The sequence below is a fragment of the Paludibacterium paludis genome, assembly GCF_018802605.1.
Classification (GTDB): Bacteria; Pseudomonadota; Gammaproteobacteria; order Burkholderiales; family Chromobacteriaceae; genus Paludibacterium; species Paludibacterium paludis.
Window position 1 is genome coordinate 3023313 of sequence record NZ_CP069161.1, and the last position, 113147, is coordinate 3136459.

Annotated in this window: 106 protein-coding genes, 2 tRNA genes and 1 other annotated feature (1 of these 109 only partly in view); of the genes, 36 read left to right on the forward strand and 72 right to left on the reverse strand. The window is 65.7% G+C overall.

The window, feature by feature from the left end:
* Positions 1 to 121, reverse strand: the beginning of a protein-coding gene (gene pdxR, locus JNO50_RS13785) for a MocR-like pyridoxine biosynthesis transcription factor PdxR (RefSeq protein WP_189530684.1). Its footprint begins 1352 nt before the window's first position; only the first 121 of its 1473 coding nucleotides appear in the window; the start codon lies at positions 119 to 121; its stop codon lies off the left edge, out of view.
* Positions 122 to 243: 122 nt separating this feature from the next.
* On the opposite strand from pdxR, the gene JNO50_RS13790 reads away from it, so the two are divergent.
* From JNO50_RS13790 to JNO50_RS13815, 6 genes are all read left to right on the forward strand, one after another.
* A complete protein-coding gene (locus JNO50_RS13790) occupies positions 244 to 1296 on the forward strand; it encodes an NAD(P)H-flavin reductase (RefSeq protein WP_189530682.1) in 1053 nt (350 codons plus the stop codon).
* A 22-nt stretch (positions 1297 to 1318) separates the two neighbouring features.
* Positions 1319 to 2014 carry a M24 family metallopeptidase gene (locus tag JNO50_RS13795; RefSeq protein ID WP_189530680.1) on the forward strand — a complete coding sequence of 232 codons (696 nt, stop codon included), beginning with the start codon at positions 1319 to 1321 and terminating at the stop codon, positions 2012 to 2014.
* A gap of 506 nt (positions 2015 to 2520) precedes the next feature.
* A complete protein-coding gene (locus JNO50_RS13800; RefSeq protein ID WP_189530678.1) occupies positions 2521 to 4608 on the forward strand; it encodes a hypothetical protein in 2088 nt (695 codons plus the stop codon).
* A 145-nt stretch (positions 4609 to 4753) separates the two neighbouring features.
* Positions 4754 to 5479 (forward strand): hypothetical protein, encoded by a 726-nt coding sequence (locus JNO50_RS13805; protein ID WP_189530676.1) that lies wholly within the window; start codon positions 4754 to 4756, stop codon positions 5477 to 5479.
* 16 nt (positions 5480 to 5495) lie between these two features.
* Complete coding sequence (locus tag JNO50_RS13810; protein WP_189530674.1) at positions 5496 to 11225, forward strand: RHS repeat-associated core domain-containing protein; 5730 nt, start codon at positions 5496 to 5498, stop codon at positions 11223 to 11225.
* 12 nt (positions 11226 to 11237) lie between these two features.
* Positions 11238 to 11780 carry a hypothetical protein gene (locus tag JNO50_RS13815; RefSeq protein WP_189530672.1) on the forward strand — a complete coding sequence of 181 codons (543 nt, stop codon included), beginning with the start codon at positions 11238 to 11240 and terminating at the stop codon, positions 11778 to 11780.
* A 5-nt stretch (positions 11781 to 11785) separates the two neighbouring features.
* Here the strand turns inward: JNO50_RS13815 and JNO50_RS13820 are convergent, their stop codons facing one another.
* The 4 genes from JNO50_RS13820 to JNO50_RS13835 all read right to left on the reverse strand — a co-directional run bounded on the left by JNO50_RS13820 (position 11786) and on the right by JNO50_RS13835 (position 14120).
* Positions 11786 to 12430, reverse strand: a complete 645-nt coding sequence (locus JNO50_RS13820) for a cysteine hydrolase family protein (RefSeq protein ID WP_189530671.1) — start codon at positions 12428 to 12430, stop codon at positions 11786 to 11788.
* Between the two features lie 105 nt (positions 12431 to 12535).
* Entirely contained in the window at positions 12536 to 12937 is a 402-nt protein-coding gene (locus JNO50_RS13825; protein ID WP_189530669.1) for a MerR family transcriptional regulator, read from the reverse strand.
* A gap of 80 nt (positions 12938 to 13017) precedes the next feature.
* Complete coding sequence (locus JNO50_RS13830; protein ID WP_189530667.1) at positions 13018 to 13656, reverse strand: LysE family translocator; 639 nt, start codon at positions 13654 to 13656, stop codon at positions 13018 to 13020.
* A gap of 128 nt (positions 13657 to 13784) precedes the next feature.
* Entirely contained in the window at positions 13785 to 14120 is a 336-nt protein-coding gene (locus JNO50_RS13835; protein ID WP_215796382.1) for a type II toxin-antitoxin system HicB family antitoxin, read from the reverse strand.
* A gap of 200 nt (positions 14121 to 14320) precedes the next feature.
* Between JNO50_RS13835 and JNO50_RS19285 the strand changes: the two genes are divergently transcribed.
* The 7 genes from JNO50_RS19285 (at position 14321) to JNO50_RS13870 (ending at position 19558) form a co-directional block, all read left to right on the forward strand.
* On the forward strand, positions 14321 to 14647 hold the full coding sequence (locus JNO50_RS19285; RefSeq protein WP_425325369.1) for a hypothetical protein: 327 nt from the start codon (positions 14321 to 14323) through the stop codon (positions 14645 to 14647).
* Complete coding sequence (locus JNO50_RS19290) at positions 14539 to 14829, forward strand: RtcB family protein (protein WP_215796601.1); 291 nt, start codon at positions 14539 to 14541, stop codon at positions 14827 to 14829. Before JNO50_RS19285 ends, JNO50_RS19290 begins: the two co-directional genes overlap by 109 nt.
* Positions 14829 to 15446 (forward strand): peptide chain release factor H, encoded by a 618-nt coding sequence (prfH, locus tag JNO50_RS13850; RefSeq protein WP_189530663.1) that lies wholly within the window; start codon positions 14829 to 14831, stop codon positions 15444 to 15446. The genes JNO50_RS19290 and prfH overlap by 1 nt, the downstream gene beginning before the upstream one ends.
* A 438-nt stretch (positions 15447 to 15884) precedes the next feature.
* A complete protein-coding gene (gene dcm / locus JNO50_RS13855; protein ID WP_215796586.1) occupies positions 15885 to 16988 on the forward strand; it encodes a DNA (cytosine-5-)-methyltransferase in 1104 nt (367 codons plus the stop codon).
* A 7-nt stretch (positions 16989 to 16995) separates the two neighbouring features.
* On the forward strand, positions 16996 to 17508 hold the full coding sequence (locus JNO50_RS13860) for a very short patch repair endonuclease (RefSeq protein WP_189530659.1): 513 nt from the start codon (positions 16996 to 16998) through the stop codon (positions 17506 to 17508).
* A gap of 323 nt (positions 17509 to 17831) precedes the next feature.
* Positions 17832 to 19139: an MvaI/BcnI family restriction endonuclease gene (locus JNO50_RS13865; protein WP_189530657.1), complete on the forward strand. Its 1308-nt coding sequence runs from the start codon at positions 17832 to 17834 to the stop codon at positions 19137 to 19139.
* 227 nt (positions 19140 to 19366) lie between these two features.
* Positions 19367 to 19558 (forward strand): hypothetical protein, encoded by a 192-nt coding sequence (locus tag JNO50_RS13870; RefSeq protein WP_189530655.1) that lies wholly within the window; start codon positions 19367 to 19369, stop codon positions 19556 to 19558.
* A gap of 541 nt (positions 19559 to 20099) precedes the next feature.
* Here JNO50_RS13870 and JNO50_RS13875 read toward each other — a convergent pair.
* A tRNA-Leu gene (locus JNO50_RS13875) sits at positions 20100 to 20186 on the reverse strand.
* Between the two features lie 130 nt (positions 20187 to 20316).
* On the opposite strand from JNO50_RS13875, the gene JNO50_RS13880 reads away from it, so the two are divergent.
* Both JNO50_RS13880 and JNO50_RS13885 read left to right on the forward strand, forming a co-directional pair.
* A complete protein-coding gene (locus JNO50_RS13880; protein ID WP_189530653.1) occupies positions 20317 to 21717 on the forward strand; it encodes an L-serine ammonia-lyase in 1401 nt (466 codons plus the stop codon).
* Positions 21711 to 22277, forward strand: a complete 567-nt coding sequence (locus JNO50_RS13885; RefSeq protein ID WP_189530651.1) for a phosphatase PAP2 family protein — start codon at positions 21711 to 21713, stop codon at positions 22275 to 22277. Before JNO50_RS13880 ends, JNO50_RS13885 begins: the two co-directional genes overlap by 7 nt.
* A gap of 1 nt (position 22278) precedes the next feature.
* Here JNO50_RS13885 and JNO50_RS13890 read toward each other — a convergent pair whose 3' ends face one another.
* The 5 genes from JNO50_RS13890 to JNO50_RS13910 form a co-directional block, all read right to left on the reverse strand.
* Complete coding sequence (locus JNO50_RS13890; RefSeq protein WP_189530649.1) at positions 22279 to 23199, reverse strand: LysR family transcriptional regulator; 921 nt, start codon at positions 23197 to 23199, stop codon at positions 22279 to 22281.
* A 1-nt stretch (position 23200) separates the two neighbouring features.
* A complete protein-coding gene (locus JNO50_RS13895; protein WP_189530647.1) occupies positions 23201 to 23947 on the reverse strand; it encodes a sulfite exporter TauE/SafE family protein in 747 nt (248 codons plus the stop codon).
* Between the two features lie 26 nt (positions 23948 to 23973).
* Positions 23974 to 24786 (reverse strand): siderophore-interacting protein, encoded by an 813-nt coding sequence (locus tag JNO50_RS13900; RefSeq protein WP_189530645.1) that lies wholly within the window; start codon positions 24784 to 24786, stop codon positions 23974 to 23976.
* Positions 24786 to 25295 carry a PadR family transcriptional regulator gene (locus tag JNO50_RS13905; protein ID WP_189530643.1) on the reverse strand — a complete coding sequence of 170 codons (510 nt, stop codon included), beginning with the start codon at positions 25293 to 25295 and terminating at the stop codon, positions 24786 to 24788. Before JNO50_RS13905 ends, JNO50_RS13900 begins: the two co-directional genes overlap by 1 nt.
* Positions 25296 to 25413: 118 nt before the next feature.
* A complete protein-coding gene (locus JNO50_RS13910; protein WP_189530641.1) occupies positions 25414 to 26466 on the reverse strand; it encodes a sensor domain-containing diguanylate cyclase in 1053 nt (350 codons plus the stop codon).
* A gap of 81 nt (positions 26467 to 26547) precedes the next feature.
* Between JNO50_RS13910 and JNO50_RS13915 the strand changes: the two genes are divergently transcribed.
* Positions 26548 to 27654 carry an S-methyl thiohydantoin desulfurase family protein gene (locus JNO50_RS13915; protein WP_189530639.1) on the forward strand — a complete coding sequence of 369 codons (1107 nt, stop codon included), beginning with the start codon at positions 26548 to 26550 and terminating at the stop codon, positions 27652 to 27654.
* Between the two features lie 20 nt (positions 27655 to 27674).
* Here JNO50_RS13915 and JNO50_RS13920 read toward each other — a convergent pair whose 3' ends face one another.
* The 7 genes from JNO50_RS13920 to JNO50_RS13950 all read right to left on the reverse strand — a co-directional run bounded on the left by JNO50_RS13920 (position 27675) and on the right by JNO50_RS13950 (position 35702).
* Positions 27675 to 29024, reverse strand: coding sequence for an esterase-like activity of phytase family protein (locus JNO50_RS13920; RefSeq protein WP_189530637.1), 1350 nt, complete (start codon positions 29022 to 29024; stop codon positions 27675 to 27677).
* An 81-nt stretch (positions 29025 to 29105) separates the two neighbouring features.
* Positions 29106 to 29492 carry a DUF2306 domain-containing protein gene (locus tag JNO50_RS13925; RefSeq protein ID WP_189530635.1) on the reverse strand — a complete coding sequence of 129 codons (387 nt, stop codon included), beginning with the start codon at positions 29490 to 29492 and terminating at the stop codon, positions 29106 to 29108.
* 78 nt (positions 29493 to 29570) lie between these two features.
* Positions 29571 to 31223 carry a glucose-6-phosphate isomerase gene (gene pgi / locus JNO50_RS13930; RefSeq protein ID WP_189530633.1) on the reverse strand — a complete coding sequence of 551 codons (1653 nt, stop codon included), beginning with the start codon at positions 31221 to 31223 and terminating at the stop codon, positions 29571 to 29573.
* Complete coding sequence (hexR, locus tag JNO50_RS13935) at positions 31220 to 32077, reverse strand: transcriptional regulator HexR (RefSeq protein ID WP_189530632.1); 858 nt, start codon at positions 32075 to 32077, stop codon at positions 31220 to 31222. The genes pgi and hexR overlap by 4 nt, the downstream gene beginning before the upstream one ends.
* Positions 32070 to 33059 carry a glucokinase gene (locus tag JNO50_RS13940; protein ID WP_189530630.1) on the reverse strand — a complete coding sequence of 330 codons (990 nt, stop codon included), beginning with the start codon at positions 33057 to 33059 and terminating at the stop codon, positions 32070 to 32072. Before JNO50_RS13940 ends, hexR begins: the two co-directional genes overlap by 8 nt.
* Entirely contained in the window at positions 33046 to 34518 is a 1473-nt protein-coding gene (gene zwf / locus JNO50_RS13945; RefSeq protein WP_189530629.1) for a glucose-6-phosphate dehydrogenase, read from the reverse strand. Before zwf ends, JNO50_RS13940 begins: the two co-directional genes overlap by 14 nt.
* Before the next feature lie 212 nt (positions 34519 to 34730).
* Complete coding sequence (locus JNO50_RS13950; RefSeq protein ID WP_189530627.1) at positions 34731 to 35702, reverse strand: GNAT family N-acetyltransferase; 972 nt, start codon at positions 35700 to 35702, stop codon at positions 34731 to 34733.
* Positions 35703 to 35870: 168 nt separating this feature from the next.
* Between JNO50_RS13950 and JNO50_RS13955 the strand changes: the two genes are divergently transcribed.
* Positions 35871 to 36314 carry an FKBP-type peptidyl-prolyl cis-trans isomerase gene (locus tag JNO50_RS13955; RefSeq protein ID WP_189530626.1) on the forward strand — a complete coding sequence of 148 codons (444 nt, stop codon included), beginning with the start codon at positions 35871 to 35873 and terminating at the stop codon, positions 36312 to 36314.
* A 33-nt stretch (positions 36315 to 36347) separates the two neighbouring features.
* Here the strand turns inward: JNO50_RS13955 and JNO50_RS13960 are convergent, their stop codons facing one another.
* The 14 genes from JNO50_RS13960 to flgB are packed head-to-tail and all read right to left on the reverse strand — an operon-like array spanning position 36348 to position 48290.
* The gene (locus JNO50_RS13960; protein WP_189530624.1) at positions 36348 to 37001 is read right to left on the reverse strand and encodes a LysE family translocator; all 654 of its coding nucleotides are present in this window, start codon (positions 36999 to 37001) and stop codon (positions 36348 to 36350) included.
* Between the two features lie 33 nt (positions 37002 to 37034).
* Positions 37035 to 38519, reverse strand: a complete 1485-nt coding sequence (locus tag JNO50_RS13965; RefSeq protein ID WP_189530623.1) for a hypothetical protein — start codon at positions 38517 to 38519, stop codon at positions 37035 to 37037.
* Positions 38520 to 38539: 20 nt separating this feature from the next.
* On the reverse strand, positions 38540 to 39568 hold the full coding sequence (locus JNO50_RS13970; RefSeq protein WP_189530621.1) for a hypothetical protein: 1029 nt from the start codon (positions 39566 to 39568) through the stop codon (positions 38540 to 38542).
* Positions 39569 to 39581: 13 nt separating this feature from the next.
* On the reverse strand, positions 39582 to 40493 hold the full coding sequence (gene flgL / locus JNO50_RS13975; protein WP_189530619.1) for a flagellar hook-associated protein FlgL: 912 nt from the start codon (positions 40491 to 40493) through the stop codon (positions 39582 to 39584).
* Between the two features lie 14 nt (positions 40494 to 40507).
* Positions 40508 to 41881 carry a flagellar hook-associated protein FlgK gene (flgK, locus tag JNO50_RS13980; RefSeq protein WP_189530618.1) on the reverse strand — a complete coding sequence of 458 codons (1374 nt, stop codon included), beginning with the start codon at positions 41879 to 41881 and terminating at the stop codon, positions 40508 to 40510.
* Positions 41882 to 41883: 2 nt separating this feature from the next.
* Entirely contained in the window at positions 41884 to 42276 is a 393-nt protein-coding gene (locus JNO50_RS13985; RefSeq protein ID WP_189530616.1) for a rod-binding protein, read from the reverse strand.
* 14 nt (positions 42277 to 42290) lie between these two features.
* Positions 42291 to 43391, reverse strand: coding sequence for a flagellar basal body P-ring protein FlgI (locus JNO50_RS13990; protein WP_189530614.1), 1101 nt, complete (start codon positions 43389 to 43391; stop codon positions 42291 to 42293).
* A gap of 11 nt (positions 43392 to 43402) precedes the next feature.
* The gene (gene flgH / locus JNO50_RS13995; protein WP_189530612.1) at positions 43403 to 44053 is read right to left on the reverse strand and encodes a flagellar basal body L-ring protein FlgH; all 651 of its coding nucleotides are present in this window, start codon (positions 44051 to 44053) and stop codon (positions 43403 to 43405) included.
* Positions 44053 to 44841, reverse strand: a complete 789-nt coding sequence (gene flgG, locus JNO50_RS14000) for a flagellar basal-body rod protein FlgG (protein WP_189530611.1) — start codon at positions 44839 to 44841, stop codon at positions 44053 to 44055. Before flgG ends, flgH begins: the two co-directional genes overlap by 1 nt.
* A gap of 29 nt (positions 44842 to 44870) precedes the next feature.
* Positions 44871 to 45596: a flagellar basal body rod protein FlgF gene (locus tag JNO50_RS14005; protein WP_189530609.1), complete on the reverse strand. Its 726-nt coding sequence runs from the start codon at positions 45594 to 45596 to the stop codon at positions 44871 to 44873.
* Between the two features lie 12 nt (positions 45597 to 45608).
* Complete coding sequence (locus JNO50_RS14010; RefSeq protein ID WP_189530607.1) at positions 45609 to 46805, reverse strand: flagellar hook-basal body complex protein; 1197 nt, start codon at positions 46803 to 46805, stop codon at positions 45609 to 45611.
* A 29-nt stretch (positions 46806 to 46834) separates the two neighbouring features.
* Positions 46835 to 47518: a flagellar hook capping FlgD N-terminal domain-containing protein gene (locus JNO50_RS14015; RefSeq protein ID WP_189530605.1), complete on the reverse strand. Its 684-nt coding sequence runs from the start codon at positions 47516 to 47518 to the stop codon at positions 46835 to 46837.
* The gene (gene flgC, locus JNO50_RS14020; protein WP_189530604.1) at positions 47515 to 47922 is read right to left on the reverse strand and encodes a flagellar basal body rod protein FlgC; all 408 of its coding nucleotides are present in this window, start codon (positions 47920 to 47922) and stop codon (positions 47515 to 47517) included. The genes JNO50_RS14015 and flgC overlap by 4 nt, the downstream gene beginning before the upstream one ends.
* A 5-nt stretch (positions 47923 to 47927) precedes the next feature.
* A complete protein-coding gene (gene flgB, locus JNO50_RS14025; protein WP_189530602.1) occupies positions 47928 to 48290 on the reverse strand; it encodes a flagellar basal body rod protein FlgB in 363 nt (120 codons plus the stop codon).
* A 190-nt stretch (positions 48291 to 48480) separates the two neighbouring features.
* On the opposite strand from flgB, the gene flgA reads away from it, so the two are divergent.
* The 6 genes from flgA (at position 48481) to JNO50_RS14055 (ending at position 52256) form a co-directional block, all read left to right on the forward strand.
* On the forward strand, positions 48481 to 49197 hold the full coding sequence (gene flgA, locus JNO50_RS14030; protein WP_189530600.1) for a flagellar basal body P-ring formation chaperone FlgA: 717 nt from the start codon (positions 48481 to 48483) through the stop codon (positions 49195 to 49197).
* Positions 49198 to 49290: 93 nt separating this feature from the next.
* A complete protein-coding gene (locus tag JNO50_RS14035; RefSeq protein WP_189530598.1) occupies positions 49291 to 49644 on the forward strand; it encodes a recombinase family protein in 354 nt (117 codons plus the stop codon).
* 294 nt (positions 49645 to 49938) lie between these two features.
* A protein-coding gene (locus JNO50_RS14040) for an IS3 family transposase (RefSeq protein WP_373298277.1) occupies positions 49939 to 51161 on the forward strand; the annotation gives its coding sequence in 2 pieces (ribosomal slippage) (positions 49939 to 50230 and positions 50230 to 51161; 1224 coding nt in all).
* Positions 50217 to 50333: a sequence feature (AL1L pseudoknot), on the forward strand. Its footprint overlaps the gene before it by 117 nt.
* Before the next feature lie 53 nt (positions 51162 to 51214).
* On the forward strand, positions 51215 to 51667 hold the full coding sequence (locus JNO50_RS14045) for an IS5 family transposase (RefSeq protein WP_189530595.1): 453 nt from the start codon (positions 51215 to 51217) through the stop codon (positions 51665 to 51667).
* 2 nt (positions 51668 to 51669) lie between these two features.
* Positions 51670 to 51933 carry a transposase gene (locus tag JNO50_RS19295; RefSeq protein ID WP_373298288.1) on the forward strand — a complete coding sequence of 88 codons (264 nt, stop codon included), beginning with the start codon at positions 51670 to 51672 and terminating at the stop codon, positions 51931 to 51933.
* Positions 51930 to 52256, forward strand: coding sequence for a transposase (locus tag JNO50_RS14055; protein ID WP_229804438.1), 327 nt, complete (start codon positions 51930 to 51932; stop codon positions 52254 to 52256). The genes JNO50_RS19295 and JNO50_RS14055 overlap by 4 nt, the downstream gene beginning before the upstream one ends.
* A gap of 11 nt (positions 52257 to 52267) precedes the next feature.
* Here JNO50_RS14055 and JNO50_RS14060 read toward each other — a convergent pair whose 3' ends face one another.
* The 18 genes from JNO50_RS14060 to fliE all read right to left on the reverse strand — a co-directional run bounded on the left by JNO50_RS14060 (position 52268) and on the right by fliE (position 66690).
* Positions 52268 to 52981, reverse strand: a complete 714-nt coding sequence (locus tag JNO50_RS14060; protein ID WP_229804437.1) for a glycoside hydrolase family 73 protein — start codon at positions 52979 to 52981, stop codon at positions 52268 to 52270.
* A 4-nt stretch (positions 52982 to 52985) separates the two neighbouring features.
* The gene (gene flgN, locus JNO50_RS14065; protein WP_189530585.1) at positions 52986 to 53417 is read right to left on the reverse strand and encodes a flagellar protein FlgN; all 432 of its coding nucleotides are present in this window, start codon (positions 53415 to 53417) and stop codon (positions 52986 to 52988) included.
* Entirely contained in the window at positions 53414 to 53722 is a 309-nt protein-coding gene (flgM, locus tag JNO50_RS14070; RefSeq protein ID WP_229804431.1) for a flagellar biosynthesis anti-sigma factor FlgM, read from the reverse strand. Before flgM ends, flgN begins: the two co-directional genes overlap by 4 nt.
* Before the next feature lie 61 nt (positions 53723 to 53783).
* The gene (locus JNO50_RS14075; protein WP_189530583.1) at positions 53784 to 54467 is read right to left on the reverse strand and encodes a Crp/Fnr family transcriptional regulator; all 684 of its coding nucleotides are present in this window, start codon (positions 54465 to 54467) and stop codon (positions 53784 to 53786) included.
* Positions 54468 to 54805: 338 nt separating this feature from the next.
* Complete coding sequence (locus JNO50_RS14080; protein WP_189530581.1) at positions 54806 to 55810, reverse strand: flagellar motor protein MotB; 1005 nt, start codon at positions 55808 to 55810, stop codon at positions 54806 to 54808.
* Positions 55810 to 56676 (reverse strand): flagellar motor stator protein MotA, encoded by an 867-nt coding sequence (motA, locus tag JNO50_RS14085; protein WP_189530579.1) that lies wholly within the window; start codon positions 56674 to 56676, stop codon positions 55810 to 55812. The genes JNO50_RS14080 and motA overlap by 1 nt, the downstream gene beginning before the upstream one ends.
* Positions 56664 to 57401: a FliA/WhiG family RNA polymerase sigma factor gene (locus JNO50_RS14090; protein WP_229804427.1), complete on the reverse strand. Its 738-nt coding sequence runs from the start codon at positions 57399 to 57401 to the stop codon at positions 56664 to 56666. The genes motA and JNO50_RS14090 overlap by 13 nt, the downstream gene beginning before the upstream one ends.
* 3 nt (positions 57402 to 57404) lie before the next feature.
* Complete coding sequence (locus tag JNO50_RS14095; protein ID WP_189530577.1) at positions 57405 to 57872, reverse strand: flagellar basal body-associated protein FliL; 468 nt, start codon at positions 57870 to 57872, stop codon at positions 57405 to 57407.
* Between the two features lie 36 nt (positions 57873 to 57908).
* Positions 57909 to 58961 (reverse strand): flagellar hook-length control protein FliK, encoded by a 1053-nt coding sequence (locus JNO50_RS14100; protein ID WP_189530575.1) that lies wholly within the window; start codon positions 58959 to 58961, stop codon positions 57909 to 57911.
* Between the two features lie 7 nt (positions 58962 to 58968).
* Entirely contained in the window at positions 58969 to 59265 is a 297-nt protein-coding gene (locus JNO50_RS14105; RefSeq protein WP_189530573.1) for a hypothetical protein, read from the reverse strand.
* Positions 59258 to 59644, reverse strand: a complete 387-nt coding sequence (fliS, locus tag JNO50_RS14110; protein ID WP_189530571.1) for a flagellar export chaperone FliS — start codon at positions 59642 to 59644, stop codon at positions 59258 to 59260. Before fliS ends, JNO50_RS14105 begins: the two co-directional genes overlap by 8 nt.
* Positions 59645 to 59678: 34 nt before the next feature.
* Entirely contained in the window at positions 59679 to 61028 is a 1350-nt protein-coding gene (gene fliD / locus JNO50_RS14115; RefSeq protein WP_189530569.1) for a flagellar filament capping protein FliD, read from the reverse strand.
* A gap of 78 nt (positions 61029 to 61106) precedes the next feature.
* A complete protein-coding gene (locus JNO50_RS14120; protein ID WP_189530567.1) occupies positions 61107 to 61538 on the reverse strand; it encodes a flagellar export protein FliJ in 432 nt (143 codons plus the stop codon).
* On the reverse strand, positions 61535 to 62854 hold the full coding sequence (gene fliI / locus JNO50_RS14125; RefSeq protein WP_189530565.1) for a flagellar protein export ATPase FliI: 1320 nt from the start codon (positions 62852 to 62854) through the stop codon (positions 61535 to 61537). The genes JNO50_RS14120 and fliI overlap by 4 nt, the downstream gene beginning before the upstream one ends.
* Positions 62851 to 63555 carry a flagellar assembly protein FliH gene (gene fliH / locus JNO50_RS14130; protein ID WP_189530563.1) on the reverse strand — a complete coding sequence of 235 codons (705 nt, stop codon included), beginning with the start codon at positions 63553 to 63555 and terminating at the stop codon, positions 62851 to 62853. The genes fliI and fliH overlap by 4 nt, the downstream gene beginning before the upstream one ends.
* Positions 63555 to 64616, reverse strand: coding sequence for a flagellar motor switch protein FliG (locus JNO50_RS14135; RefSeq protein ID WP_189530561.1), 1062 nt, complete (start codon positions 64614 to 64616; stop codon positions 63555 to 63557). Before JNO50_RS14135 ends, fliH begins: the two co-directional genes overlap by 1 nt.
* Positions 64600 to 66315, reverse strand: a complete 1716-nt coding sequence (fliF, locus tag JNO50_RS14140; protein WP_229804424.1) for a flagellar basal-body MS-ring/collar protein FliF — start codon at positions 66313 to 66315, stop codon at positions 64600 to 64602. Before fliF ends, JNO50_RS14135 begins: the two co-directional genes overlap by 17 nt.
* Before the next feature lie 30 nt (positions 66316 to 66345).
* Complete coding sequence (fliE, locus tag JNO50_RS14145; protein WP_189530559.1) at positions 66346 to 66690, reverse strand: flagellar hook-basal body complex protein FliE; 345 nt, start codon at positions 66688 to 66690, stop codon at positions 66346 to 66348.
* A 224-nt stretch (positions 66691 to 66914) separates the two neighbouring features.
* Here fliE and JNO50_RS14150 point away from each other — a divergent pair, with 224 nt between their 5' ends.
* Genes JNO50_RS14150 through JNO50_RS14180 form a run of 7 tightly spaced genes read left to right on the forward strand, consistent with a single transcriptional unit; the run spans position 66915 to position 73184 of the window.
* The gene (locus JNO50_RS14150; protein WP_189530557.1) at positions 66915 to 67790 is read left to right on the forward strand and encodes a FliM/FliN family flagellar motor C-terminal domain-containing protein; all 876 of its coding nucleotides are present in this window, start codon (positions 66915 to 66917) and stop codon (positions 67788 to 67790) included.
* A gap of 3 nt (positions 67791 to 67793) precedes the next feature.
* Positions 67794 to 68153, forward strand: coding sequence for a flagellar motor switch protein FliN (fliN, locus tag JNO50_RS14155; protein ID WP_189530555.1), 360 nt, complete (start codon positions 67794 to 67796; stop codon positions 68151 to 68153).
* Positions 68150 to 68908: a flagellar type III secretion system pore protein FliP gene (gene fliP / locus JNO50_RS14160; protein ID WP_189530553.1), complete on the forward strand. Its 759-nt coding sequence runs from the start codon at positions 68150 to 68152 to the stop codon at positions 68906 to 68908. Before fliN ends, fliP begins: the two co-directional genes overlap by 4 nt.
* Positions 68908 to 69180 carry a flagellar biosynthesis protein FliQ gene (gene fliQ, locus JNO50_RS14165; protein ID WP_373298276.1) on the forward strand — a complete coding sequence of 91 codons (273 nt, stop codon included), beginning with the start codon at positions 68908 to 68910 and terminating at the stop codon, positions 69178 to 69180. Before fliP ends, fliQ begins: the two co-directional genes overlap by 1 nt.
* A gap of 5 nt (positions 69181 to 69185) precedes the next feature.
* Entirely contained in the window at positions 69186 to 69968 is a 783-nt protein-coding gene (locus JNO50_RS14170) for a flagellar biosynthetic protein FliR (protein WP_189530551.1), read from the forward strand.
* Positions 69961 to 71097 carry a flagellar biosynthesis protein FlhB gene (gene flhB, locus JNO50_RS14175; RefSeq protein WP_189530549.1) on the forward strand — a complete coding sequence of 379 codons (1137 nt, stop codon included), beginning with the start codon at positions 69961 to 69963 and terminating at the stop codon, positions 71095 to 71097. Before JNO50_RS14170 ends, flhB begins: the two co-directional genes overlap by 8 nt.
* Positions 71094 to 73184, forward strand: a complete 2091-nt coding sequence (locus JNO50_RS14180) for a flagellar biosynthesis protein FlhA (protein WP_189530547.1) — start codon at positions 71094 to 71096, stop codon at positions 73182 to 73184. The genes flhB and JNO50_RS14180 overlap by 4 nt, the downstream gene beginning before the upstream one ends.
* 10 nt (positions 73185 to 73194) lie before the next feature.
* On the opposite strand, the gene fliK is transcribed toward JNO50_RS14180, so the two are convergent.
* The 5 genes from fliK to JNO50_RS14205 all read right to left on the reverse strand — a co-directional run bounded on the left by fliK (position 73195) and on the right by JNO50_RS14205 (position 78586).
* Positions 73195 to 74454 (reverse strand): flagellar hook-length control protein FliK, encoded by a 1260-nt coding sequence (fliK, locus tag JNO50_RS14185; RefSeq protein WP_189530545.1) that lies wholly within the window; start codon positions 74452 to 74454, stop codon positions 73195 to 73197.
* 78 nt (positions 74455 to 74532) lie between these two features.
* Positions 74533 to 75396, reverse strand: a complete 864-nt coding sequence (locus JNO50_RS14190; RefSeq protein WP_189530543.1) for a flagellin N-terminal helical domain-containing protein — start codon at positions 75394 to 75396, stop codon at positions 74533 to 74535.
* Between the two features lie 195 nt (positions 75397 to 75591).
* Positions 75592 to 76458: a flagellin N-terminal helical domain-containing protein gene (locus JNO50_RS14195; RefSeq protein ID WP_189530541.1), complete on the reverse strand. Its 867-nt coding sequence runs from the start codon at positions 76456 to 76458 to the stop codon at positions 75592 to 75594.
* A gap of 195 nt (positions 76459 to 76653) precedes the next feature.
* Positions 76654 to 77514, reverse strand: coding sequence for a flagellin N-terminal helical domain-containing protein (locus tag JNO50_RS14200; RefSeq protein ID WP_189530539.1), 861 nt, complete (start codon positions 77512 to 77514; stop codon positions 76654 to 76656).
* A gap of 208 nt (positions 77515 to 77722) precedes the next feature.
* Positions 77723 to 78586, reverse strand: a complete 864-nt coding sequence (locus JNO50_RS14205; protein WP_189530537.1) for a flagellin N-terminal helical domain-containing protein — start codon at positions 78584 to 78586, stop codon at positions 77723 to 77725.
* A 356-nt stretch (positions 78587 to 78942) separates the two neighbouring features.
* Here JNO50_RS14205 and JNO50_RS14210 point away from each other — a divergent pair, with 356 nt between their 5' ends.
* Complete coding sequence (locus tag JNO50_RS14210; RefSeq protein ID WP_189530536.1) at positions 78943 to 80574, forward strand: ABC-F family ATP-binding cassette domain-containing protein; 1632 nt, start codon at positions 78943 to 78945, stop codon at positions 80572 to 80574.
* 52 nt (positions 80575 to 80626) lie between these two features.
* On the opposite strand, the gene JNO50_RS14215 is transcribed toward JNO50_RS14210, so the two are convergent.
* Together JNO50_RS14215 and JNO50_RS14220 are read right to left on the reverse strand one after the other, a co-directional pair.
* Positions 80627 to 81493: a flagellin N-terminal helical domain-containing protein gene (locus tag JNO50_RS14215; RefSeq protein WP_189530534.1), complete on the reverse strand. Its 867-nt coding sequence runs from the start codon at positions 81491 to 81493 to the stop codon at positions 80627 to 80629.
* 208 nt (positions 81494 to 81701) lie between these two features.
* The gene (locus tag JNO50_RS14220) at positions 81702 to 82610 is read right to left on the reverse strand and encodes a flagellin N-terminal helical domain-containing protein (RefSeq protein WP_189530532.1); all 909 of its coding nucleotides are present in this window, start codon (positions 82608 to 82610) and stop codon (positions 81702 to 81704) included.
* A 292-nt stretch (positions 82611 to 82902) separates the two neighbouring features.
* Between JNO50_RS14220 and JNO50_RS14225 the strand changes: the two genes are divergently transcribed.
* Entirely contained in the window at positions 82903 to 83928 is a 1026-nt protein-coding gene (locus JNO50_RS14225) for a transporter (protein WP_189530530.1), read from the forward strand.
* Positions 83929 to 83974: 46 nt separating this feature from the next.
* On the opposite strand, the gene JNO50_RS14230 is transcribed toward JNO50_RS14225, so the two are convergent.
* From JNO50_RS14230 to JNO50_RS14285, 12 genes are all read right to left on the reverse strand, one after another.
* Entirely contained in the window at positions 83975 to 84466 is a 492-nt protein-coding gene (locus JNO50_RS14230) for a tetratricopeptide repeat protein (protein WP_189530528.1), read from the reverse strand.
* Positions 84467 to 85287: 821 nt separating this feature from the next.
* Positions 85288 to 85361, reverse strand: a tRNA-Cys gene (locus JNO50_RS14235).
* Between the two features lie 208 nt (positions 85362 to 85569).
* Positions 85570 to 85995 carry a hypothetical protein gene (locus JNO50_RS14240; protein WP_189530526.1) on the reverse strand — a complete coding sequence of 142 codons (426 nt, stop codon included), beginning with the start codon at positions 85993 to 85995 and terminating at the stop codon, positions 85570 to 85572.
* A gap of 13 nt (positions 85996 to 86008) precedes the next feature.
* A complete protein-coding gene (locus JNO50_RS14245) occupies positions 86009 to 86932 on the reverse strand; it encodes a peptidylprolyl isomerase (protein ID WP_189530524.1) in 924 nt (307 codons plus the stop codon).
* A complete protein-coding gene (locus JNO50_RS14250; protein ID WP_189530522.1) occupies positions 86929 to 87414 on the reverse strand; it encodes a YbjN domain-containing protein in 486 nt (161 codons plus the stop codon). The genes JNO50_RS14245 and JNO50_RS14250 overlap by 4 nt, the downstream gene beginning before the upstream one ends.
* 52 nt (positions 87415 to 87466) lie before the next feature.
* A complete protein-coding gene (locus tag JNO50_RS14255) occupies positions 87467 to 88120 on the reverse strand; it encodes a hypothetical protein (protein WP_215796383.1) in 654 nt (217 codons plus the stop codon).
* Between the two features lie 13 nt (positions 88121 to 88133).
* Positions 88134 to 89864 carry a putative porin gene (locus tag JNO50_RS14260; RefSeq protein ID WP_189530520.1) on the reverse strand — a complete coding sequence of 577 codons (1731 nt, stop codon included), beginning with the start codon at positions 89862 to 89864 and terminating at the stop codon, positions 88134 to 88136.
* A gap of 45 nt (positions 89865 to 89909) precedes the next feature.
* Positions 89910 to 90650: an energy transducer TonB family protein gene (locus tag JNO50_RS14265; protein ID WP_215796384.1), complete on the reverse strand. Its 741-nt coding sequence runs from the start codon at positions 90648 to 90650 to the stop codon at positions 89910 to 89912.
* Between the two features lie 14 nt (positions 90651 to 90664).
* Positions 90665 to 91084, reverse strand: coding sequence for an ExbD/TolR family protein (locus JNO50_RS14270; protein WP_189530518.1), 420 nt, complete (start codon positions 91082 to 91084; stop codon positions 90665 to 90667).
* Between the two features lie 11 nt (positions 91085 to 91095).
* Positions 91096 to 92937 (reverse strand): DUF2341 domain-containing protein, encoded by a 1842-nt coding sequence (locus JNO50_RS14275; protein WP_189530517.1) that lies wholly within the window; start codon positions 92935 to 92937, stop codon positions 91096 to 91098.
* A 31-nt stretch (positions 92938 to 92968) separates the two neighbouring features.
* On the reverse strand, positions 92969 to 94573 hold the full coding sequence (locus tag JNO50_RS14280; protein ID WP_189530515.1) for a ShlB/FhaC/HecB family hemolysin secretion/activation protein: 1605 nt from the start codon (positions 94571 to 94573) through the stop codon (positions 92969 to 92971).
* Positions 94574 to 94810: 237 nt separating this feature from the next.
* Positions 94811 to 95503 carry a transposase gene (locus JNO50_RS14285; protein ID WP_189530513.1) on the reverse strand — a complete coding sequence of 231 codons (693 nt, stop codon included), beginning with the start codon at positions 95501 to 95503 and terminating at the stop codon, positions 94811 to 94813.
* A gap of 293 nt (positions 95504 to 95796) precedes the next feature.
* On the opposite strand from JNO50_RS14285, the gene JNO50_RS14290 reads away from it, so the two are divergent.
* Positions 95797 to 96150, forward strand: a complete 354-nt coding sequence (locus tag JNO50_RS14290) for a hypothetical protein (protein WP_189530511.1) — start codon at positions 95797 to 95799, stop codon at positions 96148 to 96150.
* Between the two features lie 80 nt (positions 96151 to 96230).
* Here the strand turns inward: JNO50_RS14290 and JNO50_RS14295 are convergent, their stop codons facing one another.
* Positions 96231 to 96686 carry a type II secretion system protein N gene (locus tag JNO50_RS14295; protein ID WP_189530510.1) on the reverse strand — a complete coding sequence of 152 codons (456 nt, stop codon included), beginning with the start codon at positions 96684 to 96686 and terminating at the stop codon, positions 96231 to 96233.
* A gap of 157 nt (positions 96687 to 96843) precedes the next feature.
* Between JNO50_RS14295 and JNO50_RS14300 the strand changes: the two genes are divergently transcribed.
* From JNO50_RS14300 to JNO50_RS14310, 3 genes are read left to right on the forward strand one after another with little or no spacing between them, the layout of a single operon-like run.
* A complete protein-coding gene (locus JNO50_RS14300; RefSeq protein WP_189530508.1) occupies positions 96844 to 97329 on the forward strand; it encodes a GspH/FimT family pseudopilin in 486 nt (161 codons plus the stop codon).
* 3 nt (positions 97330 to 97332) lie between these two features.
* A complete protein-coding gene (gspI, locus tag JNO50_RS14305; protein ID WP_189530505.1) occupies positions 97333 to 97722 on the forward strand; it encodes a type II secretion system minor pseudopilin GspI in 390 nt (129 codons plus the stop codon).
* Positions 97719 to 98336, forward strand: coding sequence for a prepilin-type N-terminal cleavage/methylation domain-containing protein (locus tag JNO50_RS14310; protein ID WP_189530503.1), 618 nt, complete (start codon positions 97719 to 97721; stop codon positions 98334 to 98336). Before gspI ends, JNO50_RS14310 begins: the two co-directional genes overlap by 4 nt.
* Before the next feature lie 226 nt (positions 98337 to 98562).
* Here JNO50_RS14310 and JNO50_RS14315 read toward each other — a convergent pair whose 3' ends face one another.
* Both JNO50_RS14315 and JNO50_RS14320 read right to left on the reverse strand, forming a co-directional pair.
* Complete coding sequence (locus JNO50_RS14315; RefSeq protein WP_189530501.1) at positions 98563 to 111744, reverse strand: filamentous haemagglutinin family protein; 13182 nt, start codon at positions 111742 to 111744, stop codon at positions 98563 to 98565.
* A gap of 173 nt (positions 111745 to 111917) precedes the next feature.
* Positions 111918 to 113069 carry a substrate-binding domain-containing protein gene (locus tag JNO50_RS14320; RefSeq protein WP_215796385.1) on the reverse strand — a complete coding sequence of 384 codons (1152 nt, stop codon included), beginning with the start codon at positions 113067 to 113069 and terminating at the stop codon, positions 111918 to 111920.
* Between the last annotated feature and the right edge of the window lie 78 nt (positions 113070 to 113147).

The following is a 113147-nucleotide window of genomic DNA, read 5'->3' on the forward strand; positions in this document are numbered from 1 at the left end:
CCGTGCCGGGGGCCAGGCGTCCGCGCCCGATCTCCACGATCACACGCTGCGCGATCCGCAATGACAGCGATGCCCCGTCGGTGTCGCACAGGGACATTTCCAGTGTCCAGGGTCTGAGCATGCGATGTCCTCCCATCGAGATGGGCCATCATACTGGACCACCAAACTTTATCAAACTGGCGGTTATGCCGGGTCCAGTGGCGCTTTAGACTTCACCCGGTCGACTAATGACCGGAGACGATGATGCCCACCTCCCCCACGCCCTCCCCGCTGTCTTTCACGCTCGCGAACATCGACGCCGTCGGACCCGATGTGGTGCGCCTGACGCTCGCCGGCGAGGCCGGCCGGTTCCGTTACCGCGAAGGCCAGTTTCTGAGCCTGCATCTTGCCGAAGGCATCGAGCGCAGTTATTCCATGGCAAGCCCGGATGCCGGCAACGGCGAGGTCGAACTGCACGTCCATCTCGTGCCGGGCGGACGGTTTTCCCGATGGCTGCGCGCCGCCGACCGCACCGGAGAGACGCTGGCGGTCAGCGGTCCGTTCGGACACTGCACCTGGCAAACCCCGCCCGACGACGACACCCCGGTGGTGATGCTGGCCACCGGAACCGGCATCGCGCCGCTCAAGGCGCTGCTCGAGGCCACGCTGCAGGAAGGAGCCCCTCAGCCCGTCACGCTGTACTGGGGCGGCCGGCGGGCCGGGGACCTGTACCTCGCCGACGACTTCACCGCGCTCGCCGCGCGGCATCCGCGCTTTCGCTTTGTCCCGGTGCTGGCCGATCCCGGACCGGGCTGGAATGGACGGCGCGGTTTCGTGCAGGACGCCGCGGCAGAGGACCTGCGGGATTTTTCCGATGCGATCGTCTACGCCTGCGGCGCGCCGCGCATGGTCGAGGCCGCGCGCGAACGGCTGACCGGACAGCGCGGGCTTCCCGATGCGCGGTTTCACGCCGACACCTTCCTTCCCGCCGCCGGCGCGGCGACCGATCCGGCGACGGGGCGTATCGCGCTGCACGTGCGACAGGGCGACCACACACGCACCTTGCGCGTCCCCGCGTCGGGCAGCCTGATGACGGCGCTCGCCGCGGCGGGACTCATCCGCCCGGTGTGCGGCGGCCAGGGCGCCTGTGGCGAGTGCCGGGTCGACCTCGCCGCCGCACAGGTGCCACCGGCGAGCCCGCGCGAGCGGCGGCTGCTCGACGCGCTCGACGACCCGTTGCCGACACATCGCCTTGCCTGCCGGATCGCCCTGACGCCCCGGATCGACGGTCTGGCCATTTCCCTTCCCACCGCTTGACCCTTATACGAAAGGACACACGATGAACACACTGCCAACCCCGGACAGAACCGCCCTCGAAGCGGTCGGCGACGCGTACGATCCGGACAAGCTTCTGGAGGTGCGGCGCATGACGCGCGACGCCATCCGCGACATCGCGGCCCGGGTCCGCCCCGGCATGATCGAGGAGGACGCCGTCGAGATGGCCCGCGACCGGCTCGCCGACGCCGGCATGGTGCGCGGCTGGCACGATGTGTATGTCCGCTTCGGCCGCAATACCCTGAAAACCTTCGGCGCGCCGTCCGAACCGGGCGTGGCGCTCGGGGAGGACGATATTTTCTTTATCGATATCGGGCCGGTCTGGAAGCGCTGGGAGGGCGACGGCGGCGATACCTTCGTCACCGGGACCTGTCCCGATCGGCGCCGCTGCGCTGGCGATGCGCGGGCGATTTTCCACCGGGTTCGCAAAAAATGGCTGAGCGACGGGGCGACCGGGCGCGAGCTTTACGACTACGCCGCCGACTGCGCCCGCGCGCTCGGCTGGGAACTCAACCTGGATCTGTCCGGCCATCGCATCGCGGATTTCCCGCACGCGGCCATCCACGAAGGCCCGCTGGCGGACATCGATTTCGCGCCCTCGCGCCTGTTGTGGGTGCTGGAAATCCACATTCGCCACCCGGAAGACGGCTACGGCGCCTTCTTCGAGGATCTGCTGCTCGAGGACGCGCTGTTCGAGTAAGCGGAATGCCCGGCCATGTGGCCGGGCATTCGTTTGACGCCGTGTCTCCCGGCCCGCCGCTCGGCCGTTCATCATTAAGGTTTTGCTTAACTCTTATTCAACCATAACTTATTTCTTGACGCGAATCCGGCATGTGCTACTAAAAACTCATGTAAGAAAAATCAAACAATCGCAGTGATGCCGGCCAGACACCATCGCACCCGCCCGCCATCCTTGGGTGGCAGGAAAGGGCCCGGTTAAACCGCGGATTGAGCGGCATATTCTGTTTCCCCGTGTCAGGGGCAATGGTATCGGCGCGTGGCGCCAGGCTGTCCCTCCCGGAACGGGAGGGCTCTCAGATGAAATTCTGACGGTGTGTCGGAGCGGGAGATGGCAGCGACAAAGGGGGGAGCGCCGGAGGTTGAACCAGCCTGTCATCCGCACGACGGGCCGCCGTTTAGACCGGCCGGCGTTATCGAAAAAGTGCGTTTCGGTTTTTCTTCACCCCCGCGCCGAAAGGATTCGCCATGTCGAATTTCAAACTCAGCCTGCCCACCGACATTCCCTGGGAACGCATCTGCGTGACCGAAGACATGATGGACCGGAACATCTGCGACGAACGCTTGCCGGCCAAATGGCAGACCTCGATGGCCGTCTTCAAGTACCGTCCGGATGACGCCAACCAGCTCTACCCCAACTACACCATCACCTACCTGAAAGTCACCGCGACCATCACCGGCTACCAGCCGCTGGACAAGGAAGTGCAGGGTCAGATCAACTGGAACGGCCTGAACGTGGCCACCATTCCCGGCCTGACCGATCTGCTCAACGCCTACAACCCCTGCCACGGCGCGATCCTGCAGGTGCTCGTCGGACCGTCCGGCCACAACGAAAAAATCCCGCTGTCCGACTACCCGTTCTTTCTCGATTTCGAACCCAAGAAACGCGAGCTGTATGAGCTCGCCACCGACACCAAGGAAAAGCAGTCGCGCTCCATCGAATCGGTGAACGTGACCAAGTCCGCCGGCAACACCCAGTCGACCGAGATCTTCGATATCGACATGGGCGGCGGGGGCGGCGGCGGCCAGGTCTCGGTGTTCGGCACGGGCGGCGGGTTCAATTACAACGCCCCCCACGGGCAATGGGGCACCAAGCGCATGAACGCCGAGGAAGGCATGGCGACGCGTTCGACCGATACCGGCGAGGAAAAGCGCGAAACCTATTCCTTCACCTCGCAGATTTCGCAGATGTACCACCAGCTGGACAGCTACCACCTCGGCACGAATCGCGCGGTCTTTTTCATCCAGCCCCGGCCCCACACCCTGGAGGAACCCTCGGGCTTCGTGCGCGGCCCGCGGCCGGTGGAAGGCATCCAGGAGTTCTTTCTGGTCGTGGCGCAGCCCAAACAGCAGAAGGACTTTTGCGTGGCGGTGCGCCTGGACACCAGTCACCTGACCCGCACACCGGTGATGGACTTCGACCGCAAGTCGGTGTCGACCTCCATCGCCACCGCCAACGCGCCGGTCGCCACCGACCATGACATTCCCGCCGAAAACATCGTCGGCGCGCGGGCCTGTTTCATCGACTGCTGGGATGTCCACTACCAGTGCTACCGCACCGAGGCGCACGACACCGTCACCTTCGACGCGCCGGCCGGGTACCGCATCGAAGGCTTCAACGACCTGATCAACGAGGCGACGCACGGGTCGACCAGCGTGGTGGTGACGCCCAACGGCGCGACGCTCAACATCAATGTGCAGGCCAACGGACATATCTGCTACGAAGGCTCGGAAGTCTGCGTCAACTGTCCGGACACCATCCAGGCCTGGGCCGGGCACGCGCGGCGCCAGGTGCAGGTCAACCTGGTGTCCACCACCCCAACGAAAAAAGTCGGCGAGCAGGAAGTGCTGATGATCACCACCCGCGGGCTGTGCTGCTGCGCCAACGAACGGGTGCGCCACCCCACATTCACCAACGAATACGTCACGGCGATCAAGGCGGTGCCGCCATCGCTGGCGCCGATCCGCCCCGTCACGGCCAGCGACACGGCGACCCATTTGCCAAGCCTCGTCACCGGGGCCCCGGCCGGCGCCCTCCAGGAGACCCCGCGCACCGCGAGCCACACGAGCGGCCTGTGCCCGGAATGCGCGGGCGCGGCGCATACGCTCAACACCGCCACGGCCGCGGCGACACCACCAGCCCCGGCCGGCTACACCCTGCGCCAGGCCAACGAACTGGGCGGCTATATCCGCACCGAAACCCTCAAAAGCCTCAACGACCCGTTCGCCATCCCGAAAAAATTCGTCGACACGGACTTTTTCGCCAAGCAGCTGGAATACGCGGTCGTCCAGACCAAAAAGGGACGCCAGCTCGTCGACCGTCCTGCGTCGGAGCAATTGCCCAAGCGCGCGGTGGACTATCTGGCCAAGCGCCTGCGCAAGCCGCCCAAGGAAGTGACGCTCTCGGACGCCCTCGCGCTGCAGGGGCGCGAACTGGCGGAAGTCAGTGGCCTGAGCGAAGCGGCGATCCAGCGCCTGAAGTTGACCGCCCTCGGGGTCGCCTTCCACGAAGACAAACCCGGCAAGGGCGCCAAGCCCAAGCCTTCCGCTTACTGACGGGCAGCGCGTCATGTCGCTCGCGATCCAGTTCCGGTACGGACCGGACGGCACGCCCTTTTACCTGCGCGGCAAGGGCGATGTCGCCGACGGCACGGGCCGCATCCCGTTTCACGGCATCCTCAGCCGCGGCCTCGTCGAGCGGATGCGGCAGGCCGCGGAGCCGTTCGCGCCCTGGGAAGCCTACGGCCACCTGCTGCATGACCGGCGCGCGGCCCGCTCGCGGGAACTCGCGCGCTGGCGCCGCGCGGCCGACGAGTGCGGGGTGCTCAGCTTCGCCCGGTCGGCCGCCTGCGCCCAGCGGTATGTGGCGCGGTACGCCGGGGGCCGCGCTACCCGGTGCGAGCTGTGGAACGTGAAGGAAGGCCACACCTCGAGTGTCTGGCGCGTTCGGCTCGCCACGGACGGCGCGATGGAGGAATTCGCGCTGAATGTGGCGCGGGATCGCCTCGCCGGCGAAGAGCTGGCCCGCACCTCGGAGACGATGCACCGCATCGCCGAAGCGTGGCCCGACGCGAATCTTGCCAGGGTGCGGGACATCGCGCGGGTGAGCCTCGCGAAAGACGCCGCCCCGGTCGTGGTGACCCGCAACGAGTGGATCGCGGACAGTTTCGAGCTTCACCGCCTGCCCGCGCCCGGCGAGGATCCCGGTCCGCTCGTCGCGGTGGAACGGTTTCTCGCCGACGATGGCGCGCCGTCCCGCCCGCGCCGGATCCTCGGGCGCCGGCTCACCGGGGACGAGTGCGGGCAGGTGGAGCGCGATGTGGGCGGATTTCTCGCGCATACGGCGCGCCTGGGCGCGCGGCTGGACATCAATGACGGCGATCTGGTCTGGAACGGACAGCGCGCCATCGTAATCGCAATCCGCTAGACGGCGAGGTGGGTCGATGGCCGACTACAATCTGACGGTCCCGTCCGGAGCCAATGCGTTCCAGCACAACGGAACGCAATACGCCCCCGGCGACAGCTACAGGACCAGCGATCCGTGCGACGCGCTGGCGTTTTACAACTCCTATGTCACCACCAATCCGGACGGGGGCCGCAGCAACGGCACACCGGATTTCTGGCAAAACATGGAAAAGGCCTGTCCGGCGGGCGCCGGCGGTACTCCGGCCCCGGCGCCCGCCGCGCCGCCCAACGAAACCGCCGCGGCCGCCACGGGCGGCGACTCGGCGCAACAGCAAGGGGCGCCCGCGACGGCCAATCCGCCGGTTCAGGGCCAAAGCCCGCCCCAGCCGGGAGGCGAAGCGCCGCCGGAGCAGCCCCAACCCGGCCAGCCGCACCAGACCCATGGCGGCGAACAGGCGCGGCAGACCGCGCACGGGGGCGATCCGGTGGACCTGTTCCGCGGCGCGCTGGTGCTGGACGAGACCGATCTGATGGTGCCGACCGCGGCCATGACGCTGGCCATGATCCGCCACTACCGCAGCGGCGCGCCCAACCGCGGCCCGTTCGGCTGGAACTGGGATCACAACCACAACGTGTTTCTCAGGGAACTGGCCTCGGGACACGTCGCGCGCTGGGACGGCGCGCTGCACGAGGACCTGTTCCGGCTGCGGGGAACGGATTTCGAGTCGGCGCCCGGCGTATTCCAGATTCTCGAGGCGGTCGCCGGCCAGCCGCAAACCTACCGGATCCGCGGCGACAACGGCCTTGTCTGGCAGTTCGAGCGGCCCGCGGGCTGGACGGACGCCGAACGCATCCCGCTCGCCGAAATCCGCGACCAGCACGGCAACCGCCTGCGCTACACCTACGACACCGCCAACCGGGTGGCCGAGGTGCGCGACGACGATGACCGTTTCCTGCAGTTCGCCTATGGCGAGTGCGGCCTGCTCGAGGCGGTGCGCGATCACGCCGGCCGCCTCGTCCGGTACCTGCACGAAGCCGAAGTCGAGCATCTGTCCTGCGTGCGCTTTCCCGCGACGGCCGACCATCCGGAAGGGACCGCGCGCTATTACGACTACGCGCCGCAGGATGCCCTGCCCGAACTGCGCCACAACCTGATCCGCATCGAGGACCAGGAAGGCCGCACCTACCTGGAAAACGACTACGAGCCTGACCCGGCCGACTTCGCCTTCGCTCGGGTAACCACGCAGCGCTACGGCGATTATGTGTTCCAGTACCGCTACACGCCCATCCAGTACGTGCCGATGGACACCCTGTTCATCAACGTGCCTTCGCTGCGGGTGGAGGTGATGGCGCCGGACTATGGTGTCACCACACACACCTTCAATTATCGCGGCGACCTGCTCGATCACCGTCTGCGCCTGGTGAAGGACGGCACCTACCGCGTCTGCGTGTCCACCAGCGAGTACGACGATCAGGGCAACCGGATCGCCGTCACCGATCCGGACGGCCGCCAGGAGCTGTGCCTGTATGACCACACCAATCCCGACGCGAGAATGCGCGGCAAGCTGCTGCGCCGGGAAGTGAGCGCGGCCGCGGGATTCCCGGCCGCGAGCCGCATCGTCTGGCGCGGCGAGTACGAGCCCGATTACGGCATGCTGCGGCGCCAGACCGACGAAGCGGGCGCCGAAACGCGCTACGAGTACGACTTCGATATCGCGCCGGGGCCGGGCAACACCGGCGCGTTGCGCCGCGTGACGCACCCGGTGGCCATCCTGCCCGACGGCACCGCGCAGCCCGCCGTCACGCGCTACGAAACCGGCGCGCGCGGCCAGGTCACGGCGGTGATCGCGGCCAACGGCACACGCGAGGAAATGGAATACGGCGCGGCCGGCAACGCGCGCGGCCTGCTGGTGCTGCGCCGCACCGACGCCGGCGGCGCCGCCATCGAGGAGCGTTTCGACTACGACGCCTACGGATTTCCCGCGCGGATGACGGATGGCACCGGCGCCGAGCGCCGCCAGGTCCGCAACGCGCTCGGGCAAATCGAACGGTATGTCGCGCCACCCATCGGCGGAGCCACGGTCGAGCTCGTCACCCACTACGATTCGGACGGCAAGATTTCGGCCGTGGACCGGCCGCGCGGCGACTACAGCGATGGCGTGATCGGCGCGGCCACGCACATCACCGACCTCATCGAGCGCGATGTGCTCGGCCATCCGGTGCGCCTGGTGCTGGCGGCGAATACCGCGAGCGCGCGCGTCATCGAACAGGTCAGCGACTACCGCGGCCTGTCCGAAACGGCCACCGGACCGGACGGCGCCCTGCAGCGCACGCAGTACGACGAGCGCGGCCTGCCGCTTCTGGAGGCCGCCGAAGGCGCGGACGGCAGCCGCGCGGCGACCCGGCGCGTCTACGACCGCAGCGGCCGGGTGGTGCGCCTGCTGCAAGGCCCGGCCGGGGAGCGGGAAACCCGCTTCAGCTACGACGGCTTCGGCCGGCTGCGCGCGATCGACCACCCCAACGGCAGCACCAGCCGCTTCACCTGGGGCGCGCGCGACCTGCTGGCCGGCGAAGAGCTCGAAGGCGATCCGGGCGACGGCTCGCGCCGGCTGCTGTCGCGCAAGTCCTACGACTACGACGCCCGCCAGCGGCTGATCCGCACCCGCGAAGCCGCCTTCCGGGACGACCCGGCCGCGGCGGTCGAGCTCACGGAAACCTATTTCTACGACGAGGTGAACCAGCTGCGCCGCATTGTGAATCCGCGCGGCGGCGTGACGATCCAGGACTACGACGGCGCCGGGCGCATCACGCGGCTGGCCGACCCCGAAGGCAACGAGCAGGTCTACGAGCACGACGGCGCGGGACGCATCGTGGCGGTGACCTTCCGCGACAGGGAAGGCGGCGGCGTGCGCGCGCGGCGCTGGCAAACCCTCTACGACGCGCGCGGCCGGCGTATCCGCGCCATCGAACCGGACGGCACCGAAACGCGCGAAGACTACGACGACCGCGACCTGCCGGTGCGCCGCGCCGAACCCGCGGGCGTGGTGCGCGAACGGGTGTTCGGCGCGTTCGGCGAGCTGTTGCGCGACACCCTCGACCCGGCCGGGCTGAACCTCGTCAACCGCTGGGACTACGATGCGCGCGGCCGGCCGGTGCGCTACACCGACCCCGCGGGGCAAACCAGCACCTACGGCTACGACGGCATCGGCCGCCTGGTGTCCACCGCGTACCCGGGAGGACTCGTCAGCACCCGCGATTTTGACAGCGCCGGCCAGCTCGCCTCGGAAAGCGTCGCCGGCGGCCCGGTGTTGCAATTCGGCTACGATGCCGCCGGACGCCTCCGTTCACTGCATAGCGCGGGGGCGGGACCGGTGGCCGCGCTCGCCGATCACACTTTCGCCTACGACGGTTGCAACCGGCTGGTGAGCGCCAGCGCGGGCGGCATCGCCATCGAGCGGCGTTTCGACAGCCGCGGCCGACTGGTCCGCGAGGCGCAAAACGGCGTGGCGCTCGAGCTGTTCCACGACGACCTGGCCGGCACGCGCGAGCGCCGCTGGCCCGACGGGCGGATCGAACGGCTCGGCACGGACCTGAACGAGCGCGTCACCTCGATCCACCGGCTCGCCGCCGGAGCGCTCGGCTCGGGCCCCGAGGAGCTCGCCGAGGTGACGTATTCGGGCCCGCGCCATTTCGGTTCGGCCACCCTGGCGCTCGCCACCACCCAGTCGGCCATCTACGACGCCAGAAAACGCGTGGTGGAGCTCGCCTGCGAGGCGGGCGGCGCGACGCCGGCGCGGGTGCGCTACGCCTATGACGCGCGCAGCCTGCGCCGCGCCGAGCTGATCGACACCCATGCGCCGCGGCTGCGCGGCTACCGCTATGACCGGCGCGACCGGCTGATCGCGTCGGCGGACGGCATCCCGGCCGCGCTCGGCATCGCCGACACCCAGGCGCAGCACGATGCGGCGATCGCGCTGATCGATGCCAAGGCCGCCGCCGCTCCCCGGCGCGACGGCTACGACCATGACGCGGCCGACAACCGGACCCGGCACAGCGAAAGCGGATCGCCGGACGTGCTGTACAGCTACGCGCCCGGCCACCGCCTGACCGGCGCCGGCGCCACGGCGATGAGCTATGACAGCGAAGGCACGCGCCGCGCCGAGGGCGCCCGAAGCTACGACACCGATGCGCTGGGCCGCATTCTGCGGGCCGCGGACGGCGCGACAACGCGCATGGCGATCGTCTACGACGCGCTCGGCCGTCCGGCGCGCATTACCGAGAACGGCGTTACACGCTCCCTGCACTACTTCGGCGAAGAAATCTGGCAGGAGAGCGGCGCGGGCGGCCCGCTGCGGCAGTTCACGCCCCACCCGGCGCTCGCCGGGACGCTGGCGATCCACGAAGCGGGCGCGACCTGGCTTGGCGTGTACGACGGCCGCCTGAACCTCACCGCGCTATTGGACACGAACGGCCAGCGGGTGGAGCAATACCGTTACCGGGATTTCGGCGCGCCCGAAATCCTTGACGGCGCGGGCAACCCGCTGGCCGCGAGCGTGGCGGGCGCGGGGCCGGTGTTCGGCGGCATGATCCATCTGCCGTCCACCGGCCTGTACCTGTCGCGCCGGCGCCTGATGGATCCCGTCAACGGCGTGTTCCTGAGCCTCGATCCGCTGGGCTATGTGGATTCGCCGTCGCTGTACGCGTATGCTTCGCAGGATCCGGTCAACCTGATCGATCCGAACGGCGAGTTCCCCTTCCTCGCGGTGCTGGCGGTGATGGCGGTGGGCGCCGCCATCGCGGGAGGCATGAACGCCACGCGCCAGGGCATCCAGATCGCCGAGGGCAGCCGCCGGGAGTTTTCCTGGGGAGAGCTTGGGCTGAGCACGGGCATCGGCGCGGTCGCCGCGCCGGTGCTGGTGGCCGCGCCGGAACTGGCCGTGCCGCTCGCCGCCTACGGCGTGGCCGGCGGCGTCGACCAGCTGGCGCAGGGCAACTACGCGACGGGCACCTTCGACATCGTCACCTCGGTGGCGCCTTTCGGCTTCAAGGGGCCACGCACCGCGTCCTTCGGCCAGGGCACCCGCTTCGGCCAGATGCGCGGACTTGGCGAGAGCGCCTCGTGGTCGACGCGCTTCGGCCGTTTCAACCAGCTGGACGCTTCGCTGCGCACTACCGCGAGCGACGCCTGGAACCGCCGCTTCTATCGGGGCACCACCTATTACGAAGCCCTGGAAGCGCAGGACAACAACCTGTTGAACCTGGATCAGGTGCTCGGCCGGCAGCATGCCGCGACCGCGCCGCCACGGCTCGGCCCCGGCCTGTATTTCACCGAGGCGCTGGAGCCGCCCGCGCAAGGCAGCGCGCCCTACTGGGCCGATGTGCATGGCGGCGGCGGGCGCGGCGGCGGTCCGGCGGTGCTCGAAGCGCGCCTCCCCAGGCTTTCCTGGTGGTGGCTGAGCCGCCGGGAAGGCGTGGTGTCCGGCGTGCCGCAGCCGGATTTCCCGCTCACGCCGTCCACGCTGGAAACCTTCGTGCCGGAGGGGCTCGCGCCGTGGTTCAACCAGCGGGCGACCTGGCGGGTGCTGCCGGATACCCCGCTGCCGGGACCGGACTACTCGCCGCTGTGGCCGACGCTGTTTTCGCCGCCACTGCGCATGCAGGACCGGGCGGCGCCCGACGCGTCGGGCACGGGCCGGACAGGCGGCGGCGCGGCGGCGCGGCCGGACACGCCCGCCGCGTCCGGACCGGGAAGCTCAGGAAAAAAATAACCGGGGATACCCATGCACGTGGTTTGCCGCACCTTCGAACAGCTGGACGCCCTGGCGCCGGACGAGCGCCCCGCGCCGCGCCCGGACCGCTCGGTCATCGTGCCGGCCATGGCCGAGTACATCCGTTTCACAGGCAAACAGATCGGCATGCCCACACTGCGCTTTGACGGGCGGCGCGAATGGCTCAGCGACGGCGCGCAGTTGATACTGGCATTGCGCCTCGCCGGACGCGCGGCTCCGGTGTACTGCCTGCGGCATGGCGCGCCGCCCGACGAAGGGGAGCCGTTCGGCCCGGACTGGGCACAGCGGACCGGCTCGGATGCCCGTTTGATCACCTTCGCCGCGCCCCCTGATGACGCGCAGCGGGAAGTGCTCCACGGCGCGTGGCCGGTGCCGCCGCAACCGGTGAGCGAGCTCTCCTGGGGCTGGAACGAAACGGACGCCTCCACCCTGCCCGACTGGCTCGCCTGGCTGCGATCCGTGGCCGCGCAACGGCCGGGACTGCCGCCCGTCGCGGCGGTGAACGGTCGGCGGGCGGTGTTTCCGCCGCCCTGAGACCCCTATCCCGGCAGGCGTTCGAGCAAAGCGTCGGTGGTGATGACAGCGCCGAAATGGTGAATGATGTTTTCCAGGACATGGGCCCGCTGCCCCGCCGTGAAGGCCGGGGCCGCGTCGCCGACCACCGTCACCTCGTAGCCCAGATCGTGGGCGTGGCGCAGCGTCGACTCCACGCACACATGCAGCGCGAAACCGGTCAGATAAAGGTGATCGATGCGGTTGTTGCGCAAGAAGGGGTCCAGGTTGGAATTGGCCAGCACGCTGGCTCCCGAGCGTCCGGCCACCACGAACTCGCCACGGCGCGGCACGAAAGGTTCGGCGAAGCGGACCCGCTCCGGATCACGCCAGGTCCCGGCCCGGGGAATCGCGCCCTTCAGTCCCGACTTGTTCTCCCCTTTCGCGAACACCAGGCACTCCGGATCGTCGACCAGCGACAGGCCGGCATGCACCACCCGCACACCACCGGCGCGGGCCCGCTCAAGAAGACGCGCGGCATTGTTCACCGCCGCCTCGAACTGCGGCCTGTCCCGCATCAGCCGGTTCAATGCGCCGTCGGGATCCAGCCATTCGTTCTGGAATTCAATAAAGATCAGCGCGCTACGATCGGTTTCGAACGCGGCGGCGTCACGGGGTTCTTCAGGATTCATCGCTCTTGCTCCTCACAAAGTGACGTGGACCTCACCAAGCAATATAAACCTTACGTCAACTGTAGATTAATAACCAAAAAACGGGCGGACCGGCGCCGCCCCGCCTCAGCGGGCCTTGCCCGCCTCTTCGATCAGGGTTTTCATGCGGGCGATGTTCGCCACCAGATCGAGCTCGAAGCCGCGCAGCTCGTCGAGCTTGCCGCGCGTGACCGCCAATTGCGCCTCGAGCATCCGCAGCACCTTTTCCTTGCCGCGGATCCCCGTCGCCTCCTCGAAATACAGATCGATCACTTCGCCGATCTCGTCAAGGCTCAGGCCCAGGCGCTTGAGCGCCGCGATCTTCTCCAGGCGCCGCACCGCCTCTTCGTCGTAATAACGGTAGCCCACCCCCTCGCGCTCGGCCGGGCGCAGCAGCCCGATGCGTTCGTAGTAATGGATGGTGCGGTGGCTCACGCCGGCGCGCCGGGCCAGTTCGCCGATCTGCAGCAGGGAATCGGGAGACGACATTGAAACAAACCTGACGTTATATGTAGATTCAAAGATAGCAGCCATGCGACAAGCATGTCAACCCAACGCCGCAGATCATCTCATGTCCTGGCATCCGGCCACGCCAGACGGCACGCCAATCCGAAAAACACCCCACCCAGCAGCAAGCGCGGCAACCGGCCGGAGCCCGTGCCCTGACGCAGACGATCCGCCAGCCGGGACGCCAGCACAATCACCACACCGTTCACCAGCAGGCCGATCAGGTTCAGCACCGTCGCCAGCGTCATGATCTGCAGCACGACGGAATCGCCGCCGCCGGTCTGGATGAATTGGGGAAACAGCGCAAGGACGAACAGGGCCATCTTGGGATTGAGGAGGTTGGTAAACAGCCCTTGGGCAAAGATGCGCCCGCCCGTCGCGCCCGAGCCCGTGCGCGGCGCGTCAGAGATCGATGCCCTGGCGGAGAGGGTTTTCCAGGCGAGGTACAGCAGATAGGCCGCGCCCGCGAAGCGCACCGCATCGTAAGCGAATGGCACCGCCAGAAACAGCCGGGACAAGCCCAGCGCCGCCACCAGCGCATGGCAGTAGGTGCCGGCCTGGATGCCGGCCAGCGTGGCGAAGCCTGCGCCCCGCCCCTGGCTTGCGGAACGCGAAGCGATGAGCAGCATGTCGGGACCGGGCGTGGCGGCCAGCGCGAGGCATGCCACCGAAAACAGTGCGAGGGTATCGAGGGAGAGCATGAAGAATCTTTCGTGACAGGCGAAAGGAAAGTCATTTTACGGTCGCCCCCTCTCGTTCACAAGCGGCCGGAGAAGCTCCTCGCGAGCCAGCCAAAACGCCATCGCCCCCCGACCGCTTGACCCGGCAATCAGGCCGCGTGGCTGTGTTTCTCCCGTTCGATGATTTCCAGGGCGGCACGGGCCAGAAAACCGGGCCTCGTATCGAGGACCGCGCTGACGTGCCGGGCGAGAACAAAACGCGGCATACTCACATTGAAACGGGATGGCACGGCATCGAGCTCCGACATGGCGACCTCCACGTCGTCCCGGACAGCACCACGATAGTCCGGATTCTGCATATTGAACCGCCCCGGGCTTGCGGAACGCGAAGCGATGAGCACCAGTGCGGCGGCTAACGGCCACAAAAAACGGCGCGAGGGTATCACTGGAAAGCATCCATGGCCTACCGGAAAAACCTCGCTCATGCGGAGGAACACTCCTGCGGCAACTCGATACTCACCAGCAGCCATCGAGACGCTAGGGCTTAACCGCAAACGGCGCCTGCTGCTGGTTCGCAGCGGCACTCGCGGGCTGGGTCAGTATATCTGTCGAAGTTTGCAATCATCGGGGTCTGGACGAAGGAAGCGAGGCGTGCGAGGCCTATCTCTCGCGCCACAAGACCGCCCTGCGGTTCGCCAGGACCAACCGCCAATTGATCGCGCAGCGCATACTGGCGAGACTGCGCGGCGAAGGCACGCGGGTGATCGATATCGACCACAACATGCTCGCCAGCGCGACGGTCGGCAATGTGCGAGGCTGGCAGCACCGCAAGGGGGGCGACACCGGTGGATCGGGGTTGTCATTCCCGGTTCGCGCGGCGATTACAGTTATCTGGTCGAGCCCGTGGCGGACGAGATCAGCCTGTTTTCCCTTGCGCATGGCGCGGGGCGCAAATGGATGCGCAGCGAGTGCAAGGACCGGCTGTCCTCCCGCTATTCCCCGCAACAACTGAAACGCACCGCCCCGGGCAGTCATGTCGTGTGCGACGACCGGCAACTGCTTTTCGAAGAGGCGCCGGAAGCCTACAAGAGCATCGGCACGGTGATCGAATCGTTGCGCGAAGCGGGCCTGATCCACGTGATCGCGCGACTCAAACCGGTGCCGACCTACAAACCCCGCGGGGAGTCCGTCTGATGCTGCTCGTGGAAATCTCCGCCGCCCAAGGCCCGCTCGAATGCGCGCGAGCGGCGCACAAGGCCCTGCACCGGCTGCTTTTCGAAGCGGAACAGGCCGGCGTGCGCGCACATGTGGTGGAGCAGGGACCCGGCGAGAAGCAAGGCACCTGTCTCTCCGCGCCCCTGAAACTGGAAGGCGACGCCGCGCAGGCGCTGGCCGCACGCTGGCAAGGCACCGTGCAGTGGAGCTGCGCCAGCCCCTACCGCCCCCATCTCCCGAGAAAAAACCGGTTCATCGGCGTCGCGGTCTACCGGGAGCCACCACCGGCAAAGAGCGGCGCGATCCGCTTCGAAGCTTGCCGGGCGTCCGAACCGGGCGGACAGCACGTCAACAAAACCGACTCCGCCAGCCGCGCCACCCATAGCGCGAGCGGCATCAGCGTCAAGGTGCAAGCCGAGCGCGGCCAGCACGCCAACAAGCGGCTGGCCGTGCTGTTGATCGAGCAGAAACTGGCGCAGAAGGCCGAGCAGTCGAAAGGGGAGCTCCGCGCCCAGCGACGTCTGCTCCACCAGGACGTGGAGCGTGGCAACCCCTGCCGTGTATTCAGGGGGGAACGGTTCGAACCGGTGAAATAGCGCCCAAACCCGGAATGAGTGACCGGCACACTAACATGGCCGCTCACTCCCGAAAAACGGCAACAACAAACATTACCGGGCCAAGCTGGCCATGACGGACGGTACCAACCGGGCTGAGACGGCTCACCCCGCATGCGTGCAAGACTACATCAGTGTTTTTCACCGTTTCCACTTTCCAAGCCATAACATACTCGACCGGCTCCAGACCTCCAGCTATACTGGGAACAACAAAGGACAGTATGTCCGCATTTTGACCCAGAGAGATTTTGCATGAACGCACCAATGTCCAGCCAACTTCAGATCGTCCTAGCTGAGCTTCGCCGCTATCACTCCCAAGCGGAAATTGCAGCCACACTGGAGGTGGACAAGAGAACCATACGCCGCTGGGAAGCGGGCGAGTGCGTCCCGCCAAGTTATGTCATCACAGCCCTGAAACAGATGCTCCCACCAGGTCTGCCCTTTGATGAGCCGAAAGCCGATTTCACATTTATCGACCTGTTCGCAGGCATTGGCGGGATCCGTCAGGCCTTCGAAATGATCGGAGGGCGCTGTGTCTTTACTAGTGAATGGGATAGCTATGCCCAAAAGACCTACCGGGAGAACCATCCGTCAGACGGTCACGAATTGAACGGTGATATAACCGAAGTCAGCACCAGTGACATTCCCGACCACGATGTACTTCTCGCTGGATTCCCCTGCCAGCCGTTCTCCATCGCAGGCGTGTCCAAGAAAAATGCTCTCGGGCGTGCTCACGGTTTTCAGGATGAGACTCAAGGAACCCTGTTCTTTGATGTTGCACGTATAATCGCAGCGAAACGACCACGTGCCTTTTTGCTGGAAAACGTCAAGAACCTGATATCCCATGACAAAGGGCGTACCTTCGACGTTATACGGAGAACCTTGCGTGACGAGCTTGGATATCATATTCATTATCGCGTGATAGATGGAGCTCATTTCACCCCTCAACATCGTGAACGCATCATTATTGTCGGCTTCCGCGAGCCAGTCGCATTCGATTTTGATGCAATCCCGCTACCGGAAAAAGGACGCCGCCCACTCAAAGACATCCTGCATAAGTGCGATGGCTCAGAGCCGATTTTGCCTTGGGATGGTGACAGGTTCTTTGACCACAGTAATCGCAAAGTACAGGACAAATATACTCTTACACCAAAATTATGGGCTTACCTGCAGCAATATGCAGAAAAGCACAGAGCCAAGGGTAATGGTTTCGGTTTTGGTCTTGTTACACCAGAAAGCAAGGAGACTCGAACCCTTTCTGCACGTTATTACAAAGATGGATCAGAGATATTGCTATACCAGATAAACACGAATCCTCGCCGTTTAACTCCAAGAGAATGTGCACGACTAATGGGGTTCGATGATACCTTTCGTATCCCTGTTTCTGATACCCGAGCTTACAAGCAGTTTGGCAACTCAGTTGTAGTAAGCGTCATAGCCCACACGGCTAGACTCATGCATCAGTTTTTGGTGAACGAAACTCTAGAACCAGAGCTGCCGTTGACTGAACAGCAAATAGCCTGAACCTGCCATGGCCGACATCGTTGATAGGGCGACCCGAAGCCGAATGATGTCGGGAATAAAGAACAAAGACACCAAACCGGAAGTCTTCGTCAGGAAAGCCTTGCATGCGCGGGGCTTCCGTTACCGTCTGCATGTCAAAAATATCCCCGGTAAGCCCGATCTGGTCTTTCCGAAATACAAAGCATTGGTTTTCATCAACGGATGCTTTTGGCATGGACATGATTGCCACTATTTCAAACTACCGTCCACTCGTACGGCTTTCTGGCAGAAGAAAATAGAAAGCAACCGCCAGCGAGATAGCAGGCAATTGACTGCCAACAGGGCGGCTGGGTGGAAAACTCTTGTGGTTTGGGAATGTGCAATCCGTGGGGCAGCGCGAACTGCACATGAAACTTTAGTCAAGCTGATATGTGACTGGCTCACCATGGAAAACGAAGACAAACAAATTAAAATTAACAATAAAACCGAACGAAACAGTTGCGAAATCCAATTGCTATCACCAACAGAAACGGAGCAATAACGACATCACGATATTCGCCTCTGACGATATAACTAATTTTAAAGAAAATATTCATACAGTTCACATACCCACTTAAACATTATTTCTACTTTTTTACCAGATACGGCTGGCTGACCCTATAGTCCCCCCCCGATAGCTGCAAGACATTACGTGTTCCTATCTTTTCACTACCACCGCAGCCATTTCAGCCAAACAAAAACTGGCGTTCAACGAATCGGCCCAGCACTCTTCATATGCTTAATTTTTAAACATTGACATGTAATCACTTTTACTGGTAGAACAAGGGAGTTTATTTATTTTCCTGTGTATACCAAAGAGCAGACATGTTCCCGAACCTCGCAGCCCTCCTTGACAGGTTTGTTTCCTTGGGGGCGATCAGCGCCTTTTGCAAACCTCTTGCAGAAAATGACAATTCAAAGCAACAAATCTATCTTGGTAGCAGCTTTCAAGTTGTCCAGATGTTCCGTTTCGAACAGATCCAAACCTGTCGGGAAGGGAAAATCGACAACTACAAGGCAAAACTCAATTTTTACTGGATAGATGCGGAGGGGAAAGAGCAGGCAAAGGGTTCACAACTAATTCTGTATCCGCAATATCCTGAGGTTCGATTGTCAGGATTTTTGAAAGGATGCCGACGAGCCCCAAACGAGCATCTGCGCCCCACACCAAAAGAAGCACGAAAACACAATAATAACGAAGATGGAAGGGTGCTTTTTTTTGCAGTAACACAGAATGGTTTGACCCTTGCTTTTCTAGCACCAGCCGGCTCAATATTAGCCATCGAGTTTCTCAAGCGTCGTGAATCTGGTGAGTTTGAAAATTCAAATATTTTCACTAACCTTCCGCTTCCCTCAAGAAATACAAAAAGTCTTCTTTTAGGAAAATTAAATCAAATAAGACAACACGGTTGGCATGAATCAGTACGTCTCGACAAAAGCGGAAATAGAGTACCCTATAAAGCAAAAAATGGCGGAGGCTATACACTGGAGGCATTGCTCGGCATTATTCCAAATGGCAGATCCGAGCCGGATTTTATGGGGTGGGAAATCAAAGCACATAAGACATCACGTATAACCTTGATGACTCCAGAACCCGATGGCGGGATGTATGGTGAACAGGGTGTCGAAGCATTCGTAAGAAGATTTGGTCATTCAACTGCGAATGGTACTCTGTACTTCACCGGCCAACACAAAGTAGGCATCCGGAACAAGAAAACATCGCTAACTCTCTCTATTAACGGGTATGACCCTGAGAAAAATGTTATCACGGATGTCGCTGGTGCAATTGAACTTTTAACAGACGATGGAGAATGTGTTGCTTCATGGTCTTTTGAAGCATTACTGCTGAAGTGGAATCGCAAACATACACAGGCAGCCTATGTCACGTACGAGAGTCGCAAGGAAGCGCAACTGACGGCGTATCGATTCCTGAGCCCTGCTTTGGCTGGAGAAGGAACCGATTTTTCGAAGTTTCTTCAGGCCCTCGCAGACGGAGCAATTGTTTTTGACCCCGGTTCAAAAGTCATGGATCCTGAAGGGCAAAAATCCACTGTAAAAGCAAGAAGCCAATTTAGAATTACAAAAAAAATGCTACCGAGACTATATTCTAAATTTGAGCCATTTGAATTCTAGGCACACATAAACCACTACCCCTACAAATAAGCCAAAAACAATCAACATCCTTATTGACACAACCAAAATATTTATAACATATTACTCCGCATATAATCAACAAGCGAAAATTCCACTTCAAATCATGAATGGCAATATATTTTACTTATAAAATCCACTAGTTTAATTTTCCAGACATTTACTTTCATTACCATGTATATTTTCTCACTTTAACAATTGGAATATTTATGAGCTTTATTTTGGCCACCACGGAGAAAATTGTTCGCTGGTATGTGTACGACATTACAGACACAAAAAAAGGTTTCGAACTTATCAATAATCTAGATCTGATGAAAGTACCACTGCTGGCTGACAAAGAAACAGCCAAAATCTATGCTAAAATGCTTGGTCTGAAGACTTGGCGGTACGTAAAGCTGTAAGCAAATATCAAGCAATATTATTCATTACTATATTTGGCTCCCGGCTGGCATTACAGTACCGATGCGTAATAAATCCTTACGGTTACCAATCCCTTGGACAAGCAATTTTCAACGTATTGCAGCTCGACACATTTCCAAAAGCATTCCGATGATAATTACCGCGCTGTTAGGACCGGGACCAATAGCCAGCCACACCCTACTGGGCGACAAACACTAGTCAAAGATAAGGGTTCCATTAAATTTTCGCAGCTCGCAACTATTATTGACATTACAGAGAGAAGTGCTTACTCAACAGCCGCCGCCTTGGCATAGTTTTGTATGTGGCTTGTACCGAAGATCTCGTGAAGCCCAAGTGAACGATCAGGGTAATGATTGACAGTACGCTCGAGGAAGAGTGAACAAACAGCGCTGAATTGAAGAGGAATGAATTTTCGGACTTGAAACCTTTTAGATACGGCCAGATAACGTAATAGAACAAAAACCCGCAAAGCTTTATGCTGTGCGGGTCTTGTCTACTTTCCGGAACGCCCCGGAGGGTCTGTGGTGCCCGGAACCGGAATCGAACCGGTACGCCTTTGCAAGCGGCAGATTTTAAGTCTGCTGTGTCTACCAATTTCACCACCCGGGCAGGATTCTGGGAGTGAGCCCAGCATTCTAATGTGTTAGGCGGCGCCTTAGCAAGATCGGCGAACTCTGAAAAATTGACAGTGTCTATCCCTGTTACTTACAGTGCCAGCACAACAACAGAGTGAGACATCATGGCTATCAGTGTTTTCGATTTGTTCAAGATAGGCATCGGCCCTTCCAGCTCCCACACGGTGGGCCCGATGCGCGCCGCCCGCCAGTTCGTCGCACGGCTCGAGAAGGATGGCCTGCTCGCCGCGACGGTTGCCGTGCGGGCCGAGCTGTTCGGCTCGCTTGGCGCGACCGGCAAGGGGCACGGCTCCGATGTCGCGGTGCTGCTGGGCCTGCAGGGCGAACTGCCCGATGTGGTCGACACCGACGAAGTGCCGCGCATGCTCGAGGCGATCCGCGCGTCGGGCCGCCTAAGCCTCATCGGCCGGCACGAGATCGCCTTCACCGAGGCCGAGCACCTGGTGATGCACAAGCGCAAGAGCCTGCCCTACCACCCCAACGGAATGATCTTCGAGGCGTTCGGCGCCGACGGCGAGTCGCTGTCCCAGCGCGCCTACTATTCGGTCGGCGGCGGTTTCGTTGTCGACGAGGCGGCCGTGGAGGCGGGCTTCGCCCCGCCGGGCGCCACCGAACTGAAACATCCCTTCACCTCGGCGGCCGAACTGCTGGCGCTGTGCCAGCGCTACGGCAAGCCGATCAGCCAGATCATGCTGGAAAACGAACTGGCCTGGCGCAGCGAAGAGGAAATCCGCCGCGAACTGCTGCGTATCTGGCAGGTGATGCAGGACTGCGTGAAACGCGGCTGCGAACGCGAAGGCATCCTGCCCGGCGGCATGAAGGTGCGCCGGCGCGCCGCGGACCTGCACCGCAAATTGATGGCGTCGCCGGAAGCCGCGCTGCGCGACCCCCTGACCGTGATGGACTGGGTCAACCTGTACGCCCTCGCCGTCAATGAAGAAAACGCCGCCGGCGGCCGCGTGGTCACCGCCCCGACCAACGGCGCGGCGGGCATCGTGCCGGCCGTGATGCACTACTACGCCCGCTTCGTGCCCAACGCCGGCGAAGACGGCATCGTGCGCTTCTTGCTCACCGCCGGCGCCATCGGCATCCTGTTCAAGCTCAACGCCTCGATCTCCGGCGCCGAAGTCGGCTGCCAGGGCGAAGTCGGCTCGGCCTGTTCGATGGCGGCGGGCGCCCTCGCCGAAGTCATGGGCGGCACCCCCGAGCAAGTGGAGAACGCCGCGGAAATCGCCATGGAGCATAACCTCGGCCTCACCTGCGACCCAGTGGGCGGCCTCGTTCAGGTGCCGTGCATCGAGCGCAACGCGATGGCCTCGATCAAGGCGATCAACGCCGTGCGCATGGCGCTGCGCGGCGACGGCCACCACTTCGTGTCGCTCGACCGGGTGATCAAGACCATGCGCGACACCGGCCGCGACATGAACAGCAAGTACAAGGAAACCGCCCGCGGCGGCCTCGCCATCAACGTCGTCGAACTGCCGGTCAACATCGTCGAATGCTGAGCGCCGAAATCTGGCCGTGGCTCAGCCGCCTCGGCGATTCGTCCGTGATGCTGCGCACCGGTCTGGTGATCGCGCTGGGCCTCCTCGCCCGGCGCGAATGGCGCTGGCCGCTCTATCTGATCCTCGCGATGTCCGTCACGGTGGTCAGCAAGATCCTCTATCTGGGCTGGGGAATCGGTATCGACTCACTGGCGTTCCGGGGCTTCAGCGGCCACAGCCAGATGGCCGCGGCCATCCTGCCGCTTCTGGCGGCGGGCCTCGCGCCGCGCGGAATTCGGGCGCAGATGTTCGCGCTGGGGATGGCGCTGGCGTTTCTCGTCGGTATCTCGCGCCTGGAAGTGCACGCCCACACCCCCAGCGAAGTGGCCGGGGGCCTCGCGCTCGGCTACGCGGTCAGCCTCGCCGCCGCGCGCCGCGCCCTGCCCGCCTGGACGGGTCTGCCGGTCGCCTGCCGGGCGCTCGCGGGACTCGTGACACTCTGGTACTTCGTGCATTTCGTGCCCGCGCCGACGCAAGGCATCATCGGACGCCTCTCCCTCGAGCTCGCGCGGGTGCTGTAGCCTACTCTCCCAGCGCCGCCGCGAGCTCGGCCTCGACCTCGCCGCAGCGCTCCTTGAGCACATCGACGAAACGGTCCACGCTTTGCGACGGAGGCCGGTACAACGGCAGCGCCAGCGCCACCGTATAGGGAATGGCGACGCGGAAACGCCGCATCGCCAGCCCCCGGCCCCGGTAGCCGAGCGCCGTCACCGCGTTGACGATCGCCGCGCCGACCCCTTCGATCACCATCTCGCACAGAGCCGCCGAACTGTGCGTTTCCACCACCGGCCGGCGCGTCACGCCATGTTCGTGGAACACCTCGTCCACCTGTTGGCGGTACGGATCCGATTCGGCGAGGTAAATGCAGTCGAGTCCGGAAAAATCGGCGGGATCGAGCACCCGTTTGGCCGCCAGCGGATGCCCCTCGGGCAGCACGCACACCTCTTCGGTGGTCAGCACCGTCTCGACGCGCGTGCCGCGTGGATCGATCCCGCCCTCGGTCAGCCCCAGGTCGTGGCGCTGCGCCGCGAGCCATTCGTCCAGCAGCGGCGGATCCTGCGGAATGAGGCTCAGCGACACGCCGGGGTAGCGCGCCAGAAAACGCCGGCACACCGACGGCATCAGGGTCTGGGCGAGACCCGGCTGGCACACCATGGAAATCTGCCCCTGGTCGAACTGGCGCAGGGCTTCGGCGGCGTTGACGATGCGCTCCAGACCGAAATAGGAGCGCCGCACCTCGTCGAACAGCATCAGCGCCTGGCGCGTCGGCACCAGGCGTCCGCGCGCGCGCTCGAACAGCACGAGCCCGGTCAGGGTCTCGAAACGGGCGAGCTCCCGGCTCACCGTCGGTTGCGAGGTCGCGAGCAGGCGCGCCGCCTCGGTGACGCTGCCGGCGGTCATCACCGCCCAGAAAATCTCGATGTGGCGAAGGGAAACGGACATATCAGCGAATAAACAGCCAGAGGGTCAGCACGAGGCCGACACACACCACAAAACCGCGCATCAGCGATTCGGGCAGACGGTGCATCAGCCAGGCGCCGAGCAGGCCTCCGGCGATGCCGCCGGCGCCCAGGGCCAGCGCCGCGGGCCATACCACCCGGGATGATGCCACGAAAACCGCCACCGCGGACGCATTCATCGCCATGGCCAGCACATTCTTGCCGGCATTGGCCTGGCGGACCGGCTGGCCCGCCAGCGTCAGGGCCGCGAGCATCAGGATGCCGATGCCCCCGCCGAAATAACCGCCGTACACCGCGATGCCCGACTGCGCCGCGACCAGCAGCGGCAAGGGCAGAGGCTTCGCCGCTTGCCCGCCCTTGCGCAGGAAGCTGCCCCAGGCGAACACCAGCGTCGCGAACAACACGAACCACGGCACCAGAAACGAAAACGTCGCCACCGGCGTGTGCAGCAAAAGCCCGGCGCCGACGGCACCGCCTGCCACGCTGATCAGGAACAACTGCCAGAAGCGCAAGCGCCCCACCCCGGACACCAGGCGCCGCCCGGCCAGCGCCGAGGTCACCTGCGAAGGGAACAGCGCCACGGTCGAGGTGATGTTCGCCGACAAGGGATCGAGCCCCGCGAGCAGCAGCGCCGGAAAAGTGATGAACGAGCCGCCGCCGGCCAGCGCGTTCTGCGCCCCGGCATAGAGGCCGGCGAGGGCGACCCAGGCAAGCGCTAAAGGATCCGTCATGGCGGTCTCCAGTCAGGCGGCGTGTGTCACGCCTCGTCGTCCTCGCTGTCGTCGCCCTCGTCGGCGCGCCAGTAGCTCGCCGCGCGCAGGCAATGGCGCGGCAGCCCCTTTCCGTCCACAAGGCATTCGCGCAACTCGCGGATCAGGTGGAATTCGCCGGCCGCCCAGACATAGCCCTCGCCCTCCGGCAGCGTGAACGCGCGCACCGCCTCCAGCAGCGCCACACTGTGCCCTTCTTCGCTCTGGCGCACCCAGCGCACCTCGGCCCCGTCATGCGTGACCAGCGCCTGCTCTTCTTCGGGGCCGGCCACTTCGATGAAAGCGATGATGCGGGTGCCCGGCGGCGACTCCTCGAGGCGCCGGGCGATCGCCGGCAGCGCCGTGGCGTCGCCCACCAGGAGTTGCCAGTCGAAGGCGTCGGGAATCACGAAGGATCCTTTGGGGCCGGCGATGCCGATCGCGTCCCCGGGACGGGCGGTGGCGGCGAAGGTCGACCCCGGCCCGTCGCCGTGCAGCACGAAATCGATATCGAGCTCCAGCGCGCCGGCGTCGAAGCGCCGCGGCGTGTAGTCGCGCATCGGCCCGCGCTCCACGCCTTCGGGGAAGGCCACGCCGTCCGGGCCGGGCACCGGCATCACCGGAACGGACGCGCCCGGCGGCGGGAAGATCACTTTCACGTGATCGTCGAACGACTCGGAAACGAAGCCGCGCAGCGCCTCGCCGCCCAGGGTCACGCGCACCATCAAGGGCGACAGGCGCGTCACGCGGCGCACCTCGAGAAGACGAAAATGCAGGGGATGGCGCACACGGCGCACGGCGGGATGAATGACAGGACTCATCAACAAGACTCCTCGGAAAAGGGATCGGCCGCCACGGCGCGCGCGGCGCGCAGGATTTCGCCGGACACCCGGCGCGCCTGCTCCTCGCCCCAGCGGCCGCGCAGGGCGAACAACGCGGCCTTGAGCGCCTCCATCGCCTCGCCGACCTCGGCGGGCAATTGCGCCCGGACTTTCGCGCGCGCGAGGGACGCGAGCTTCGCGCGAACGCCGGCGAGCTCCGCCTCGCGCCCGGCGAGCCAGGCGAGTCCGGCGTCGGTGGCGGCGAAACACTTGCGCGCCGCGGCGCCGGGCTGCGAACGGATCAGACCGTCCCGGCCCAGGCGCGCCAGAACCGGGTAGACGGAACCGGCGCTCGGGCAGTAGGTGCCGTCGCTCAGCGCTTCGATGGCGCGGATCAGCTCGTAACCATGTTGCGGCGCGGCGGCCAAAAGACTCATGAGCAGCACGGGCATCTCGCCCCGGCCAAGAAGACGGGCGGACGCGGCCGGTGAAACACGGGGTGACGACATGGACGGGATCCGGTGGATTGTCACGATAACGATATATCGCAAACTAACCCGGAGTCAAATGAAAATCGCTATCAACCGGCGAGACGCGCCCCTCGGAGGCGACGCAACCGGTCCCCGTTCAGGAGAACAGTTCGCGGGAAGAGCAGAGAGAGGTATCCGGACGGCTGACGACGATGCAGTTCCTGCCGCGCGACTTGGCTTCGAACAACGCGACATCCGCGCGCTCGATCAGCGCGTCCAGCGAGGCGTCGCACTGCGGGCTGTATTGAGCCACGCCGGCGCTCAGGGTGCACTGGATGGCGGTATCGCGCCACTGGATCCGCGAGTCGGCGACGGCGTTTTGCAGGCGCTCGGCCAGACGGCAGGCTTCCTGCGCGCCGGCGCTGCTCATCAGCACGGCGAACTCTTCGCCGCCATAGCGGCCGACGATGTCGGACTCGCGCATCACCAGCCGGAACACCCCGGCGATTTCCCGCAGCACGAGGTCCCCGGCCGCGTGCCCGAGGCTGTCGTTGATACGCTTGAAGCTGTCCAGGTCGACCATCACCACCGACAGGTCGAAGCCGCTGCGCAGGGTCTGCCGGAAGGCATGCTCGGCCAGCTCGAAAAAATGCCGGCGGTTGTACAGGCCGGTCAGCCCGTCGTGGATCGCCAGCTCGCGCAGGCGCTGGTTGGCGGCCTCGAGCGCGGCGGTGCGCTCCGCCACGCGCTTTTCCAGCACTTCGTTGGCCTGGCGCAGGGTTTCCTCGGCCTGGCGGATCAGCGTGATATCGCGGGAAATGCCCAGAATGTATTCCACCCGGCCCTGGCCGTCGACGGCCGGCACCATGATGGTCAGCCAGTACTGCGGATTGGCCTGATCCGCCGCGCCGATCTCCTCGTACGACAGCGGAGCCCGGCTGGCCACGCACTCCTGGTAGCGCGCCAGCACCGCCGGCAGGTAGTCCGCGGGCACCACCTCTTCGATCGGTTTGCCGCACGCTTCTTCGCTGGTCATGCCGAACATCGCCTCGAGAGGCGGGTTGATGGCCTCGACATAAAACCGCCCCGCATCCCCGCAACGGATCAAAAAGATGTTGTCGGGGAAACGCTGCCAGAGCCCATCGAAAATGGCGTAGCGTCGTCTTAAAGCATTAACCAGCGGCCGCTGAGCGTTGCGAAGGATTTTCATGGAAATTGGGTATTCTTGGGCCGTCAAAGCAGTTATTCTGTACGCAATTATGGCACAAACATATCATTTGAAAGAAAAATCATGGCAAATACATTTCTCGACCGCACCGCGCTGAACGACCTGCTCAATGGCGCCTGCTTCCTTGGCGGGGGCGGGGGCGGCCCGATGAGCGGCGCCCGCCCGCTCATCGATCTGATCGTCAAGGAGTACGACGGCGTCACGCTGGTGCCGTACGACAGCCTCGACCCCGAACTGCCCTGCGCGGTGGTCGCCGGCATCGGCGCGCCGGACGCCGCCACGCACGGCCCGTCGTTCAGCAGCGCCCCCAAAGACGCCTTCCTCAAGCTGCAGGCCGTGTCCGGCACCACGCTCGGCGCGGTGCTGCCCGGCGAAACCGGCGCGATGAACAGCATCATCGCGGCGCTTGTCGCCGCCCAGCTCGGCCTGCCGCTGGTGGACGTGGACAGCTCCGGGCGCGCGCTGCCGACCCTGAGCCTCGCCGCCTACAACCTCGCCACCGAGCCGACCGTGCTGACCCTGGCCAACCAGCCGGTCACGGACGAACAGCAGGCCACCGCGGTGATCGAAACGCGCACCGCGCCGCAAGCGGACAGTGTGGTGCGCGCGCTGCTGACCACCCAGGCCTTCGAGCAGGAAGGCGCGTTCTCCACCTGGCTGATGACCGCCGGCCAGTTGCCCGGCGCCTCGGTCGACGGCACGGTCACCCGCGCCATCGCGGTCGGCGCGGCGCTGCGCGAAGCCCGGGCCGCCGGCGACGATCCGGTCGAAGCGGTCAACGCCGTGCTCGACGGCCAGCTTGTCCGTCTTTCCTGCGGCACCCTCACGGCGTTCTCCAGCCACGAAGGCGGCGGGTTCGACGGCTACACCATCGTACTGACCGATGATGACGGCCATGTTGTGACGGTCAGCGCCGTCAACGAAAACCTGCTGGCCTGGCGTTCGGACAGCGATGCGCCGCTGGCCGCCGCGCCGGACACGCTCGCCTGGCTCGCCGAGGACGGTACGCCGCTGTCCAACACCGACCTGCGCGGCCTTACCGCCGGCACCCGCCTCCACCTGCTGGGCATTCCGGCCGCGCCGATCCTCAGAACGCCGCTGCTGGCCGCCCGCTTCGCCAAGGAACTGGCCGGCATCGGCTTCTTCGGCCAGGCGCCGCGGCTGGACTGACAGCGCGGGACGGATCGCCCTCAGTGAAACGGGGCGATCCGCTGCGGCACGAAGCCCGGCAAATCCGCGTCGGTGAAGCCGAACACGTAAACGTGGCTCGGCTTCCCTTCCAGAAAATCATTATCGCTGGCGATGTAGAGCGTGTGCATCCGCCGCGCCGTTCCGTCTTTTTTCCGGACACTTACGTCCTCGCCGAACGCGAGCCCCTCGATCTTGCCGGGAAAAGCCTTGCCCGCGAGGCCGAAGCGCGGATCGAGCAGATCGAGGAATACCGGGTTGATCTTGACGACCGGCACCCAGCCCGACTCGGGCAGGCGGGCCTGGCCGCCGACATCCGTCGCGCCGCTCAGATCGATCGCCACCAGGCGCTTGAACACCGCCTCCTCCCCTTCCGCGCCATCGCGCTCGTCGACCAGGAACTGATGGTCGTTGATCGCGACGATCTCGCTGACGCCGTTCTTGCGCGACGCCATCGGGTAGACGTATTCACGGGTCTTGCCGCTGGCGATGTCAATGGTGACGATGCGGTTGCCGACGCCCTTCTTGCCGCCGTCCTGGGTCAGCGGGCTTTGCATGATGCCGATCAGCGTCGCGCCGTCCGGGGTGATCGCCAGCCCCTCCATGCCGCGGTTGGGCACCCGTCCGGCGTCGTTGAGCGAGGCTTCGCCCTCGCCGGTCGGCGCGGGCGTCGCGGCGGCGAAATAGGCCGGCAGCGCGAAGGTTTTCAGGCGGGCGCCGCTCTTGCGGTCGAACTGGTACACGTACGGGCCGTATTCGTCGGAGATGAACACGCTTTTGCCGTCGCGCGAGACCCTGGCGCCTTCCGGATCGAGCCGCGCGTTGGCCGGATCGGCCGAACCGCGCCCCGCCACGGCGTTGTCCGAACGGCCGGAGAAATAGTAACGCCCGGCGGCCGGGTCGTTACGGGCCGGCGCGCCAGCACTGGCGCCAAGCCCCGAACCGCTTCCGTACACCAGCGGAGTGCGGCTGGACAGCAGCGTGGTCGACACGAGCGCCGGCTTGAGCGTGAACGGCAAGGCGCCGTCCGGTTTGGCCTGCAGCGCGAGGCGGAAGGTGTGGAAACGCGGAATGAACGATGTTGTGTCGTCGAGGGCCGGATTCCACGGCACCGCGTTCGGACCGCGATCGGGCACGGCGAGGAAGGTCGAGCCGCCGGCGAAGGCGAGCGCCGAACCGAAACCGCCGAGCAGGTTGCCCTTCTGGCCGCTTTCCAGCGGGGATGACAGGCCGGACAGATCCGTCGCCGTGCCCGGCACGGTGGCGTGCGCGAGCAGGACGACTTCGGCGCGCAGCGGGGACACGGCCGCGAGCATCAGGAAGCACAGAACGGTAAACGGGCGTTTTGCCATGTTCGGGAATCTCCGCAATCGACAAAGGACAAGGAACCGGGATGACACGACAGCATGCGTCACGCGCGGGGGGCTCCGCCACTAGCCGAACAGCCATTCATGCATCAGGCGGCCCGGCATCAGGGTGAAGCCGCCGGCCAGGACGAACGCGCCGATGTACAGCCGGACCATGATGCGCCGGTGCAGCCGGATATCCCGGCGCCGCGCGGCGCGCCAGGCGACGGCCACGGCGACAAGCGTCACCGCGCTCAGGATATGGATGAACCCGAACGGCCCGGCTATCCGCGGACCGACCCGGGCCGGCATCGCCAGGGTAATCAGCGAGGTCGCGGCCATCAACGCCATGTAGGCGCGTCCGGCCAGGCGATGGCCGCCGGTGCCCTTTTTCAGGAACAGCAGGCCCGTGCCCAGCGCCATGGCCGGCAGAATGGTGGCGAGATGAACGTAGGCTAACTGCAGATAGGTCATGGCCGGCATCCTGTCGGACCGGCCCGGGGAGCGGGCCGGCTAGTCATTCAGCATAACACAGCCGACCCGGAAGAAAACTCAGAAACCGCTCTCGGCCTTGCGGCACAGCTCGATCAGGCGCCGCGTGGAACTGTCGTGCTCGGCGTGCGCGAGCTTGCCGGTCAGTTCCGCGTGGATGGTGCGCGCCAGCTGCTTGCCCAGCTCCACGCCCCACTGGTCGAAGCTGTTGATGTGCCAGATCACGCCCTGCACGAAAATCTTGTGCTCGTACAGCGCGATCAGCGAGCCCAGGTTGCGCGGATCCAGCCGCGACATCAGGAGCGTGTTGGTCGGCCGGTTGCCGCCGAACACCTTGTGCGGCACCAGCCTCTCCAGCGCCTCGCCGGACAGCCCCTGGGCGGCCAGTTCCTCGCGCACCTCGTCGGCCGTCTTGCCGCGCATGAAGGCCTCGGCCTGGGCCAGCACGTTGGCCATCAGGATTTCGTGATGGCCGGGCAGGCTCGAGCGCTTGCCCAGCGACGCGATCAGGTCGATCGGCGAGATGTGGGTGCCCTGATGCAACAACTGGAAGAAGGCGTGCTGGCCGTTGATGCCGGTCTCGCCCCAGATGATCGGCGCGGTCTCGAAATCGACCGGCGTGCCGTCCAGTGTCACCTGCTTGCCGTTGGACTCCATGTCCAGCTGCTGGATGAACGCCGGGAAGCGGTGCAGGTACTGGTCGTAAGGCGCGATCACGTGGCTGCCGCCGCCGAAGTAGTTGATATACCACACGCCGATCATCGCCAGGAGCACCGGCATGTTCGCCTCGAGCGGGGCGTTGCGGAAGTGCTGGTCCATGATGTGGGCGCCGTTGAGCAGCTCGGTGAAGTTTTCTTCGCCGAGGTAGAGCATGATCGGCAGGCCGATCGCCGACCACAGGCTGTAGCGTCCGCCGACCCAGTCCCAGAATTCGAACATGTTGGCCGGATCGATGCCGAATTCGGCCACCGCCTTCTTGTTGGTCGACACCGCCACGAAATGCTTGGCCACCGCCTTGGCGTCGTGGGCGCGGGCGACGAACCAGTCGCGCGCGGTCAGCGCGTTGGTCAGCGTCTCCTGGGTGGTGAAGGTTTTCGATTCCACCACGAACAGGGTGGTCTCCGGGTGGATTTTCTTGAGGGTTTCCTTCAGCTGCGAACCGTCGACGTTGGACACGAAATGCATGTTCATGCGCGGATGACCGAACGGACGCAGCGCCGAACAGACCATCAGCGGGCCGAGGTCGGAGCCGCCGATGCCGATGTTCACCACGTCGGTGATCGGCTGATGGGTGTAACCGAGCCACTCGCCGGAACGCACCGCGGTGGCGAAGCGCCCCATGCGCTCGAGCACCGCGTTGATCTTCGGCATCACGTCCTCGCCGTCCACCAGGATCGGCGAATTGGTGCGGTTGCGCAGCGCCACGTGCAGCACCGCGCGGTTTTCCGTGGTGTTGAGCTTCTCCCCCTTGAACATGGCGCGCACCTTGTCCGGCAAGCCGGCCTCGCGCGCCAGCTGCATCAGGCCGGCGACGGTCTCGTCGGTGATGCGGTTCTTGGAGTAATCGAGGAACAGGCCGCCCACCTCGAGGGAATAGCGTTCGGCGCGCCCCGGATCCGACGCGAACAGCTCGCGCATGTGCAGGTGCCGCGCTTCGGAAAAATGTTCCCACAGGGCATGCCAGGCGGGCAGTTGGGTGAGTGCGCTTTTCATGGGTTCTTGTCCTCCGCTTTGACGCCCAGCCTTTTGCCTTTCAGGCTGATCTTGGTTTTTTCCAGCGTGCCGATGACGCCCGGCCCCCGGCGCAGCGCGACGCCGACGGCCAGCACGTCGATCAGCACCAGGTGGACGATGCGGGAAATCATCGGGCTGTAGGTATCGTTGTCTTCCTTGGGATCGGCGCACAGCGCCACGGTGGCGCGCCGCGCCAGGGGCGAGCCGCCCGCGGTGATGGCCACCACCGTCGCGCCGTTGGCGAGCGCGGCGTCGACCGCTTCGAGCAGTTCGCGGCTGCGCCCCGAACTCGAGATCGCCAGCAGCACATCGCCCTCGCGCAACAGCGAGGCGGCCATCATCTGGATGTGCGAATCGGCGTAGGCCACCGTCGGAATGCCGAAGCGGAAGAACTTGTGCTGGGCGTCCGCGGCGATGATGCCGGAGTTGCCAAGCCCGTAAAACTCGATGCGGCGCGCCGCGGACAGGAGCGTGACGGCCTCCTCGATGGCGGCCGGGTTCACCTCGTTGCGGCTCTTGAGCAGCGCCGCCACGGTGTTGTCGAAGACTTTGGCGACGATTTCGGACGGCGGATCCTCGGCCCGGACGCTCGAGTGCACGTAGCGCACCCCGGTGACCAGGGAACCGGCCAGCTTGAGCTTGAAGTCCGGCAGGCCGGCGCAGCCGAGCGAGCGGCAAAAGCGGATCACGGTCGGCTGGCTGACGCCGGCGTTCCTGGCGATGTCGGCCACGGCGGCCTGCATCATGGTATAGGGTTGGGCCAGCACCAGTTCGGCGACGCGTCGTTCCGCCGCCGACAAGGTGTCCAGCTTGCTGCGCACCCTTTCAAGCATAGTGTCGATTCTCCAGATGGGCGCCGAGCGCGGCCGCGGCGCCGGTCAGCGCGGGATGGCGCCCGGTGATCACGAAAACGGGAATGGACGCGAGGTAGCCTGCGAACCGGCCGGCGTCCTCGAAGCGCGCCCGGAACGGCGAGGCGCCGATCACGCCCAGCAGGCGCGGCACGATGCCGCCGCCGACATACACGCCGCCTTGCGCGCCGAAGGTCAGCGCGAGATTCGCCGCGGCGGTGCCGAGCATGCCGAGAAACACCTCGAGGGTTTCGGCCGAGCGTTCGCAGCCGCCGTCCAGCGCGCGCCCGACGATGGCGGACGCCTCGAGCGCGTCGGCCGCGTGTTCGCCGGCACGCTCGCACAGGGCCCGGTGAATCACCGAGAGGCCGGATCCCGACAGCAGGCGCTCGACCGAGACGCGTCCGAAGCGTTCGCGCGCATGGCGCCAGACGGCGATCTCGCGCTCGTCGCACGGCGCGAAGGCCGCATGCCCGCCCTCCCCGGCGATCGGCGCATGGCCGCCCGCGTGGGGGATCAGCGCGGAGACGCCCAGCCCGGTGCCCGGGCCGATCAGCGCCACCGGCGCCCCGGGCACCGGCTCGCCGCCACCGACTTGCACGAGGCTGTCCCCGCCCAGATGGGGCAAGGCCAGCGCCAGCGCGGTGAAATCGTTGATCACCAGCAAGGTGGACAGGCCGAGCGCGCGTCGCGTCGCCTCGATGGAGAACGCCCAGTGGTGGTTGGTCATGGCCACCGCGTCGCCGAGCACCGCGGTGGCGATGCCGATCGCGGCATGCTCGACGCGCGGCATGTCCTCGCCCGCGAGATAGGCGCGCACGGCGGCCTCGAGCGAGGGATGGTCGGCGCAGGACAGCACCTGAACGCGATCCAGAACCCCGGGCGCGACCGAGAGGGCGAAACGCGCGTGGGTACCGCCGATGTCGGCGACCAGCCGCGCGCCGGCCGCGTCAGCTTTCCTCATGCCAGGCGACGCCGTCGCGCGACAGGAGCGCGCTGGAGGCCGCCGGCCCCCAGGTGCCCGCCGTGTAGAGTTTCGGCGGAATGCTGGAGTGCTGCCAGGACTCCATGATCGGCTCGACCCAGCGCCAGGCCTCGACCAGCTCGTCGCGGCGCATGAACAGCGCGAGCTTGCCGCGGATCACGTCCAGCAGCAGGCGCTCGTAGGCGTCGGCGCGGCGCAGCTTGAACATCTCGTGAAAATCCAGGTTCAGGTAGGCCGGCTGCAGGCGCATGGTGTCGCCCGGCTCCTTGGCGAGGAAATAGAGGCGGATGCTCTCTTCCGGCTGCAGGCGGATCACCAGCCGGTTGGCGGTATGGCAGCCGACCGGGCTCGGGAACAGCTTGAGCGGCACATCGCGGAAATTGATGACGATCTCCGCCAGGCGCTCCTGCATGCGCTTGCCGGTGCGCAGGAAGAACGGCACGCCGGCCCAGCGCCAGTTGTCGATCTCGGCCTTGAGCGCGACGAAGGTTTCCGTGCCGCTGCCCGGAGGAATGCCCGGTTCCTCGACGTAGCCGACCACCGGACGGCCGGCCACCGCGCCGGACTTGTACTGGCCGCGCACCGAGCGCGAGGCGACGTCCTGTTCGGTGAACGGACGCAGCGCCTTGAGCACCTTGAGTTTTTCGTCGCGGACCGAGTCGGACTCCATGTTGGACGGCGGCTCCATGGCGACGATGCACAACAATTGCAGCAGATGGTTCTGCACCATGTCGCGCAGCGCGCCGGTGCCGTCGTAAAAATCGCCGCGCCCTTCCACCCCGAGATCCTCGGCGATGGTGATCTGCACGTCATGAATCCACTCGCGGCGCCACAGCGGCTCGAACAGCGCGTTGGCGAAGCGGATCGCCATCAGGTTCTGCACCGACTCCTTGCCCAGGTAGTGATCGATACGGTAGAGCTGATCCTCGCGGAAGAAACGCGCGACATCGTCGTTGATGGCGTTGGAGGAATCCAGATCGGTGCCGAGCGGTTTTTCCAGGACGACGCGCACGCCTTCGCGGTTGAGCCCCACCGCAGCCAGCGATTCGCAGATGCCGGCGAACAGGTCCGGGGCGGTCGCGAGGTAGCACACCGTCACCCGCCCTTCCTCGCGCGGCAGCGCGTCGGCGAGGGCGCGGTAGTCGTCCGGCGCGGACGCGTCCACCTTCAGATAATCGATGCGCTCCTGGAACGACGCCCAGTGCGCCTCGTCGAAATTGGTCTTGATGTTCTGGCGCGCGTGGTCGGCGACATAGGCGAGGTAGGCCTCGCGCCCCATGTCGCGGCGCCCCAGCGCGAGGATCCGGCCCGACGGGGCGAGCAGGCCCGCGGCATGGGCCTGGTAAAGGGACGGCAGGAGCTTGCGCATGACAAGATCCCCTGTCCCGCCGAACAACACCATGTCGAAGGCCGGTGTCTGCCGTGCTCTGTTGTCCATCCGGTGCACCCCTGAATGAAATTGGGAGGATATAGATGTAATTATATTACCACCGTAACGGACTGTGTACATGATGAACGATTGACCCAGCGCAAAACATCACCGACCCCGGAATACCCGCAGCGCGGGCTTTTCCGGTCGGACCCGGCGGCATCCGCCGGACACGGCATCCGTAGCGCCCCCGAACGTAGTAAAACTACCTGACGCGCGGATCACCCGGGCAGATGCGAGCCGATCCACCAGACATGACCTTCCGGATCCCTCACGCTGGCCGTGCGGTCGCCATAATGCCGATCCTGGGGAGCGGCGAGCGACACCGCCCGCGCTTCGAGCGCCCGGGCGTGGCAGGCGTCCACGTCGGGGACGTAGACATGCGTCGAGCAGACCTCGCCGCCGGCGCCGTCCGGGCGCGCGCCCATCATGATCACCGAATCGCCGACTCGTGCCTCCGCATGAAAAACCATGCCGTCCGGCGCGGTACGCCGGCACGACACGGTGGCGCGGAACACGGTTTCGAGGAACCCGAGCATGCCCTCCAGGTCGCGAACGATCAGGTAGGGCGACACCGGGGGGTGGCCATCGGGTTTGTATCGCGCGCTTTTTTCGGCTTTGTCCGGCCACGACTCGTGGCGCGATGCCGCCCACTCGCGCCGCAGAAGCCCGTAGATCACCGAGTCGGCCAGCGTGTCGCCGACGGCCCAGTGTTCGCGCAACACGCCTTCGCGGACAAAGCCAAGACGCTCAAGCAACGCGATCGAGGCGGCGTTGCCCGGATCGACGCCCGCTTCGGAGCGATTAAGGCCAAGTTCGCCGAAGCCGTAATCGAGCATGGCCGACGCGGCTTCGCGCATCAGCCCTTTGCCCCAGGCGTCGAACGCGAGGCCGTAGCCGAGACTCGCGCGCCGGGATGACCAGGAGAAGTCGAACAATGTGCAGTAGCCTAGCAGGCGCTCCGTCGTCTTCTCGATCAGCGCGAGGCGCAGGTGGTCGCCATCGCGCATGGCGACGGCATCCTTGTCCAGGAGCTCGTGCGCGCGGTCGATCGACGCCCACGCCGGGGTGCTCCAGTAGCGCATCACGCGCGGATCGGAAAAAATCGCGAACAGCGCCTCCGCGTCCTGTCGGCCAAGCGGGCGCAGCGCGAGGCGCGGGGTGGCCAGTTCGGTATCGCAAAAGGACGGCATGGGACTCCCTCGCATGTCCGGGACAGCCCGGAGAAAACCCAACCAATCGGCATAGTACGTTGGCCGCGCGCAAACCGCCACCGTGGCGGCCGACTGTGAGACACTAGCGGCTTCGGGGACGGCACGGCCGTCCGCCGCGTTAACCCACCCGATAAACAAGGAAAGCGCATGAACCACACCGTCTCCCGTCTGGCCCTGATCGCCGCGCTGGGCGCGATCGCCGCCGCACCCGCCATCGCCGCGCCGGCCCAGGCCAAAACCCAGAGCGCCGGACTGATCGTCAAGGACATCAAGAAAGGCGCGGGCAAGGTCGCCGTCGCCGGCAAGGATGTCGTGGTGCACTACACCGGCTGGCTCTACAACGCCGCGAAACCCGACCACAAGGGCGACAAGTTCGACAGCTCGGTGGACCGCGGCGAGCCCTTCGTCTTCCCGCTGGGCGCCGGACGCGTGATCAAGGGCTGGGATCAGGGTGTGGCCGGCATGAAGGTCGGCGGCAAGCGCACCCTGACCATCCCCGCGAGCCTCGCCTACGGCGAGCGCGGCGCGGGCGGCGTGATTCCGCCGAACGCCACCCTGGTGTTCGATGTGGAACTCATCGACGTGAAATAAGGCACGGAAGGGGACGGGGACGCCCCCTCCCCTTCACAGCAGCGTGCGGTAGCCGTTGGCGATGACCGTCACCGCGAAATAGGCGAACAGCAGCGCCGACACGACATTGCAGTAGAAGGTCAGGCGGTGGCCGATCACGTGGCGTCCCTTGCCGGCGAGGATCGCGAGGAAGGACGACCAAGCCACCCCGCCCGTGAAAAACCCGGCGAGGAACACACTGTTCATCGCCGCGCTGCCGTCCGTCGACTGGGCGATCACCGTGCCGCCCACCGCGGCGAACCACAGGATCGAGGTCGGCGAACCGAGCGCCAGCGCGAGTCCGCGCAGGAATTCGACCCGGGAACTCGCGGCGCCGTTTACGGCGGCCGTGTCAAAATCGGCGGGCAGCGCGGACTTGCCGGCCTCGCGCCAGGCGGCCAGGGCCATTTTCCAGGTCAGCCAGAGCAGGATCGCGCCGCCGCCGATCCACAGGATCCAGCGCACGGGGCTATAGGAGAGAAACAGGGCAAGGCCGAAGAGGGACAGCACGGCATAGACGATATCGCCGACGCAGGAACCGAGTCCCATGAACAGCGCGGGACGGACACCGGCGCGGATCGCGGTGTTGATCAGGGCGGTGTTCACCACCCCGATATCGAGGCATAGCGATACCGCCAGCAAGAACCCCTTCAGATAGACATCGGACATCTCTGGACCACCGTTGAAGCAAGGCGATCCATTTTACAGCACTTCGGCCAGAACGAGTTCCGCCTCCTGTTCGAGCAGGCGCCCCAGCCGCACCGGCTGGCGGCTGTCCCACTCCACCAGTTCCACCTCGCGGCCCTCGCGGTAGCACTGGCGCGGCAGCAGCACGCCCATGCCGCGGAAGTGCTCGGTGCGCGAATGCACCAGCAACGCGATCACACCGCCATCGCGCGCCACAGCCGGCGACAGCCCGGATGTCCAGTCCTCGCCACCCAGCGGTTTGAGCACCACCGGCACCGGACGCGCCATGCGCTCGATGCCGACCTCCAGACGGTAGAGGGCCTCGCGGCGGATGCGCCGCACCATGCCGATGTGCCATGGCTCCGAGGTGCCGGTGCGGTAGGCGAGCAGCCGCCCCAGCCGCACCCAGTTGTTGCCCGGACCGGTCAGCAGCACGCCGACACCCGAATCGCTGCGGTTCATGCCGTCCCAGCCGAGCACCGTATCGGTCTCGCCCGGGTGCTCTTCGGTATTGCTGAGCAATTGGTGAATCGACGCCAGACGCGAGATCACGTCGACACGGCCGCTGAGCGGCACGCGCTCGGCCCGGCGGTAAAAACGCCGCACCGACGACCACTCGCGCCCAAGCAGCCGCATGAAGCCCGGGGTCATCACGCCTTGCGGCGCGATATCGGCCAGCGCCGGCAGGCGCATGCCCGCTTCCATCGCATCGCGCCACAGCGCGAGCTGGTCCATGACCACCGAACTGTGCCAGAAGCGCGCACCGTCTGACGGCCCCTCGTCGTCCAGCGGCCGCATCGGCGGCGCGTCGCGGTGCAGGTAGACCACGAAACCGCCGCGCTGCGGCTCATGCGTCAATTCGGGCATCGCCGGCATGCGCTGCACGAGCTGGCGCGCCACGGTCAGTTGCCGGGTGGAGAGATTGCCGCCGGAAACCAGCGACATGAGCTGCAATTGCAGGTAACGGAAATGGAGCGTCGCGCCGCCGTCGGCGGGCACCGCCTGCGTCTGCCCGGCGCCCTCGGCGAGCCGGTAGGCGCGGTGCGCGCAAGCCCAGAAGCCGGAGGGAGTGCGCTGATGCCGGTAATAGCACCACAAGGCCTGGTCGTTCAGGCTGTCGAGCAGCAGCGCCAGCGCGTCCGGCCGCGCCAGCAGCGGATCGGGCAAGGCGTCCAGCGCCGAAACCAGGGTACGCTGATACTCTTGCAAACGGGTGCGCAGCTCGGGGTCGTCGGCGCTGAGTGTCAATTCGCCGGCGAGGTATTGCCGGCACATCGATTGATAGGAGGTCTTGCAGGCATCGGCCAGCGCGAGGATCGCGTCGCGCGCGCCGGTGTCGCGGCGGCGTCCCTTGCGCAGCCAGGCGGACAACGCGTCCGATACGCGGGCCGGCCACTGGGCCGGATCGGAGCGCTCCACATCGAGCCAGACGAGGGCGGCCTCGCCGGACAGCAGCGGATCGGGCTCCGAACGCGCGGCGCGCAACAGGAAATCCAGCATCGACGCTCTCCCCGGGCGGTTCAGAGCGCCAGCAGACTGACGACGCGGTAACGGCTGATGCCGATCAGCGCGGGCACCGCCTGGGCCAGCGCGGAGAAATTCCCCGGCTGATTCAGCGCCGCGGCGAAATCGCCGACAAAGCTTTGCGCCCAGACATCCTCGTTGGCGCGCGCCAACTGCGCGATGGCCGCATCGGTTTGCAGCATGGCCCGCCTGAGCGACTGGCGCACCTGAGTGATCTTGTCGAGCGCCTCGATCACGTCCCGCAGGCTACGGCGGATCGCGGCATGGTCGGCGACGTCCCAGCGCTCGGGCTGCAGCGCCGGGCGCTCGGTGTCGAGGCGCACCCGGTTGGGCTGACCCGCCGGAAAAATATTGCCGCCGCCGCGCAGCGACAGCCGGTCCTTGATGACGTTCCAGTCGTTTTCCGCGACTTCGAAGGCCAGCCGGCCCTCGTCGTCCTGCAAAGCGCGGATACCGGCGCGCGCCAGCGCCTGATTGAAGCGGGCCAGCACCTCGCGCTCGTCGGCGCCGGGCGGAATCGTCACCGGCAGCGCCGGCGAGCCGGACTGGCCGGTGAAAAAGGTCAGCGTCTCGCCCTTGCCGGACACCAGGGCGGCCATGTCCAGGCCGCGGATGCGGAAGCGCTGCCGCGCGCCCCCTTCAGTCGCCAGGCGCAGCTGGTCATCGATGGTGCCGGCCGAGCGGGTCGTCCGCTCCTTCCACTCTTCGGCGACGGCCGACAGGCTTTCGGAGAGGTTTTCCGGGTTGACGCGCCGCTGCGTCAATTCCTGGCTGAGGTTCGCCTTGAGCTCCTCCAGATGGCGCGCGAGCGTTTCGACGTAGGCGTCGGCCTGCTGGTAGCCGGTCAGCCGCTCGTTGAGCGCGGCACTGTAACGGTACGTGCCCGGATGAGTGATGACGCGCTCAACGGCGCGCACCGGACGGCTTTGCGCGTCGCCGGTCGCGACCGGCCGCGCCGAGGACGCCGCCGGTATCGCCTCATCGCCGCCGCTGGGGCGCAGGGCATCCTGGGAAGAAATTCTCATGGCCGGCCTCCGTTCAGATCGCGTCGAACAGGGACAGGCTGCTCACCTTGCCATAGGCCTTGGTGGTGGCCTGCAATGCCAGAATGTAGGCGTTCATCGCGATATTCGCCTCGGAGTAATCCATCGCTCCGAGCTCGGTGATGATCTGCTTGTTGGCGACGCTGACGCTGCCGTGGTTGTTGGCCAGCGTCGCCAGGGTGTTCTGGGCGCTGCCCAGGCCGGCGATTTTCTGGCTCAGGCTGCGCTGCGCCTCGTCGATCCCGTCCAGCGCGCCGCTGATGACCGTGCGGGTGCCCGGGTCGTTGATGTTGACCCCGGTTTTCTGCATTTCCGACACCGCCAGATCAAGGCGGTTGAGCAGCGTGCCCATCTCGTCGACGCAGACATTCGAGGACTGGGTCACGCCGTTGCCGACCACCACCCATTGCCGATCGGTGTTGCCGGCGTAGCTGTAGCGCGAACCGAGCGGCGCGGCCGGGTCATACTTGATCGGCGCGGTTTTGGTGACGGTGCCCGAGTACAGGTAGTTGCCGCCGTCGTCGCGGGCGTTGCACTCGGCCATCAGCGAATCCCGCACCGTGACCAGCTTGCCGGCCATGGCGTTCATGTCCTCGGACGAATTGCCGCCGTCCTTGGCCCACACCATCAGGTCGCGGATATCCAGCAAGTCGTTGGTCATGCTGGTCAGCGCGGTTTCGTTCTGCGACAGCTTGGCGCGCAGCGCGGTGATGTTGGACTGGTACTGGGCGATCGCGGCTTCTTCGCGCGACATGCGCAGCAGGCGCACGCTGCCGATCGGATCCTCGGACGGCGCGAGGATGCGCTGCCCGGAGGACATCTGCTGCATCAGGTCGCTGACCTTGCCCTGGTTGTTTTGCAGCGCCATGTGCATCAGCGCGTTGAATTGGGAACTGGCGACTCGCATGGGTTTTCTCTCCGTCAGTTCATCATGGACAAGGTGCTTTCGAACAACTGTCCGGCGACCGACACCACCTTCATGTTCGACAAGTACATTTGCTGGTATTGCACGAGATTGATCGCTTCTTCGTCGCGATTCACCCCGCTGGTGGTTTTCCAGTCGGACTCCGACTGGGCGCGCACCGTGGTCGAGGTGGCGAGCGACGATTTGTTCTGGCTGCTTTGCAGGCCGACGCGGCCGATCAGCTGCGCGTAGGCGTCCGCCACCGAGGTCATGCCCAGCGCCGCCACCGGCTGCTCCTTCAGCCCCACCAGCTCGAGGAGCTTGCCGCTGTCGGCGGGCTTGGACGCGTCCGAAGAAAACCCCAGCTGGCGGAAGGTGATCGACGGATTGGCCGTCAGCATACCCTTGGGGTTGGACGGATCGTAGACGAACAGCGGTTTGCCCGGATTGCCGTCCAGATCGTAGCCGCCGCCCAGCGTGGCGTTGACGCGCGACGCAAGGTCGCTCGCCATGGTCTGGATGGTCGAGAGGGTCGGCAGCAGCACGTCGTTTTCGTAAATCGACAGACCGCCCAGCTGACCGCCGATCTGCTTGCTGTCGAGCTTGAACGTCTCGTTGGCGAATTCGACGGTCAGCGCTTGCGAACCGTCCACCTGCGAGGCCACCGTCAGGGTGCTCGACGTGGTGTTCAGCACCAGGGGCTGGCCGTTTTTCAGGGTGATATTGACCGTGGCGCCGATATCGCCGATCACCTGGATGTCCACCAGCGAAGCGAGCTGGTCGACCTTGCGGTCGCGCTCGTCGAGCAGTCCGGAAGGACTGCCGCCGCGCGCGGCGGCCAGGGCGATCTGCTTGTTCAGTTCGGCGATGTTGCCGGTCAGGGTATTGACCTGGGCGACCGAGACGCGGCGCTGCTCCTGCACGGTGTTGCGCTGCTGCCCCATCACCCGGGCCTGGTAATTGAAACGCTGGCCGAGCGCCTGGGCCTGGTCGATGACCTGCTGGCGCAAGGGCTGCGAGGTGACCTCGGTGGTCACCGCGTTGACCGCCTTGAAGAAATTGTCGATGCCGCCGGCGAGGCTGCTGCCCTCGTCGCCCATGACCTTTTCCAGCTGAGTCATGTAAGGCTGCTGCGAGTCGAACCCGCCCTTGAGGGTCGAGGACTGCCACAGCTGCAGGGTCTTGTAGGTGTCCGTCATGCGGCGGATCGAGGTCACTTCGACGCCGCTGCCGGCATTGAGCCCGGCGGCCGCCATCGGCGACACGGCGTTGAGCACCACCGACTGCCGCGAATACCCTTCGGTCAGCTGGTTGGAGATGTTCTGGCTGGTGGCCGACAGGCCCGCCTGGGCGGCGACCGCGCCGCTTAGCGCGTTACTGATGATGGACATGGTCAGGATCCGGAGTGCTCTTGCGTATTGGATGCGACCGCCGGCCCGTCGGCATTAACGTGAATATTACCATCGGCAGGCGGTCTCAACTGGTGGACGATCGCGTTGGCGATGCCGAAGGCATGCTGGCGCGACAGCACTTCGGACAACTGCTGGTCGGCCCAGTCGAGCATTTCCTCGCCGGTCTGGCCGTGGAACAGGCTGTCCGACCCATTGAGCGTCTGGTTGCTCTTGCGCATTTCGCGCAGGAGCTGCTGGATGAACATGGCCTCGAAGTCCTCCGAGGCGCGCTTGAGTTTCGTGTCGGTGTCGGACGCCGGCGCGACGGCTCCGGGCAAATCGCGCTCGGCCGTCGGCGCGCCCTCATTGCGCGCGGTGCTGCGGGACAACTCCATAGCCACTCCCCGTGTCAGATGACGACCAGTTCGCCGTCGATCGCCCCCGCCTGGTCCAGCGCCTGCAGGATGGCCATGATGTCGTCGGGCGTCGCGCCGACCCGGTTGAGGGTGTTGATGATGGTCTGCAGGCTGGCGCCGGCGGGCCAGTTGAAGGTGCGCGCCCCGCTCTGGTCGACGTTGACCTGCGATTGCGGCACCACCGCGGTGCGCCCGCCCGACAGAGGGCCCGGCTGGCTCACCGCCGGCGTTTCGGTGATCGTCACCTTGAGCGCGCCGTGCGACACGGCGGCCGCGCGCACGGTCACGCCGCTGCTGATCACCACGGTGCCGGTGCGCGAATTGAAAATCACCTTGGGCATGTCGGCGCCGACCGCGACGTTGAGATTCTCCAGCTCGGCGACGAAGGCCACGCGCGCGGTCGGATCGGCCGGCGCGCGCACCTCGATGGAGGTGGCGTCGCCGGTCGAGGCGATGCGGCCGAAGCGGCGGTTGATCGTCTTGACGATATTGGTGGCGGTCTGAAAGTTCGGACGGCGCAGGCTCAGGCGCACGGTGGGCCGCGAGCTGAAGTCCGTCTCGATTTCCTGTTCGATCGTCGCGCCGTTGGGAATGCGGCCCGCGGTCGGGGTGTTCACCGTGACGCTAGAACCGCTGTTGCCCTGGGCGGACACGCCGCCGACCACCACGCTGCCTTGCGCCAGCGCATAGGTTTCGCCATCGGCGGCCTTCAATTGGGTGAGCAGCAGCACGCCGCCGCGCAGGCTCTTGGCGTCGCCCAGCGACGACACCGTCACGTCGATGGTCTGGCCCTTGCGGTAGCCGGGCGGCAGCGCGGCGCTGACCATCACCGTCGCGGTGTTCTTCACCTTGACGTCGGTTTTCTCCGGCATTTTCACGCCGAACTGCTTGAGCATATTTTCCACCGACTGTCCGGCGAACTTCACCTGCGACTTGTCGCCCGAGCCGTTGAGGCCGACCACGAGGCCGTAGCCGACCAGCTGGTTTTCGCGGATGCCCTCGACGCTCACCATGGTGCGCAATGGCTGCGCCGCGGCCGGCGGCAGGGAAAACGGCAAGACAAGCGCGGCGGCGAGCACGGCACGGTAGAGCATCGGAAGCATCCTCAGAACGGCATCCAGGGGCTGTTGAACAAACGGGTCAGCCAGCCGGCGGAGTTGGCGTCGGCAAGCGAACCCTTGCCGGTATAGGAAATGGTGGCGTTGGCGATGCGCTGCGAGGAGATGCGGTTGTCGGTGCCGATGTCTTCTTCGCGCACATATCCGGACAGGGTGATGAATTCATCATCCTGATTGAGATTGAGTTTTTTCTGGCCCTTGATCATCAACAGGCCGTTGGGCAGCACCTTGTGCACCACCACGGTGATCGAGCCGGACAGCGCGTTCTGCTGGGTGCTCGACGAATTGCCGGCGAAATTGCGCTTGGCGTCCACCCCCATCTCGGTGGCCATGGCCGCGCCGCCGAGGATCACCGCCGGCTTGGCGGTAATGCCGGAGTTCTTGTCGAAACGGGTGTTGGCCTGCTTGGTCGCCTGGGTGCTTTCCTGCAATACCACGGTCAGCACGTCGCCAGCGCGCGTCGCGCGCCGGTCGGCCACAAGGTTCAGCCCCTGCGAGGGGCGGAACACGCCGCCGCCCGTGCCGCGCAGCTTGCCCGACTCGATATCCGGCAGGGCATTGTCGACAGCGGGAGGCATGGGCGGTACCACCGAGCACCCCGCGAGCAGCACAAGACCGAGAGCGGCGAGACGTTTCATCAGCGCACGGCCTGCGACAGGTACTGCATCATGTTGTCGGACGCGGTCAATACCTTGGCGTTCATTTCATAGGTGCGCTGGGCGGAGATCATGTCGACCATTTCCTCCACCACCTGCACGTTGGAACCTTCCAGCGCGCCCTGCTTGACCTTGCCCAGCGCGTCCTCGCCCGGCACGCCGACCGTGGCCGGACCGCTCGCGTCGGTTTCCTTGTACAGGTTGTCGCCCAGCGCCATCAGGCCGGTCGGATTGACGAAATTGGCGAGCGTCAGCTGGCCGAGTTCGGTTTGCGAGCCCTGCCCGGCGACCGTCGCCGAGACCGTGCCGTTTTCGGAGATGCTGATCTTGGTGGCATTGGCCGGGACGGTGATTTCCGGCACCAGCGGCAGGCCCTGGGCATTCACCAGCCGCCCTTCGGCATTGATCTCCAGCTGGCCGGCGCGCGTGTAGCCGGTCTCGCCGTCGCTCATCTGCACCTGCAGGAAACCGTTGCCGATGATGGCGACGTCCAGTGTCTGGCCGGTGGTCATGATATTGCCGCCGGTGAAGATCTTCTGCGTGCCCAGCAGGCGGGTACCGTTGCCCAGCTGCACGCCGATCGGCGCGAGGTTGTTGTCGTCGAGCTTGGCGCCCGGCTGGCGTTCGACCTGGTAGAAAAGGTCCTCGAACACCATGCGGTCGCGCTTGAAGCCCACGGTGTTGGCGTTGGCCAGGTTGTTGGCGATCGCCGTCAGTTTGGCATCCTGGGCCTGGATGCCGGTCTTGCTGATCCACATTGCCGGATTCATGGGCGTCTTCTTTCGTTCTCAGTGTTCGGTCACGCGCGCATCAGGCGGTTGCCGGCATCGGCCAGGTCATCCGCCGAACGCAGGAGTTTCATCTGCATTTCGAAACTGCGGTTGAGCGACATGGTCGCGACCATCTCCTCCACCGCGGACACATTGCTCGCCTCCAGGTGACCGGAGGCCACTTCGAGGTCATCGCCCGCGTCGGCGTTGCGACCATCGCGCCGCACCAGGAGACCAGCCTCGTTCTTGGTCGCCTCGCCGGCCGGCAGCGTCACCGTCTTGAGGCGATCCACGTCCTGCAGCTCGGTTTCGCCGGCCGGCAGGATCGCGATGGTGCCGTTCGCGGAGATTTCCACCTTGGCGAACGGCGGCAGGGTGATCGCGCCGCCGGCGCCCAGCACCGGGTGCCCGTTGAGCAGCAGCGCGCCGTCGCGGTCGACGACCAGGCTGCCCGCGCGGGTGTAGGCTTCCTTGCCGGCGATTTCCACCGCGAAGTAGCCGTCGCCCTTGATGGCGACATCCAGCTCGCGGCCGGTGGCGGTCAGCGTGCCGGCTCGCCCGTCCACGGCATTGGCCTGCAGCGAGGGCATGTGGCGCGAATCATAGCCGTAGCCCTTCACCGCCTGGCTGTCGGCCATTTCGATGTCGGCGCGAAAACCGCGCGTCTCGACGTTGGCGATATTGTTCGCATGCACCTGCTGGGCATGCAGGGCGCGGTTCGCGCCGCTCATCGCGGTGTAGATCAGTGCATCCATCGAGCCTTATCCTCAGATCGCCTGCATCAGAGCCTGCATCATCTGGTTTTCCGTGGAGATCACCTTGGTGTTGGCCTGATAAGTGCGCTGCGACGCCATCAGGTTGACCAGTTCCGAGGTCATGTCCACGTTCGACTGTTCCAGCGAGCCGGCGACAATCTTGCCGGCGAGTCCCGTGCCCGGGCGGTTGAGCACCGCGGCGCCGGAGGCCGGGCTTTCGAGCCAGCTGGTATTGTTGGTTTGCACCAGGCCGTTCTCGTTGATGAAGGAGGCCAGGGCCAGCGTGCCGCACGGCTGTTTCTGACCGTTGCTGTAGGTGGCGCTGATCTCGCCGTTGTCCTCGATCTTCACCCCGGTCATCAGGCCGGAGGCGTAGCCGTTGGCGCTGTTGACCGCCGTGGACGGCTCGCCGGCGAAGCTGGTGGTGCCGGCATAATTGAAATTCAGGCTCAGCGCGGCGGCGCCCGGAGGCGTGCCGCAGTTGATCGTCGCGCCCGGCGCGGAGGTCATCTTGCCGAAGGTGTCGAAGGTCAGCGTGGTGGTGGTCGGCAGCGTCGCGCCGTCGAACACGTAGTTCACCGTCACCGCGTTGGCGGCGGATTTCACGAAATACTGGGTCAGGTTATGCACATTGCCCAGCGAATCGAACACGGTGGTGACCATCGACGAGTTGTAGGAGGTCTGGTCGTTCTTGTTGAAGGTCGCGGTGGCCGGCGCGGTCCAGCCGGCCGACATGTTGGCGACGTAGTTCACCGTATCGGACGCCTTGGCGGCGATCTGGCCTTGCGGCACCTTCAGGTCGCCGAACGCGCCAAGCGCCGCGGCGCCGGCCGCGCCCGCCGTGGAGGGGCCATAGCCCTGCACGCGGCGGCCGAGGCTGTCGATCACGTTGCCGTCCTTGTCCGTCCCGAAAATCCCCACCCGGGTGTAGGCGGTGTTGCCGCTGGAATCCTTGGTGATGAAAAAGCCCTGGCCTTCGATGGCCACATCCATCGGACGCCCGGTGGAGGTCACGCCGCCGCCCCGGCTGATGCTCTGGGTGGTGGAGGACGCCTGCGAACCGGTCGGCTGCGCGCCGGCATACGTCGACGCGAAGTTGGTGCGGCTGGACTTGAAGCCGTAGGTGCCGCTGTTGGCGATGTTGTTGCTGATGCCGGTCAGCTGGCTGTTGACGGCGTTGATGCCGGACAAGGCGATTTCAAAACTCATGGCAGGCTCTTTCTCGTCGATTCACGGGTTCAGGCTGTCGCCCCGGACTTGCGGTTGAATTGGGAAATGCTGGCGAAGCCCACTTCGCCGACATTCGAGACTTTGACCAGCGGGCCGCCGCCGGACAGCGGCACGCGCACCGATTCGATGACGCCGGCGACTTCGACGGAGGGTTTTTCCTTGGTGTCGGTCACCGTTTCGATCTTGTAGCGCCCCGGCGCGAGACCGAGCTTCGCCGGATCGACGGTGATGTCGAACGCGCCGGCGGCGTGACGGCCCAGCGAAACCGGGTGCGCCTGGCCGTCTTCGCCGATCAGGTTGAGCGTGACATCGCCCGCGGCGCTGGACAGATTGACGCGCGCCTGTACCGGGGTCTTGCCCATCTCCAGGGACTTGGCCTCGACCATCACCGGCGAGCCGACCTGACGGCCCAATTCGAGCGTCTGGAGGTTTTCCAGGAGAACGGCGTTGTTCTTGGCGATGGCGGACTGCTGCTGGGTCGCCTGCATCTGGCTCATCTGGGTCAGCTGGTTGACGAACTGCGACGCGTCGGTCGGCTCCAGCGGGTTCTGGTTCTTGATTTGCGCGACAAGCAGCGTCATGAACATATTGCTGGTCGTATCCGCGCCATTCGCGGCCGGGGCGGCGGGCAGGCCGCCCGAGCGGGTATTCGCGCCGGTCTGGCCGCCTTGCGCGGCGTTGACGTTACTCATGAACTTTCTCCCATCTTGAGCAGCTCCTGCTGCATGGTCTTGACGCGCGACAGCACTTCGAGATTGGTCTGGAAAGCGCGGGTGGCGGACATCATGTCGGTCATTTCCTCCACCTCGTTGACATTCGGGTAGTACACCATGCCCTCTTTGTCGGCGAGAGGATTGCCCGGCTCGTAGGCCTTGCGCACCGGATCGCGGCTCTTGACCACGTCGAGCACCTGGACAGCGGCGTTGCCGCTGTCCTGCATCACCGCGGCGAATACGGGTTTGCGGGCGCGATAGGCGCCCTCCTCGCTGCCGGCGACCGTGCCGGCGTTGGCCAGATTGCTGGCCACGGTATTGAGCCGGACGGTCTGGGCGGTCATCGCCGACCCGGCAATCTGGGAAATGCCCTTGAATGACATGGGAGTTATCCGGAAATGGCTTTGGCAAGACCTCTGAGCTTCATGTTCACGAAGGTCAGGCTCATCTGGAAGTCGGAGGCGTTCTGGGAAAAGGCGGCCTGTTCGACACCGATCTCGACGGTATTGCCGTCGCGCGACGGCGCATGCGGGACGCGGTACATCGTCTCTTCGCTGTCGAACATCAGACCGCCCGCGGCGTCGCCCTCGGCGGTCGCGCCGGCGAGCCGGCTTCTGAAGTCCATGTCGCGGGCCTTGTAGCCCGGAGTCGTTTCGTTGGCGATATTGGCCGCCAGAATTTCGGTGCGCTCGGCGCGCAGGCGCAGCGCTTCGGGGTGAACCCCCAGCGCCTTGTCGAAGCTGATGCCCATAAAGTTGCCTTCAAACCCGCCGTTGAGTATGATCGTTTGCACGCGAAGGCACTGCCGGCGCGGTCCCGTTTCTCCCCGAAACCCAGTCCAGTCACCGGCAATCCCACTTGACGGTGCTATCCTAATCAGCGCTCCCGCGAGCGTATACGCAACAATTACCAAACCCCATTTGGTGGTAATAATCACAGCCATGCTTCGTTTTTCGAGAGTTTTCGTCCTCGCCGCCCTCGCCCTGCCGTGCGTTTCGGCCAAGGCGGCCCCGACCCGCGACCCGGTCGACGCCGTGCGCGAGGCCATCGTCCGCCAGATCCAGCAGGAGGCGCGTTCACGCGGCTGGCAGCTCGTCAAGGTCGATGTCTCGCCCCTTGCCGACTCGCGCTTTGTCTGCAAGACGACGCCCATCGTCACCGCCGTGCCCGGCGACAATCTGCTGCGGCGCAGCGCCGACCTCGAATGCCGCGACGGATCGGGCGCTCGCGCGACCATCTGGGCGAAAGTCGCCGTCACCGCGCGCGCGGTGTCGCTCGCGGCCGATGTGCCGCCCGGCACCCCGCTCACCCCCGCCGATCTGGGCGGCGCCGACCAGGCGATCGCCACACTGGCGACCGACTATGTGATGAAACCGGAAGACGCGGTGGGATTCGCGAGCCGGCGCAGGCTCGCCAACGGACAGGTGCTGACGCGGCGACTGCTCGACCGCCCCTTCAAGGTCACGCGCGGCAGCACGGTGACGGTGGTGGTGCGCGACGCGGGCATTGAAATCGAAACCGAGGCGAACGCCATGGACAACGGCCGCGAAGGCGACACGATCCGCATCGCCAACCCGAAAAGCCGCAAGATCCTGCGCGCCCGGGTCAACGCCGACGGCACGGTGACGCCGGGCGTGTCGGAAGCGAAGCCCGGCTGAGCGCGGAGGCGACAAAGGAACAAGGCGCGGCGCGGTAGAGTCCTCAATAAGGTGCGTCGTGGCGAATATCGCTACGTGCTCCCGACGAGCTTCGTGTACGACGAGGTTGGCAACGTTGAGCTCGATCTGGACGCGCAGGTCCGGGAGATCTTCACCCACTACTTCGAGACATTCTCGCGGGTCAGATCGGCGCACCAAACCGTCCTAGCCTTTAAGAATGAGGGGATTTTGTTTCCATCCCGCGTGCGCAACGAGAAACGGACCACATCCCAGCCGCTCACCGCGTCGACGGCGCTACGCGCGCAGAACAACCCGCGCTACGCAGGCGTCCACGGTCGGCGGCACTATCGGCGTACTGTCGACGGGAAGACCGTGCAACGAAAACGCGAGCGTGATGACTGGCTTACTTGCATCTCGGACGCCCATGCGAGCTACTTCAGCAGGTAACAGTTTCAGCGTAAGCCCCTCGAGCAGTACCGTCTTGTCAGGGGCCCCTGTGTGAGGTGGCATGTCCGGCTTTGCCGGTTTTTTTCGGCACGAGATTCCAAGCCAGCAGTTCGCTGACACAGTTGACCAGGTAGCCCGCGAGCTGGTTTGCGCCGAATGCGTGCCATCCGCAGCGCATCCATTACCCATTCCCGCGTCATCCGACTGTCCATCGCCCAACCGACGATGGCGCGTGTGTACAGGTCTGAACCGCCCAGGTTTCGCGGAGGCTCCCTCACTTGAGAGAATGGAGCTATGAGCAAATCCACCAAGTTTTCCCCGGAGGTCCGCGAGCGCGCTGTGCGCATGGTCTTTGACGCTAAGGATCAGTACGAGTCGCAGTGGGCCGCGTTCGTTTCCATCGCCTCCAAGATCGGCTGCACCGCTGAAACACTGCGCCGCTGGATTCGCCAGCAAGAGCGCAATACCGGCCAGAACGATGGCCCGGCAGGCACCGAAGCCGCCCGCGTCAAAGAACTCGAGCGCGAAGTGCGCGAACTGAAGAAGGCCAACGAAATCCTTCGGCTAGCCAGCGCATTTTTCGCGCAGGCGGAGCTCGACCGCCGCTTCAAGTCGTGAGGGCCTTCATTGACACGCACCGCGACACGCTTGGGGTCGAGCCGATCTGCCGGGTCTTGCAGGTTGCCCCGTCGGCCTATCGCCGCTATGTCGCCCGGCAGCGAGACCCTGCCTTGCGCAGCCCTCGGGCCCAGCGCGACGACAGATTAATCGTCGAGATTGAGCGTGTCAGGCAGGTCAACCAGCAGGGGTATGGCGCCGACAAGGTTTGGCGTCAGCTTCGGCGCGAACACATCGCAGCGGCGCGCGGCACCGTCGAGCGGTTGATGCGGCAGCTCGGCTTGCGTGGCGTCAGCCGCGGCAAGGCGGTTCGCACCACTCGCCCCGATCCGGCGGCAGCGTGCCCGCTCGACCGGGTCAACCGGCAGTTTATCGCGGAACGACCAAACCAGCTATGGGTCTCGGACTTCACCTATGTGTCGACCTGGCAGGGTTTCGTCTACGTCGCTTTCGTTGTTGACGTCTTCGCCCGCTTTATCGTTGGCTGGCGCGTCAGTCGCAGCATGCACACCGAGTTTGTGCTCGACGCGCTGGAGCAGGCGCTGTGGGCGAGGCAGCCGAGTCGCGACGCTTTGATCCATCATAGCGATCGCGGCTCGCAATACGTCTCGATCCGCTACAGCGAACGGCTGGCCGAGGCGGGCATCGAGCCCTCAGTCGGTAGCACGGGCGATAGCTACGACAACGCGCTGGCGGAGACGATCAATGGCTTGTACAAGGCGGAAGTCATTCACCGGCACGGGCCGTGGAAGAGTCTGGAGGCGGTGGAACTGGCGACGCTGGAATGGGTGGCGTGGTTTAATCACCACCGCTTGCTGGCGCCGATCGGTTACATTCCACCGGCGGAGGCAGAAGCAAACTACTATCGCAGTCTGAGCGAGCAGGCCATGCAGGTCTGACTCACACAAAACAGCCTCCGCGAAACCCGGGGCGGTTCAAAGCGAGACTAGCCATGACAGTGCGTCGCCATGAACTGACCAATGAAGAATGGGCGGTGCTGAAGCCCGTCTTGCCCCATAGACTAACGGCTGGCCGCCGCAACCACGATCACCGCGCCATCGTGAACGGCATTATGTTTCGTCTTGAGACCGGCGTGCCATGGCGTGACTTGCCGGAGTGCCACGGTCAGTGGAAAACGGTGTATTCGCGTTTCCGACGATGGACGCGCTCAGGGGTATGGTACCGGGTAGGGGAAGTGTTGCAGCGTGACCTGGATGGCTTTGACGGGATCAATGGGTCGCTCTGGTGTATCGACGGTTCGAACGTCCGCGCGCATAAAGCCGCGGCTGGGGCGAAAAAAAAAACGCACCGGCGAATGAGCCTACCGATCACGCTTTGGGACGCCGTAGAGGGGGATGGGGAACCAAGCTCCCTATCGTCACCGATGGTGCCGGCTTGCCGCTGAAGGTGAGGCTCAGCCCCGGCCAGTCTCATGAGTCCCGGTATTTTGAACTCTTGCTTGAGGCCATCCGGATTGGCCGTCGGAGCGGAACGGTACGGCAACGACCGCAAAGGGTGGCGGGTGATAAGGGGTACAGCCATCGACGGATTGGTCAATGGCGGCGTAAGCGGGGAATACCGGCCGTCATTCCCGAGCGTAAAGACAGAGAGCCCACCGTCGGGGCCGACCGCCCAAGTTCGAACGGGAACAGTGTAGGCGGCGCAACGTGATCGAACGCTGTCTTGGCTGGCTCAAAGAAGCGCGCGCCGTAGCGACACGCTACGAAAAACTGGCGCTACATTATTTGGCGAGCATTCACATTGCCATGATACGACGATATTTGAGGGCCTTAGCAAACAGAGCCTACTTGCTTGGGCTGACAGCAAACGATGCCATCCGATCCCGGATTATCGACAGCAAGCTCGTCGACATTGCGCTGTACGACGCGGATTACCGCAAGGGGCAGGAAAGCCGACAGCAAAGGGAACGGTTGAGCAACAAACAGAAGAAGTACGCGGAAATGGGGGCGTTGGGCTACGACACGCCCGGCTGACAAGGACGCGCCTAGCGGGCGCGCGCCATGTCGCGGATGCGGGCCACGGTGGCCATCAGTTTGTCCGCATAGGCCGGGTCGGTCGCGTAACCGGCGCGCGCGAGGCCGCGCGCGAACGCTCCGGCGTCCGAACCGGCGCCCAGCGCGCCGCGGTAGCGCGGATTGGCGCCAAGAAAACGCGCATAATCGTCGAAGCCCTCGGCAAGACTGCCGTAGGCTCTAAAACGCGCGGACGTGGCGTAATCGCCTCCCGCCCCGTGCTCGCGCGTCGCGGCGAGCTCCGAGTCGCCCTGCCAACCGGCGTCGGCCTTGATGCCGAACAGGTTGTAACGGTTCTTGCCGTCCCTGTCGCGCAGGGGCTTGCCGCCCCAGCCCGATTCGAGCGCGGCGTGCGCGGCGATGATGTCGGCCGCCACACCGAGACGCCGTCCGGCGTCGCGCGCGAAGGGCATGATCTGGTCGAGAAACGCCCGGGCATCCTCGGGCAGCGCGCCCGCCGCGCCGGTGGACGGCGCCTGCCCCGCCCGGAGCATCGCGGCGCGCGCTTCGGGACTCAGTCCGGAGGCGGCCCCGCCCCACCCTTCCCCGCTCGTGATGAAACGTTCGACATCCTGCCGGGTCTCGCGCATCAGCGCGCCGAAGCCGGCCCCGCCGCCGTCCTGCGGCAGCGGCGGAAACTCGCGGGCGGAAACCACGTCGTTGCCAAGCGCGGGAAAATCGATCATCGGGTCACCATTGGGGACTGTAGGTATCGGCGCCATCGCCGTGCATGGCGCGAAGCATCACTTCCTGCTGCATCGACATCAGTTCGCCGTTGCGCAGGTTGAGCGAACGGCAATGCTCGACGCGCGCCTGCAGGGCGCGCCAGGCGGCCTGGCAGGACGCCGCGAGTTTTGCCGGAAGCATCGCGAAAAAGGCCGGCATCGCCGTTTCGCCGCCGGAACCGGTCAGGACGGTCAGCAGACGGCTGCGTTCGCGCCGGCGGATGTCGAGCGCCTCGCACAGGACGAGGACGGCATCGCCCGCCTCGCCGATACGGGAAGCGTCGTGCGACAGGGCGGCGCGGTACTGCTCTTCGAGCAGCGTCTCGAGCCGCCGGTAATCGTCAAGATCGGCCTGGATGCCGAGCACCAGGCGCTTGAGGGAATCGGAGGCGCTCACCGCCGCCCCTCGTGAAAACGCCGGATCGCGCCGGCGAGGCGCTCCGGGTCCATGCGCACTTCGCCGCGCGCGAGTGCGGCCTTGACGTCGGCCACGCGCGCCAAGTCAACGTCGGGCATGGCGGCCAGCGCTTCGCGCGCGGGCGCCAGGCGTTCCGACGACAGGGCGGGCGCGACCGGCGAGACGGCGGCAGGCGCGCCACCCGCGGCCGTTTCCTGGACGACCCGTCCCGCCGGATCGATGGTTTGCCGTGTCTGTCGGCTGACGCGCATGGTCTCCCCCTTGTCGGTATTCAAATCAATCATGTCAATACCACAATAAGGACGACTGGCAGGAGCATTTACTTAAATAATCCCGCAAAGTTTTTCAGAAATGATCCGGCAGCATTTTAAGAATGACTATGCGCCTGTTTTCCATTTCGATATACCGCCCGAAAATCAGTTCTTTCAGAATCCGGGCGACCATTTCTCTGGAAGAACCGATCCGGTCGGCGATTTCCTGCTGCGTCAACGGCGTATCGAGCAACGTGCGACCGCCCTCCTCGACCAGCATGCCGTTGAAAAGAATGCGGATCCGTCCATATACGTCGAGCAGGGCCAGATGCTTGGCGGCGGTGGCGAAATAGCGCACCATGCCAACCAGTTTCATCATTACTCTGTCTTTGACTAAATCATTTGGAATGCCGGTCTGATTGCCGAAGGCATCGGCCAGATCGGCTTGGCGCAGCATGATGAGCTGGCACTCCTCTTCCGCCCGGGTCGTCCAGGCGCAAGGGCCGCCATCGAGGAATGTCACCTCGCCCAGGGCATCGCCCGGACGGTTGAACATGAAAACGAACTTCTTGCCGCCGGCCTCCCCGCTATAGGAGCGGGTCGAGCCGCGGATCAGGATGTAAAGGGCGGAAACCACTTCGCCCTCGGCGAAGAGCACCTGATCCTTTGTCAGGGTAAACGGGACGGCCAGGTCGGCCAGCGCATCGAGAAGGGAATCCCCGACGCCTTCAAAAAATTCACAGTCCTTGAGCCACTGCTTTACGATACTTTTGTCCATCTTTATTGTTCCGGCACTTTTTTTGGATCGTGTTCCGTTCGAAATACTGCCCGATATCACTTCTTCGTCATTACCCCCGTTTAAAAGGGCCCCTCAGCGAAGCGCAATATCCCTGACACAAAATGCATCAGTAAAATTACGCATCGGGTTTGGGGAATAATACTATATTTTACCGATGGGCCAAACAAATTTATCAATTAACTGCCAATTGATAACTCAATCATTTATAAACAGTTGAAAGAATTTGACATATCTGCAAGGGTTAGCCGAAAAAGCGAAAGCCCGCGGGGAATGGACCGGCGGGCTTTTCACTTCAGGCGACACGGGGACGGAACGGCTCAGCGTTTTGGCGCGGGCGGCTGCCCGGCCTTGGGCAGTTCCGTGCGCAGCGATTCCATGCTGCCGCCATCGGACGGTTTGACCTCGAGAGTGCGGATCGGCGGCGGGTTGGCCCCCGGCATGCCGAACAGCCCGGCCACGAACGCCGCCTGACTGCGCGACAGCACCAGAAGCTCGATACGCCGGTTGATCGAGGCGTCCGGATGCGCCGGATCGTACGGCGCGCGATCCGCCATCCCCACCACTTGCAGCACATTGGCCGCCGGCATGCCGCCGTCGATCAGGTTGGCGCGCGCCGCCATGGCGCGGTTGCTCGACAAGGTCCAGTTGGAGAACGCGCTGGCGCCCTTGGCGGCGTACTGCACCGAGTCGGTGTGGCCGACCACCATGACCTGGTTCTCGATCGCGGCGAACAGCGGGCCGATCTTGTGCAAAAGCAGACGGAAACGCGGCGACGGCAGGGCGCTGCCCCGGTCGAACATGCCCTGGTTGTCGGTATCGTGCAGCATCACGCGCAGGCCGTACGGGGTGATATTGCTGTCGATGTTGCCGCCCAGCCCCGCTTCGGCGGACATTTCCTTCAGCGTCTTGGCCAGCTTCTTCAAGTCTTCGGCCGAGTCGTAATACTTGCGCTCCTCCGAGGTTTCCGCCCCGTTTTTCTGGATCGCCGAATTCATTCCGGAGTTCTTGATCTGCGACTGGGCCTGGGCCTGAATGCGGCCGGACACCGGATCGCGCGGAATCAGGCTGCCCGGCGGGTTGCCCTCGTGATTCAGCACGGAGCTGCCGCCTTCCAGGGCGGGATTGCCGAACGAGGTGCGCAGCAGGGTTTCCGCCTGCTCCTGGTTGCGCGCGGCCAGCACCCACAGCACCAGAAAGAGGCACATCAGCGCAAGGCAGAAGTCCGCGAAGGCCACTTTCCAGGCACCGCCGTGCCCTTCTTCGTCATGCTTGCGCGAGACGCGCTTGATGACGGCTTCTTCGTGCTCTTTCTTCAGTGCCATCAATATTCGCCCTGCAGGGTATCGATCCAGGTTTCAAGCACCGCGAAGCTCGGCTTGACATTGAGTTTGACCAGGCGCCGCCCGGCGTCGATCGCCAGCAGCGCGGGCTTGCCCGAAACGTGGGTGATCAGCACCACCTTCACGCACTCGAGCGTGGACAATTCGTCCTTCACCTGCTGGGCCATCATGTTGCTCAGGGGGTCCATCACGCCATAGCAAAAGAAAATCCCGATGAAGGTACCGACCATCGCGGCGGCCACCTTCTCGCTGATCTCGGCCGCGGACGCGCCGGAGCTGACCGTGTTCATCGCCATCACGATACCCAGCACCGCCGCCAGAATACCGAAGCCCGGCATCGCCTCGGCGATCTTGTGCAGGGACTTGGACGGCTGGCCCATTTCGGTGTGGATCGCCTCGAGCTCCTGCTCGAGCACGCCTTCCAGTTCATGGGCATTGATCTTGCCCATCGCCATCAGGCGGAAGTTGTCGACGATGAAGGCCAGCAGCTTGGGTTCCTTGAGGATCAGCGGATAGCGCTGGAACACCTTGCTCTCGCGCGGTGCCTCGACGTGCTGGTCGAGCGCCTTGAGGCCCTGCCCCGCGATCATCAACAGCTCGTACATCAGCAACAGCAGCTGGCGCTGGAACTCCGAGTCGCGCTTCTTGCCCATGAGCGCCTTGCGCAATTGCGCCAGCATTTCGTTGAGCACGTGGCGCGGGTTGCCCAGAATGATGGCGCCAAGCGCGGCCCCCACGATGATCAGCAGCTCGATGGGCTGCCAGATCACGTGCATGGCGCCGCCGTTGAGCAAGAAGCCGCCGAACACACACCCCAGTACGACCGCGATACCGATTATCTGCTGCATTTATCCCTACCCCGCGGTATGTCCGCTTGCAAAAAGACTTTCATTTTCTCGAGCGCCTTGCGGTTGATCTGGCAAATCCTCGCCTCGGTCAACTCCAGCACTAGAGCGATTTCCTTCAAACTCAGCTCGTATTCGTAATACAGCTGAATCACCAATTGCTCGCGCTCGTCCAGCACCATCACGGCCTGCTCGAGACTGCGGCGGGCGATCAGGGCCGCTTCCGGCCCCTCGGTCGTTTGCGCCCCCAGCCCGCCATACTCGTCGACAAGCACATCGAAACTCGCCATCGATTCGGCGTTATCGGCCAGCTGGTAGGCCTGCCAGGCCTCGGCGTCCATACCGAGCGCCGCCATCGCTTCGGCGTCGGAGGGCTCGCGGCCGAGCCGGCGCATCAGCTCGCGCAGCGCGTCGCGCACACGGTGGGCATCCTGGCGCACCGTGCGCGGCCGCCAGTCGAGGCGGCGCAATTCATCGAGGATCGCGCCGCGGATGCGCAAGGCGGCGAAACCGCCAAAACGCTCATCCGGTTCGCCATACCGGCGCAGGCATTCGAGCAGCGCCATCAGGCCGATCTGCTCCATGTCCTCGCGATCGAGCACCGCGCCGGCCTGGGACGACAGTTGCCGCGCGATCCGCTTGACCAGCGGCGCGTATGAGACCAGGTGGCGGGCCTCGCCGGCCATGCCGGCCGGCGTGTCCATCTCCAGAATGTCGGCGTAGGACACGGCTTACTCGATAATCAGGCGACCGACCATGACATCGAGGAAGGGACGTTCCTGCGCATCGCGCGCGTAGGCCGCGGCGTACGCCTCGCCCAGCACCTTGCGGTACTGTTCGACGGTCAGTTGGCCCGCGCGCCCGGTGGTCAGCACCGACAGGGTCGACACCGTCAGACTGCGCAGATAGGGCAACTGCTCCTTGACCTTCTTCTCGCCTTCCTCGGTGGTGCGGAACACCAGATCCGTGGACAGATAATGCGAGGCCGGACCGCCGTTGTCGTCACGCAGCATGATGATCACCTTGTCCAAGGTGACATAGCGGAACTCCTTGCCCTCGACGCGCGGCGCTTCGCGCACGGCATGCGCCGGCGCCTTGTCCTGGTTGCGGTAACTCATGAAATACCAGGCTCCGCCTCCCGCTCCGGCTCCGATCAACAGACCCAACACCACCATCAGCAGCGCGCTTTTATTCAACACGTCACACCTTTCTTATTTTGAAACTCGACACGGCGCTCAGACACGCACCAGATAGGCGCGGTCGCCGCGCTCGTCCCCGGCCTGCGCGATCTCGCTGGCGGCGGCCGGCGGCGGAGCGGACGCCTCGTCCCGGGACTGGCGGCCCGAGCCGCGGCCATCGCCGGCGCCCTGATGCGCGACGGAGACGGCGACATCGGTGAATTGCCGGTTCATCAGATCGTTGCGCAGGGTATCGCTGACCGTTTGCAACTGCCGCGCGACATCGCCGTTCGAGGCGGTCAGTTGCACGACAAGGGAGCCGGCCTCGTGGCGGATGGCGATCTCGAGAGAGCCGAGCATCGGCGGGTCGAGCCGGATCACGGCATTCTGGATCGCGTGATCGGCCTGCAGGGTGACGCGCTCACCCAGCGTCGACATCAGCGCGTGCCCCCAGCGCGCCGGTGTGGCGGCGGGCAGGGCCACCGGCGCCCATTCGGCGGGCTGCGCGGCGTTCTGGCGCGGCGCGGCGCCAACGGAGCCGGCCAAAGCGGCCGGCACCGCGGCCGGCATGTCGGGAAGACCGGTGGTGTCCTTGGCCGGCGTCGGCGCGTCCTTCGCGGCGAACGACGGAATCTGAACCGCGACGGACAGGGCCTGAGGCGCCGTGGCCGGCATCTCGGAAGCGTCGCCGGAAACAGCCGGCGCGGCCGGCGCGACGGCGGACGGCGCGCCTCGGTCATTCGCGGCGGGCGTTTGCGGCAGTGGCGCGACCGGGACCTGCATCGCCATCACCGCCAGCCAGGGCGTGGCGGACGGGTCGGTACGCGGCGTCTCGCCGGGCTTCTCGTCCGCGGAGTCGCCGGCGTCCGCGGTCTTGCCCGCGCCGTCTTCCGGAACACCGGGAGCGGTTTGGCCGGCAAGCGCGTCGGGGAGGACCGGCGGCACGACGGCCGGCGGAACCTGCGCCATGATTTGCGCGAAGGGCAGCGCGGCGGAATCCGCCGCGGCCGGCTCCCCGGGCTGGGAAGGGTCGGCCGCCAACGGCGGCGTTGCGTCGCGTCCCGTCACATCCTGCCCGCCGGAGGGCATTGTCGGCATCGGTGTCATCATGTTTCGTTCAATCGTTCCAAGCGTCGATCACGGCATACGCCGAGCGCGCCTCGGCGTGCTCGCCGATATCGTTGAGGATTCCCTGCAGTCGGTCGCATTCCCCGCCCAGCTCGGCGGCGCTGCGCCGCCACAGCGCCTTGAGACGGGCAAGCTCGCGCCTCTCCGCGTCGTCGAAGCGCCCGCCCCGGGCGGCCAGAAACGCCGAAAGCCTGCCGTCGAGCAGGCTCAGCGCCGGCCAGTCCTGGCGGCGCAACGCGTCTTCGGCCTGGGCGGCCAGGCGCTCGAGGGAGGCGGAATCAGCCATGGGCCTCGCCCACACCCTGCCAGCCGCCCTTGAGCGTCGCCAAGAGAGCGCAGACCTCATCCAGAATGGCGGTATCCAGCGACAGGCTGGCGTCGTGCAGACGCCATACGCAGTAGTCGTACAATCTGGCCAGATTGGTGACCACTTCGCCGCCATTGTCGTAATCGAGCGCGCTGGACAGTCCGTTGAGGATATTGATGCATTTGGTAATGCTCTCCCCCTTCTGCTCGAAGCGGCGCGCCTCGATATGCCCCTTGGCGCGGGCCAGTTCGTCAAGAAGGCCGTCGAACAGAACCAGCACAAGCTCCACCGGCGAAGCGGTGGAGGTCTGCGCTTCCAGGTTCACGGCGTGATAGCTGGCGTAGGCTTCGTAATCCAAAATGCGGTCCTTCCCGGGTTAACACTCGCGGCTGTCAAAGGTTGTTCAGCATGTCCAGGGTCTTGGCCATGTTGTCCTGCATCGACTTGAGCCGGGTAAATTGCGCAAGGTAGCGGTTGTACGCCTGATCGTGCTGCTCGGTGATGCGTTCCTGCTCGCGGTCGATCGATTTTTGCACGCTGGTCAGGCCGTCCTGGCGCTGCTTGATGAAGCCGTTGGTCACGTTCGTCCAGGTATCGGTGTACGACGTGAAGGCATTGAGCAGGCCCGACTTGCCGTCCGCGCCGAACAGCGTCGCGTCCAGCACCGACGGATCCTGGGTCAGCGCCTTTTGCAGTTTGGTGGTGTTCAGGTTCAACTGGCCGTTGCGGTCGCTGGAGACGCCGAGCGACACCAGGCTCTGGCCGTTGAAGGCCTGACGCATCAACAGGCCAAGCTTGCTGCGCAGCCCCTGGATGGCGCTGTCACCGGCGAACGGGCCGGGCGGCACCTTGTCGGCGGGCTTGCCCGGGTCCAGCATCTTGTCGAGCGTCGACTTGAGCGTGTTGTACGCGTCCACCACGGTCTGCACGTTCTTGTTGGTGTTGGCGGTGTCGTTCGCCACCGTCACATTCATCGGCGTGTCGCCGGTTTTCATGGCGCGCGTCAGCGTCAGCGCCACGCCGGTGATACCGGTGAAGTTGTTCGAACCTTGCTGCATGCGCAGGCCGCTGCCCTGCGCGCCCAGCCAGATCACCGCGTCATCGGCGGCGGACAGCGTGGTCGGCGCGCCCAGGGAGGCGGCCAGCGCGCTGTCGTTAAGCTTGCTCGTGTCGATGCTGATCCGCTGGTCCGCGCCGGTTTGCTGGCTGGTCAGCATCAATTGCGTCTTGCCGCCGACCGAAACCAGCACCGCGCTGACCAGCGAGGTGTTTTGCGGATTGCTGTTGATCGCGCGCGCCAGTTCATCCGGCGTCACGGTGCCGTCGCCGTTGCCGTCGGCGCGGGACAGGTCGATGGAGAACGACTTGCCGCCGGCCAGCTTGACCTCGAAGGATCCGGCGCCCGGCGCCACGCCGCCGATGTTGGAGTACGCCATCTGGCTCGCTGTGGCGATCTTTTCAACGAAAAGGGAGTAGCTGCCCGACGCGGCCTTGGCGGTCGCGCTGGCCGTGGCGATGCCTTCGCGGTCGAAGGTCACGGTACGCGCCACCGCGGATTTTTTCAGTGACATGCCGTTCGCCGCCGAACGGAAGTCCTGGATCGCCTTTTGCAATTGCGCCAGGCCGTCGCGCTGCGCTTTGGCATCGCTCTGCCGCCCGGTCACACGCTTTTGCGCCAGGAAGGTGAAGTTGTCGGCCAGTTGCGTCGCATACTGCGCCGGATTGATATCGGAAATCGCCATGTCGCCCTCCGTAGAATCCGAATAGTCAGAAGATAAAGAGCGACCGTGGCGCGGTCATCCTGAAAACACTGTGAATAATCACATCTTCCCCCTGTTCCAGCGCTGGCCCGCGACCTCGTCGGTGCGTTTTTGCTCGCGGTCCTCGCGCGCCTTGCGATGGCGCGCCGCCTCGCTGTCGAGCACCTCGTGGATGCCCTGATTCTTGCGGTAGGCGGCGAACAGCACCTGGCGATCGGCCGCCATGTCCATTTCATGCAGGGCCAGATCCCGCTTTTGCTCCTGCATCACGGTCAGCAGCACGCCCTTGTACTGGCCAAGGTTCATCGACAGCACCGGATCGGCGACCGTTTCTGGCGCGCGCGCCTGGCTCAGCCGTGTCAGGGTGTCGATGTTCTTGCGGTAGCGCTGGCCAAGCTGCTCTTTTCTGGCCAGGCTGACCTCCATGTCTTCGATTTCCCGCCCGCGCAACTGGGCCAGCAGCGCGAGGCTTTTCAGGTCGGATTCGGTCATGATGCGAACAACCCTTCAAGTCGGGACACCGAGTCCGCCAGCGGCGCGGGCTCGTGCACATCCTGCCGCAGCAGGGCCTCGATACGGGGAAACAGATCCACCGCCCGGTCGGTGGCCGGATCGGCCCCCCGCACATAACCGCCCAGCGGAATCAGCGCGCGCACCTTGTGGTAGCGCGCCACCATCTCTTTCAATTCCCGGGCGGCGGCGCGGTGCTCGGGCGCGGCGACATGCGACATGCAGCGGCTCACCGACTGGGCGATGTCGATCGCCGGGTAGTGGCCGCTTTCGGCCAGCTCCCGGGTCAGCACGATGTGGCCATCCAGGATGGCGCGCGCCGTGTCGACCACCGGGTCCTGCTGGTCGTCGCCCTCGGCGAGCACGGTGTAGATCGCGCTCATGCTGCCTTGCGCGGATTCGCCGTTGCCGGCGCACTCGGCAAGCTGCGGCAGCATGCCGAACACCGAGGGCGGATAGCCCTTGGTGGCCGGCGGCTCGCCCAGCGCCAGCGCCAGTTCCCGCTGCGCCATCGCGTAGCGGGTCAGGGAGTCGACCAGAAGCAGCACATTGCGCCCCTGGTCGCGGTAATGGGCGGCGATGGAATGGCACAGCTCGGTGGCCTGCAGGCGCATCAGCGGCGACTCGTCCGCGGGCGCCACCACCAGCACGGCGCGGGCCAGCCCCGTCTCGCCGAGCGAATGTTCGATGAACTCGCGCACTTCGCGGCCGCGCTCACCGATCAGACCGACCACCACCACGTCCGCGGCGGTCTCGCGCGTGATCATGCCAAGCAGCACGCTCTTGCCCACCCCGCTGCCGGCGAACAGGCCGACACGCTGTCCGCGCCCCAGGGTCAGCACGCTGTTGATGGCGCGCACCCCCACATCGAGAGCCTCGGTGACCGGACGCTTTTTCAGGGGATTGACGCGCGGCGGATGCAGCGCCAGCGGATGGTCGCCGGTCAGGCGGCCGCGGCCGTCGATCGGCTCGCCCAGCCCGTTGACCACCCGTCCGAGCCATTGCGGACCGATCATGAGATCCGTTTCGCTCTCCTCCGGCACCACGCGGGCGCCGGTGATGAGACCGACCGGTTTTTTGAACGGCATGAGAAAAGAGACATCGCGGCGGAAGCCCACCACCTGGGCCAGCAGCCAGTCGCCGTCCGCGGTTTCGATGCGGCAGCGCTGACCGGTGGCCAGGGGGCACCCGACGCTTTCGAGCAGCAATCCCGAGACGCCGACAAGACGCCCGGTGACACGCGCCACCGGGATGTCGTCCAGATCCAGACCTCTCAGGGTTTCGCTCAATAGCGTCATGGCAGGGTATCGTCCGTTTCCTGTTCGGCATCGGGATCGCCGAGCAGTTGCTCGCGAACCCGGTCCATGCAGCGCTCGAGGCGCTGCTGGCAACCGGCGTCGGCCTCGGCGTCGCCGGCCTGCACGCGGCACTCGCCGTAGCCGAGCCGGGCATCCGGGATCAGGGTCCATTTGGCGGCCCGCTCCGGTGCGAGTTCCTGAATGCGCTGGCATTCTTCCGGATTGAGGAACACCTGCACATCCGTATGGGTGCCGGGCAGCGTCGCCAGCGTTTCGTCGACCAGCGACAGCAGCTGCACCGGCTTGAGCGCCAGTTCGGAGCGCACCACCTGCGAGGCGACCTTGCCGACCAGGTCGACCACCTCGCGGCGCATGGCTGTCTTGTAGTCGGCCTGCACACGGCGCAATTCGGCCAGGAGCGCATCGACCGGCGCCATGGCGGCGGCGAACTCGCGGCGCACCGCCTCCAGCGCTTCGGCCCGTCCCACCTCGAGGCCTTCGCGGCGGCCCTCGTCGCGGCCTTCTTCGCGGCCCTCGGCGAAACCGGCCTCGCGGCCTTCGCGGTAACCGCTGTCCATGCCTTGGCGGTACCCCTCTTCCAGGCGCGCCTGGGCATCGATCGCGTGCGATCCGGTATCGCCCGCGGGGGCGTCAAGCCGGGCCAGCGGCGGAAATTTGTACAGTCGGATGCCGGGCGCCATTACTCGAGTACATCCTCGGAGAACAATTGCAGGTCGATTTCACCGGCCTCGGCCAGTTCGCGCACCGCGGCGAGAATTTCCGTGCGGACCTGTTCGACGCGGCTGACCGGCACCGGTCCGAGCCGGCGCATCATCTGCTCGAAACTCTGCGCCTGGCGGCGCGGCATGCAATTGAGGATGGCGCTGCGCACCGCGGGCTCGGCGCCCTTGAGCGCGATGGCCCACTGCTCGAGCGGCACTTCCTCGATGATGCGCGTGAGCACCACTTCGGTCTGGCGCGACAGCACGAAGAAGTCGTACATGCGCGATTCGATCTCGTTCATCAGGTCCGGATCGCGCGCGCGCATCAGTTCGATCATGCGCTGACGGTCGCCCGACAGGCGGTTGATGATGTCGGCGGTCTGCTGCACCCCCTCGACCGAGGTACTCTGCGTGTGCAGGCTTTCCAGACTGCGGTTGACCAGTTCATCGAGTTCATCGAGCAGGTCCCGGTCCACGTCCTTCAGGCGCGCGATGCTCAGCAGCACCGCGTCGCGGCACTCCACGGGCAGCGCCTCGATCACGTCCACAGCGAGGCCGGCCGGCAGGAAAGCGAGGAACAGCGCCTGCATGCGGGCATGCTCGTTGGCGATCTGGTCGGCCAGCCACTTGGGCGACACCCACTGCAGGCGGGCCATCTTCGGGCGGATCACATCGCCGTAGATGCTGTTGAGCACGCTATTGGCGATGTCGCTGCCCAGCGCCAGATCCAGCGAGTGCTTGAGGAAGGCGCGCGACGCGCCATGCACGCCGCTTTGCTCGCGATAATCGTCGAAAAAGCGCTGGATGGTGCTCTTGACGGTATCGACCTTGATGCCGCTCATGCGCGACATCACCTGGGTCACCTCGAGGAGCTCCTCGCGCGACAGGCAGCGCAGCACGTTGGCCGCGGGTTCCTCGCCCATGCTGAGCATCAGGATGGCCGCCTGCTCGATGGGGGTCGGACCGGCCGGCTGCTGGGCAGGGCTGGCGGAGGGCGCCGAAAAGGCCGGCGCGGCGGGAGAATCAAGCACTTCGTCCATGGCTCTGTACCCATTGTTTGACGACTTCGGCGACACGTTCGGGTTCCTTGCTGGCGAGCATTTTCAGGTGCTCGACCAGCACGTCGACCGACGAGCCGGCGGGAGGAAGATCATAACCGTCCAGGAGCGGCACCACCGGCGCGGCCGACAGACCGGCCGAGCGCGGCTCGGCCTTGGCCGCGGTCTTGGCGGCAAGCCCGCGCGGAATCTCGGCGGAGCCGTCGGCCGCGAGGGCCGAGGCGGCGGGCATCGCCAGCCGGACGTCCGGCGCGGCGCGGCCGGGCGGCGCGGGCGGGCGCGGCAGCCAGGGCTTGATCCAGCGCAGCAACGGACGCGCCACGACGAACCAGCCGATCAACAGGCCCAGCGCCCAGGCGAGGTAGCCCGCGGCGTCGAACCACAACCCGCGATCCATCCACCACGGTTCGGCGGCGGCGCGGCCCGGGAAGGCCATCGCGGTCACCACCAGGGTGTCGCCGCGCGCGGCGTTGATGCCGAGGCCATTGCGCAGCAAGCGGTCGAAATGACCGAGTTGTTCGGGCGTCCAGCCGGTCTTGCGATCCGGCGCCATGGCCGCGTTGACCAGCACCGCCACATGCAAGGAGCGCAACGAACCGCGCGCGCGCTTGATCTGCAGCACGCTGCGGTCATAGGCGTACTGGCGGGTCATGGCGTTCTTCTTGTTGGACACGCCATTGTCGGCCGCCGGCGACGAAGCGTCGGCCGGGGTGGCCGGGCGGTTGCTCAGCGAACCGGGCACGCCAAGAGCCTGTCCGTCGCGGGCCTGTTCCTCGCGCATCGCCTCGTTGGTGATCTTCGGCGCTTCGCCGTACTTCTCACGGGTTTCCTCGACGCGGTCGTTATCCACCTCGGCGGTCACGCTGACCTTGAAGTTGTCGCCGCCGAGCACCGGCGCGAGCAGCTCGGCCGCATTGATCTTCGCCTCGTCGCGGTAGCGGCGCGAGGCCTGGCTGTCCGACGCGGAAGCGGCCGCGCCCTCGGTCAGATCGAGCTGGGCGGAGAGCAGATTGCCGGCCTGGTCGACCAGGGTGACGCGCTGCGGGTCCAGCGTGGAGACGCTGCCGGCCACCAGCTTGACGATGGCGGCGGACTGCTCGGGATTGAGGTGATTGCCGCTCTTGAGCGCGATGACCACGGAGGCGGAGCTCTTTTCGCCATCGCTGACCACGAAGGAGGTGGAGCGCGCGATCGACAGGTGCACGCGCGCCGACTCGACCGGGTCGAGCGTCATGATGCTCTGGGCCAGTTCGCCTTCGAGCCCCCGGCGGAAGCGCACGTCCTGCACGAACTGGCTGACGCCCAGCGGATCGTTGTGGTCAAGAAGTTCAAGACCGGCCGGCAATTGCGCGGTGATGCCCTTGGCGGCCAGCAGCATGCGCACTTTGCCCAACTGGTTTTCCGGGACCAGCACCTGGCCGGTTTCCGGATGCAGCCGGTAGGGAATGTGTTCGGCGTCGAACACGGCCATCATGTCGGCCATGGCGACTTTCTCCCGGGCGCCGAACACCGGGCGGTAGCGGCTTTCGTCGCGCCACACCCACACCATGACGAGCAGCGTGACCACCACCGCGAGCGCCACGAGCGGCATCAGGGAGCGCCAGGCGGGCAAACCGGGCAGCCCCGGGCCGCCCTCGGCGGTCTTGAGTCCGGCCAGTCTGGCCTTGATCTTTTCAAGCACGGAATACTCTCGATCTGACAGGGGAAACAGTTAAACAGGCATCTTGATGAGGTCGTCGACCGCCCCGACAAGCTTGTTGCGGACCTGGACCAGCGCCGAGAACGACAGGTTCGCTTCCTGGGTCATCAGCATCGCGCCGACCAGATCGTCGCTTCTGCCGCTTTCGACATCGGCGACCTTGTCGCTCGCCTTGCGCTCGGCGGCGTCCACCGAGCGCACCGCGGCCGACAGGCTGTCGGAAAAACTCACCGGCGCCGCCGAACTTCCCGTGAGGGTCTGAGCGGCCGGCGCGATCGCCCGTGCGCCGATGCGCGACATCTCGCCCAGAATGGTCGCTTTATCGCCCAGAATCAGGCCGCCGATTTCACTTTTCATGTTTCCCCCGGGAATTGGCCAGTCATTGTTCTGGCAGCTCTTGGCAATGGCCACCGAGTTTACTCGGACGCAATTGGCAGACATTTGTAAATATTCACAAATCAACCCGTGAAAATTCACCCCTGTCGACGGCTTACCCAAGGCCGGTCGGTTCAGTAAGATGCGACATCGCCCAAATGCCCCTCGCGGGGGGTTCGTCTCCACCTTTGCCGACAAGTGTCTGTATGCCCAAAAGCAAGCTCATCGCGCCGCACGAGGGACGTCGACTGGACGCCCTGGATCCGAGAACGCTGGGTCGGCCGTTTCACCTGCTGCCGGCTTTCACGCAAGCCTTGCAGGACGATGTCGACCTTTTTCTCGGCCAACGCCTGAACCGCCGCTACCATGCGCGCTTCGCCATGCGCGGCGCCAGCTGCGGCAGGCCATCGGAATCCATGTCCCGTCTTAGCATGCAGCGCTATACCCACGAGCGGGGCCTGATCGATGTCGCCATCGACCGCATCCTGCTCTTGCGTCTGCTCGATTACCGTTACGGCAATGGCTGGAGCGAGGAGACGCCCGCCGCCGACCCCGAAACCGTGCCGGCCACCGAAACGGAACAAAGGCTGATGGCTCACCTTGGTGCCGACATCGCCGGTGTGTGCCTTGGCACCCTGGCGCGCCTGACCGGGCAAGCCCTGCCGGCCACCCCGCCCGTGCGCAGCGGTCAGCCGGGCATCCAGACCGACCAGGCGTTCGAAATCGTCATCACGCTGGCCGACGACGGCCGCCAGTGCGAAGGCCGCGTCACCGTGCGCCTGGACGACGGGCTGTTCGATCTTCTGATGCGCGCGCTCGCGGACAACCGGCCGGTGAAGGCCGCCCGCGACAATGCCCCGGCGTTCGCGCTCGACGAAGAGATCCGCGTGCGCCTGTCGGTCTCCCTGCTTTCCCTGGACATGCCGCTGGGCGATGTGCTCGACCTGAAGGTCGGACACATCGTTCCGGCCCAGATGCGCAACCGCGCCGACGTTCATGTCGGCAAATCCCGGCTGTTCACCGCGAGCGTCGCGGACAACGCCGGCAAATTGTGTCTCACCGCCTTTGATGATGTGGAGTAACGGATGGATCTGACCGAGAATTTCGACCTGGAATCGGCGCTGGACGACACCCTGGGCAACCTTCCCGAAGCGGAGGAAGCCGCCGCGCCCCAACCGGCGCCGCGCCGCGACCTCAATCCCTTCATGCGCAAGATTCCCGTCACCCTGACGCTGGAAGTCGGCGCCGTGGAAATCCCGCTGTCCGAACTGTTCGCCATCGAGCACGGTTCTGTGCTGGAACTGGACAAGCACGCCGGCGAGCCTTTGGACATCAAGATCAACGGTACCCGCGTGGGACGCGCCGAAGTGGTGGTGGTCGGCGAAAACTACGGTCTGCGCGTCGTCGAACTGGAAAACCTCGACATGGGGCTGCTGTCCTCATGAGCCGCTTTCCGAGGCCGGGCGTCCGGCATCTGGCCGCGCTCGGCCTCGCCGCGCTGGCGGCCTCCCCCGCCTTCGCCCAGGACCTGACGCTGCTGTCGGTGGCGCAGGGCGCCGGCGGGCAGGATCTGACGGTCAAGACCCAGATCCTGGTGCTGATGACCCTGCTGGGTCTGCTGCCGGTGCTGCTCCTGATGATGACGAGCTTCACCCGCTTCGTCATCGTGCTGTCGCTCTTGCGCCAGGCGCTGGGCCTGCAGCAGGGCCTGCCGAACCGGCTTGTGACGGGCATCGCGCTGATCCTCACCCTGCTGGTGATGCGCCCCGTCGGCCTCGACATCTGGAACAACGCCTTCGTGCCCTACGACCAGGACAAGATTCCCATGACCCTGGCGCTAGAGCGCGCCCAGGCGCCGATCTCGCGCTTCATGCTCGCCCAGACCAGCAAGGCGGCGCTCGCCCAGATCGCCGCGCTGTCGGGCGAGAAGGACATCGCCAAACCGGCGGATCACAGTTTTCCGGTGAAGCTCGCCGCCTTCGTGCTCAGTGAACTGAAAACCGCGTTCCAGATCGGCTGCATGCTGTTCATCCCCTTTCTGGTCATCGACCTCGTGGTCGCCAGCGTGCTGATGGCGATGGGCATGATGATGCTCTCGCCGCTGGTCATCTCCCTGCCGCTCAAGCTGCTTCTCTTCGTGCTCGTGGATGGCTGGTCGCTGACCGTCAACACCCTAGTCACCAGCGTGCAGGCCTACTGATGCTGACCCCCGATATCGCCGTCGACCTGGTCACCGACAGCCTGCATGTGGTCATGCTGCTGGTGGTGGTGCTGGTGCTGCCAAGCCTGATCGTCGGTGTACTGGTGAGCCTGTTCCAGGCGGCGACCCAGATCAACGAGCAGACCCTGAGCTTCCTGCCGCGCCTGTTGGTGACGCTGCTGATCATTTGCGTGGCCGGCAAATGGATGACCGGTTATCTGATGGATTTCTGCGTCGACATCTTCCACCGCGCCGCGACTCAGCTCGGATAGCCGCCATGCCCGTGCCGATGCCGGAACTCATGGCGCTCCTGACGGGCTTCTGGTGGCCGTTCTGCCGTTTCGCCGCCACTTTCGCCGCCGCGCCCATCCTCGGCGACGTGCTGATCCCGGTGCGCTCGCGCATTCTGGTGTGCGCGATCCTGGCGGTGGTCGCCCTGCCCTCGGGGCTCGCCATGCCGCAGACCGACCCGCTGTCGCTCGCCGGCGTGGCGCTCGCCCTCGAACAGGTGGTGATCGGGCTGATTTTCGGGATGCTGTTCTACTTCGTGCACGGCGCGCTGCTGTTGGCCGGATTCATGGTGTCCTCGCAGATGGGTCTGTCGATGGCCGTGATGAACGACCCGGGCAACGGCACGAGCTCGGACGTGATCACCCAGTTCTTTTTCCTGTTCAGCGCGCTGATGTTCTTCGCGCTGAACGGGCATCTGGTGGTGACCAATGTGGTCTACCACAGCTTCACCTTCTGGCCGATCGGCGGCGGGTTGCCGACCGATTCGCTCGGGCGTCTGGCCGGCTGTGTCGCCTGGATGCTGTCCGCCGCGCTGTTGCTGTCGATCCCGGTGATTTTCTCGACCTTCGTGGTGCAGCTGGGCTTTGGCCTCCTCAACCGCGTCGCGCCGACCCTCAACCTGTTTTCGCTGGGGTTTCCGCTGGTCACGCTGTTCGGCCTCGCCGCGCTCGCCACGGTGTTTCATACCCTGCCGGACCACTATGTGCGGCTGACCGGCCAGATCCTCGACATGCTGGCCATCCGCCTCGCGGGAGCGCCGCATGGCTGACGCCGGCTCCGAACAGAAAACCGAAAAGGCCACCCCCCAGCGGCTGCGCAAGGCCCGGGAAAAAGGCCAGGTCGCGCGCTCCAAGGAAGTGGCCGCGGCGGTGGGCCTGCTCGTCTCGCTCAAGCTCCTCGCGCTGATGGCGCCGGGTCTGCTCAACGACTTCCGGTCGCTGCTGATGCTGTCGATGCCGACCCTCGACGCCGACGGCGCGCTCGAGAACGCCTGGTCGGTCCTGTTCACCGGCACGCTGGTGCTCTTGGCCAAGATGGTGCTGCCGCTGCTGGTCATCCCCGCCGCCATCGTCGTCGCCTCGATGCTGCCCGGCGGCTGGCTGTTCTCGCCGCAGCAGTGGCAACCCGACCTGTCGCGGATCAACCCGCTGTCCGGCTTCGCGCGGCTGTTTTCCGCGCAGCGCCTCACCGATGTGGTCAAGTCCATCGCCAAGGCCCTGCTGCTCGGCACGGTGCTGTTCTGGCTGAGCCGCCGTCACCTCGCCGACTTCATGCGCCTGCAATCGCTGTCCACGCCGGACGCGGTCTCGCGCGGCGCGCTGCTGGTCTACGACCTGTGTTTCGCCTACGCGATGGTGTTCGTGCTGTTCGCCGTGATCGACGTGCCCCTGCAGGCGTTCTTCTTCCAGCGCTCCTTGCGCATGAGCCGCCAGGAAATCCGCGAGGAAATGAAGAACACCGAGGGCAAGCCGGAAATCCGCAGCCGCATCCGCCAGTTGCAGCGCCAGATCGCGCAGCGCGGTCTCACGCGCACGGTGCCCACCGCCAACGTGATTCTGACCAACCCGACTCATTACGCGGTCGCGTTGCGCTACGACGAGTCGCTCGCCGAGGCGCCGTACATCGTCGCCAAGGGCACCGACGAAACGGCGCAGGCCATCCGCGCCATCGCCGCGCGCCACCAAATCGAGGTGCTGGAGGTGCCGGCGCTGGCGCGCGCGGTCTACCACACCACCCGCGTCAACCAGCAGATTCCGGCCGCCCTCTACAAGGCGGTCGCCTACGTACTCAGTTATGTGCTGCAGCTTAAGGCCTTCCGTGATGGCCGACGCGACAGCGCCCCTGTTTTCCCGACGGATCTTGCCGTCCCACGAGACCTCTCGGAACCCAAGCCATGAATGCCTTGACCACGCTCATCGACCTTCTGAAGAAGCACAGGGCCGCCACGCAGATTCTGCTGCTGGCGCTCCTCTCCATGATGATCCTGCCGCTGCCGCCGCTGGCGCTGGACGTGCTGTTCACCTTCAACATCGTGCTGGCGGTGATCGTCATCCTGGTCAGTGTTTCGGCGCGGCGCACGCTCGACTTCTCCGTGTTCCCCACGGTGATCCTGATGTCCACGCTGCTCAGGCTGACGCTGAACGTCGCCTCGACGCGGGTGGTGCTGCTGCACGGCCACGAGGGCGGGCAATCGGCCGGCCGGGTGATCCAGTCGTTCGGCGAGGTGCTGATCGGTGGCAACTTCGTGGTCGGTCTGGTGGTGTTCGTGATCCTGATGATCATCAACTTCATCGTGGTGACCAAGGGCGCGGAACGGATTTCCGAAGTGTCGGCGCGTTTCACCCTCGATGCCCTGCCCGGCAAGCAGATGGCGATCGACGCGGATCTGAACGCCGGGCTCATCACCCAGGACAAGGCCCAGCAGCGCCGCCGCGAGATCGCCATGGAAGCGGATTTCTACGGCGCGATGGACGGCGCCTCGAAATTCGTGCGCGGGGATGCCATCGCCGGCATCCTGATCCTGCTGATCAACCTGATCGGCGGCGTGGCGATCGGCACGCTGATGCACAAACTGCCGCTGGCCGACGCGTTCCGCGAATACGCGCTATTGACCATCGGTGACGGCCTGGTCGCCCAGATCCCGGCGCTCTTGCTGTCCGCCTCGGCCGCGATCATCGTCACCCGCGTGAGCGACACCGGCGACATGGAGTCGCTGATGGGCCGGCAGATGCTCTCCTCGCCGTCCATCCTGTACACCGCCGCCGGCATCATGTTCATCCTGGCGCTGATCCCGGGCATGCCCTACCCGACTTTCCTGGGATTCGCGGCGCTTCTCGCGTATGTGGGATGGCGTCTGGACAAGAACCTGAAGAACGCGCCGCAAACGTCCGATCACGAAGCGATCGGCCAGACGCTGCTCAAGAGCGGCGAGCCGGCGCTCGACTGGACCAGCCTGCCTTACGTGGACGTGCTGTCGGTATCGCTCGGCTACAAGCTGGTCAGCCTGCTCGACAACGCCCAGGGCGCGCCGCTGACAAAAAGGGTGCGCGGCGTGCGGCAAAGCGCCTCCGAACAATTCGGCATCCTGCTGCCGGAAATCGGCATCCGCGACGATCTGAAGCTCAAGCCCTCCGAGTACGCGCTCTTGCTCAACGGCGTGCCGGTGAGCAAGAGCGAGGTGCACGCCGACCGCCTGATGGCCATTCCCTCCCCCGAGGTGTACGGCGGCCTTGACGGCATTCTCGGCACCGATCCGGCCTACGGCATGCCGGTCACCTGGATTCTGCCCGAGGACAAGGCCCACGCGCTGAGCCTCGGCTACCAGGTGGTCGATTGCGCCAGCGTGCTGGCCACCCATATCAACAAAGTGATCCGCGACTATCTGCCCGAGCTGTTCCGCCACGACGACGTGCTGGCGCTGAACCAGCGCCTCGCGGCCCTCGCGCCCAAGCTCGCGGAAAACCTCGAGACGGCGCTCAATCCGGCGCAACAGCTGAAGGTGTACCGCTATCTGCTGAACGAGCATGTGTCGCTCAAGGACATCGTGCCGATCGCCACCTCGCTGATCGACAGCGTGGAAGTGACGCGCGACCCGATCATGCTGGCCGCGGACGTGCGCTGCGCGCTCAAGCGGCAGATCTGCCAGTCGGTGCTCGGCGCGCGCACGGAATTGCGCGCCTTCAACCTCACCGCCGAACTGGAAAACATGCTGCTCTCCTCGCTCAGCCAGGCGCAGCAAGCGGGCAAGGTGATGCTGGACAGCTTCCCGGTGGATCCGAACATGCTCTCGCAATTGCAGATCAACATGCCGGTGATCCGCGAGCAGATGAAGCAGATGGGCACACCGCCGGTCTTACTGGTGATGCCGCAGATCCGCCCGATCCTCGCGCGCTACGCCCGCCTGTTCGCCGCCGGACTGGTGGTGCTGTCCTACAACGAGATCGCGGAAAACCGCGAAGTGAGCATCGTCGGCACGCTCGGCTGATCCTCGCGCGTCAGGCGCGGCGCAGCCAGTCGACGAACAGGCCGGCGGCGAGGCACAGGGTCTCGGAGAGCATGCGCCGCCAGTCGAGCCTGAGCAGCAGGGTCAGCAAGGCCTCGCTGTCGTGCACGGTAAAGCCGGCCGAACGCGCGTCGCGCGCCAGACCGGCCACCCCGCGGTGCGGCGCCGGCAGGCCCGGCGCCACGGGCGGCCGGGGGTTTTCCCGCAAGGCATCCATCACCAGCCAGCCGGCCAGTTGCAAGCCGTTTTCCGCGAGCCGTTCGGCGTACGCCGCCCGGTGCTCGCGCAGGTAGTGACGCGTCCCCTCCTCTTCGGCCGACATCTGCACGGCGACGCCCGTGGCCCGCGCGATGAAGCGCGCGCGCAGGCGCCCGGCCCGTTCGTCGCGCCACTCGAGCACGATGCTCCACACCGGCGGCACCGGCGCGGGACCGTCGTCCATCCCCTGGTATTCCTCGAGCCGCACCATGAGCGGCACTCCCCAGCCGAACAGCGGAAACTGCACCGCCTGACGCGCCACCACCTCCAGCTGGCGCTCGATCAAGACGCGCAACGGCGACGACTCCGGATACAGGCGCTCGACCAGCGCCAGCACGTCGGCGTCGATCAGGCGGTTTTTTCCCCGCGAGGGGTCGCGCAGCAGCGCGAGGCTCTCCGGGCGTGGCTCGGTCAGCAGCATCTGCGGCTGCGCGGCCAGTGTTTCGCGCGGCACGTCGCCGCGCCGCCAGGCGGCGAGCAGGGCTTCATAGCCGATGCCGCTGTTGAGCGCCATCTGCTTGAGCATCGCATGAAACTGCCCCGGGGTCGGCGCGAGCGGCGTGATGTGGTCCATCAGGATGCGCAGCGCCGGCGCATCGGCGAAGGCCAGCAGGCTTTGCATCACCAGATCGGCCGGCAGGGGGGTGCCAGCCAGCACCAGCGGGCCGGGCCGGCCGCTTTGCGCGAGCATGAGCCCGAGCAACAGGTTGGGGAAGCCCTCCAGTACCTTCAGCGCCAGGGTCTCGCCCGGCTGGAAGGTCTGCTCCACACCGGGAGGAAGCAGGAAGGCGAAACGGACATCGCGCAGGCTGACCAGCAGGTGCTGGCCCAGATGGTGCCCCTCGAGGCGGACGTGCCAGATATCGCCGCGCACCGGGTTGATGCCGGCCCGCTCCAGCGCATCGCGCAACATCTCGGGGCGCAATGGCGCGGCAAGACCGTCCGGGCCGCCACGCGGCACGAGGGAAAGGGGATCCGGCAGAAAATCGGGCATGGTCGGGTCCATCAATCAAAACAGCCCGGCCAAGCGTAAGCTTGCCGGGCTGTCGGCGTCAATGCGGCAACACGCCGGTTACTGCATCAGCGACATGACGAGCTGGTTCATGGAACCGCTTTGCTTGAGCATCGCGGTGCCGGCCTGCATCAGCATCTGCTTGGAGGTCTGGTTCGCCGTTTCGCTCGCGTAGTCGGTGTCCATGATGCGGCTGCGCGCCACCGTGGTGTTGGTGGTCATGTTCGACAGGTTGTTGTAGGTGTGCTCCATGCGGTTGGAGTAAGCACCCAGCGACGCGCGCAGCGTGCCGACCGCGTCGACCGCGTCGCTCAGCGTCTTGATGCTGGCGTTGGCCTTGGCGTTGTCCGCTACGTCATCGGCCGGCGTCGTGCCGGCATAGATTTTGGACGCGGCCTTCAGCTTGGTGTCCAGCGTGGTGATGTTGGCGCTGACATCGACGGTCAGCTTTTCGCTTTGCGAGGCGCCGATCTGGAAATCAACCGCGGCCTTGAGCTTGCCCGCGCCCGGATCCAGCAGCGTCTGGCCGGCGAAGGCGGTGTTCTTGATGATGTTGCCCAGCTCGCCGCCCAGCGCGTCGTACTCGGCCTGCATCGCCTTGCGGTCGTCGTCGTTGGCCGCGCCCGAGGCGGATTCGGTCGCCAGGTCCTTCATGCGCAGCAGGATGTTCGACACTTCGCTCAGCGCGCCTTCGGCGGTCTGCATCAGGCTGATGCCGTTCTGCGTGTTCTTCATCGCCACGGTCATGCCGCGCGTTTGCGCTTCCATGCGGGTGGCGATCTGCAGACCCGCCGCGTCGTCCGACGCGGAGTTGATGCGGAAACCCGTGCCCAGGCGGGTCATCGAGGTGGTCAGGGAATTCTGCGTGGCGTTCATGTTGCGCTGGGTGTTCAGCGCCGCCACGTTGGTTTGCAGACTCAGCATGCGACATGCTCCTTGGTGTGATAACGGATCGGTAAGGCGGACGACGTCGCGTGACGACCGCCTCTATGGTGATAAGGCGAACCGCCGACACCCGGTGTTAAATGCGCGGGAACGTGAAAAATCACATCCCGGCCCAATCAAGAAAAACGGCCGGAGGACGCCCCCGGCCGTTTTCGTTCCGCGACTCGCGCGGGATTACTGCATCAGCGACATGACGAGCTGGTTCATGGAACCGCTTTGTTTGAGCATCGCGGTGCCGGCCTGCATCAGCATCTGCTTGGAGGTCTGGTTCGCGGTTTCGCTCGCGTAGTCGGTGTCCATGATGCGGCTGCGCGCCACCGTGGTGTTGGTGGTCATGTTCGACAGGTTGTTGTAGGTGTGCTCCATGCGATTGGAGTAGGCACCCAGCGCCGCGCGCAGCGTGCCGATGGAATCGATCGCGTCGTTCAGCGTCTTGATGTTGGTGTTGGCGTCCGAAGCGGTCTTCACTTCCGCGCCGGCGGCCGGGGAGGCGCCGAACTGTTTCGAGATAGCGCTCAGCTTGCCGTCCAGATCCGTGATGTTGGCCTTGACGTCGACGGTCAGCTTTTCGCCTTGCGAGGCGCCGATCTGGAAGTCGACCGTGTCCTTGAGCTTGCCGTTGGTCTTGTCCAGCAGTACTTGGCCGGCGAAGGCGGTGTTCTTGACGATGTTGTTCAGCTCGCTGCCCAGCGCGTCGTACTCGGCCTGCATGGCGAGGCGGTCGTCGTCGTTGGCCGCGCCCGAGGCGGATTCGGTCGCCAGGTCCTTCATGCGCAGCACGATATTGGACACTTCGCTCAGCGCGCCTTCGGCGGTCTGCATCAGGCTGATGCCGTTCTGCGTGTTCTTCATCGCCACGGTCATGCCGCGCGTTTGCGCTTCCATGCGGGTGGCGATCTGCAGACCGGCGGCGTCGTCGGACGCGGAGTTGATGCGGAAACCCGTGCCCAGGCGGGTCATCGAGGTGGTCAGGGAATTCTGCGTGGCGTTCATGTTGCGCTGGGTGTTCAGCGCCGCCACGTTGGTTTGCAGACTCAGCATGCGGCATGCTCCTTGGTGTGATAGCGGATCGACCGGGCGGCCGCCATCATGGACAGCCGCCTCTACCGTAACAAGGCGGACCACCGCCCCATCCGGTTAAGTCTGTCGGGATGTGAAAAATCACACCGCGCGCCCACAACGAAAAAACGGCCGGAGGACGCCCCCGGCCGTTTTCGTTCCGCGACTCGCGCGGGATTACTGCATCAGCGACATGACGAGCTGGTTCATGGAACCGCTTTGCTTGAGCATCGCGGTGCCGGCCTGCATCAGCATCTGCTTGGAGGTCTGGTTCGCCGTTTCGCTCGCGTAGTCGGTGTCCATGATGCGGCTGCGCGCCACCGTGGTGTTGGTGGTCATGTTCGACAGGTTGTTGTAGGTGTGCTCCATGCGGTTGGAGTAAGCACCCAGCGACGCGCGCAGCGTGCCGACCGCGTCGACAGCGTCGCTCAGCGTCTTGATGCTGGCATTGGCCTTGGCGCTGTCCGCTACGTCATCGCCGGTCGCCGCGGAGTACACTTTGGACGCGGCCTTTAGCTTGGTGTCCAGCGTGGTGATGTTGGCGCTGACATCGACGGTCAGCTTTTCGCTTTGCGAGGCGCCGATCTGGAAATCAACCGCGGCCTTGAGCTTGCCCGCGCCCGGATCCAGCAGCGTCTGGCCGGCGAAGGCGGTGTTCTTGATGATGTTGCCCAGCTCGCCGCCCAGCGCGTCGTACTCGGCCTGCATCGCCTTGCGGTCGTCGTCGTTGGCCGCGCCCGAGGCGGATTCGGTCGCCAGGTCCTTCATGCGCAGCAGGATGTTCGACACTTCGCTCAGCGCGCCTTCGGCGGTCTGCATCAGGCTGATGCCGTTCTGGGTGTTCTTCATCGCCACGGTCATGCCGCGCGTTTGCGCTTCCATGCGGGTGGCGATCTGCAGACCCGCCGCGTCGTCCGACGCCGAGTTGATGCGGAAACCCGTGCCCAGGCGGGTCATCGAGGTGGTCAGGGAATTCTGCGTGGCGTTCATGTTGCGCTGGGTGTTCAGCGCCGCCACGTTGGTTTGCAGACTCAGCATGCGGCATGCTCCTTGGTGTGAATAGCGGATCGACCGGGCGACCACCATCATGGACGATCGCCTCTAACCGGATAAGGCGGACCATCGCCGCGCAGAATTAAGCGTCCCCGAGTGTGAAAAATTACATCCCGCGCAAAAAACAGGGCCGGCCCGGCGACCCGCGCCGGACCGGCCCTGCCGATCCTTGTACCAATGGAGCCGTGATGGCTTACTGCATCAGCGACATGACGAGCTGGTTCATGGAACCGCTTTGCTTCAGCATCGCGGTGCCGGCCTGCATCAGCATCTGCTTGGAGGTCTGGTTCGCGGTTTCGCTCGCGTAGTCGGTGTCCATGATGCGGCTGCGCGCCACCGTGGTGTTGGTGGTCATGTTCGACAGGTTGTTGTAGGTGTGCTCCATGCGGTTGGAGTAAGCACCCAGCGACGCGCGCAGCGTGCCGACCGCGTCGATCGCCTCGTTCAGCGACTTGATGCTGGCGTTGGCCTTGGTGCTGTCCTTGACCTCTTCGGGCGTGCCCGTGCCGGCATAGGTCTTGGAGGCGGCGGTCAGCTTGGTATCCAGATCGGTGATGTTGGTTTTGACATTGACGGTGAGTTTTTCGCTTTGCGACGCGCCGATCTGGAAGTCGACGGCGCTGGCCAGCTTGCCGGAGCTCTTCTCCAGCAGCACTTGGCCGGCGAAGGCGGTGTTCTTGATGATGTTGCCCAGCTCGCCGCCCAGCGCGTCGAACTCGGCCTGCATCGCCAGCCGGTCGGAATCATTGGCCGCGCCCGAGGCGGACTCGGTCGCCAGGTCCTTCATGCGCAGCAGGATGTTCGACACTTCGCTCAGCGCGCCTTCGGCGGTCTGCATCAGGCTGATGCCGTTCTGCGTGTTCTTCATCGCCACGGTCATGCCGCGCGTTTGCGCTTCCATGCGGGTGGCGATCTGCAGGCCCGCCGCGTCGTCCGACGCCGAGTTGATGCGGAAACCGGTGCCCAGGCGGGTCATCGAGGTGGTCAGGGAGTTCTGCGTGGCGTTCATGTTGCGCTGGGTGTTCAGCGCGGCCACGTTGGTTTGCAAACTCAACATAGTGGATTCGATCCTGAAATGACGGCTATCACTGACATTCGCGCCGCGGCGACTGTCTCCACCATGACAAAGCGACCACCGCATCGCATGACTTAATCAAAAAGAATGTGAAATTTACCATTAAACTCATTTGCTATATGAGAAATAGTTCCTCTTGACGAAAATTTACATTTAACGCATCCACATTCAGAGCCCACAACGGTTTTGCCAATACGGCGAGCGCTTTGTACAATCGGCAGGTCACTCCACGAGGTATTCGTCCGATGCGCCATTGATGCCGCCGTCCTTCGACGGCCCGCCTCCACCCGTCCCCCGAGCACAGGGGGAGTTTCCGGCATCCGAAACTGGAGCAACGCATGGCCCATCCCCTCCTGACTCTGGAAGACGTATCGTTCATCCTGCCCGACGGCACTGTGCTGTTTTCGGGACTCTCCGAGCAATTCGACAGCCGGCGCACCGGTCTTGTCGGCCGCAACGGCATCGGCAAGAGCGTGCTCGCGCAACTGCTCGCCGACGTGCTCCCGCCCTCCTCCGGGCGCTACCTGCGCATCGGCACGACGCATTACCTCGCGCAACGCATCACCCCGGCCGATCATGACACGGTGGCCGATCTTGCCGGTACGGGCGCCATTCTCGATGCGCTCGAACGCATCGAAGCGGGCGGCACGGACACAGCGGACTTCGCGACGCTCGACGGTCGGTGGGACATCCGCCAGCGGCTGGAACGGATGCTGGCCGAACTGGATCTCCCGCATCTTCACCCGCGCAGCCTGGCGAGCCGCCTGAGCGGCGGCGAGGCCATGCGCGTGGCGCTGGCCGGCGCGCTACTCTCGGACGCCGATTTCCTGATTCTCGACGAGCCCACCAATCACCTCGATATCTTGCAACGCCAGAAACTCGCCGAAGGGCTCGCGCGCTGGCCCAAGGGGCTGCTGGTGATCAGTCACGACCGGACGTTGCTGGACACGATGTCGCGCACCGTCGAACTGTCGGCGCAGGGTCTGCGAAGCTATGGCGGCGCCTATTCGTTTTACCAGGAATGCAAGACGCAGGAGCGGGATGCCGCCGTCCGGCATCTCGAACAGTGCCGGCACGAGCGCAAACAGGAAGAGACGGCGCTGCGCGAGGAGCGCGAACGCCTGGCGCAACGGCAGGCCAAGGGACGGCGTCTGGGGCAAGAGGCCAATCAGGCAAACATCCTCCTCGGCCGGCAAAAGGAGCGCAGCGAACAGTCCGCCGGGAAACTCCGCCAGCGCCAGGAAGCGGCAAGGGAAGCGATGGCGCGGCAGATCCGGGAGGCCGCGAGCCGGCTGGACGAGGAAACGGCAATCGCGTTGCTCGCCCCCGATAGCGCTATCGCGCCGCAACAGCGCGTCGTGACGCTCGACGGGCTTGTGTTGCCGTTCGCGCCAGCCGCCATGCAACGCCTCAGCCTGTTTCTCGCCGGACCGCGCCGCGTGGGCATCGTCGGGCCGAACGGCTGCGGCAAGACCACGCTCCTCAAGGTGCTGGCCGGCCATCTCGCGCCACTTGGCGGTGTGTGCGAACGCCATGTCGAATGCGCGGTGCTCGACCAGCAACTGACCAGCCTCGATCCGTCCCGCCCGGTGCTCGCGCAGTTGCTGGACGCCAACCCGCGAGCAGGGGAAGCCGCGCTGCGCACGCGTCTGGCGCAACTCGGACTGGGTGCCGGGGCCATCGTCCGGCCAAGCGGCTCGCTCAGCGGCGGAGAGCGCCTGAAAGCGGCGCTGGCCCTCGCGCTGTATGCCGCGCCGCCCGCGCGCCTGCTGTTGCTCGATGAGCCGGGCAACCATCTCGATCTTGACGCCCTGCGTTCGCTGGAAACCATGCTGGGGCAATTTCGCGGCGCCTTGCTGGTGGTGTCGCACGATGAAGCGTTCCTCGGCCGGATCGGCCTCACCGACCGTCTGCGGGCGACACCGGACGGCTGGCGGCTGGAGCCCTGGCCCGACCGGGTTCCCGAATAAAAAACGGCCGGAGGACGCCCCCGGCCGTTTTGCTTGCGCGACTCGCGCGGGATTACTGCATCAGCGACATGACGAGCTGGTTCATGGAACCGCTTTGTTTGAGCATCGCGGTACCGGCCTGCATCAGCATTTGCTTGGAGGTCTGGTTAGCGGTTTCGCTCGCGTAGTCGGTGTCCATGATGCGGCTGCGCGCCACCGTGGTGTTGGTGGTCATGTTCGACAGGTTGTTGTAGGTGTGCTCCATACGGTTGGAGTAAGCACCCAGCGCCGCGCGCAGCGTGCCGATGGTGTCGATCGCCGCATTCAGGGTAGCGATGTTGGTGTTGGCATCGGTAGCGGTCTTCACTTCTGCGCCGGCGGCCGGGGAGGCGCCGAACTGTTTGGACACGGCGGCCAGCTTGGTATCCAGGTCGCCGATGGCGGTGGTCACGTCAACCGTCAGCTTTTCGTCTTTCGACGCGCCGATCTGGAAGTCGACCTTGTCCTTCAGCTTGCCGTTGGCCTTGTCCAGCAATACCTGGCCGGCGAAGGCGGTGTTCTTGACGATGTTGTTCAGCTCGCTGCCCAGCGCGTCGTACTCGGCCTGCATCGCCTTGCGGTCGTCGTCGTTGGCCGCGCCCGAGGCGGATTCGGTCGCCAGGTCCTTCATGCGCAGCACGATGTTCGACACTTCGCTCAGCGCGCCTTCGGCGGTCTGCATCAGGCTGATGCCGTTCTGCGTGTTCTTCATCGCCACGGTCATGCCGCGCGTTTGCGCTTCCATGCGGGTAGCGATCTGCAGGCCCGCCGCGTCGTCGGCGGCCGAGTTGATACGGAAGCCCGTGCCCAGGCGGGTCATCGAGGTGGTCAGGGAGTTCTGCGTGGCGTTCATGTTGCGCTGGGTGTTCAGCGCGGCCACGTTGGTTTGCAGACTCAGCATGCGGCATGCTCCTTGGTGTGAATAGCGGATCGAAAGGGCGGCCGCCGTTACGGATAACCGCCTCTACCGTAACAAGGCGGACCGCGACCCCATCCGGTTAAATCCCACCGAACGTGAAAAATCACACTACTGTCAAGAACAAGGCCGGCCCGGCGACCCGCGCCGGACCGGCCTTGCCGATCCTCGCAACCTAAAGAGCCGTGACGGCTTACTGCATCAGCGACATGACGAGCTGGTTCATGGAACCGCTTTGTTTGAGCATCGCGGTGCCGGCCTGCATCAGCATCTGCTTGGAGGTCTGGTTCGCGGTTTCGCTCGCGTAGTCGGTGTCCATGATGCGGCTGCGCGCCACCGTGGTGTTGGTGGTCATGTTCGACAGGTTGTTGTAGGTGTGCTCCATGCGGTTGGAGTAAGCACCCAGCGCCGCGCGCAGCGAACCGATGGTGTCGATTGCTGTATTCAGCGTGGCGAGCTTGCCGTTGGCATCGGAGGCCTTGACGATTTCGGTGCCAAGGCTGCTGGCCGGGGCCGGAGCCGGCGGCGGAGCCGGGGGCGTCGCCGGCGCATCGGCGAACTTGGCGGTGATGTCCTTCAGCGCCTTGTCCAGATTACCGATGGCGGCGCTGACATCGACGGTCAGCTTTTCGCCTTGCGAGGCGCCGATCTGGAAGTCGACCGTGCCCTTGAGCTTGCCGTTGGCCTTGTCCAGCAGCACTTGCCCTGCGAAGGCGGTGTTCTTGACGATGTTGTTCAGCTCACTGCCCAGCGCGTCGTACTCGGCCTGCATCGCCTTGCGGTCGTCGTCGTTGGCCGCGCCCGAGGCGGACTCGGTCGCCAGGTCCTTCATGCGCAGCACGATGTTCGACACTTCGCTCAGCGCGCCTTCGGCCGTCTGCATCAGGCTGATGCCGTTCTGCGTGTTCTTCATCGCCACGGTCATGCCGCGCGTTTGCGCTTCCATGCGGGTGGCGATCTGCAGGCCCGCCGCGTCGTCGGCGGCCGAGTTGATGCGGAAGCCCGTGCCCAGGCGGGTCATCGAAGTGGTCAGGGAATTCTGCGTGGCGTTCATGTTGCGCTGGGTGTTCAGCGCGGCCACGTTGGTTTGCAGACTCAACATAGGGATCGTTTCCTGAAAATCACGGCAAACAATGACATTCGCGCATGGCGACTGTCTCCTTAACAGGAAGGGCGACAGCGCCGGATCAGGACTTAATTTATTTTGAATGTGAAATTTACCAATTTACTTACAATGCATAATCGAAATAGTTTCACTTAACATTTGTACACACATTTTCCTTCACATAAAGATTTGTTTTCGGGGGCGTTTCTTCTGTTTGTCCCGCGATCCCGGGCTATGCATTCCTGCTAGAATGGCCGTATCCAAGACCGCCGACAGGAAACCTCCGCCCATGAACGCCGGATTTGCCCACAGCCATTACGGGTCCGACCAGGCGGGCCTGATCTGCAGCTTCCTGTTCCGGCCCGATACCCCGGGCAGCGAGATCGACCACGCCGGGGCGGCGCGCTGGCTCGCCGGCGAAGACGGGGAGAACGGCAGTTTTTTGTGGCTGCACTTCAACCTGAGCAATACCGCCAGCCTCAAATGGATGCAGCAGCATCTCGTCCTTCCGGATAGCTTCTACGACGCGCTGCACGAGGGATCGCGCTCGACCCGGATCGAGCACCAGGACGACGAACTGATCGCGGTGGTCAACGATGTGGCCTTCAATTTCACCACCGCGTCCACCGACATTTCCACGATGTGGGGTTGCACCAACCAGCGCCTGCTGGTGACCGCGCGCCTCAAACCGCTGCGCTCCGTGGACAAGCTGCGCGCCGCGGTGCGGCGCAAGGAACGTTTCCGCTCGCCGCTCGAACTTCTGGTGCATTTATTGAGGGATCAGGCCGACGTGCTGGCGCTGATCACCCGGGAATCGAACGGCACGGTGGACTCCGTGGAAGACCAGTTGCTGATGCAGCGCCTGCAGACCAGCCGCGCCGATCTGGGCTCCTTGCGGCGGGAGCTGGTGCGGCTGCAGCGCCTGCTCGCGCCCGAGCCGGGCGCCCTGTTCCGCCTCTTGAACCGCCCTCCCCTCTGGCTGGCGGACGAGGATGTGCAGGATCTTCAGCAGGCGACCGAGGAGTTTTCCCTGGTGCTCAACGATCTGAGCTCACTGGTCGAACGCATCAAATTGCTGCAGGAAGAGATCGCCGCCAAGCTCAGCGAGCAGACCAACCGGACGCTGTTCACGTTGACCATGGTCACGGTGCTGGCGCTGCCGATCAATATCGTGGCGGGTTTTTTCGGGATGAATGTCGGCGGGGTGCCGCTCGCGCAGCACCCTCACGGCTTCTGGGTGCTGGTCGTGCTGGTGGCGACCTTCACGCTCATCGCCGGTGTCTGGGCGTTTCGCAAGAACCGCGACATGGTGTGAACGCTAAAGAGGGGGCGGAGGCCGGCGGCGCGGCGCCGGCGACGGGTCAGGCGTAGATCCGGTCCAGATCGCTGGCATAGACGCGGATGGCGCTGCGGTAGGCCTTGATCGTTTCGTCACAGGAGGTGTCGGCCAGCGCGCCGAGCAGCAAGGCCATGGCTTCGTGATGACGTCCGAGGTTGTAACCCGCCATGGCGCCGAACACCACGAATTCCTGTGCGTCGGGATAACGCTCCCGGCCGCGCGCCAGGATGTCCCAAGCCTCTTGGTAGCGGCCCAGATTGCGGTAGCTGCTGCCCAGTCCGAGCAGGCACTCCCTCTCGAGTTCCGGCGACAGACCCTGCGCGATGGCCCGCTCGTAAAACGGTACCGCCTCTTCCTCGCGGCCGAGGAAATCATGCACGAACGCGGCCTGCGCCTGCACCTGCGCGTCTCCGGGCTCTTCGCCGGCCAGTTTGACCAGCGCGCACAGCGCTTCTTCGTGGCAACCGCGGCCACGCAGTGTCAGCGCGGCTTCCAGAGTTTGAATGGCTCCCATGATATCGACTCCTGCAACAGCTGATCCCAAGTCAGCTCATAAGTACGCCACGCAAGGGGCTGCGCCGCGGATTATTTCTGCTTATCCATTAAGACGTTCCCGAAAGCCGGGCTTCCCAGGCCGCCTTTTATTAATTAAAGAATCATGATGCGCGAAAAGCATTCCATCAATCAATGTCATTATTTCGCACAACGGATGGGCAAAAAAACCTGAACTTTCTTACGGGTAGGAAGTCTGCCGCTCCCCTTGCAGCCATGCTCCAGCCAACGGCCTTCACCTCCCCGAACAAATAATTACCCATTCAGCATAGGCCATGCAAATATTACGTCAATACAAAACTACACAAAAACCTATCCTGATAATCTTCCGGTATAAATACTCACTAACCGTGTAGGGTTATTAATCCCGGCCCGAACTAATATACCCAAATTAACCAATTAAACTACTATGTATATCTACATAGTATTGATGTTATTTTTGCAAAAGAGAGACACCGGAACCCTCGGCGATACAGTCCGGACCACGTTTGGCGGTGAATAACCCGCGACCATGTGAATATTCACACAACCTGCATGACTGTCGCCGGCTCGATACGAACACCGCGATCCACTGACGCAGCAGGACGAGCGGTTTGCCTTTCGCCCGAGACCCGCCCTTCCCTGACACGCAAGGATGACATATCCGGCGAGGATCGCCAGTGGGGATGGTTGTCACTGTGGTTTTAACGGGAGGAGCCATGGCGGGACGGGCGCGCCGTCGGCGAACCGCAACCACCCGACAAGAAAAAAGCCCGTAAATCCTGAGATTTACGGGCTTTGTTCTGGAGGCGGGGGTCGGAATCGAACCGGCGTCCACGGCTTTGCAGGCCGCTGCATAACCACTCTGCCACCCCGCCAGGGACTGGCGCCGCATGCTTTTCGCACCCGGCTTTATTCTGTTGCGCAAGACACGCTATCGCGCAGTCTTTGACACCGCTGTGTCTCTCTCGCGTTTCAGAGAGTCACCCACTATAGACACTTTCCCCCGACGCGTCAACACACCGCGCAACAATTTTCACATGGCACCCGCCACCGCGGGCACAAGCGCAGAGCGGAGGATCCGCGTCAGTCGCGCGGCGCCGTCCGGTCCAGGCGCAGCACGATCGGCAGGCGCAGGCCGGCCGGAGGCGGCGCGCCCACCGGTTGCCCCAGCAGCAGGCCTTGCAAGCCGCGGGCCAGCACGGCATCGGCGGGCTCGCGCAAGGCGAATCCGGAAACCATACCGTTCTGGTCGACCCACACTCTGGCCACCACGGACCAGTCGGCCCGGCCAGCCGCGCCGGTCTCGTCAGCGGACAGCACCTGTTCGATCCGGGCGCGAACATGACCCGCATAGGCGATCCAGCTTGGTGGCACATCGCCCGGCGGAGGGTCGGCCAGCGCAGGCGACGCGCCGCCCAGCCCCAGACCGAGCATGCCGCCAGCGACAACATGCCGGGCCCGCAGACCGAGACCGCGCAACACCCGGCCCAGCGCATTCAGGGAAGACATTCGCCCCCCTCCTTTACGGTTTCGCCGCCGGCGGGGCCGCACGGCCCAAAATGCGTTTCAGGGCGTCGCTATCCACCTTGACGCCAGAACCGCCGGCCAGCCGCTCAAGGTAGGCGCGGGCCAGCTCGCCCTGGCGCTCCTGGCGCAGGCGCGCCTTCAGCACGTCACGGATCTCGTCCAGCGTCACCGACTGGGCTTCCCGCCGTTCGACCAGTTTGAGCACGTGCAGGCCGGCGGCGGACTGCACCGGCTCGGAAACCTGCCCCGGTTTCAGGCTGACGACCACCGGACGCACTTCGGGCAGCAGTTGGTCCAGCGTCACCCAGCCGGTATCGGCCAGCGCGGGTTTCGCGCTCTTGTCGAATTCCCCCGCCAGCCGGGCGAAATCGGCTTTGGGCTGGCGCGCCTTCCTCAGGGCGTCCGCAACGTTTTTGCGCGCCGCCGCCAGGGCGGCCGCGTCGCCGGCCGGCGCGGGAATGAAGACCTGGTTCACGCGGTAAGCGGCCGGCTTGAACAGCCCGCCCTTGAGCCGCTGATAAGCCTCGCTCAGTTCGCTGTCGGACGGGTAGTCGGCCGGCGCCTGGCTGACCGACGCGAGGTAGGTACGCGCCACGACCTCCCGGGTCAGGGCGTCGATCTGGGCGGCGACCTCGGGCCGCTTGCTCCACTGTTTCGCCCCGGCCTCGGCCAACAGCAACTGATCGGCGAGCCGGGTGCGGGCCCATTGCTCAAGGAGCGCCGGATTGGCGGCCAATTGCTCGCGCTGCGCGGCCGGCAACGACAGCACCAGGGTTTCGGCTTCCTGGCGTGAGACCGACGCGGAACCGGCCGTCGCGACGGCATTGTCCGCCGCCAGCGCGAAGGGCGCGAGCAGCGCCAGCAACACGCAGCCCCCCGTCAGCGCGCGACGCATGCCAGGGCGGGTCGTTCCCGTCATTGCGCCAGCTCCTCCGCGACCCCGGACGGCTCGCCCGCGTCGCCGCCCTCCGGCCGGGCCTGCGAGGTGGAGTAGTCGCGCAGGAACAGGATCAGCTCCTGCAGCAAGCGGTCCCACAGTTCGGTGGTCGCCCGCAGATAGGTCTCGCTGACACCGCCGGCCACGACCACGTCCATTTCCAGCACCAGAAAACCGCTTTGGCGGGTCAGGCGCGCGAAGCGCTTGCCAAGATTCCAGTTGTCGGCGAGGTCGGAGGGCAGATCGCCTTGCACCTGCAGCGGGCAACTGAGGGTGTAGTCGATGAATTCGCCCTCGTCCCGGGCCGGATTGCCCGGGCGAACCGAGAAGCCGATGCCCTGCGAGGCGCTAAGGAGCTGGCGCAGACCGCCCTGCTCGGAAACCGTGACGCGGTAGCCCATCGTCTGGAAGAGTCCTTGCAGACGCTCAACACTCATTGCCTGAATCATCGTTGTTTCTGTCATCGTCTTTCCTGCATTTCCTGAGGGTGAAAAGGGGGGCGGGCCGCCATGGCCCTTATTGCCCCTGTTTGGCGCCCGGCGGCGTACCGGCGCCGACCTGGCTTTGATAGAGGCGGTCGCCGAACGCCTGGGTCTGTTCGTCGAACAGCACCCTGGCGCGTCCGGAGAATGGCTGGCGCAGCGCCAGCAGACTGCCCGTGCCGAAGGCCTCGTAGGCGCTCAGCAGTTCGCGTCCGGCCTGGTACATGTCCCGGTTCCTCGCCGTGCAGGCCTGGTACTCGCCGTCCCGCTCGGCCAGCCGGGCCTTGAGCGTATCGACATCCTTCTGCAAGGCGGCCGTCCGCTGCGACAGCGTCTGGAACTCGGCCTGCGCCTTCTGCGCCGCTTCGCGACTCGTGCTCACCTGCAGCTGCGCCTGGCGGCGCACCGCGTTCTGGTCGCCCTCCAGACGCCCGGCGCGCTTGCGCTCCGCATCGAGCTGCGGGCGCAGCGACGCCAGTTCCTGCCGCGCGGCGTCACGCTCCGCCTCGGCCGCCGCCCGGGCGGCCGCGAGCTGGGCTTGCTGGCCCTGAAGGTCCTGCAGTTGCTGGGCGGTGGCGCGCAACTGCGAGCGCAGGCGCTCCTCGGCGCTTTGCGCCGAAGCGGCCGCGGGCAGCGCGAGGATCAGCGCGGCGGCCCAGCCGGCGGCGGTTCGAAAAGTCTGCGTCATGAGCTGGCCTCCGTCAGAAACGCGCGTTCAGGTCGAAGCGCACCACGTCGATGGACAGCGGCGCGCCGTAGATTTCCTTGGCGCTGCTCCAGCTGAACTGGCCGTAGACGTTCTTGTCGAACGCGTAGGCCGCGCCCAGCTGATAGCCTTTGGCGTTGGTGCCGCCCATATGGAAACCGCTGTCGTTGTAACCGTCCGGAAGCGCATCGGGCTGGATATACTTGTAGCCCGCGAAAACCCGCCAGTCCCGGGCGTTCTCGAGCTTCAGGCCGCGACCGAAGGTCGCCTGCAGCATCCAGGCGTTCGGGCCGCTCTTGATGTCGGTGGTTCCGGTCGCCTGCGTGCCGGCCGCATTGGTGGCGATATTGGACAGACCGCCGGCGCGGCGGACCATCTCCATCTTGTCGTAGGCCAGGTTGCGCACGAAATTGCCGTCCACGCGCAATCCCATGCCGCCGAACAGCCGGGTATCCCACGACAGGTTCACGTCCAGCAGGTTGAACCTGGAGGCGAGGCCGACGTACTGCCACTCGTTCCACTTGGCCGGATCCGGCGACCACTGGCGGATATCGCGCAGCAGGAACAGGGTGTTGCCCTTTTGCATGAACGCGGGCTTGGACCAGTCGCTGTCGCACACATCGCTCTTGCTGTAGAGCGTGCAGGGCGACGAGCGCTGGCCGGCGATGTTCTGGAAACGGTAGTAGGCCAGCGCGCCGGTCAGGGTGTTGTCGTTGTCGGGCTTCCATTTGCCGCCCAGCTGCGCGCCGAACAGCCACTTGTTCTCGCTCTTGCCCTCGGTGCCGGTCTCCGAACGCCAGCGGTTCTTGGCGTAGTCGAGCGCGAAGGCGCCAAAACCGCCGAACAGGCTGACCGGACCGCCGCCCAGATCATGGGCGAACTTCGCCGACACGCCGTCGAACTGCAGGTCGTCGGAGAACAGCATGTCGGTGGACAGGAAGGGGCTGGCCGCGCGGCCGGCGGTGACCGTCGCCCACTTGGCCGGGCGATAGGAGATATAGGCCTGATCCAGCCAGAACTCCTTCTTGCCCATGCCTTCGCCGAAGGTGTCGGAGGTCGACACCGGGTTCTTGTCGCTGCCGCTGGCGAGGCGGATGCCGGCGCTCCAGTTGTCGGTGATCGCCGCCTTCACGCCGAATCTCGCGCGGTAGCGCCACAGGTTGCGGCGATCCTGGCGGGTATTGAGATACGGCAGGTCGAAGGGGTTGCGCTGGTTGCCCACCACGGTCGCCGCCGGCCCCTTGTCGTTGAACGCGGTGAAGTCGATGATTTCATTGCTGTTGCGGCTGTCGAACAGGCGCGACTCGTTGCGCACGCGCACATCGCCTTCCAGGGTGATGCGCGATACCCAGTCCGGGAAGGTGCTCGGCTGCGCCCAGTTCTCGGCGCGGGCCTGTTCCATCATCTCCGCTTTCACTTCCTGCTGGATCTGCTTGCGCACCGACTGCGGGATATAGGGCACGCGCACATCGCCTGGCTGGGCGAGCGCGGCGCCCGGATCGGCCATCGGTTGCGCGGCCTTGGCCAGGGCGTTGGCCTGGGCGCGCTCGAGCAGCGTGCCGGCCTGTTCTTTCTTGAGTACCCCGGTCTGCACCAAAAGCTCGATCAGTTCGACCGTGACGTCGCCCTTGCCGCCCGTCGCATTGGCATGGGCGGGCGCCTGCGCGGCGCCGAAAGTCAGGGCGACCGCCATCATGCTGGCCAGCCGGGTGGGTTGGAAATTCATATTCATCTGCTCCACATGGAATTCAGGGTTTGCCGTTACTCATGTTCACGAAGGCCGGCGGCTGGTCAGCGCGACCTTGACCGGCATGGTGGTGGTCGTTGTCGGACGCTGGTCGAACACGGTCCGCCGCAGCACGGCCAGCACTTTCTCGTCGATCTCCCTGTCGCCGCTGGACTGCGCGATCTCGACGCGCGTCACCTGCCCTTCACGGCTGATCCACAGGTCGACGTTCATCCGGTACACCAAAAGCCGGGTCGTATCGGTTTCGCGCAGCACCTTTTGCAGCGCGTAACCGAGATACTGGCCGTAGGTGGCATTGCCGATCCGGCCGCCTCCGCCGGAGCCGGCCATGCCGCGCCCGGAGCCGGCGCCGATGTTGAAGGCGTCGCCGCCGGATTGCGCGTCGGCGTTCATCTGCATCGGATCGGCCGCGGCGTCGGCCGGTTTGGGCGGCGCCTCCTCGGCCGGTTTGGGCGCCTCGGAAGGCACCGGCACGGGCTCGGGTTCGACCGCCTTCTTCTCCGGCGGCGTCGGGGTCTCCGGCTTGGGAGGCGGCGCCGGTGGCGGCGGCAACGGAATGATCGTCGTCAGTTCCGGCGGCTTGCGGTGCACGGTGGCGATGCCGGAGGCCCACTGCCAGACCGAATACGCCACCGCGCCGATCGCCAGAACGGCAAGCAGTTGCAGCGCGCGGGCCTTCGCGCGGCGCGGCGGCGGGGCTTTCGGTTTCGAGAACAGATCGCCAAGGCTGTTGTCGTCGGGCGGATAGGTTTTGCAATCAGTCACGGCATCACTCGCGTTCAGTTCGGCTTGCCGGTCACCAGACCGACTTGCGACAGTTCAAGGCGGCGCAACAGATCGAGAACCTCGACGACCTTCTGGTACTGCACCACCGCGTCGCCGCGCACGATCACCGGAAACTCCGGATTGAGCGCCTTCTCGGTGCGCAGGCGCTCCTCCAGCTCCGGCAAGGTGACCGGATAGGCATCGAGAAACACCGCGCCGGTGTCGTTGATCGAAATCGCCTTGGTCTTGGGTTGCGACAGGGCCGCCGACGAGGAGGCCTTGGGCAGATTCACCCGGATGCCGGCGATCTGCGCGGTGGCGGTGAGAATGAACATCACCAGCACGACCATCAGCACATCGACCAGGGGGGTGATGTTGATGCCATCGACCGGGACGTCGTCATCGTCATCGCTTTGCGAGGATACGGAAGCCATATCGTCTCTCCTTATGCGGTGGTGGCGGCGGGGGCCGGAACGGCGGGCGCGCGCGCCGGAGCGTGTGGGGTTTCGGCGGACTGGGTTTCGCCGTGCACTTCGGCGAGACGGGCCACGAACTCATCGACGAACACCCGCATGTCCGCGCCGATTTCCTTGTTGCGGCCGATGATGCGGTTGTAACCGAACAGGGCGGGGATCGCGACGAACAGACCGGCGGCGGTCGCCATCAGCGCCGCGGCCATGCCCGGCGCGATCGCGTTGATGTTCACGTCGCCGGCCATGGCGGTGCCGAGGAACACCACCATGATGCCGAGCACCGTGCCCAGAAGACCGATGTACGGGCCGCCGGCGATGGCGTTGGACAAGGAGCCCAGGCGCGAGCCGAGCGCCAGCATTTCCCGGGTGCGCACCGCGTCCATGGAGACCCGGATCGCTTCGATGGTGGCGCCGGAGATCGAGGTGGTGTCGGCGCCCTGCTGACGGCGGATGCGCAGCTCATTGACCGCCGCGGCATAGAGGCGCCACAGCGACGCGTCCTTGAGCGCCGCCTCGGCGCGGTTGTCGTCGGCCAGCATTTCCAGGCGGGTGCCGACGCGCGAGAAGGCTTCGCGGAAGGCGTCGTTGGCGGTTTGCAGCTGTTTGGTGCGGCGGAACTTGGTGATCATGATGCTCCAGGTCTGCACCATCATGAACGCCAGAATGGCCAGCACGATCCAGGCGTCGAACGGCACGGCCTTGATCAGGAAGGTCAGGCCCGCGAAACCGAAGCCGGCCTGTTCCTCATCGGCGCCGTACTGCACCAGGCGGGAGTCGCTGCCCTGGCTCGTCGCGTCCGCCAGCAGCAGCGGCGCGACACGCGCCACCTTGGACAAACGCACCTCGTCGATCATGCCGGTAAACGGCGCGAAGGCGGAGACCGCCGCCGCGCCGTCGGCCGCGGGCACATCGCCGCCAAGGACCGCCGCCGAGGCGATGGCCGGCAGGGCGACCGCGAGCGACGCCGCGGGGCGGCCATTGACGTAGAGCTGAACCTGCTGGCCGCGGGCCGTCACCGCCAGATGCTGCCAGGCGCCGGCGGCCAGAGGCTGGGCCTGACCGCTGCGTTGGCCGTTGACTTCCACGAAGGGCACCCCCTGGTTCACGCCGATCAGAAGGGCGTTGCCGGCATCGCGGCGGGCATAGATCAGTTGCGTGCCCTTGATCGGGTCGGGGCGCACCCAGGCGCTGAAAGTGAATTCGCCGCCGGCGGCGATGGCCAGCGACGGAGAGGCCGGCAGCACGAGCGGCTGGCCGGCCAGTTGCAGCGCGCGTCCGATCACGCCGTCCACGGGCGCGCCGGCCGCCTTCTGGGCGTGATTGGCGAACGCCGTGGTATCGCGTGGCGCGGCATCGGCCGCGCCGCCGAAGTGATAGATGAGCGTGTAGTTGGGATCGAACACAGTCTGGCCGTTGGCGGCGCCGGGGGCCGACTTGTTGCCGTAGTACATCCAGATGTCCTGACGCGCGCCCGGCTTGATCTCGGGCACATCGACCCAGACGGTGGCGATGCCCAGGGTCGGATTGAAAGTCTCGATCTGATGGTTGAGCACGGTCTTGCCGTCGGCGGCGACAAAACGCAGGTCCGAGCCGTTCTCGGTGGCGCCGTCGAAGGCGAAATTGCCGGTATGCAACCGCACCAGAACCGGCGCGCGGCCGACCGGCTCGCTGATGTTGCCGCCTTTGGGCGTGGTGTCGATGGAAATCGGTTTGCGGAACTTCCAGTCTTCCTGCCACCAGTCCGCGGCGAACGACAGCGAAGGCAACAGGGTGCTTGTCACCAGGACAAGCAGGCAAAGGAGTGTGCGTAACATCGTGATGGGCTCCGAAATAGCTCTGAATGGGTCAATAACTGGCGCGAAGGTTGAAGTTCAGCCGCGGATCGTGCTTTTTCGTGTTGGAGCCGTCGCGCAGCGGGTAGCCCCAGTCGACGCCGGCCGACAGCCAGTCGCGGAACCTCAGGCGGGTACCGAGACCGACACTGGCCAGCGAGTAATGGGACGCCTGCTCCGGCAGCGGCTGCTGCAGACGCGTGCCGGCGGTTTCCGCGAAGGCGTAAAAACGCCATTCGCTGACCACCCCGCCCAGCCACGGGGCGATCGACGGTGTGCGCAGCTCGGCGCCCAGCAGGTAGCCGGCGTCGCCGGTGCGTTCGGCCGCGTAGTAGCCGCGCACGCTGGTGGCCCCGCCGGCGGAGAACTGCTCGTTCGACACCAGCGGTCCGGACGCGAACTGGAACGCGACGCGCCCCATCGCCTGCCAGTTGCGGTAAAGGTCCTGCGTATGACTAAAATTCCCCTTGAACACCAGAAAACTCGGACTGGCCAGCCAGCGCTTCTCGTGGAACTCGCGGTCCTTGCTGCCGATGCTGAAAAAGCTGCGCGATGCGCCGGTCAGGCTCAGGTCGATGACGGACTGCGAGGTTTCGGTGGCGCGAAAACCGCTATAGGAAAGCGTGAACGGCGCGTAGCGGATCGGCACGCTCTGGCGGTCCTGGCCGAACTTCAGCGTCTCGTCGAAATGCTTGACATCCAGGCCGGCCGACACCGAGTGGTGCCAGTTGCCGACCGGCTCCCAGGCATAGGTCCCGGCCACGGAAAACGAATGCCCCTTGCCCAGCACATTGGTGTTGTTGAGCGTCGCCACATTGCTGTCGCTCTTGAAACCGGACAGATCGAGGCGCCAGCGGTCGGTCAGCGGCAGCGAGTACGAGGCGGACAGCACTTTCGCATCGTTCGAGCGGCGCGGCGCGGTGAAAAAGGTCAGCGACGCCGAATGCCCGAGCTGCCAGAGGTTGCTGTGGCTCAAGGTCGCCACCGCGCGCAGCTTGGAGGTGTCGACGCTGTAGTCGTTGTTCAGGCCGAAACTCGCTCCCCAGGGGCTCTTGTCGTCGACCTGCAGCTCCACGTCCATGGTGCCCGGCACCTGGCCGGGCTTCACGGAAGGCAGCACCTGCCGGTCGGGCGTGCGGTTCAGTTCGCCCAGCTGCGCCTGGGCCAGACGGAAGTTGGGCACCTCGCCTTCCTTGAGCGCCGGCACTTTGTCGCGGATTTCCAGCGGCGAGTGATAACGCGCGCCGCTCACCCGCAGCCGGCCGACCCGGGTCTCGGCCACCTGCAGGATCACCACGCCGCCGACCACCTGCTGCTCGGGAAGGTCCACGTACACCGACTGCAGACCCCGTTCGTTGTAGGTTTTCTGGAGGGCATCGCGCGCCGCCTCGATGTCCGCCATGGTCCGGTCCGGCCCCAGGTGGGGCGTCACCGCCTTTTCGATCGCCTCGATATCCAGCGTGGTGTTGCCACGCACGATGTATTCGTAAATGGTCACGCGCGACGCCGCGGGCGGCTCCGCGGCGGCCAGCGCCGGGGAAGCATGAAACACCCCATGGACGGCGAGCGCCAGACCGGCCAGACGCAAGGCCCGCGCCCGCCGGCGCGGCCGGCTCATCACAGAAAAAGAAACTCCACGCTGCATCGACGCCACACCCCTGATTCGTTGACTGGTTTCGGCGAAGGGCGCCTGACGGCGGCCGCCCCTCGCCGCGGATTCGTAACTTCGCCCGGACATGCGACCCGACTCGCGACGATCGGGACGCACGGCACCCGCCCTTCGGACAAACGGGCGTCGGCTTTCGGGCTCACTGGCAATGAACGGACGGAAGACGGCACCGTTCTGCGCGCACTGTCATACCGGCACCACGGGGTCGCCGCCCCCGGCGTCCGGCTCGGCCACGTCGCACAGTTCCGGCGGCAACGCGGGCACATAGTGATCGCGCAGCGTGTGCAGCAAACCGAAGTTGATGCTGAATTCGCAGGCATCCGCATGCGTCGACACGTGGCAGGACAAACAGCGGTACACCGCATTCACCACGCGCGCGTCGGCGCTGACAAGGCACATGTCGCGAACGAACTCTTCCGCGTCGGGCAGCGGCGTCGAGGCTTCCGTATAACCGACGAACCACCGCCAGAGCATGTTGTAGGTCAGGGCCTCGCGGACGATCTCGGCGCGCCCCAGGGAATACACGATCTGCAGCACCCAGGCGCGGATCACGAACGCCGCCGCCACGCCGCCGGCGCAACGGTCGCTCAATTCGCGCAGCGCATCGGTTTCGGCGCCGAGCGCGTCGTCGATGTGGTCGCGCAAAATCACCAGGGCATGCGCCGGATCGGGAATGTAGGTGCGCAGATTGTTGATCTCGTGCCAGGTGGGATAGGCCACGATGCAGACCCACGGCGAGTCGTAGCGATCGACAATGACCGGGCCGACCTTCCGTGCGACACCGACCCATTCGGACAATTTGTCGTCCAGCTCGGTCATCGTCACCCTGTTGCCCTTCACTCCGGTTCTGCACTTGTGCTTGGCCGTCATTCTCTTCATTGAGACCTCTCCACCGCCCATCTTCGCGGCCACAACCGCCATCAACGACCCTCGCGCTTGCGCGCCGGCGCGCCCTCGGGACGACACACGCCATCGGAAGCCCCGGACAGCCGGAATGGCTCCGCGCCATGCCCGCCGGCTCACCGCCCTATGCGACGGCGATAACTTTACAACATACAAATGACACAGGAATTAAAAAAAATCCCGAACATTTCCCTGGCGAAACAGTCATGGCAAGGCGGCGACCGCTGAGCCATACTGAATAGCCAGAACTTACAAAAAGGAGGCTTGCCATGAACCGGATACTGATCGGAGCGGTGCTCCTGTGCGCTGTGAACGGCGCCGCGCTCGCCGAAGAGAGCGAGCCCGCCGAATCCTGCGTGGCCGTGGTGGTCGACGGCGTGCGCACGCTTCCCTACGAGTGCCTGAGCCGGCAACTGACCCCGCCCGAAGCGCTCGCGCGCGCCGCCCGGACGTCCCGACTCGCGCTCTCCGCGCGAACGGCCGAACGGCCGGCCAACGAACTGGGGCTTTTCAACCGCTCGGCCACCGCGATCCGCATGGGATCCAATTTCGGTGTTTCGGCCAGCGCGCAGCGTCCGCCACCGCCTTCGGACTACTCCCCGCTCCTGCCGACCGGCCGCTGAGCCGCACGCCACCCGCGGCAGGGGTGTGACGCCGCGTCAAAACAATGACAAAAGAATACAACTCCCGAACATGGCTATGCCTACGGGACACGTACAATGCCGTTGGGCAGCGGATCGGGGGGCACGGGCGCGGGAAGGCGGGCGGATTTGCCCGAGCGCGACACCGTCACGCCGTCCGTCTCGATGGCGTCGAGCGTCACGTCGCGCATGAGCGTGTCGCCCGCGGCGTAGGGTTTGGGCGGCCCATCGTTCACGCTCAGGAGGGCGATGGCCCGCCCTCCCTGGCGCGCGAGGCCCAGCACGCTCACGTTCAGCCGCACCTCGCCCGGTCCGAGCCAGGCGGCGATGCGCTCGCCGTCCGCGTCGGTGGCGGGCGCCGTGACCGGGGCCGGAGCGCGCGCCACGGGAGGCGCGGCTCTGAGGCCCGCCAGGCGGACGCCCCAAAACACCAGCGCGCCGGCCACGGCGAGCAGACCGGCCAGATGGATCGGCCACGCGCAGGATGGCGCGGCCCCGCCCCGTTTCAATGAAATCATGCGATGTCTCCTTGCCCGGGCGGACACACCGCCCGCCCGTTCACGCAAGGTTTACCAGCACAATGTTGGCGTTTCATGTCAGCGCCATATTTACTCGCTAAGATAGCCGGCACTGTGGCGAAGTTTGATCGCCAGCCCATGTGCGGGATCCCATGTCATGAATCCGATTCTTCGCGGCCGGGGGTTTTCCCTGATCGAAGTGATGGTGGTGCTGGTCATTGTCGGCATCGCCTCCGCCGCCATCAGCGTCAGCGTCACGCCCAACGCCGCGGACACGCTGCGGCTTGACGCGCGCGAACTGGCCGCGCGCCTGAGCGCCGCGCAACACGAAGCGCGGCTCGACGGACGAGTGATCGTCTGGCAGCCGCTCGGCGACGGCTACGCCTTCGCGCGCGGCACCTGGACGGCGGTGCCGGGCAGCGTGGTGCCGGCGGTGTCGACGGCGGGGGAACTCGACCGTTTCGCCGGCGACGACGCGCTGCGGCCTCGGCGCTGGCGCGCCGGGGAGGTGGAGGTCGCGCCGGCCGCGCCGCTGCGGCTGACGTCCGAATGGATCGGCGCCCCGCTGCGCCTCACGCTCAGGCACGGCGCCGACGCGGTGGTGATCGAGCGCGATGCCGCCGGCGCGTTCCGGGTGCCCTGAACCATGACGCCCCGTCCTTCGCCGCCCGCCGGCCGCGCCGCGGGATTCACCCTGATCGAAGTGCTGATCGCGCTCACCATCGTCGGCGTGGCGCTGGCGGCCTTCGCGCGCATGACCGGCCAGACCGCCGCCAACGCGGGCTACCTCGCGGAAAGTTCGCTGGCCATGCTGTCCGCGGACAACGCCCTGGCCGAGCTGCGGATCGGCACGCTGCCCGCGCCGGGCGTGCGCGTACTGGATTGCCCGCAAGGCGATCTGCCCCTGGTGTGCCGCGTGGAAATCCTCGCCGCACCGCAAGCGCTGCGCGATGTCGCCGTGGATGTGTACGACGGGCGCGAACGCAACCGGCGCCTCGCCCACCTCACAACCCGCCTGCCGGAGCCGCGCTCATGACCCCCGCGCCAGCGACACCGGCCCGCCAGCCGGGCTTCACCCTGATCGAGGTGATGATCGCCATCGTCATCATGGCGGTCATCAGCCTGATCGCCTGGCGCGGCCTGGACAGCATGAGCCGCGCCAATACCGCGCTCGCGCTGCACAGCGAAGAGCAGGCGCGCCTGATGCGCGCCCTGCAGCAGATCGAGCAGGACCTGCTGTGGCGCACCACCGTGGAGCTGGCGCCACCGCAGGGGATCGCGCTCTTGCCGGCCGGCATGCGGGCGATCCGCTCGGAAGCGGCGCCGCTGAGCCTGCAATGGGTGCGCGCCGCGCCGGCCGAACCGGGGCGCTGGCAGCGCGTGGCGTGGTGGGTGCAGTCCGGCACGCTGTACCGCGCCGGCTCGCCGGCCGTGCCGGGCTACCCCATTCCCGACCCCGCCGAGAAGGTGGCTGTGCTCGACGGCGTGGCGTCGTTCGAGGTGCGCGCCTGGGAGCCGGAGCAAGGCTGGCGGACGCTGCCGTTCACCGGCAACGCGCGCGCCGCGGCCAGCGGACTCGAAGTGACCGTGGCGCTGCGCCGCGGCGAAGGGCCCGCCCGGCGTTACCGGCGCGTGATCCCGCTGAACTGACTCTCCCGAACACCCGCCGCCCTCCCGGGCAAATGGTTGCCATCCTTCTTCGCGGATGGCAACGCCGCGCAGCGCTCCCGCCCGACGACACCACCCCGTCCCTCGGTTTTCCCGCGCGCTATCGCGACGGTTTTGCCGCGCCTCCCGTCATTCCCGCAAAAGACAAGGCCCGCCGGCGAACGCGGGCGGGCCCGGGCGGGCGGCAACCTCGCCGCCCGTGCTCTTCTTACAGCGCTTCGTTGCCGAAGCCCAGGATCTGCACCGACACCTGCGAGGCCTGGTTCTGACGCGCCGCGGACTGCTGGCGGCGCATCACATCGCCGGCGGCCTGGGTCGCGGAGGACGAGGCGGCGCTCGCCGACGCCTGCGCGCCGACATTGACCGACGCCGCCATCGGCACCCCGGAGGACTTGCCCTGCACCTGGATGTTGGCCGCGTTCGCCACCTGCATCGCCGCGACGTTGACGTTGCCCGACACCCGGATGCCCGCCTCGCCCGCGTCGATGGTGCCGAGCGGCGCGATCAGGTCCACGTCGCCCGCCGGCACTTCCGGGATGGGGTTGAGGGTGGCGATCCCCGCGCCCGTGCTCGGCACGGTCGGCGAGATCGTGACGTTGCCGACGTTGTCGTAGACGCGCCGCGGCGGGGTGTACACCACGGTGGTTTTCGAGCCGCGGCCGGCATTGATGTCGCCCTCGGCCGACCAGGCGAGGATGCTCCCGCCGAAGGTCGTCATCAGGCGGCTTTGGCCAAGCAGGATGCTGTCGCGCGAGTAGAGCCGTATGTCGCCCCGGCCCTGGGTGACCACCCCGGCCGTGGACGGCGGCGCCACCCCTTCCAGACCATAGGTCTGCCCGCCGCCCGGCGTGAGCACCTGGATGTCGCCGCCCAGAAGGGTGCGGATGCCCGAGCCGCCATACATCAGCAGGCTGCCGCCATAGGCCAGGGCCTTGCCCGCCGCATCCTGCGCCGGGAACAGCGCCGCCACGGCGTTGCGCCCGCGCAGGTAGCTGCCGTAGCGCGGCCCCTTGGCGTCGTTGTACTCGCGGCCCCCCGCGCGCAATTCGGCAAAATACACCTCGCGCGCAAAAATCCGCTGCTGCTCGGGCGCGAGAGTCGCCAGGTAGCGCCGCGCCTCTTCGGCGTTGCCGGTGAAGCCGTAGCGCTGGCCGAGCCATTCGACCAGCTCCGCCTCGTAGGTCTTGGCGACCTTGCCGGGCTGGTCGGCCAGCGGCGTGCCTGTGGCCGCCAGGTTCGCCGCGTCGAGGTAGCGGGACAACAGGCCCGCGTAGTTCGCGCCGCCCGCGCCCACTCCCGCCAGCACCGCGATGCCGGCGCCCGGGCGTTTGTCGCCTTCCGCCACCGGACCGATGCTCGTCAAGGACGCCAGATCGTTCTGCACGATGTGGCGCCCGGCCGACATCTCCAGCGTGCCCGGCCCCGCGACGGTGAAGTTGGCGTAGAGGATGTCGCGTCCGGCCTCGATCACCGACACGTCGTTGGCGCGGGTGTGAACGATCAGGTTGCCGGAGACGGTCGCCAAATTATTGGGAACAGCGAAGAAATCGCTGATGGACATCAACGTCTCGTCCGCCCGGGTGCCGGTATACACGATGTCGCGCCCCGCGCGCACCGCGACGGGCCCGGCCGCCACATAATCGGTCTGCCCGGCCCGAATTCCGGCAGCGATGGATGTCGGAAACTTCACCACCGTTCCGGTGCGCAAGCCGACGATATCGCCGTTCACCGCGTAAAACCGCGACGCCTCGCCAGACCCCTCTCCCATTCCCGCCTCACGCCCGACGCTGTTGACGCCGAACGCGAAGAGCGGAAGCTTGTCAACCGCGACCGCAGGCGCGTACGGACTGGTGTTGATGAAAATCAGGTTCTTATTCAGAGAGACAAATCCGGCGAATCCCGGCTGCGTTACCGTCGCCATCGACGCGGCATCGGCGCCGGACTGGCTGATCGCGTAACCGCCACCGTAGATCGAGCCGCCCGCCAGCAGCTCGAGGCGGCGCACGCCAAGCGGCACCTGCAGCAGGCCGCCGTTATTCCAGAGATTGCTGCCGGTGTGCTGGTAGGCCGCCGAACGTCCGTAGTAGACGCCGCCCTGCACGGCGGCGGCGCTGACCTGCCCCGGCAGCAGGAACCAGCCGCCGTTGGGAAGATAGGCGTACCCCGCCGGAGGATTACCAAAAGCATACTCGCCGGCCCGGGTATCGAAGGCCAGATTACCGCCGGCGGCCAACAGACGCACGGCGGTGCGGCCGGTCCACAGAGTGAACCAGCTCAGTCCCGCCTCGCCCTTGCCGGCATCCGAAGTGAACGGAAGATAGCTGGCGGTGCGCGCCAAACCGGCATCGGCCGTTCCTCCCAGCACCAGATCCCCGCGGCTCGCCACGCTGATCGCGGCATCGCCGGGCGTCAGCATCAATCCACCGGTCGCCAGTGATTGGCTGGTGACATAAGGGTCAGGGATCCTGACTTCCCGGCCGTCCTGAATGGCATATGCTCCATTCATACCATAAATCAGCCGCACCGTTCCGACCCGGCCCGCCGCCATGTCGACAGCGCCACGCAGGTTGATCAGTCCGCCATAAAGCTCGTGGGTCTGCACCGCCGCACCGAAATATGCTTTCAATCGGGCGTTTTCATCGCTGTTCCAGCCACCGCCAATACGCAGCTCGAGGTCTCCGCCGCCAGTCTGCGTCAGTTGGCCGCTGCCCCGCATCCGTCCTGTGCCACCGATGGCCAGCACCACACCCTGACTACGCGGAGCCTCGTCATCCAACTCCGAGCGGCGTTCGATCATCCCGGCATTCCCGCCCACCCGTACCGTGGCATTGCCGCCGCCCAGCGTGCCAAGGCCGGTGAAACCTGTCACCGCTGGCCATAAGGCAAAGGTATTAGCGGGATCCGCCGCCGGATCGAAGGTATAGGTGCCGAAATTGATCCACCACGCCACCGGCCGGTCCGCGCCGCCCTGGCGCCATAGCCAGTTGCCGGTGCCGGCGCTCCCTCTTGGCAACTGGGGAGTGGATCCCCAACTGTCCCCGGTCAGATCGCCCCCCACCGTGACTCGCAGATTGCCGCCGCCGTCCGGGTACCAGGCCCGGTCAAGCCGGCTGTCCCCGCTGACCAGAGCCTCGTAAGCAGGCGCCAGATCTCCGGCATTGCCGCCCAGCACCGTTCCATCGGCAGCCACTTTCCCGCGCGCCGGGTTGTAGCGCGCATCGAGAGTCGCGTCGCCCAGATGCGTCGGACTGCCTGCTGTGTACACGCCGTAGGGCGATTGCATCGAAAAACTTCCCGCCGCCGCGATGTCCAGATCGCCGGTGCCGGTGCGCAGCACGCTGAACACCGGGGATTTCGGAGTGGCTTTCACGCGCTCCACCCCATTGATGGAAGCGAGCACGCACTGTTGCGGCTCCCACAAGCAGACGTTGTAATGCTCCGGGAAATGCCCGGGCTCATCATCCAGGAATTCCGGCCCCACGGGTTCGCCGGGTTTGCCATTAAAGTTATTCGGATCGGCCCAAACGTAGACCTTGGTTCCACCCGTCATCGTTTTTTCCAGCTTCGCGGTATAGTGGGTATCCGCCGCCTGCACGCTTCCGCCCGCCTCGGGTCGGGTCAGTCGGGAATCGGCGGCGCCGGTGTCCGCTCCGGCCGTCAGGCGCAGGTTCCACGACGACGAACCGTCGGGCAACATCGCCGCCACCGCCCAGTTGCTGCGCGAGATGACCATACCATCGGCACCTCTGGGACGCAGATCCACCCCCGGGCTATCATCCGGCAGAACCACGGAGGTGCCCGAAGCGATCAGCGCGCCCACCGGCAGAGTCAGTTCGCCCTGCTGCGTCATCGCCACCGGCAGGGGCGCGCCCTTGGGCCAGGTCAGGCTGGCCTGGGTCACATCCACCGGCAATAGAGTACCTGCCTGCAGGCGGGCGCCGGTCGGCAATACGAGGCCATCCTGTCCGACCTCCGTGCCCCGGGCCAGCAGCACGCGACCGTCGGCGGACAGCACGTCGGTGGACAGCACCGACTTCGCAGGCAGCGTCAGGCCTGCGCTCAGAACAATGGACGCCGGCAAAGTCGTGCCCTTGGACCAGGTCAGACTCACCAGCTTGACATCCACCGGCAGTCGCGTGCCGGTCTGCAGGCGGGCGCCCACCGGCAATGAGAGGCCGCCCGGGCCCACCACCGTGCCCCGCGCCAGCAGTACCTGGCCGTCGGCCGCCAGCGCGTCGGCGGCCAGCACCGAGCCGGCCGGCAGGGTGAGGCCGGCGCTCAGAACGATGTCGGTCGGCAGTGTAGTGCCGGCCGGCAGCGTCACATCCTTGGCGGCGATCGCGTAGTTCAGTGTCTTGCCCGCCGGATAGACCGTGCCATCGGCAAGCTTCACGCCCGGTACCGGAATCACCACGTCGCCGCCAAAAGCCTGTTTCCCGGGCACCAGCCACCAGCCATTGTCATCCGGCGTGGCCGGCGGCGGTGCGAAACCGTCGGTGATGCTGCCGTAGATCGACAGGTCGCCGCCGGCCCGCAGCGTCAGCGCGCCCGGCTCGCCCGAACCGTAAACAGCGGTCGGCGCGAAGGCCGGATTCAGGCTGGCGTAGCGGTAGCCGGACAGATCCAGGTCCCCGCTGACGATCAGGTCGCCGCCCGGCGTCGCGCTGACGATCTCCACCGCCGGGCGCACATGCAGCACGTCGCGATAACTCGCGGTGCTCAGGCCGGCAAGGCGGGAGGTCAGCCGGCCGCTCGCCAGCGCTTTGGTGATGAAGTCCTTGCTGTTCTCATGCTTGCCGTTCAGGTAGCTCGTGTTGATGATCTGGTAGGGCCGCCCGCTGGCCGAGGTTTCGCCCTTGGCCGTGTCGTTGAAGGGCGCATCGTTGTAGACCTGACGGCCGTAGACCGCGATCGATTTCGCGCCCTGGATGTCCAGGTTCGGTCCGGTGACGAGGGCGATGTCCCCATAGGTCGCCGCCGCGGCGCCAACCTGACCGTTGGCGTCGATGCGCGGCGCGATCAGGTCCAGCGTGCCGCGCGCGCGGCCATCCAGGAGCGCCGGGTTGGCGCGCACCCGCGCGTCGTCGGTGCCGTGGCGCAGGTCGATGCTCGCGCCCTTCTCGAGGGTCAGCGTGCCGCGCCCGGCGTCCAGTTCGACGATCGCGCGGTTGGGCGCGTCGATGATCGCGCCGCGGCTGTCCAGACGCAATTGCGTGCCGTGCGCGTCCAGCCGCGCGCCGCCGGCCACCGTCAGCCCGTCGCGCGCGGCAAGACGGATGCTGCCGGTCTGCTCGCCACTGGCGTCCACCAGGCCGGTCACGGTCAGGTGGCCGCCGTCCAGCGAGAGGTTGATCTCGCGGGCGCGCAGACCGTCGCCGACGGTCAGGTCGCCCTGGCGGAACTGGAAGCTGCGCTCGCCGGTGAAGCCGGCCTCGTTGAGCCGCGCGTTCAGGGCGCCGAACGCGTCCGTCAGGTTCGCGCCGCCGCCCAGCGCCGTGGTGCGCAGGTTCACGCCGCCGGCGCGCCACGGCACCAGGGTGCCGCCGGCGTCGTAATGGCCGGAAGTCGTGCCTTTCAGGTTCCCTTGCAGTTCCACGCGGGCGGTGTCGCCCAGCGCGATGACGGTCAACAGCCCCGCGTGGTTGTTCCGCGCCGACAGGTCGATCAGCGAACCGGCCGCCTGGATGACGGAACCGGCCGTGCTGTGCAGCGTCACGTCGCCGCCCCAGGTGTAGCGGTGCGCGTCGAACAGCGCGATGTCGCGCCCGGCAAGATCGAGCCTTGCCGCGTTGCCCAATGTCACGTCGCCTGCCGCCTTCACAGTGAGCTTGCCGCTGGGCAGCGCCACCGCGGTGTCGAGGAACACGCTGTCGCCACCGAGGCTCAATTCGGCGCCGGTTTGCACTGCGCCGACGTCCGCCGCGCCGCCCGCCGGCGCGACCACCCGCAGCGCTCCCCCGGCGGTGATGCGGTTCACCGACCCGCCCGCGCCGGTCACCAGCGGCGCGCTCAGCGTGAGGTTGCCGCCGCTGTAACGCAGGCCGTCCGGCGTGGCGTTCTGCGCGGCGTACACCGCCAGCGAGCCCTTCTGGTTGGCGGTGATGCGCTCGCGCGCGCTGAAGGCCACATCGGCGAAGCCGAGCACGGTGCGGCTCGCGTCGTCGATACCGGTCGGACGGGCGGTCGGACCGTAACCGAATTCGATCACGCCGGCCTCGACGGCCAGACGGCCGGCGCCGGTGCCGCGTCCGTTCGCCACCGGCGCGGGCGCCGCGCCGCCGGTGCCGGCCCAGGTGAACGTGCCGGTTTTGATCACGGCCGTGTCGCCCGCGCCGCCCGCGCCGTAGATCGCCGGCGTGGACAGCACCAGATTGGCCAGGCGCGCCTTGCCGGTCGCCGGATCCGTGGTGTCCAGGCTGACCGTGCCGTACAGGTTGAACGACTCGCTGGCGGAGAGCACCAACCGCTCCAGCGCCGGCACGCCGTAGGCCGTGTCGCCTTGCAGCAGCCGGTCGAGCAGCGCCTGGTTCAGCGCGAGGCCCGGCGTGAGTATCCCCTGCGCCGCGGCCGCCGCCAGGGCCTCGCGGCTGCCGGCGTTCACCGCCCCCACCGCCAGGGTCAGATCGCGCGCGCCGTAGCGCACCGTGTCGCTCATGCGGAAATCCGCGCGGGTGACGGCGATCAGCGAGCCTTCCGCATAAAGCTCGGCCGATCCCGTGCAGACCGCGCCGCACACGCCGATCGACACCGGTCCGGATGCTGCTTGGTTGTTTTCGCGAACCGGCGGCAACATGTCGATCCGGCCATTGGACGCGGCCACCACGCTGGCGTCCCTTGGGCGATAAATATAGCCGTTTGTCGAATCGTAGGCCGGCTTGCCGCGACCCACGGTGCGGATGCCGGCCCCCGCTTCGATGACAATGCCGCCTTGCGGGTTGGCCGCGATCAGGAACACCTCGGGGGCCCGCAGAATGGCCCCGTCGCGCAGGATCACCGTGCCGGTTTGCCGCACGATATTCAGATAATTGCTGGTGTTCTTGCCATCGCGACCGTCGCTGTAGGTCGACGACAGGCCGCCGCCAATGGTCAGACGCGCCGCGCCGATGGCGTCGAGATCCCGGGCACGTACCGACGCGCCATCAAACCCGGCGGTGGCGGACGCTCCGTCACCGAGGATTTCCAGAGATCCGACTCCCAATCCATTTCCATGGCTGGTCACCAGGCTGGCGCTGCCGCCATACCCGTCCTTGCCCGGCGTGAAGTCCGCTGCGCCCTCGAAGCGCAAGGCGCTGTCGCGCGAGGACGGCAGGCGGATGGCCAGGGTCTTGGCGTCGGCCGGCAGCAGCGCGCGGATGCCCCCGTTGAGCGCCCCCTGCGCGCGGACGAAGCCGGCGTAACCGGTCTCGTTGTACTGCGAATAGCGCCGCAGCACATCGGCCGGCGTGATGATGAGCTGACTGGCCAGACTGTCGGCGATGCCGGTGCCGGCGACGGACAGCACGCCCTGGGCCGAGTAGGAACCATTGCGCAGCGCCAGGGTCCGGGAGGGAGCGGCGCCGGTGGACGCGCCGTTGATCTCGACGCGGAAGGCGCCGGGCAGCAGCGCGTAGCTCGACGGCAACAGCGTGTAGCGGCCGGCGGCGAGACCGGGCACCTCGCCCGATTGCAGGGTGATCTGCTGGCCGATGCGCGGATCGACGGCGCCCGTCGCCTCCGACGGCGCATACGCGCCGGCATAGCCCGGCACGATGGCGTAGACGGGATTGCCGGCGAGCCCGGGCAGCACGAAGCCGCCGCTGCCGATCTGCATCAGCGGGTGATAGCGCGCGTCGGTGGAACCGCCGCGGCCCGGAATGAAGCCCGCGCCCGTGAGCTCCCCACCGCCGGAAAGATCCAGCGCCGCCCCGGCCTCGACCGCGACGCGCTCGCCCGACAGGGTGATCGCCGGTCCTGTGCCCGCGCCGGCGAACGTCACCGGCTGGCCGCGGTACAGGTAGCTGACACCGTCGACCGTGCCGCCATAGGGCATCACCAGCCCGGCGGCGCTGACCGAGGTCAGGCTGCCAGGCGAGAGGACAATGTTTTTTGTTGTGACTTGATACCCGAATCCGGCTGAAACCGGATCCGTACCCAGCGTGATGCTACCCAGCGGCGCGCGCACGATGCCCTGCTGCTCGATGGTGGCCGCGCCGAGCGTCAGGCGGCCGAACACCGAATAGGGCACGGCCGGGCGGGCGGCTTGCGGGTCGTAGCGGCGGATCGTCAGGCGGCTGTCCGGGTCGTAGGTGTTTTCATCGGTGCGGCCGGCCAGCACGCGCGCGCCCACCCCGGTGGCGGGATAGATCTGGTCGGCGCGCAGCAGGATATCGCCGGGCGACAGCAACTGCGTCTGCCAGGTCGGATTGATGCTTTCCGTGGCGACGAAGCGGATATCGCCGGAGCTGACCACGTTCAGCTGGCCGAAGCCCGCGCGTTCGGCGCGCAAGGGGAGTCCACGCAAGGATACCTTGCGATCCAGCCCCAGCGTCACCTCGCCCTTGATGTCGATCAGCCGCGCGCTGGCGGTAAGGCTCGCCAGGGGCGCCCGGGCGCCGAAGCCGCCCCGGTAGGACGGCCGCGCATAGCCATCGGGATTCGGGTTGGTGTCGGTGATGCCGGCCAGCAGCAGGTAGGGTGCGGACAGGGAGACCTTGCTGGTTGCCGCGGCGCCGCCGGCGACGGCGAGGGCGCCGGAATAGAGGCGCAGCTCGCGGCTCATGGCCAGATCGACATCGCCGGCGAAGGTGACCGGACCATTGCCGTACAGCGTCAGCGCAGCGAAGCCCCCTTCCCCGACCTGATTCACGCCGAGCCGCGCATGGCCGTATTCCAGCACATCCGGCGTTGCGGCCGACTCGCGGCGCTGCGCCACCTGCAATTCGCGCACCGACAGCAGACGCGGATCCGTCACATTGTTTTCTTCGTACAACGGCGCCTCCAACGCCACCGTGAGATGGCCGCCGGAGGCGCCCGCCCCGCCCTCGCGGGCGCGCAGGCTGCCATCCAGATAAAGGCCGCGCGCCGACGCGAGGCTGATGGCGCCGCCATCGCTGACCAGGGTTCGGACACCGCCGCCATCGACATCGAAGCGCGCCGACGAGCCCGAGGCATCGAGCACCGCGCCCTGGCGGATCACCACGAAGGCGTCCGACGCCAGAGCGCGGCTGCCCGACTCCTGCACCGTGCCGCCGACGACGATGCGGCCGCCCTGGCCAAGCACCCCGTACGGCCTCCCCTGCGCATCCAGCGCGGTATGGGATGCCGCCGAGACATCGAGGAGCGCGTTCGCGCCCACTTCGATGCGGCGCTCGGCGCCGGAACCATCGGCGAGCAGCCCGCCCTTGTCCAGTTCTCCTCTGCTCGACTGCGGTCCCATCAGACTGATGCGCCCGCCCTGCGCCCTGAGCGTGCCGTTCACCATCAGATTGCCACGACTGGACAGCGCGATGGACTGGCCGGGATCGACCGTGATCACGGCATCTTGGCCCACATGGACGTTGCCGCCATCGCCGGGTTTGGCAATGTCATTGGCCAGCCCCCCCGCCAGGAGGAGGCTCGCGCCCTGGCGCTGCGTCACCTTGCGCGCCACGGCATCGGCCAGATAGCGCTCCGGCAGCCACGGCGCCGGCATGGCGCCGGACGGATCGGAGGCCGCCCGCAGCAACGCCTCCGGCGCGACGACCGGCTGTACGACATCCAGTCTCACACCATCCTGCACCGCCACTCCGCGCAGCGCGCGCACCCGGTAATCCGCGAAACCGCTCTGGAACAGGCCGGTCGCCAGTTCGGTGGTGCCGCCCACGGCGATCGGCTGCACCACCACGGTGCCCGCCGGGATCACCGACCCTTTGGGCACCACCACCTCGAACGGCAGGGACGAACCCGCCCGCGCGATCCGCGTGTGCGCGGCCACGGGCACCCCGTGGGGGAACACCTGGGCGGGGACGACGTAGTCGATGGATATCTCACCATACGCGGACGGACTGATGATCGTAGCTCCAGCCGGTATTACGTATACTCTCCCCATCGCATCCTTGGCGGTTTTGACTTCCAGCTGATGTGGAACGTCCTCTCCCGGCACTCGATATGATATGTAATAAGGATTTCCTCCTGCCACAGGACTTGCATAAGGCAGAGTCCAGTCGGCCGCCAGCACCAGCCCGAAAAAGATAGGAGGCGCCCCCAGTCGTTCGCCCGGACGCGCCAATGTCTCTCGATATGAATAATCCGCCGGCAACGGCTCGCCGGCGGCGACCCGGAGATCCTCCGCGGTGACCAGATCGGCGAGCGCCGACCGCCCTTTGTCGAGCAGGCCGGCCTTGTCCAGCAGTTTGCCGCCGATCGAGATCGCGCTGGCCGATTCGATGTCCAGCGTGCCGCCGCCCTTGACGCCGTGGCCGCGGATCTCGCCATCGAGCGTCAATACCGCCAGGGGATCCCCCAGGCCGGTGCCGGCCAGCCCCGACCCCAGGTGCACCGAGCCGCCGCGGCCGCCCGCCACGCTCGCATCGGGACGCACCACGCCGCCCGAGGTCACATCGATGAGTGTGCCGCGCTCGAGCGTCACGTTCGAGGTCGAACGCAAGCTGACCTTGCCGCCATCGGCATAGGCCGCGGCGGAGGGATCCGCGCCGGCCGTTCTCAGGTCGGCGATCAGCCCGCGCGCATCCAGCACCGCGCCGTCGCGCACGCGGATGCCGCCCAGGACGCCGTCCGGCACCGCGAGAGCGACATCCTTGACCGCTATTTTGTCGCCTTCAAACTCCGGCTGCGCCAGCACATTGCCGAGCCGCAGCGTGCCGCCGCGCGCCACGAGATTCGCGCGCACCTCCACCGCCGGGGCGTAGAGCACGATTTCGCCGCCCGCCGCCACCTGCAGGGCGCTCTCCACGCCGATGCCCTGGCGCGCGGCGATGCGCACCGCGCCAAGCTTCATCGCCCCGAGGACGGCGGCATCGAGTTCCAGCCGGCCCTTGCGCGCGTCGTCCACGGCCTCGTCGAGCGTCACGTTCGCGGCGAGGGCCCGGGGAGTCGCGGCGAGCGTCACGCGTTCCAGCGTCGGGCTGTAGGCGTAGCGCAGCACTCCGGCGCCGGCGTCGTAGCGCGGCTCGTATTTCCCGATCACGAGTTCCGCACCGCGCGCCAGCGCCAGCTGAGACTGATTGAAGCCGTCAAGCCCGGCCTGCGGCGCGCGGTTCTGCGTGTCGCCCTGATAGACCGCGCCGATCAGCTTGCCCTCGAGCAGGGCGTTGCCGGTCGCCACCACCAGCTTGCCGGCGTCGCGGCCGACGGTGTAGCCCGGCTCATCGCGGGAGGCCGCGCCGATCAAGGGGCTGAAATGGTAGTCGGTATGGCCCCAGCGTTTGCTGCCGAGCTCATAGCCATGGTAGAGGCCGGCGTACAAGAGGTCGCCCGGCGCGCTCGACAGCTCGTAGAGACGACCGTCGGCGGCCTTGACCCAAGTCTGGCGGATACCGCCGCTTTGCACATCGATCGTACCGCCGGACAGATTGATGCCCGAGCCCGCGCGCGTCACCAGATCACCGCCGGTCACGGTCACGGTGCCGCCCTGTGCCATCCACTCGCCGACAGTGCGGCCGCGGTTGGCCAGATAGCCGCCCACCTCGAGCAGGCCGCCCTGGGTGTACCAGCGGTCGGTGGCGTAGCCGTTGGTGCCCGCCGGCACGTACACGAGGCGGCGCCGGTCCACCCAGACATCGCTGTTGGTGAGCGTCTTGCCGTCGCGGTTGCCCGGGCTGTCGCGCTGTTCGTTGCCCTGGACGTTGATGTTGAGCGCATTGGACTCCATCGCCACGCGCACGCCGACGGCCCCGGACACATCGAGCTCGGCGCCGTTCTCGACCAGCGCGCGCCGAACCGCCGACACCGCGATATCGCCGCCGGTCGCCAGCGTCAGCGAGCCGTCCTGAAAGGCCACGGTATTGCCGCTGACGATTTCGATGCGCGACAAATCGGTGCGGTCCGTGATGGTGCCGAGGTTGTCGAACACGCCGGAAGGATCGTTGGTCGACCTCACGCCGCTCAGTTGTTTGATGGCCGCTTCGCGCTGGGCGTCGAGCGCCGTGGTGACGCTGCCGTCCAGCAGCACGGCGGTGACGCCGCCGGCCAGCGCGACCGTGCCGGTGGTGTCGCCGGCGCGGCTGGACAGATGGATGGTGCCGCGCTTGGCCGTGGAGGTGGTGGCCGCGATGACGCCCGCCTGAACCACGTCATGGCCGGTCAGCGTCACGTCGCCGGTTTCGGCGAGGATCAGGCCGGTGTTGGTGACCCGCCCGGCGGTACTGCCCGGCGCGCGCGCGGTGGAGACTTCATGGCCGGCGGTGGTGGAGGTGGTGTTGCCTTCGGTGCCGACCCCCTTGCGGATGTAGAAACTGTCGCCGGCGGCCAGCACGGTCTGGCCGACCGGGGTGACGATCTGCCCGGCCTGCGCCACCGCGGCGCCCAGCAACAGCACATAGCCACCGCCGGTGGTCGACGAGGCCGGCCGGTGCGTGACGATCTGGGCGCCGGCGCGCACTTCGACGTTACCCCGGGCCTCGGTGAAGGTCGGCACGCCGCCGTTCGCGCCATACAGGCCGCGTTCGCGGAACTGCGCGTCATCGATTCTGGCCGCCGCCGCCACCAGATTGCGCACATTGACCTGGCTTGTGCCGGTGAAGACGATGCCGTTCTGGTTGACCACCATGACGGTGCCGTTGCCCTTGATCGCCCCGAGGATCTGGCTCGGACGTGCATCGGCGCCGGTCACGCGGTTGAGCACGGCGTCCGTGCTGTTTTGCTGAAAATCGACCGTGGTGTTGCGGCCGACGTTGAAGGTGTCCCAGTTGAGAATGGCCTTGTCGCGGGTCTGCCGTATCACGACATGGGTCTTGCCGTCCTGCGGCGGTTTCTGCTCCGGGCGCTCGGCCCCGCTCCAGGGCAGCAGCGCGCCATTGGCGTCCCGATCCCACAGACCACCGCGCGCGAGACCGTCCGGCACGCCCGTGGCGGCCAGGGCCGCGGCGTCGCGCGCGGCCCTCTGCGCCGCCTGCTGGGCGGCGATCGCCGCCGCGGTGCGCTCCAGGTTGTCCACCGAGCGCTGCAGGGTCTGCCGCGCGGCCTGCTGCTGGCGCAGCGCCGCCGCGTCGAGGGTCGCGTCCGCATTCGTCGGCGCCGGCCGCGCCTCGCGCGAGGCGTTCACGCTTTGCGGCGACGCGAACCAGGCGCCGCCGACCGGGGCGGGCGTCTGCGCCTGGGCGGCAGCCGAGGCGAATCCCATGAAGGCGACCGCAACGGCTTCGACAAGAGGGGAAAGCCGCACCCTGCGGCTGGCGGAACGGAAATGGGCCATGGTTACTGTCACCGTCTGTGAAATCCTGCCCGGGCGGCGCGTGCGGCCGGCCGGCGCGAAAACGAAAGCCAAAAGGCCGACCGGATACCTGGGTATCCGGCGGCCGGGTCAAAACCCGCGGGATGCGGCGGACACAACGCCGCTCCCTAGCGGGTCACCGCGAAGCGCAAGCCTTAGGACGGGCGGCCCTTGCCATTGCACACCGAGGCGTTGCCGATGTTCAGGCCGTTGCTATCGCCAGTGATGAAAACCGACTTGATCGCGTTGAGCCAGCTGGCCGGCAGCTTGACGAACTGATGCTGACTGATCAGGCTGTCGTAACCGCCATTGTTGAGCTTGGTCACGAAGTCCTTGACCGCGCCGCCCACGGTGGTCGCGCCAACGCCATCCGCATAGCACTGGTTGATCAGCAGATTGGTCGTGCCATAGATCGGGTACTTGGCGCGCGGACCGGCAGTGGCCGGCAGCACGTAGCCCGGCACCCAATTCAGCTGATTCTTGGGATCAAGGGTACCGGTGTTGCCCGGGGGCACGACGGAGTCGGGGATGCTGATGTTGGTCGGCAGTTGGCCGTTGATCTTGGCCACCTTGCTCGCATCGTTCGGTGCGTAGTCGTAGTCCGGGCTCAGGTAGGAGAAGCTGCCGTCGGTCTCCAGTGCGGTTTTAACACCGGAGCTGCCGTTGGCGGCCACCCAGTTGGCCGGAAGGCCGCCGGGGATCCCGGCAACCACGGCGGTGAAGGTGCTGGACTTGGTGAAACCATAAGAAGCCGGGCATGCTTCTTTCAGGTAAGTCGCCAGCAGCTCGGTGGTGCCGCTCGAATCGCTGCGATACACGACACGGATCGGAGTGGTGTCGCCGTTGCCGAGGATGCCACCCCAGGTCGTGATCTGGTTGGAGAACACCTTGCACACCTGGTCATTGGTCAGGTTGACCTGGGTCACGCCGGCGCGCTTGTACGGCAGGGTCACCGAGGTGAGCACGGCCGGGATCTGGATGACCGGGCCAAAGGCGGCCTTGTTGGGCTCGTAGGTGGTCAGGTCAGCCGCGCTCAGCGCCGAGTCGCTGCCGGCGAAGTGCACGTTGCCGGTGGTGTTGAACAGCGAAGCGTTGTTGGTCAGAAAGGCTTTCTTGCCGGTGCCGCTGCCGGTGCCGAGATACGTCCACGAGCCGATCACGTTGCCGCTGGCGAAAATCCCTTTGTAGAATTTTTCCGGCAGAGTGGCGCCGCCACCTTGTACGGTTTGCGCCGAAGCGGCGCCTGCCAACATACCGGCTGCGAGAACGGCAACCAGGGCCTTCACTTTGAAGTTCACGGAATTCATCCAATTGCTCCTTTGGCAATCAAGAAGGTTGAAACACGAAACTCGAAACACGAACTGACTCATTAAAGGTGTCGCTTT

What these genes read in the sequence shown, in the direction of transcription:
- JNO50_RS13790 (WP_189530682.1), top strand. Translation starts at nt 244, where the DNA reads ATGCCCACCTCCCCCACGCCCTCCCCGCTGTCTTTCACGCTCGCGAAC.
- JNO50_RS13795 (WP_189530680.1), top strand. Translation starts at nt 1,319, where the DNA reads ATGAACACACTGCCAACCCCGGACAGAACCGCCCTCGAAGCGGTCGGC.
- JNO50_RS13800 (WP_189530678.1), top strand. Translation starts at nt 2,521, where the DNA reads ATGTCGAATTTCAAACTCAGCCTGCCCACCGACATTCCCTGGGAACGC.
- JNO50_RS13805 (WP_189530676.1), top strand. Translation starts at nt 4,754, where the DNA reads ATGCGGCAGGCCGCGGAGCCGTTCGCGCCCTGGGAAGCCTACGGCCAC.
- JNO50_RS13810 (WP_189530674.1), top strand. Translation starts at nt 5,496, where the DNA reads ATGGCCGACTACAATCTGACGGTCCCGTCCGGAGCCAATGCGTTCCAG.
- JNO50_RS13815 (WP_189530672.1), top strand. Translation starts at nt 11,238, where the DNA reads ATGCACGTGGTTTGCCGCACCTTCGAACAGCTGGACGCCCTGGCGCCG.
- JNO50_RS13820 (WP_189530671.1), bottom strand. Translation starts at nt 12,430, where the DNA reads ATGAATCCTGAAGAACCCCGTGACGCCGCCGCGTTCGAAACCGATCGT.
- JNO50_RS13825 (WP_189530669.1), bottom strand. Translation starts at nt 12,937, where the DNA reads ATGTCGTCTCCCGATTCCCTGCTGCAGATCGGCGAACTGGCCCGGCGC.
- JNO50_RS13830 (WP_189530667.1), bottom strand. Translation starts at nt 13,656, where the DNA reads ATGCTCTCCCTCGATACCCTCGCACTGTTTTCGGTGGCATGCCTCGCG.
- JNO50_RS13835 (WP_215796382.1), bottom strand. Translation starts at nt 14,120, where the DNA reads ATGAGCGAGGTTTTTCCGGTAGGCCATGGATGCTTTCCAGTGATACCC.
- prfH (WP_189530663.1), top strand. Translation starts at nt 14,829, where the DNA reads ATGCTGCTCGTGGAAATCTCCGCCGCCCAAGGCCCGCTCGAATGCGCG.
- dcm (WP_215796586.1), top strand. Translation starts at nt 15,885, where the DNA reads ATGCTCCCACCAGGTCTGCCCTTTGATGAGCCGAAAGCCGATTTCACA.
- JNO50_RS13860 (WP_189530659.1), top strand. Translation starts at nt 16,996, where the DNA reads ATGGCCGACATCGTTGATAGGGCGACCCGAAGCCGAATGATGTCGGGA.
- JNO50_RS13865 (WP_189530657.1), top strand. Translation starts at nt 17,832, where the DNA reads ATGTTCCCGAACCTCGCAGCCCTCCTTGACAGGTTTGTTTCCTTGGGG.
- JNO50_RS13870 (WP_189530655.1), top strand. Translation starts at nt 19,367, where the DNA reads ATGAGCTTTATTTTGGCCACCACGGAGAAAATTGTTCGCTGGTATGTG.
- JNO50_RS13880 (WP_189530653.1), top strand. Translation starts at nt 20,317, where the DNA reads ATGGCTATCAGTGTTTTCGATTTGTTCAAGATAGGCATCGGCCCTTCC.
- JNO50_RS13885 (WP_189530651.1), top strand. Translation starts at nt 21,711, where the DNA reads ATGCTGAGCGCCGAAATCTGGCCGTGGCTCAGCCGCCTCGGCGATTCG.
- JNO50_RS13890 (WP_189530649.1), bottom strand. Translation starts at nt 23,199, where the DNA reads ATGTCCGTTTCCCTTCGCCACATCGAGATTTTCTGGGCGGTGATGACC.
- JNO50_RS13895 (WP_189530647.1), bottom strand. Translation starts at nt 23,947, where the DNA reads ATGACGGATCCTTTAGCGCTTGCCTGGGTCGCCCTCGCCGGCCTCTAT.
- JNO50_RS13900 (WP_189530645.1), bottom strand. Translation starts at nt 24,786, where the DNA reads ATGAGTCCTGTCATTCATCCCGCCGTGCGCCGTGTGCGCCATCCCCTG.
- JNO50_RS13905 (WP_189530643.1), bottom strand. Translation starts at nt 25,295, where the DNA reads ATGTCGTCACCCCGTGTTTCACCGGCCGCGTCCGCCCGTCTTCTTGGC.
- JNO50_RS13910 (WP_189530641.1), bottom strand. Translation starts at nt 26,466, where the DNA reads ATGAAAATCCTTCGCAACGCTCAGCGGCCGCTGGTTAATGCTTTAAGA.
- JNO50_RS13915 (WP_189530639.1), top strand. Translation starts at nt 26,548, where the DNA reads ATGGCAAATACATTTCTCGACCGCACCGCGCTGAACGACCTGCTCAAT.
- JNO50_RS13920 (WP_189530637.1), bottom strand. Translation starts at nt 29,024, where the DNA reads ATGGCAAAACGCCCGTTTACCGTTCTGTGCTTCCTGATGCTCGCGGCC.
- JNO50_RS13925 (WP_189530635.1), bottom strand. Translation starts at nt 29,492, where the DNA reads ATGACCTATCTGCAGTTAGCCTACGTTCATCTCGCCACCATTCTGCCG.
- pgi (WP_189530633.1), bottom strand. Translation starts at nt 31,223, where the DNA reads ATGAAAAGCGCACTCACCCAACTGCCCGCCTGGCATGCCCTGTGGGAA.
- hexR (WP_189530632.1), bottom strand. Translation starts at nt 32,077, where the DNA reads ATGCTTGAAAGGGTGCGCAGCAAGCTGGACACCTTGTCGGCGGCGGAA.
- JNO50_RS13940 (WP_189530630.1), bottom strand. Translation starts at nt 33,059, where the DNA reads ATGAGGAAAGCTGACGCGGCCGGCGCGCGGCTGGTCGCCGACATCGGC.
- zwf (WP_189530629.1), bottom strand. Translation starts at nt 34,518, where the DNA reads ATGGACAACAGAGCACGGCAGACACCGGCCTTCGACATGGTGTTGTTC.
- JNO50_RS13950 (WP_189530627.1), bottom strand. Translation starts at nt 35,702, where the DNA reads ATGCCGTCCTTTTGCGATACCGAACTGGCCACCCCGCGCCTCGCGCTG.
- JNO50_RS13955 (WP_189530626.1), top strand. Translation starts at nt 35,871, where the DNA reads ATGAACCACACCGTCTCCCGTCTGGCCCTGATCGCCGCGCTGGGCGCG.
- JNO50_RS13960 (WP_189530624.1), bottom strand. Translation starts at nt 37,001, where the DNA reads ATGTCCGATGTCTATCTGAAGGGGTTCTTGCTGGCGGTATCGCTATGC.
- JNO50_RS13965 (WP_189530623.1), bottom strand. Translation starts at nt 38,519, where the DNA reads ATGCTGGATTTCCTGTTGCGCGCCGCGCGTTCGGAGCCCGATCCGCTG.
- JNO50_RS13970 (WP_189530621.1), bottom strand. Translation starts at nt 39,568, where the DNA reads ATGAGAATTTCTTCCCAGGATGCCCTGCGCCCCAGCGGCGGCGATGAG.
- flgL (WP_189530619.1), bottom strand. Translation starts at nt 40,493, where the DNA reads ATGCGAGTCGCCAGTTCCCAATTCAACGCGCTGATGCACATGGCGCTG.
- flgK (WP_189530618.1), bottom strand. Translation starts at nt 41,881, where the DNA reads ATGTCCATCATCAGTAACGCGCTAAGCGGCGCGGTCGCCGCCCAGGCG.
- JNO50_RS13985 (WP_189530616.1), bottom strand. Translation starts at nt 42,276, where the DNA reads ATGGAGTTGTCCCGCAGCACCGCGCGCAATGAGGGCGCGCCGACGGCC.
- JNO50_RS13990 (WP_189530614.1), bottom strand. Translation starts at nt 43,391, where the DNA reads ATGCTCTACCGTGCCGTGCTCGCCGCCGCGCTTGTCTTGCCGTTTTCC.
- flgH (WP_189530612.1), bottom strand. Translation starts at nt 44,053, where the DNA reads ATGAAACGTCTCGCCGCTCTCGGTCTTGTGCTGCTCGCGGGGTGCTCG.
- flgG (WP_189530611.1), bottom strand. Translation starts at nt 44,841, where the DNA reads ATGAATCCGGCAATGTGGATCAGCAAGACCGGCATCCAGGCCCAGGAT.
- JNO50_RS14005 (WP_189530609.1), bottom strand. Translation starts at nt 45,596, where the DNA reads ATGGATGCACTGATCTACACCGCGATGAGCGGCGCGAACCGCGCCCTG.
- JNO50_RS14010 (WP_189530607.1), bottom strand. Translation starts at nt 46,805, where the DNA reads ATGAGTTTTGAAATCGCCTTGTCCGGCATCAACGCCGTCAACAGCCAG.
- JNO50_RS14015 (WP_189530605.1), bottom strand. Translation starts at nt 47,518, where the DNA reads ATGAGTAACGTCAACGCCGCGCAAGGCGGCCAGACCGGCGCGAATACC.
- flgC (WP_189530604.1), bottom strand. Translation starts at nt 47,922, where the DNA reads ATGTCATTCAAGGGCATTTCCCAGATTGCCGGGTCGGCGATGACCGCC.
- flgB (WP_189530602.1), bottom strand. Translation starts at nt 48,290, where the DNA reads ATGGGCATCAGCTTCGACAAGGCGCTGGGGGTTCACCCCGAAGCGCTG.
- flgA (WP_189530600.1), top strand. Translation starts at nt 48,481, where the DNA reads ATGCTTCGTTTTTCGAGAGTTTTCGTCCTCGCCGCCCTCGCCCTGCCG.
- JNO50_RS14045 (WP_189530595.1), top strand. Translation starts at nt 51,215, where the DNA reads ATGACAGTGCGTCGCCATGAACTGACCAATGAAGAATGGGCGGTGCTG.
- JNO50_RS14060 (WP_229804437.1), bottom strand. Translation starts at nt 52,981, where the DNA reads ATGATCGATTTTCCCGCGCTTGGCAACGACGTGGTTTCCGCCCGCGAG.
- flgM (WP_229804431.1), bottom strand. Translation starts at nt 53,722, where the DNA reads ATGATTGATTTGAATACCGACAAGGGGGAGACCATGCGCGTCAGCCGA.
- JNO50_RS14075 (WP_189530583.1), bottom strand. Translation starts at nt 54,467, where the DNA reads ATGGACAAAAGTATCGTAAAGCAGTGGCTCAAGGACTGTGAATTTTTT.
- JNO50_RS14080 (WP_189530581.1), bottom strand. Translation starts at nt 55,810, where the DNA reads ATGGCACTGAAGAAAGAGCACGAAGAAGCCGTCATCAAGCGCGTCTCG.
- motA (WP_189530579.1), bottom strand. Translation starts at nt 56,676, where the DNA reads ATGCAGCAGATAATCGGTATCGCGGTCGTACTGGGGTGTGTGTTCGGC.
- JNO50_RS14100 (WP_189530575.1), bottom strand. Translation starts at nt 58,961, where the DNA reads ATGATGACACCGATGCCGACAATGCCCTCCGGCGGGCAGGATGTGACG.
- JNO50_RS14105 (WP_189530573.1), bottom strand. Translation starts at nt 59,265, where the DNA reads ATGGCTGATTCCGCCTCCCTCGAGCGCCTGGCCGCCCAGGCCGAAGAC.
- fliD (WP_189530569.1), bottom strand. Translation starts at nt 61,028, where the DNA reads ATGGCGATTTCCGATATCAATCCGGCGCAGTATGCGACGCAACTGGCC.
- JNO50_RS14120 (WP_189530567.1), bottom strand. Translation starts at nt 61,538, where the DNA reads ATGACCGAATCCGACCTGAAAAGCCTCGCGCTGCTGGCCCAGTTGCGC.
- fliI (WP_189530565.1), bottom strand. Translation starts at nt 62,854, where the DNA reads ATGACGCTATTGAGCGAAACCCTGAGAGGTCTGGATCTGGACGACATC.
- fliH (WP_189530563.1), bottom strand. Translation starts at nt 63,555, where the DNA reads ATGGCGCCCGGCATCCGACTGTACAAATTTCCGCCGCTGGCCCGGCTT.
- JNO50_RS14135 (WP_189530561.1), bottom strand. Translation starts at nt 64,616, where the DNA reads ATGGACGAAGTGCTTGATTCTCCCGCCGCGCCGGCCTTTTCGGCGCCC.
- fliE (WP_189530559.1), bottom strand. Translation starts at nt 66,690, where the DNA reads ATGAAAAGTGAAATCGGCGGCCTGATTCTGGGCGATAAAGCGACCATT.
- JNO50_RS14150 (WP_189530557.1), top strand. Translation starts at nt 66,915, where the DNA reads ATGCCCAAAAGCAAGCTCATCGCGCCGCACGAGGGACGTCGACTGGAC.
- fliN (WP_189530555.1), top strand. Translation starts at nt 67,794, where the DNA reads ATGGATCTGACCGAGAATTTCGACCTGGAATCGGCGCTGGACGACACC.
- fliP (WP_189530553.1), top strand. Translation starts at nt 68,150, where the DNA reads ATGAGCCGCTTTCCGAGGCCGGGCGTCCGGCATCTGGCCGCGCTCGGC.
- fliQ (WP_373298276.1), top strand. Translation starts at nt 68,908, where the DNA reads ATGCTGACCCCCGATATCGCCGTCGACCTGGTCACCGACAGCCTGCAT.
- JNO50_RS14170 (WP_189530551.1), top strand. Translation starts at nt 69,186, where the DNA reads ATGCCCGTGCCGATGCCGGAACTCATGGCGCTCCTGACGGGCTTCTGG.
- flhB (WP_189530549.1), top strand. Translation starts at nt 69,961, where the DNA reads ATGGCTGACGCCGGCTCCGAACAGAAAACCGAAAAGGCCACCCCCCAG.
- JNO50_RS14180 (WP_189530547.1), top strand. Translation starts at nt 71,094, where the DNA reads ATGAATGCCTTGACCACGCTCATCGACCTTCTGAAGAAGCACAGGGCC.
- fliK (WP_189530545.1), bottom strand. Translation starts at nt 74,454, where the DNA reads ATGCCCGATTTTCTGCCGGATCCCCTTTCCCTCGTGCCGCGTGGCGGC.
- JNO50_RS14190 (WP_189530543.1), bottom strand. Translation starts at nt 75,396, where the DNA reads ATGCTGAGTCTGCAAACCAACGTGGCGGCGCTGAACACCCAGCGCAAC.
- JNO50_RS14195 (WP_189530541.1), bottom strand. Translation starts at nt 76,458, where the DNA reads ATGCTGAGTCTGCAAACCAACGTGGCGGCGCTGAACACCCAGCGCAAC.
- JNO50_RS14200 (WP_189530539.1), bottom strand. Translation starts at nt 77,514, where the DNA reads ATGCTGAGTCTGCAAACCAACGTGGCGGCGCTGAACACCCAGCGCAAC.
- JNO50_RS14205 (WP_189530537.1), bottom strand. Translation starts at nt 78,586, where the DNA reads ATGTTGAGTTTGCAAACCAACGTGGCCGCGCTGAACACCCAGCGCAAC.
- JNO50_RS14210 (WP_189530536.1), top strand. Translation starts at nt 78,943, where the DNA reads ATGGCCCATCCCCTCCTGACTCTGGAAGACGTATCGTTCATCCTGCCC.
- JNO50_RS14215 (WP_189530534.1), bottom strand. Translation starts at nt 81,493, where the DNA reads ATGCTGAGTCTGCAAACCAACGTGGCCGCGCTGAACACCCAGCGCAAC.
- JNO50_RS14220 (WP_189530532.1), bottom strand. Translation starts at nt 82,610, where the DNA reads ATGTTGAGTCTGCAAACCAACGTGGCCGCGCTGAACACCCAGCGCAAC.
- JNO50_RS14225 (WP_189530530.1), top strand. Translation starts at nt 82,903, where the DNA reads ATGAACGCCGGATTTGCCCACAGCCATTACGGGTCCGACCAGGCGGGC.
- JNO50_RS14230 (WP_189530528.1), bottom strand. Translation starts at nt 84,466, where the DNA reads ATGGGAGCCATTCAAACTCTGGAAGCCGCGCTGACACTGCGTGGCCGC.
- JNO50_RS14240 (WP_189530526.1), bottom strand. Translation starts at nt 85,995, where the DNA reads ATGTCTTCCCTGAATGCGCTGGGCCGGGTGTTGCGCGGTCTCGGTCTG.
- JNO50_RS14245 (WP_189530524.1), bottom strand. Translation starts at nt 86,932, where the DNA reads ATGACGGGAACGACCCGCCCTGGCATGCGTCGCGCGCTGACGGGGGGC.
- JNO50_RS14250 (WP_189530522.1), bottom strand. Translation starts at nt 87,414, where the DNA reads ATGACAGAAACAACGATGATTCAGGCAATGAGTGTTGAGCGTCTGCAA.
- JNO50_RS14255 (WP_215796383.1), bottom strand. Translation starts at nt 88,120, where the DNA reads ATGACGCAGACTTTTCGAACCGCCGCCGGCTGGGCCGCCGCGCTGATC.
- JNO50_RS14260 (WP_189530520.1), bottom strand. Translation starts at nt 89,864, where the DNA reads ATGAATTTCCAACCCACCCGGCTGGCCAGCATGATGGCGGTCGCCCTG.
- JNO50_RS14270 (WP_189530518.1), bottom strand. Translation starts at nt 91,084, where the DNA reads ATGGCTTCCGTATCCTCGCAAAGCGATGACGATGACGACGTCCCGGTC.
- JNO50_RS14275 (WP_189530517.1), bottom strand. Translation starts at nt 92,937, where the DNA reads ATGTTACGCACACTCCTTTGCCTGCTTGTCCTGGTGACAAGCACCCTG.
- JNO50_RS14280 (WP_189530515.1), bottom strand. Translation starts at nt 94,573, where the DNA reads ATGAGCCGGCCGCGCCGGCGGGCGCGGGCCTTGCGTCTGGCCGGTCTG.
- JNO50_RS14285 (WP_189530513.1), bottom strand. Translation starts at nt 95,503, where the DNA reads ATGAAGAGAATGACGGCCAAGCACAAGTGCAGAACCGGAGTGAAGGGC.
- JNO50_RS14290 (WP_189530511.1), top strand. Translation starts at nt 95,797, where the DNA reads ATGAACCGGATACTGATCGGAGCGGTGCTCCTGTGCGCTGTGAACGGC.
- JNO50_RS14295 (WP_189530510.1), bottom strand. Translation starts at nt 96,686, where the DNA reads ATGATTTCATTGAAACGGGGCGGGGCCGCGCCATCCTGCGCGTGGCCG.
- JNO50_RS14300 (WP_189530508.1), top strand. Translation starts at nt 96,844, where the DNA reads ATGAATCCGATTCTTCGCGGCCGGGGGTTTTCCCTGATCGAAGTGATG.
- gspI (WP_189530505.1), top strand. Translation starts at nt 97,333, where the DNA reads ATGACGCCCCGTCCTTCGCCGCCCGCCGGCCGCGCCGCGGGATTCACC.
- JNO50_RS14310 (WP_189530503.1), top strand. Translation starts at nt 97,719, where the DNA reads ATGACCCCCGCGCCAGCGACACCGGCCCGCCAGCCGGGCTTCACCCTG.
- JNO50_RS14315 (WP_189530501.1), bottom strand. Translation starts at nt 111,744, where the DNA reads ATGGCCCATTTCCGTTCCGCCAGCCGCAGGGTGCGGCTTTCCCCTCTT.
- JNO50_RS14320 (WP_215796385.1), bottom strand. Translation starts at nt 113,069, where the DNA reads ATGAATTCCGTGAACTTCAAAGTGAAGGCCCTGGTTGCCGTTCTCGCA.